Here is a 115,343-nt window from a genome sequence, read left to right as displayed (position 1 = left end):
CGTTGGACGGTTCCGCAGCAGCAGGCGCCACGATTGGCGGGATCAGCTGGGAGGGGCAGGGCTGTTCCATTTCAATGGCATCAGCCTCGGTTTTGTCCGATCTGGCCGCCGGGCTGCCGAAGGAGGAGGTGCTGGGCCTGGTGGAGAACTTCCGCGAGGTGATGCGCTCCCGCGGGACGGTCGAGGCGGATGAGGAGGTCCTCGGCGACGCCGCGGCCTTCTCCGGTGTTGCCCGCTATCCGGCCCGGGTCAAATGCGCGATGCTCGCGTGGGTGGCCCTGGAAGAGGCTGTTCAGGCAGCGCAGTAGGTTCGGGCAGCCCGGCAGGGAGCCGGGTGATGCCCTGGCAGCGGGTCGGAGCGTGAGCGCGTCACGGGACTGCGGCCCCGTCCTGTCCGCCTGTTCAACGGTACTGCCTCTCCCAGCCCAGAATGGCCTCAACGGCTGGGCTGATTTCCCTGACCATCTGCTGGTAGATCTCATCTGAGCGGCGGTATGGGTCCACCACATCGTCCTCGCCCGGGCCGGCAGGATGAGCTGACCGCCGCCGCAGGGCAAGCGGTATGGCACTTTTCCAGCGTTCGGCAGCTGGTGCCTGCGGCTCAGCATCAACCCCGGGAAGCAAACGGGCCAGCTCGCGCAGGGTAAAAGTCCGGTGCAGCAGCCCGGGGGACATCTCCAGGATTCTGCTGCGGTGTCCACGGGTCAGGGCCAGGACCAGATCCTGGCCCTGCAGTAGTTCCGGGGTGAGCTGCCGGGAGATGAAACCGGTGGAAACGCCGCCAAACACGTTGATGAACCCAGCCACATGGGGTTCGATGGCCGAGCCTGCCAGGGCTCCCGTTCCGGCGCTGGCAACCTCAAACTCACCCGGAGCCAGCGAATCCAATCCTGCTTGGAGCAGGCGCTCAGCCATGGGCGAGCGGCAGATGTTGCCTGTGCACACGGTCAAAATGCGGAAGGGCGGGTTGATGGTCATCACCTCGGTTTCAGTTCAGTTCTGGACAAAGCGAAGCGAATTACAGCAGAGTCCGGCACCGCCGTATGCACTGCCCGTGAGATTACCCTGCCGGAACGTCTCCGGCGGGGATGGCCGCACAAGGGAGCTCAACGCGGAACGTCGTTCCGGCACCCAACTGCGACGTCAGGCTGATGTTTCCGCCGTGGGCATCGACAATGTCCTTGGTGATGCCGAGGCCCAGTCCGACGCCGGGTATTCCCGCTTTCTTCACGGCAGCGGCACGGAAGAACCGTTTATAGACCTCACCCTGCTCAGCTTCAGTCATTCCCATGCCTTCGTCCTCCACCTCCAGCAGCACGGACGCCCCGCGTCCCACCACTCGGAGGGTGACGGTTCCCCCATCCGGGGAGTACTTGATCGCGTTGGAGACCAAGTTGTCCAGGACCTGCTGGACGCGCATTGAGTCGAAGACCCCGCGGACGTCGGAGGGGGCATCGACCACCAGCCTGATACCCGCTGCTTTGGCCCGGGGCTGGGCAGAGTCCGCAGCTGACCGCACCAGGTCCCGCAGGGACAGTTCCCTGGCTTCCAGATGGATGGAATCCGACGCCGTCGTCAGCAGGTCGGCGACCAAAACCAGCAGCCGCTCAGCATTGCGCAGCGCCACTGACAGGGAGGCCTGCAGAGATGCGGAGAGGCCCTCCTCTTCGGCGTCGGACACGACGAGGTCGAGGTAACCGATGATCGAGGTCAGCGGAGTGCGCAGCTCGTGGGAGACACTCGCGACGAAGTCCTCCTTTGCCCGGAGCGCCCGGAGCATGTCAGTGACGTCGCTGAACGCTATGACCGAGCCGTTGAACTCCCCGTTCTCATCATTCAGCGGGCTGGCGGAAACTGCCATGGCACGCTGTTCCGCGCCGCGGCCCACCCACATGAGGCTGCCTGAGAACGCTTCGCGGCGCAGGGCCCTGGCCATCGGGCGGTCCGCAGCGGGAAGGGGAGTGGAGCCGTCCTGATCGAAGAGCAGCATGTCGGCTTCATCCTCGCCGTCACTGTCCGGAGGCACAGAGAGTTGATGGGTGGCCAGCTGCCGGTTGTTCATCAGCATGATGTGGCCGTCCCTGGCCAGGACCACAACGCCGACGTCGATGGTGTCCTGGACGGCGTCGAGGAGCTGTGCGCGGCGCCGGCTGTCCTGCAGGCTGCGTTTGAGCTCCAGGTCCTTCTCCTGAAGTTCCTGCTGGTGGCCAGCTGCGTCCTGGACGGTGATGGCAGCGGCCAGGTAGACAAGAAGCATTACCAGCGGCACCAGTGCGGGGCTCAGGAGATCCGCGGGCGACGGATTGCCGCCTATCAGGGGAGCCCAGGCGACCAGCAGGGCACCGGCAAAAGCCGCCAGCGCTGCCAGCCGTGGCGCGAACGCTGACCAGGCCAGCCAGAGGACGGGAAAGACGGCCAGCGCAGCGACGCCCGGAACATCGGGCACGCCGCGGTAAAGCAGGGCAACAGCACCAAAATCGAGGATTGGAATGAGCAGATACGCCCAGCGGAAACAGCGGCCCCAGGGCACTGCCACGGACAGTACCGACAAACCAGCGATCATTCCCAGGCCGGTCAGGAACTCAGGATTTGAATATGCTGCCGGCCTAACCACATAAACGACCGGCAGCAAAAGAACAACGGCGAGCACAAGAGGGGACTGGCTCAGGGCTACCCGGTCGCGCAGGGCAAACAAATAGAAGTCCCTGCGCTTTCCCAGCGAGGACAGGGTCGCGTCCTTAAATCTGGACATGGGGGCGGCAACCTCGCATTTTGTGAGTGAATGGAGTCCGCAGTTTATCTGCCAAGCCTGTAGGATGCCGAATAAGGGGAGCGGGTACAGCAGGTCTCGCAGGACAGGAAAACCACAAAAAGTATGGAAACACAGCGCGTAGCCGTCATTATCGAAGACGACAAAGACATTCGCGATCTTCTGCACGCAGTACTCCAGCAGTCCGGTTTTGAAGTACATGCAAGCCCCACCGGCTCCGAAGGCGTGGAGGCCGTGCGCAGTCACAATCCCGCCGTCGTCACCCTGGACCTCGGACTGCCGGATATCGACGGATTCGAAGTCATCCGGCAGCTGCGGCTGTTCAGCGACGCCTACATCGTGATGCTCACGGCGCGTGCCGAAGAGCTGGACACCCTGATGGGCCTGGAAGCCGGCGCGGACGACTACATCACCAAGCCCTTCCGGCCACGTGAGCTCCGCGCCCGCATCTCGGCAATGATGCGCCGCCCGCGCAAGGACGAGGCGGTCCCTGCGCCCGCTGCGGTGCCGGCCGCCGAAGTCCCGCCGGCGCCCGTTCCCGAAGTCCCCCTGCACGGGTCTGACGTGGGTGTCTTTCAGCACAACGGCCTGATGCTCGACGCCGGAACGCGGACAACGCAGCTCTCCGGCCGCGACGTGGACCTCACACGCACGGAATTTGAACTGCTTCACGCGCTGCTGGAAAGTGGCCGCCGCGTCCGGAGCAAAACCGACCTGGTCCGCCGCCTGCGCGGGGAGGACTATGACACCGGGTCCTACATCAGCGAGTCGGACGAACGCACGATCGAAGTCCACGTCGGGAATGTCAGGCGCAAGCTTGGCGACGACTCGCGCTCTCCGCGCTGGCTGGAAACAGTCCGCGGCGTCGGTTACCGGCTCGCTCCCGCCCAGTAGAGTCCCGCCCAGTAGGGTCCGGCCCGGTAAACCCGGTAAATCTGCTGCCTGGTAACTCCGGCTTGCAGTTCCGGGCTGCGTCAGCGGGCAGGATACGTCTGGCTGAGGTGCCGCACGGTGTCGTCGCCGCACTGCTGAATCGGCTCGATCAATGAAGCGAGGCCGCACCGGTCGGCGCTCCGGACCATCTCCTGCGCACGCGTGGCCAAACCGGCGAGCCGCTGGGCCCCGGCCATTTCGCTGGAAATCTTGATGCTCAGCACCACGTCCATGGCGTCGGGGAAATCCGAGGTGTCCACTGCCGCCACGAGCCGGGAAAACCGTCCATCCCACATCTCGATGTAGTTTCCAACGAACTGATGGCAGATCTCCGGGCCCATCTGCTCGCTGAGCTCGCGCAGCACCCGGGTGGAGACCAGAGTTTGGGAAGTTGGGCGTTCTGTCACGGCGATCATGCCGGAATAGGCGGAGCGGGAGCAGCGCCGCAGGCGCGGATGGCGCAGCCTGCCGGCACGAATCTCGGGTGGGGAGACATGGGGGTCCTCCTGATGGGCAGCAATCCTTTTGTGGAGGATTCGGGTGAGTCAATGCTGCCAACTGTGGCAGGGCAAGCTCAGGAACTCTCCCCCCGCAGGCTCAAGATCGCGGAAATTTTGCCGGTCAGCCGGACAAAGGAGTTAAAGGACGACGCCGGCACCTGGGAAGGTACCGGCGTCGTCCTCAGCAGCCGCTAAACGGCTGTCCGGAACTAGTCTGCGATGTAGAAGAGCCGCTTGTTGACGAACTCGTCCATGCCCAGCGGGCCAAGTTCCCGGCCGTAGCCCGAGCGCTTAACGCCGCCGAACGGGATGTCGGCACCTTCGCCGACGCCGTTGACATTGGCCATGCCGACTTCCAGCTGGGCGGCGGCGCGGCGTGCGCGCTCCTCGTCCGTGGAGAAGACGGCGCCGCCGAGGCCGTAATCGCTGTCATTGGCGAGCTTGATGGCTTCCTCGTCGCTGGAGACCTTGTAAACCACCGCCACCGGACCGAACAGTTCCTCCCGGTAGGCGCGCATCTGGGGGGTTACGCCCGTGAGTACTGCCGGCGCGAAGTAGGCTCCGGGGCCGTCCTGCAGGGTGCCGCCGGCGTGCAGGGTGGCGCCCTTATTGACGGCATCCTGGACCTGCTCGGCCAGCCCTTCGGCTGCGGCCCGGGAGGAGAGCGGGGTGTAGGTGCCTTCGGCTCCCTCAGCCGGGTTGCCGGGCACCAGGTCCTTGGCCAGGTGAGTCAGCTCCGCCACGAACTCGTCATAGATGTCTTCCATGACGATCATCCGCTTATTGGAGTTGCAGGCCTGCCCGGTGTTTTCGATCCGGGTAGCCCAGGCCTGGCCTGCGGATGCCTTGACGTCCTCGGTGTCGAGCACCACGTAGGGGTCGGATCCGCCCAGTTCCAGGACAACCTTCTTCAGGTTCTTGCCGGCCAGTTCGCCGATGATCGCACCGGCACGCTCGGAGCCGGTGAGCGAGACGCCCTGGACACGCGGATCAGCGATGATGTCCGCGATCTGGTCGTAGTTGGCGAAGACGTTGGTGTAGACGCCTGCCGGTACACCGGCGTCGTCCATGATTTTCTGGATCGCCAGCGCGGACTTCGGGCAGGATTCGGCGTGCTTGAGGATGATGGTGTTGCCCAGCATCAGGTTGGGCGCAGCGAACCGGGCCACCTGGTAGTAGGGGAAGTTCCACGGCATGATGCCCAGCAGCGGCCCGACCGGGAGCTTCTGGATCATGGCACGGCCGCCGCCAATTGCCTTGATCTCCTGGTCCGCTGCCAGCCCGGGACCTTCAGTGGCGAAGTAACTGAAAATATCCGTGCAGAACTCGGCTTCGCCCTTGGACTCGGCCAGCGGCTTGCCCATCTCTTCGGTAATGATGGCGGCCAGTTCCTCGACACGTTCGGTGAAAAGCTCGCCGACCCGGGCCACGATCCGGCTCCGTTCCTCGATGGGAACTTCACGCCAGGACTCGAACGCGGCCTGCGATCCCGCCAGGGCTTCCTGGATCTGGGCGTCGGTGGCCGTGGGGAATTCCTCGCCCTGTTCACCGGTAGCGGGATTCACTACCCGGTAAGACCTGGCCGTTGTGTTGGAAGTGGTGCTCACGTCCGTACTCCTTAAGCATAAAAGTGGGTTATGTCATCATGCCCCGAAACGGCCTTCGCGGTAAACAAATCACGTGTTGGTGACACAGCCACCAGAAGCGGTATCAGGGTGCTTAGCGACTCGGATTGCGCAGATGTTGAGGGCGTCTTGCGGACGCCTTGAGCCTTGCCCGAATGTTTTCCGAACCCTGTGCCAAGACTGCCCGGTTTCTTGAGTTGCGGGATGGAGAGTAGTTCCAGCGGCAGGGGAAAACCCGGTGCCGATAGGTCTCACCAGGAACAAGGGGAACACAATGAACAAGATGGCAAAAGGCGCACTGGCAACCGGCGTAGGCGTGGCACTGCTGCTAGGCGGCGGCGGAACCCTGGCCGTGTGGAACCAGAGCCAGGTAGTCAAAGCCGGCACCATCGTCGCCGGTGACCTGAACCTGGTTGCAGGCGAAGGTGCCTGGACGAACGCCGCCGGCACACCGGTTGATCCCGCCAGCTACAAGGTGGTTCCGGGCGATGTCCTGACCTACACCCAGGAACTGGACGTCACCTTGGTGGGCGATCTCATGGAAGCCAAGCTCAGCCTCGACGGTGCGGACAACAACTTCGCCAACGCGGATGTCTCCAAAGTCGTGCTCGAGAACTCCGAGGGCGTTGTGCTCGACGCGGAGAGCCTGGTCCCCTCGGACATCCCGGCTGACAAGTCGGTAACGGCCACCACCACGTTCGCCTTCAACGTGGCCACCGTGAACCGCGACGACGCCCAGAACACCGCCGACTTCACGGCCCTGCGCTACACCCTGGACCAGGTCGCTCCGAAGTAATCCGGCACCCCGCCACTTGTTCCGACCCCTGGCTGTGCGCGGCGCGCACGCTCCGCGCACGCTCCGCGCACAGCCTGTTCCCTGGAGATGCAGCTCATGAATTGCCTTCGAGTACTGAAAGCGGCAGGCCTGGTCCTGGCTGCGCTGGTGCTCGGACTCATGACGGCCCAGGCCAGCTACGCACTGTGGAACGCAGGAACCACGGTGGAAGCCGGGACCATTCAGGCAGCCAGCTTCGACGTCGTGATGGATAACGGCACCGGCCCGGTGCTGATGACCCAGGCAGACGGCAGCCAGGGAACGCTGGCGCTGAACGTTGGCACCGTCAATGCAGGTTCCGCCTCGTACACGGGTGTACTGCTCACCAACAACTCCGACGCCGGCGGCAGCTTTACCATCAACGCCTCCGCAGGTGCAGCACAGGTGTCCTCCTTCCCGGAGCTGTGGACAATCCAGCACCGGGCCGTGGCCGGCACCGATCTGGGTGCCTGCAACGCCGCACTGTTCACCGGTTCCCAGGCACAGACCGTAGACATCCCCAAGGGCGGCTCCGGAATCATCTGCTTCCAAGTCACCCTCGCCGAATCGGCGAACATCCAGGGACAGGTTTCCACCATCACCGTCCCGCTCTCCGCCGCACAAGTAGGTTAGGAAAAACCATGTCAACTGGACACAGCACCGCCTCACCGGCCGTTCGGGTACTGAAGCTGGCCGGCACCGCAATCAGCCTTGTCGCCATGAGCGTGGCCGCCCTGGCCGCCCTGGTGCTGATCATCGTCCCGCTGGTAACCGGTTCGCAGACCTACACCGTGCTGACCAGCTCCATGGCTCCGAGCTATGCGCCGGGCACCTTCCTGGTCGTCAAGCCGACACCTGCCGACGCGCTGCGGATCGGCGACGTCATCACCTTCCAGATTGAATCCGGCAAGCCGGCAGTCATCACCCACCGGATCACCGGCATCGCCGCCGGGCAGAACGGCGAGCGTACCTTCACTACCCAGGGCGACAACAATGCCGTTGCCGACCAGTTCCCGGTGATGGAAGCGCAGATCCGCGGAAAGCTGTCCTACGCGGTTCCGTACGTCGGCTTCGTGGCCAACGGCCTGGGCAACAGCGACCGCGGCGAGATCGCACAGTGGGCTGCAGTCGGCCTGCTGGGATACGGGATCGTGCTGCTGGTCCGCGGCAGCCTCGAGAAGAAGCGGAAGAACCCGGCAGCCGAGGTGGATGCCGTGGTGCTGGACCTGCCGACCAGCGGTGCCTTCACCCGCGACGCCGGTCCCGCCGTCCGGCACCTGCACGAGAACAGCACCACCGCGTTCGGTCACGACCCGGTGCTGCGCGACTGTGACCACTGCGACCACCCCGCCGGTTCCTTCCACACGGCAGAAGTACCCAAGAGCGTGGCAGTCTGATGCACTCCTCCAGCCGGACTGTGGTGCCCCTGGGCGCCAGGGCCGGCCTGGCAGCTCTGGCATGCGGGCTGCTGGCCGCAGCCTCCCTTGCTTCAGCCCCCGCAGCCTCGGCCGCCGATGATTTTCTCCAGATCAGCCTGGATGGCCGGACCTTCGGCACCTCGGCCGCCGGGTCTGTCTTCGCAGACGGCGCGCGCCTGGTCCCCGGTGCCACCAGCACGGCCTCTGTCTGGGTCCGCAACACCGGCCCTGAGCCGGCCTTCCTCACCGCAGCAGCCCTCAGCACGGCGATGGACCCGGAGCTTGCCGGACATTTAGCAGTCCGGTCCTCCGCAGCGGACGCGCCGGCAACCGGCCAGGCCGTGATCGGTCCGGCGGGTTCCTGCACCGACCTGGACCTGGACCTGGCTATCCCGGCCGGCGGGACCCGCCAGGTGGAACTCGCAGCCGGCCTGCAGCTCGACACCCCCAACGCTGCAAGGTCCAAACAGGGCAGCTTTGACCTGCTGCTCCTGCTCGATTCCGCCGGAACGGGCCGCTCCGCATGCGACGCAGCCGCAGAACCGGTCCGGCCCATCCAGGTCCCGTCCCCGGCAGCCGGCCAGCCGCAGCTCCCCGCAGGGGCTGCTGCCCTCCCCGGATCCTCCACAGTGCTGGTCGCCGCAGTACCGGCAGCCGGACCAGCCGCGCTTCAGCCGGCGGAGACAGTGCCCGTCCCTGGCGCCGTGCCCTCCGGAAGCACTGACGCACCGCCTGAAATCACGGCCGCCGCGTTCATTGAGAGTACGGTGGAACCGATCATCCGCACCTGGCAGGGCACCTTGATGGTGCTGCTTACCGCTGCATTCTTCGCGGCGGCGGCAGTCAGGACACGAATTACCCGAAGGACGCCATGAACCCGAACGAGCAGCCGAAGCCGCCAAAGGAGAAACCCGGCGTGCTGCAGCGGTTTCGGCGCCTTCCGGGATCCCGTACGGCGCTGGTGGCCTTTATCCTTGCGATCGGGCTGGGGGTGGGCGGCCCGGCCGCCTACGCCTGGTGGAGCCAGCAGGGAACCGCCAGCTTCTCCGTGACTGCCGGTGCGCCGGTTCCCACGCCTGCTCCGGAACCGACCCCAACTCCGGAACCGACCCCAACTCCGGAACCGTCGGGGCCTCCGGCCGTTGGCCCGAATCCGGTCCTGGCCGGGTGGCCGGGCAAACCCTCCGAAGTCTCTGGGAAATCGGGCATCTGTGCCCCGCTCAAGGACGAAGCCAGCCTGAAAAAGGAGACGGCGGCGGATATCCGCTTCAACTGGCTGCCTCCGGTTAAGGGCACCGCGCCGACGGGCTATGTGGTGCGGGTCAGCTCCAACAGCACCGGATTCGTGTATGACCAGGTGCAGAACGTCACGTCGACGAATGCCGTGTTTACGTTCCCGCGTTCGCCCTCCGATCCCAACAGCGGGAATGCCACGGAGACCTCCGCCCCGTACTACACGACCTATACCGTCCGGGTGATCCCCATGAACGGCTCAGTCGCCGGGGATCCGCTGTATTGGACGTACAAGTACGAACACTGGAACTCGAGCAACTGCTACTACGATTTCGGCGGCGGGAGGCAGGGAAGCGGGCTGGGCACGGTGGGCAACACGGCTCTCGCTTGTCCCCAGACTCCCGCGCCGAAGTGGGTGGACGGCTATTACACGCTGGCTCTGGGCTGGCAGCCCGCGCCTGCGGCAGCCTCATACCGGGTAACGATTCTGTCGAACGGCCGCCCGGGTGTCTATGGGCTGGATATAACCACACCGGATGTGCAGGCTGCCCTCCGGTTCGCGAAGGAATCAGGGTCCTACGGGCAGTACACGGTCCGGGTCCAGCCGATGAATGCCAGCGGAGCAGGCGATCCGGCGTACCTGACGTACCAGCTCGGTGAATACAGCCAGGGCTGCTGGGTGACCACCAACGAGTCGCTCTAGCGCCGCTCGTCCTCCTCGAACACGTCCGGGATCCCGTTGTGGTCCGCGTCAACGCGTTCGGCCGCATCGAGCACCGCGTACCGGCGGTTGCGGATGGTCAGCAGGATTGAGGCCAGCAGGGCGGCAAGCACGGACGCAGCCAGGATGGCGACCTTCGCGTCGTCGTTGTGGGCTGAGCCGACCTCGAAGCTGAGGTCGTTGACGAGCAGGGAGACGGTGAAGCCGATGCCCGCGAGGATGCCGATGCCGGCAAGATCGACCCATTTCACTGACGCGTCCAGCCGTGCCTTGGTCGCGGTCGTGAGGACCCAGGTGGTCAGCAGGACGCCGATGGGCTTGCCGGCCACGAGCGCAATGATGATGCCAACGGCAACCGGATCGGTCAGGGCTCGGCCCAGGCCGTCGAGTCCGCCGATCGCAACGCCGGCAGAGAAGAACGCGAAGACAGGGACGGCGAAGCCGGTGGAGATCGGCCGGAAGCGGTGTTCGAAGATCTCCGCCAGGCCGGGCTTCTCTTCGCTGTGGGGGAGCGGCTTGCCGTCTGCGCTGAGGCGCAGCACTGGGACGGCAAAGCCCAGCAGGACGCCGGCCACAGTGGCGTGGACACCCGAGGCGTGCATCAGGATCCAGACAGCGATGGCCAGAGGGGCAAGGAATGTCCAGAAGGCCCAGGGGCGGGTACCGAAGAACCGGGGAGCACGCTGGACCAGGAGGGTGAACGCAGCGAGCGGAATCAGCATCAGTCCCAGCATGGCGGGGCTGACGTCCTCCGAGTAGAAGAACGCAATGATCATGATGGCGATCAGGTCATCGACGACGGCCAGGGTCAGCAGGAAAATGCGCAGCGCGCTGGGCAGGTGGGAACTGATGACGGCGAGAACTGCCAGTGCAAAGGCGATGTCCGTGGCGGTCGGGATGGCCCAGCCGCGGAGCCCATCGGAGCCGGAAACCAGGTTCACGGCAACGTAGATCAGTGCCGGCACGATGACGCCGCCAAAGGCAGCAGCCACCGGAACGATTGCCTTGCTGACCTGCCGCAGGTCGCCGGCAACGAATTCCTTCTTCAATTCCAGGCCTACCAGGAAGAAGAAAATAGCCAGCAGGCCGTCCGCCGCCCAGGCGCCCACGGAGAGGTCCAGATGCCACGGCTCGTAGCCGAAAGTGAAATCCCGGATGGCGAAGTAGCTGTCCGAGGCGGGGGAATTGGCCCAGATGAGTGCGGCAACGGTGGCGATGAGCAGCAGGATGCCACCCACGGTTTCTTTGCGCAGGATCTCGCCGATGCGCAGGTGTTCCCTGTAACTGGAACGGCCAAGAATGACAGGGGAGGCCCCGGAGGGCTTGTGTGAGGCCATGAAGACAGGCTCCTAAACGTAATCGGGTACAGCAGATCTACTGCCGACCAGACTTCCCGGCTCACCTTCGCTCTAGCTTACCTTCCCCAGCCCCCTGGGAAGTGCGGGGGAAGGTAGAGGCCTACGCGGCCAGGGCGCGGACGCCGATGATCGTGGTAGCCAGACCGAAAATGATCGCCGTGCTGATCATCATCAGGTTTACCGTCATAAACCGGGTGGGGGCGCCGTTGGCATCCCGGGCTGCGGGATCCTTCAGGACGCGCTTCAGGAACGGAGGCCAGACGATGATCGACCAGAGGCCGGCCACAATGAGGACAAACGCCAGGGGCGCAGACAGTACCAAGGGGTTCTCGCTTTCAGGCCGTGCGCGGACCTAGTTGTTTTCAATCCATTTGCCGGCCTGCGTGGCCTGGATGGTCAAGGCCTTGCCAATCATCGGTTCTGCGGCCTTGGCAATCTTGTCACCCAGGAACGGAATCGAGGAACTGACGGAGCCTTCGACGTCGGTACGGGTCCCTTCCGGAACCACCACCAGGCGCTGGACCGCGTTGACCTTCAGCGGAACGCCGCCGATGGACAGATCGATGATGGCGGTGCGGGAGCCGTCCGCGGCGGGAGCTTCCCAGGATTCCTTCTGGGTCACGGTCAGCGAGGCGCCAACCAGCTTCTTGGCCATGTCCGGCAAGCGGTCGGTAGGGAGGGTGCGGACGGCGGTGAGGGTGAACGGGCCGGCAATGTCGCCGTCGACCACCAGCGAGACCAGGGAGCCGCCCACATGCTCACTGATGCTGCGGACAAAGTCCTCATCCGTGAAGGTCTTGGTCAGCGTGGCGACGTCGTAGGGCAGGGTGGTGGAAGCAGTCAGGGCCATTGGGTCCTCCGATAGGTGGTGTGCGGCGGGTCCCGCACCGAAGCGCCGGACCCGCCAAACATCCTAGTCGGTGAAACGCAGCGCCCTCCAACGCTGTCCGTACCGCGCCGCTCAGGGAAGCGTCACGCAACCGGCTGCCTGATTGTCCGCGGAGAAGAGCAGGATGGACTTGCCGGACCCGTTATCGGGCAGCACCCAGGGGACCGTCACCGACGCATCGGCGGACCCGTCCGCATCGGTGGTGAAGTCCAGTGCCAGGCCGGCGGGAACATTCTCGCTGATGTCCTCCTGGACGTATTCAGGCCCGGCCGCGGAAGCATCGTCCCCACACGCCTGGCTGTGGAGCATCCCCGAATAGGCGGTGTCCGCAGCGAAGCCCTGGACCTGCATTTCCATTGTTGTCTCCAGATCCGTTTCCTGGAGGGTGAGTTCAGCTTCAGCTCCGGCGGGGATCAGCTCCGTGTCATAAGCGGTGGCAATCGCGTTCTCACACCACGGGCCAAAGGCCCCTTCAATCACGCCGCCTTCGAGGGCCGAGGGTGAGGTGGACGGGCAGCGGTTGGCCTCCACGGTGGTGCCCGGCCCGGCGGCCTGGCAGGAGGCGGAGGTGGCTTGGGGCCCCGTCTTGCACGCAGGGTCCATCGACTCCTCAGCCGACGCCGCCGGAGAACTGGACATGTCCTCCTCGCCACCGCCAGTGGCGCAGGCAGTGAAGAAGAAAACGGCGGCGAAGGCAATCAGCAGGAGCGGGGCAGTACGAGCCGTTTTGCGTTCCATGGGGCAGGCCTCCGATGCGCTGGGAAAAGGCGGTTGCGGTGATGCCCGGGTGCCATTCCAGCGTGGCAGGCGCGCTCCGGAAAATCCACACTCCTGTCCGCGGCAGGGCGGGAGGAAACCTAGACCATGGCAGCAGCCGGGGGAAGAGCCCAGCACCGTGATTGAGCTGGAAGCCGGCTAATCGCCCGGGTTTCGCTTCCGCCCCTGTTTGGCCCGGAAACCGTCAACTAGCATCACCGCACGGCTGCTGCCCTGGGGCGACGACGGGCACACCGTAAACCACTCACTGGCACTCACTTAGGGGAACGATGAATTTCAGCAGATCGGCGCGCGGGGCAGCACTCGCGGCCACCATTGTCCTGACGGTTTCGGCGGGAGCACCGGCTGCCTTCGCGGCCGAGGTTAACTCGGGCGGCAAGGGCGGGCAGGGCTCCCATCAGGGGCCGGGCCAAGGCAGCGGCAAACCCGGAAACGGGAAACCGGACAAGCCCGGGAAGCCCGGAAACGGGAAACCGGACAAGCCCGGGAAGCCCGGAAAGAGTGACTCGGAGAAACTGCGGGACAAGGTAACGCTCAAGGGACTGCTGGGGCATCTGGACGCTTTCCAGGCCGCAGCGGACGCCAACAGCGGTAACCGTGCAGCAGGAACAGCGGGATACGAGGCCAGTGCCCGGTACGTGGAATCGCAGCTGCGCAAGGCCGGCTATAAGCCGTTCCGCCAGGCCTTCACGTACGAGCAGTTCGTCCTCAACGGTGACGCGCTGGAGCAGGTGTCACCCAATCCGGCCACCTATGCAGCCGGTACCGACTACCTCACCATGAGTTATTCCGGCAGCGGGGACGTGACCGCGGCTGTCACCGCCGTCGACATTAACCTCACCGGAACCCGGGCCAACAGCTCCGGCTGTGAAGCTGCGGACTTTGCAGGGTTCACTCCGGGCAACATTGCGTTGCTGCAGCGGGGAACCTGCGCCTTTGGCGACAAGGTTGCCAATGCGGCGGCAGCCGGTGCCGCCGGTGCCATCATCTTCAACCAGGGCAACGATGTCCCGGGGGATGACCGCACCGGGCTGATCAACGGAACGCTCGGCTCTGAGCTGTCCGCCATCCCGGCCGTGGGTGCCACCTTCGCCTTGGGGGAGACCCTTGCCGGGACACCGGGAGTGACGGTCCGCCTGGCCGTTGATTCCGCCATCAAGGCCACCGAAACCTTCAACGTCATCGCTGATACGCCCAAGGGGGACCCGGCACGGCAGGTCGTCGTAGGCGCGCATCTGGACTCCGTGGCCGAGGGTCCGGGCATTAATGACAACGGCAGTGGTTCCGCCGCCATCCTGGAGACCGCGATCCAGCTCGGCAAGACCGGGAAGTTCAAGCTGGAGAACCAGGTCCGCTTCGCGTTCTGGGGTGCGGAAGAGGACGGCCTGGTCGGTTCCACGCACTACGTTTCCCAGCTGGATGAGGCTGGCCTGCAGAACACGCTGGCGAACCTGAACTTCGACATGGTCGGCTCCACGAACTTCGTCCGCTTCGTCTACGACGGAGACGGCGACGCCTTCGGCACGGCAGGACCCACCGGCTCGGACGTGATCGAGGGAGTCTTCGAGAGCTACTTTGCCTCGGTTGGCCTGGCTTCGGCGCCGACCGAGTTCAGCGGACGCTCCGACTATCAGGCGTTCATCAACAACGGGATCCCGGCCGGTGGCCTGTTCACAGGCGCTGAAGGGATCAAGACGCCTGAGGAGGCAGCGCTCTTCGGCGGGACCGCGGGTGCCGCCTACGATCCCTGCTACCACGCGGTGTGTGACAACCGGAGCAACATCAGCAACAAGGCAATGGACGAGATGTCCGACGCCGTCGCGCATTCCGTGCTGACCTTCGCGCAGACGGATGCCGATCTCAAGGGCGGTGCAGGTGCCGCCCGCACCGCGCCTGCGCAGCCTGATTACCTGGGCCATGAGGCCCTGCGGTAACAGTCCGGCTGCCTGGTAGGAGCAAACGCAGGGAGCCAGGGAGGCCGTCCGCACCGGACGGCCTCCTTCGCCGTTCCGCCGACAGCGGGATCCGGAACAACCGGCCATGCTCAGCGGGTACGCTGGAAAGACCACCCGGGGTTGACTGCCAACTTCGGGTTCTTGTGTTGCCCTGCACTGAAGGAGAAACACCGAAGATGAGCCTGAACGGACTGCGCGCCGCCCTGGCCGAGGACCCGTCCTACGCACGCCTCCGTGCCCACGCCGCACGGCCGCCGGCCAAGCGCAGCCAGGACCTGGAAATCGGAGCTCCGCAGGGGATGCGGGCCGCGCTGCTGGCCGAGATGGTGGACGGGCTGGCCGCTGAAACGGCCGACGGCGCCGCACCCGTGGTTCTGGCTGTGACCGCCACCGGGCGGGAGGCTGAAGACCTGGCCGCCGCGCTGCGCAGTTACCTCCCGCTGGCCGGGATCGAGGAGTTCCCGAGCTGGGAGACGCTGCCGCACGAACGGCTCTCGCCGCGTTCCGACACCGTGGGGCGCAGGCTCTCCGTCCTGCGCCGGCTGGCGCACCCCGGCAACGATCCGGTGCAGATTGTGGTGGCACCGGTCCGGGCGGTGGTGCAGCCGCTGGTAAAGGGCCTCGGAGACCTGGAACCGGTCTCCCTGGCGGTGGGGGATGAACGCCCCTTCGAGTCCGTGGTTCAGGCGCTCGCAGATGCTGCCTACGCACGGGTGGACATGGTGTCCCACCGCGGCGAGTTCGCGGTGCGCGGCGGCATTCTGGATGTCTTCCCGCCTACCGATGACCATCCGATCCGCATCGACTTCTTTGGGGACGAAGTGGAATCGATGCGCTGGTTCGCCGTCGCCGATCAGCGCACGCTGACGGGGGAGGGCGTGATCCACCCCAAGGAGCTTTACGCCCCGCCATGCCGTGAGCTGCTGATTACGCCGTCCGTAATGAGCCGGGCTGCGAAGCTCAAGGACGAAATGCCCGCAGCTGCGGACATGCTGGAAAAGCTGGCCGGCGGCATTGCCGTTGAGGGGATGGAGTCCCTGGCTCCCGTGCTGGTCGACGAGATGGTGCCGCTGATGAGCGAGCTGCCGTCGGGTTCCATCTGCGTGGTGATCGAACCTGAGAAGGTGCGCGCCCGTGCCCACGACCTGGAGTCCACCAACGAGGAATTTCTGGCCGCCGCGTGGGCCACGGCATCCGACGGCGGCGCAGCCCCGGTGGATCTGTCCGCCGGGCTCAGCGCGGACCTGGAAGCGGCCAGTTTCCGCTCGCTGGCCGACACCCGTACGGCAGCACTGCAGAACGACGTGTCCTGGTGGGCAATTACGTCCTTCAACCCGGACGAAGAGACCGTCCTGGACATCGATACCCTGACCATCAACGCGCGGGAACCGCGCGGGTACAAGGGCGACGTCGCGGAGATGATGGACTTCATCGGCTCCCGGGTGCGCGACCAATGGCGGATCGTGGTGGTGACCGAAGGTCCCGGCCCGGCGTCCCGGCTGGCGGAGCTCTTCTCCGATAATGACATTCCCGCCTCCCGGGTGGAATCATTGGATTCCGAGCCGCAGCCCGGGATCATCGAGATCACCACCGCCAGCGCGGGCCGCGGATTCGTCTTCGACAATCTGAAGACCGGCCTGCTGACCGAAGCGGACCTGCTCGGCCGGGCCAGCACGTACTCCACCCGCGACATGCGTAGGATGCCCTCCCGCCGGCGGAACGCCGTCGACCCCCTGCAGCTGCAGGAAGGCGACTACGTGGTGCACGAACAGCACGGCGTTGGCCGGTTCGTGGAGCTGATGCAGCGGGCCACCGGCGCGGGCATCAACAAAACGGTCCGCGAGTACCTGGTGCTGGAATACGCCCCCGCCAAGCGCGGGGCACCCGGGGACAGGCTGTTTGTTCCCACGGACCAGCTCGATCAGATCACCCGGTACGTGGGCGGCGAGACGCCGGTGCTGTCCAAGATGGGCGGCTCGGACTGGGCGAAAACCAAGAGCCGGGCCCGCAAGGCGGTCAAGGAGATCGCCGGGGAGCTGATCCGGCTGTACTCCGCCCGGATGGCGTCCCGGGGCCATGCCTTCGGCCAGGACACCCCGTGGCAGCGTGAACTGGAGGAGGCGTTCCCCTACATCGAAACCCCCGACCAGCTGACGACCATCAATGAGGTCAAGGCGGACATGGAACGTGAGGTCCCCATGGACCGCCTGGTCTCGGGCGATGTGGGCTACGGCAAGACCGAAATTGCGGTGCGGGCAGCGTTCAAGGCAGTGCAGGACGGCAAGCAGGTGGCGGTGCTGGTCCCGACTACCCTGCTGGCGCAGCAGCACATGGAGACTTTCACCGAACGGTTCTCCGGGTTCCCGGTCCGGGTGGCTGCGCTGTCCAGGTTCCAGACCGCGAAGCAGGCCAAGGAAGTGATTGAGGGCGTGCGGACCGGCACCGTGGACGTGATCATCGGAACCCACCGTCTGCTCTCGCCGGAGGTTCAGTTCAAGGACCTGGGCCTGGTCATCGTGGATGAGGAGCAGCGGTTCGGCGTGGAGCACAAGGAAGCGCTGAAGAAAATGCGCACCAACGTGGATGTGCTGGCCATGAGCGCGACGCCGATCCCGCGGACACTGGAAATGTCACTGACCGGCATCCGGGAAACCTCTACGCTGGCCACCCCGCCGGAGGAACGCCACCCGGTCCTCACCTACGTCGGTCCGTACACGGACAAGCAGGCCTCGGCCGCGATCCGCCGCGAGCTGATGCGTGAAGGGCAGGTGTTCTTCGTGCATAACCGGGTTTCCTCGATCGACCGGACCGCCGCGCACCTGCAGGAGCTGGTGCCCGAAGCCCGGATCGCCGTCGCACACGGCCAGATGAGCGAAGCGAAGCTTGAGCAGATCATTGTGGATTTCTGGGAGAAGCGGTTCGATGTGCTGGTCTGCACCACCATCATCGAAACCGGCCTGGATATCTCCAACGCCAACACCCTGATCGTGGACCGGGCGGACCACTTCGGGCTGTCCCAGCTGCACCAGCTGCGCGGACGCGTGGGCCGTGGGCGCGAACGCGCCTACGCCTACTTCCTGTACCCGGCGGAGAAGCCGCTGGGCGAGGTCGCGCTGGAACGGCTGAAGGCCGTGGCTGCGCACAACGAGCTCGGGGCCGGTATGCAGCTGGCCATGAAGGACCTGGAAATCCGCGGAGCGGGCAATCTGCTCGGCGGTGAGCAGTCCGGCCATATTGCCGGCGTAGGTTTCGACCTCTACATCCGGCTGGTCGGCGAGGCCGTGGCGGACTACCGCGGCGAGGCCGAGGAAAAGGCCGCGGAAATGAAGATCGAGCTCCCGGTCAACGCCCACCTGCCGCACGACTACGTGCCGGGGGAGCGGCTGCGGCTGGAGGCGTACCGCAAGCTGGCGTCGGCCATCACGAATGAGGCGATCGATGAGGTGCTTGCCGAGCTGGTGGACCGCTACGGCGAGCCGCCGCAGGCAGTGAAGAACCTGATCGACGTCGCCCGCTTCCGGGTTGATGCCCGCGAGGCCGGGCTCACCGACGTCGCGCTCCAGGGGAACTTTATCCGGTTCTCCCCGGGAGACCTGCCGGAATCCAAGACAATGCGCCTGCAGCGCATGTATCCGGGGTCGCAGGTCAAACCTGCGCTGAACGCGGTCCTTATCCCCAAGCCAAAGACTGCGCGGATAGGCGGACGGGACCTGCAGGACGCGGAGATCCTGGAATGGGCGCACCAGGTGCTTGACGCAATCTTCAAGGACTAGGCCAGGCGCGGAGAAACTGCCCGGCTGGGTGTGCCTAGCCGGGCAGCCCCCCGGGTTACCGGGTGACGGCGATGGTAAACACGACGGCGGCGGCCAGCACGACCACGCCGATCATCGCATAGGAGATTCGGGTAAAGCGCTGCTTCCGGCTGCGCTCCAGGCGCCATTCCCTGCGGGTCAGTGTTGCACTCATGGGCTGAACTGTAGAAACCACGTCCGCAGATTACGAAGAGTACTTACTACCTGTTCCTTGCCGATTGTTACCCGGACGAGCGCTTATATTACGCACTTTTTGGGGTGGGCGCTGCCGGAACAGCAAAGGCACATTGCCTTGGCCGCGGTGGCGGCCAAGGCAATGTGCCTTCAGAAAAGCGGTTGCAGACTACTCGTTGTGGCTCTTGCCCTCTGCCAGCTCTACGGTGCTGTCCGAACGTCCCATCATGAACGGAATCAGGTACGCAAGGGTGCCGAGCACGAGGCACGCGGCCATCGGCCACACGACGTCGAGCGTCAGCCAGTTCAGCGAGTAGAGGGACAGCCCGAAGATCCCGAAGAAGATGACAAACGTAACGAGGTTCTTGACCAGGTGTCCTTCGCCCGAGTGGGTGGGCTGCTTAGCATTGGTACCTGCCATGGGAGTTCTCCGTTTCAAAAAGTTTTCAGCGGCGGACGGATCAGTAACCGGACCCGCCGTTACCACCCTTAACAATAGCGATACCTGAGCTGGCTCCAATTCGGGTAGCGCCGGCATCGATCATTGCCAGGGCATCTTCGCGGCTGCGGACCCCGCCGGAAGCCTTCACACCGAGATCCCGCCCAACCGTCCGGCGCATCAGGGCGACGTCTTCGGTGGTTGCCCCGCCCCCATTGAAACCCGTGGAGGTCTTGACGAAGTCGGCTCCCGCCTCAACGGACGCTTCGCAGGCCAGGACCTTCTGCTCATCGGTGAGCAGCGCGGTTTCGATAATGACTTTCAAGATGCCGCCCGCCTCATGGACGGCTTCGGCGACCGAAGCTATGTCTCGGACCAGGGCATCCCTGTCCCCGCGCCGGGCCGCCGCGATATCAATGACCATGTCGATTTCGTCGGCGCCGTCCTGCAGGGCGCCCTGCGCCTCGAAGACCTTGACCTCGGTGGTGGTGGCGCCCAGCGGGAAGCCGATGACGGAGCAGGTATCCACGCCCGTATCCTTCAGGGCGGTGTGGACCGTGCTGACCCACAATGGGTTTACGCATACGGACTTGAACCGGTACTCGGCTGCCTCTTCACAGACGCGCAGAATGTCCTCGCGGGAGGCATCCGGCTTCAGCAGCGTGTGATCGATGTAGGAGGCGAGGTCGGAGGTCTGCGGAGTCTCTCCAGGCGCGGTGTTCGTGGGCATGGCGGTCCTTTCCAAACTGGGCTTCCCATCCTCGCATATGGGGCGGAGCCGTGCGCGTCCATGAGAAGGGTGCTCACAGGGAAGGGAACCTAAGTCCACATACCGGATAGTGGCCCCAATGTTACCCAGCTAGGGTGACCGTTTAAAGAAGAAAGCCGGACGGTGCCCCACGAGCAACACCGTCCGACTTTTCCGGCTATCTTAGTAAGGCCAGTTGCCGATCAGCGGCTGGGCAATGTTGCCGCCACCGTTGCCGGTGGACGGTGCTGCATTTGCCGGTGCTGCTACGCCTACGGCGGCGATGGCTGCTGCGAGAAGAAGTGATGCGCCAAATTTCTTCATTAGTGCTCCTATGGTGACTAAATCATACCCAGATTACTGACAGGACTTATCCTACCCAGAAATCGCCAAGTATGTTCACGAAGCGGCAGTTTTTTGGTGTGGTCATTCGATCGAGGATGCCTTTCATTTATTTCAGTGACGACTTGCCTGACGTAATGCTTGGGTGGCCTGCCGCAAGCGGAGCAGAATAGTCGTAGTGTGTGTTGAGAGCAGCCGGATGGCGAGAGTAGGAAAGTGGCGTGGCTTTGAGTGCGGATGACTTCATTTTGAATGAGTACAAAGCCCGGCAGCTCTGGGAGCAGCGGGAGTATGACGCTGCCATGGCACACACGCGGAGAGCTGCGGACACTGCGGCCTCGCGAGGTGATGACGATGGATGGTGGCGGATGACTTATCTGCTCGCCGAATGCCAGCGGGAGCTCGGCCTAATCGACGATTATGTGGAAACTGCCAAAATGCTCGAAGGGCATTCGATTGCTCTGCGGGAGCCTGAGCTTGCTGCCAAAGCGAAGGCTCTGAAATCTGCCGGACTGCGGAGCTTGGGCCAGCTGCCCGAGGCGCTGGAAATCGCAAGAGAAGCAGCCTTGGATTTTCCTGAAACCGGGTATGGCAGTAGAGGCAAACTCGAAGCGCAGCAAGTACTGATGGCGGTTCTGGCTGAAAGCGGCCACTTGGAGGATGCTTGGCATGAATCGGTTGTGCTGGCTGGCATGGTCGATCAAGGAACTGCACCCGACAAGGCGGGTAGGGCCTACTGGTCGATAGGCAACGTGGCCTTCCTGCTGGGAAGGAATAATGAAGCTACGCACTACCACAGGCTGGCGGCGGATTCCCTTTCCCTCAGTCACGACGTCAGTCTATGGGCGTTGTTTAACAAGGCATCCGCGTTTATGCGGTTGACCGCTAATCTCATGGAGCCGGAAACCCTCCAGTGTATAGAACGTGCAGAGATGGCCATCTCTATCAGCGGTGGAAACCGTCAAGATGAACTCGACATCATGATCATCCGCGCCCATTGGCGCTACCTCACCGGCGAGGTGGCTGCTGCCCGGGAACAAATGGCCAAGGTTATGGAAGATGCCGGGTCATTGTCCCCACTCAGCGAAGGCGATGCGCGCCTGCTGTATGCGCGGATACTCAATGACGACGGCGCCGCGAACGCGGCACTAATGCAGGCCAGAGCCAGTGTCGAACTTTTCGACGCAGCAGGTGCTGTCATGCGGGCGGATCAATCCAGAAAGTTCCTCGAGGAACAGAGTCTCGTTGGTGGTTGTACTGATGAAAGTCAGACATAAGAAGTAGCTAAGCCAACTTTAATTTGATCCGGAATGGCGGGCGGAAATCCACCGTTTCCGGGATCAGCTGGGGTACCTTTGGTTTTTTGGGGGGGGAAACATGGGAAAGCATCGATTTTTTAGGTCTCATAATGCGGACGGAACTGATCCTGCACGCCGCCATTTGGGTAGCTGGCGTATGGGGGGAGCATGACAGTCATGGGTGGTTCAGCTCCAGCGCCCGGTGCAGCGGACCCTCTGGGATCCGGCAGGCAGGGCGAAGAAATCCCCGCAGCCGCTGAAGGCTACGCGGAGGTCTGCCAGGATGACGGGTTCATCAGCATGGTCCTGCCGCCCGGCGCGGTCATTACCGGTGGAATTGCCGCCCGCGCTGCTGCGGAGTTCCAGGAACTCGCCGGAACCGCGGATAAACCGCTGCTGCTGGAACTAACCGGCATCGAGTCGATCACGCGCAGCGCACGCACCGTTTTCGGATCCGCACGCTCCGCGTCCGCCGTCGCCGTCGTTGGCTCCACCCAGGTTGATCGCGTCATAGCCAACTTCCTGCTGGGCGGCGACCTGCCGCCGTGTCCCACAAAGTACTTTTCGTCGAGGCACGACGCCTTGGCGTGGCTTGGAAGCCGGGCGGGATGACGGAGCCAGACACAGAGGACACCCGTCTCCAGCAGGTTGTGGACGGAATTGTCCGGATCGCCGCCGGTGACCTGAGTACGCGGATCCGCACCTCGCCCAGGCGCGACGCCGTGGACGCCGTTATCACCGGCATCAACCTCCTGGCCGAGGAACTGAACTCGGTCTACCAGGAGTTTGAGGAGAGGGTGGAATCACGGACGCGTGAGCTGCAGGCGGCGCACCGCCAGATGCAGCGGATGGCCATGAGTGACGCCCTGACCGGCACCGCCAACCGGACAGCGCTGATGCACGAGATTGATGCCGAACTGGTCGCCTCGGAGGAAGGCCTCAAACGGCCCGCCATCCTGATGATCGACCTCGACGCGTTCAAGGACATCAATGACAGCTTTGGGCACCAGACCGGAGACCAGGTGCTCGTGGAAGTGGCCCGGCGGATCCGCTGGGCCGTACGGCGCGGTGACACGGTGGCCCGGCTGGGCGGAGACGAGTTTGCCGTCCTGCTCCCGGAGACGGGCCTGACGACTGCCATGGGGGTGGCTGCGCGGGTCCAGGAATCACTGGCTGAGTGTATCCGCGTGGAGGAAATCGACGTCTGGCCGCGCGCAAGCATCGGGGTGCACTCCGCGCTCCAGGGCGAATCCTCGGAAGACATCATGGTCCGCGCGGATACCGCCATGTACGCGGCCAAGGACGCCGGCCGGAGCCAGAGCAAGGCCTTTGAACCCGTGATGCTCTATGCGCGCCAGTTCCGCCGGGAGATGGCCGCTGAGCTCCGCGAGGGTGTGGGCAGAAATGAGCTGTTCCTGGCCTACCAGCCGGTGGTGGAACTCGCCACAGGCCGGATGACAGGGGTGGAAGCCCTCATCCGGTGGCGGCATCCGAAGCGCGGACTCATCATGCCGGACGACTTCATTTCGATCGCCGAGGAGACCGGGATCATCCTGGACGTCGGGCGGTGGGTGCTGCGCGCTGCCCTTGAACAGGTGGCACGCTGGGAAGCGCAGCTGGCCCTCGAACCCGACTTCCAGGTGCGCGTGAACCTCTCTGCCATGGAACTCCAGCGGCTGGACCTGGTGGATCACGTCCGCCGGGCACTCGCTGAGACCGGAATAGCTCCCAGCCGCCTGGTCATCGAGATTACCGAAAGCGCGTTCGTCAGCGGCGGGGACGTGGAGATGTACTCGCTCAAATCGCTGGACGCCCTGGGCGTCGGCATCGAGATCGACGACTTCGGCACCGGATACTCGTCCATCAGCTACCTGCGCCGGCTTCCGGTGCACACGGTGAAGGTGGACCGCAGCCTGATCAGCGAGATCAGCGCCGATCCCGGTCAGCTGCAGTTCGTTGACGCTGTCCACGGGCTCATCCAGGCAGCCGGAATGGAAGCTGTTTTCGAAGGAATCGAAACCCTGGACCAGGCGGCGGACCTACTGGTGCTGGGCTGCCGCAGCGGCCAGGGCTACTATTTCAGCCGGCCGCTCGAGGCTGGCCAGGTAGCCGCGATCCTGGAATCGGGTACCACGCTGCCGCTGGTGCAGGCCTCTGCCGCGGCCCCCACAGCGGGTTGAGGTAACCTGTCGCGTCCCGGTGGCCGGCCAGGCCGGTGCTTAGGCTTCGAGCCCCAGCGCAGCGGCAATATCTGCCTGTGCGGCGGCCAGCCGGTCGGCCGCGGCGGCGCGTGACCGTGGCAGGTCGTCCCGGCTGTCCACCGGCTCAATCACCTCCAGGTAGCACTTGAGCTTAGGTTCGGTGCCGGAGGGGCGGACAATGATCCTGGTGCCGTCCCCGGTGAGGTACAGCAGGCCATCCGTCGGCGGCAGCGACTCGGAGCCCTCGGAGAGGTCCGCCGCGGAGACGACGGGGGAGCCGGCCAGCGAAACCGGAGGCCGTTCCCGCAGCAGCGTCATCATCCGTGGAATCAGGGACAGGTCCTCCACCCGGATGGAGAGCTGATCCGAGGCATGCAGTCCGTGCTCCAGGGCGAGGTCATCCAGCATGTCGAACAGGGTCCGTCCCCGTGCCTTCAAAGCAGCCGCCAACTCCGCGATCAGCAGTGCCGCGGAGATGCCGTCCTTGTCCCGGACCAGCGCCGGGGCCACACAGTACCCAAGGGCCTCTTCATAGCCGTAGACCAGTCCTGGGACCCGGGAAATCCATTTGAAGCCCGTGAGGGTTTCCTGATGTTCGAAGCCTGCTGCCGCCGCGATCCGGGCCAGCAGCCGCGAGGAGACGATCGAGTTGGCGAACACCGGGGTGCGGGCCGAATCGTTCCGCGGCTTCAAGTGGCCGGAACGGATCCGCTCGGCGAGATGGGCGCCCAGCAGGGCGCCGGTTTCGTCTCCGCGGAGCATCCGCCATTCGCCGGTTGCGGGGTCCTTGGCTGCCACTGCTGCCCGGTCCGCGTCCGGGTCATTGGCCAGGACGACGTCGGCACCTGTCTGGGCGGCCATGGCCAGGGCCAGATCCAGCGCTCCGGGTTCTTCCGGATTGGGGAAGGCCACCGTGGGGAAATCGGGGTCCGGTTCGGCCTGCGCTGCCACTACACGGACGGAGGTGAAACCGGCGTCGCGCAGGACAGCGGACATGGTTTCGCCACCGACGCCGTGCATCGGCGTGAGCACGATCGACAGGTCCCGGGCCGGGTAGCCGTCCCGGCTGGCCAGCGCGTCCACGGCATTGATGTAGTCGGCCACGATCGAGTCGGAGACGTCCGTCCAGCCTTCCGGCGCGGTGTCGATCGAGGACAGCGGAACGGTGTAGTCGATGCGGGCGGCGATCTCCGCGTCGTACGGCGGGACAATCTGGGCACCGCGGCCCGGTCCCTTGACCGTCCTTCCGCCCAGGTAGACCTTGTACCCATTGTCCAGTGCCGGGTTGTGGCTGGCGGTGACCATGACGCCGGCGTCGGTATCCAGTGCCCGGACAGCGTAGGCGAGGACCGGGGTGGGCAGCGCGGAGGGGAGCAGGAACGCCTCAATGCCGGCGGCGCTGAACACCGCCGCGGTGTCCAGAGCGAAGGCACGGGAGTTGTACCGCGCGTCATAGCCAATCACGGCACTGGGAATCCGTCCGTCCGCCTTGCTCTGCAGGAACGCCGCGATTCCGGCCGCCGTCCGCCGGACCACCGCCCGGTTCATGCGGCGCGGTCCGGCACCGAGAGCGGCGCGCAGCCCGGCGGTGCCGAACTCCAGGGTGCCGGTGAACCTGTCGGTCAGGTCGGCAACGGCTGCCTCGCCGTCGGGTCCCTGGGCGCCCGCCCGGCTGAGCAGCGCGCGCAGTTCTGCGGCTGTGGCCGGATCCGGATCCTCATCCGCCCAGAGGCGTGCTTCGGTCAGCAGTTCCTGCAGTTCCATGGCGGTCAAGGTCATTGGGATGCCTCTGATCTACGAACGGCGCTACAGGGCGCCGATGATTCCGGCAAGCAGCTTGGAGATACGGGGACCGGCCTCGGCGCCGGCTTCAAGGACCTCCTGGTGGCTGAGCGGTTCCGGGCTGATGCCGGCGGCCAGGTTGGTCACCAGGCTGATACCGAAAACTTCCATTCCCGCGTGCCGGGCCGCGATGGCTTCGAGCGCCGTGGACATGCCTACAAGGTCGGCGCCGATGGTTTTGGCGTACCGGACTTCGGCCGGCGTCTCATAGTGCGGGCCGGGGAACTGGGCGTACACGCCCTCGTCGAGGCTGGGATCCACGGTGCGGGCCAGGCCGCGCAGACGGGGTGAGTACAGATCCGTGAGGTCGACAAACGTCGCACCCTCCAGCGGTGATGTGGCGGTGAGGTTGATGTGGTCGCTGATCAGCACGGGCGTGCCGGGCTTCCACTCCGGGTTCAGTCCGCCGCAGCCGTTGGTCAGGACCATTACCTTGGCGCCCGCGGCAGCGGCCGTGCGCACTCCGTGGACCACGGCCCGCACGCCCTTGCCCTCGTAGTAGTGGGTGCGGGCGCCGAGGATCAGTGCGCGCTTGCCGCCCGGTGTCAGGACGGAGCGGATGGTTCCTACATGTCCCTCCACCGCGGGGGCGGAGAAACCAGGGATTTCCGACGCCGGGAGGGTGGCGGTGGTCTCACCGATCAGGTCCGCTGCGTCCCCCCAGCCGCTGCCCAGGACCAGGGCAAAATCGTGGGAGGGCACGCCTGTCTTTTCGGCGATGTAGGCCGCGGCCTGCCGGGCAAGTTCAAAAGGTTCGTCGTTGCTCACCCGTACAACTTACCGCCTGCGGCCGGTTTCCGCGGGCGGTAGGGGAACGGGTCGTTTGAGAGGGGGTCCAGGATGGGACAGAATGGACACTTGTGACGAGCCAACTAGACTTTACTGCCAGAAAAATTGCGATCCTGGGCGGCGGCCCGGGCGGATATGAGGCGGCCATGGTGGCTGCGTCCCTGGGCGCGGATGTGACCATCGTTGAGCGCAACGGGCTGGGAGGCTCCGCCGTCCTTACCGACGTCGTACCGTCCAAAACCCTTATTGCCACCGCCGACGTGATGACCCGCATGAGCTCGGCCTCGAATCTGGGCGTCGATTTCGGTGACGCCAGCAAGCCGGTGGTGGCTGACCTGAAGATGGTTAACCACCGCCTGCTCGCCCTGGCCAAGGAACAGTCCAATGACATCCGGCGCACCCTGGAGCGCATGGGCGTGAAGGTGCTGGTGGGCGAGGGGCGCCTGCTGGACAACCGTACGATCGAGGTCACCTCGGACGAGGGCACCACCACAGTGGAAGCCGAAGCACTGCTGATCTCCACCGGCGCGAACCCGCGCGAACTGGAATCCTCCATGCCGGACGGCGAGCGGATCTTCACCTGGAAGCAGATCTACAACCTGACCGAGGTCCCCGAGCACCTGATTGTCATCGGCTCGGGTGTCACCGGCGCCGAGTTCGCCTCCGCCTACAACGGGCTGGGCTCGCGCGTCACACTGATTTCCAGCCGTGACCGGGTGCTCCCCGGAGAAGACGCCGACGCCGCCCGCGTCCTGGAGGACGTCTTCCAGGCCCGCGGCATGACCGTCCTGTCCCGTTCCCGCGCCGAATCCGTGAAAAACACCGGTGACGGGGTGCTCGTCACGCTCTCCGATGGGCGCACCGTTGAAGGTTCGCACTGCCTGGTGGCTGTCGGCGCCATCCCCAACACCCGGGGCATCGGCCTGGAAGAGGCCGGCATCACCTTGGATGAACAGGGACAGATCAAGGTCGACGGCGTTTCCCGCACCACCGCCTCCAACGTGTACGCCGCCGGCGACTGCACCGGCGTGTTTAATCTTGCCTCGGTGGCCGCCATGCAGGGCCGGATCGCGATCGCCCACCTGATGGGGGACAGCGTTAAGCCGCTGAAGCTCAAGAACGTGGCCTCGAACATCTTCACCTCCCCGGAAATCGCGTCCGTTGGTGTCTCGGAAGCCGACATCGCTGCCGGCCGCTACCAGGGGGACGTCATCAAGCTGTCCCTGCACACCAACGCCCGCGCCAAGATGATGGACGTGAAGGAAGGCTTCGTGAAGATCATCGCGCGGAAGGGATCCGGCACGGTGATCGGCGGCGTCGTCGTCGGCCCGCGTGCCTCGGAGCTGATCTTCCCGATTGCCCTGGCCGTCACGCAGAAGCTGCACGTGGATGACGTGGCAAACACCTTCACCGTGTACCCCTCGCTCACCGGTTCCATCTCGGAAGCCGCGCGGCGCCTGCACGTGCACCTCTAGTTCTGCGGCCGCGGCACCCGCAATCCGCGGCGGTGGCCAGGCCCGGGACCGGACGTTCTTACGATCCGGTGCCGGGCCTTCGCTGCATTTCGGGGCGTCTGTCAAGGTGTGACGCACCCGATGTCCAAATAGTGGACGGATGTCCGAATGGCGGACGCCGGGTTTTAGGATGAACTCTGTTTCCATCCCGCACCCGAAAGACTCCCCATGTCAACAGAAACCTCCAGTGCCGAGGCTGCAAAGGCCCCGGCCAACTCCCGCGGACGCGTCATCGTCGCGTCCCTGGTCGGCACCTCGATCGAGTTCTACGACTTCTACGTCTACGCGACCGCGGCCGTGCTCGTTTTCCCCGTCCTCTTCTTCCCGAACGCCGAAGGCGTCACCGCTCTGCTGAGCTCCTTCGCCGTCTTCGGTGTGGCATTCATTGCCCGCCCGCTGGGCTCGATTATCTTCGGGCACTTCGGGGACAAGGTCGGACGCAAGGGCACGCTGGTGGCGTCGCTGCTGACCATGGGTATTGCCACGTTCCTGATCGGCTGCCTGCCGACGGCCAACGTTGCCGGCTGGACCTTCTGGGCTCCGGCCCTGCTCGTTGTGATGCGCTTTGCCCAGGGCCTGGCCCTCGGCGGCGAATGGTCCGGCGCGGCCCTGCTGGCTACGGAGAACGCTCCGGCCAACAAGCGCGCCATCTATGGCACGTTCCCGCAGCTGGGCGCACCGATCGGCTTCATCCTGGCCAACGGCCTGTTCCTGGTCCTGAGCTTCAACCTCAGCGAAGAGCAGTTTATGTCCTGGGGCTGGCGTATTCCGTTCCTGGCCAGCGCCGTGATGGTCGTCATCGGCCTCTACGTCCGGCTGAAGCTCGTGGAAACCCCCGCCTTCCAGAAGGTGGTTGATTCCGGCGAGGTGAGCAAGCTGCCGCTGGCCGCTGCGTTCAAGTTCTCCTGGCGCCCCATGATCGCCGGCACGTTCATCATGCTCGCCACGTACGTGCTCTTCTACCTGATGACCACGTTCACCCTCTCCTACGGCACCGCTGCCAAGACGGCCGAAGAGGCGCAGGCCAAGGCCGAGGCCGCGGGCAAGGCATTCGACCCCGATACGTTTGCCGCCGGTCTGGGCTACGCCCGGAACGACTTCCTGATCATGCTGATCGTCGGCGTCGTCTTCTTCGGTATCTTCACCATGGTTGCCGGTCCGCTGGCGGAGAAGTTCGGCCGCCGCAAGACCCTGCTGGTGGTCACCGCGGGCATCTTCGTCTTCGGCTTCAGCTTCGCCCCGCTGTTCGGCGGCGGGTTCGCCGGCACCATGGCACTGCTGATCCTCGGTTTCACCCTGATGGGCCTGACCTTCGGACCGATGGGCGCCGTCCTGCCGGAACTCTTCCCGACCAACGTGCGGTACACCGGATCGGCGATCGCGTACAACGTGTCCTCGATCCTGGGCGCTGCCGTTGCACCGTTCATCGCCGTCGCCCTCTGGCAGGCCGCTGACGGCAGCCCGTGGCTGGTGGGCGTCTACCTCTCCTCCATGGCGGTGCTGACTTTCATCGCCCTGCTGGTGACCCGCGAGACCAAGGACGTCGACTACGTGAACCACTCCAGCTAGTTCGCAAGTGCGGTCCCGGGACTCTTCCCGGATCCGCTGAAGCTCTGTCGGCCGCTGCAGCACCCGGTTTCCCCGGGCGTTGCGGCGGCCGGCGTCGTTGTGGGGCCCTTCCGGCGTCGTCGCAGCGCCCTCGGCTGCCCCAAACACGCAGAAGGCCCGGATCCTGGCGGATCCGGGCCTTCCTTGAACAAGTCAGTCCAGGATGGTGGCGATGACCGCTCCGGCGGACACTGTGGCGCCGGGAAGGGCGCTCAGGCCGCTGACCGTGCCGGACTTATGGGCCGTCAGCGGCTGCTCCATCTTCATGGCTTCCAGCACCACCACCAGATCGCCCTCGGCCACGACGGTGCCGTCCTCTACCGCCACCTTGACGATGGTTCCCTGCATGGGGGAGGTGAGGTCGTTACCGGTTGCAGCTGCGGAGGCGGACCGTGCCCGGCCCTTGCGCGGCTTGCCATTGGCGGGGGACGCTCCGCGGGAGGGTGCGGCCGCCAGACCTGCCGGCAGGACCACTTCCAGCCGCTTCCCGCCGACTTCGACGGTCAGGCGCTGCCGGGAAGCGTCGTCGCCCGTTCCTGCCGAGGGCAGGCCGGAAAACGCCGGAATCGTGTTATTGAATTCGGTCTCAATCCAGCGCGTGTGCACGCTGAACGGGCCTTCCTCGGGGGCGAAGGCCGGGTCCGAGACCACGGCGGCGTGGAACGGCAGGACCGTGGGGAGACCGGTGATCTCCATTTCCTGCAGTGCGCGGCGGGCGCGCTGGAGCGCCTGGGTGCGGGTGGACCCGGTGATGACCAGCTTGGCAAGCATGGAATCGAAGTTCCCGCCCACTACTTCTCCGGCTTCGATGCCGGAATCCACACGGACGCCGGGTCCGGTGGGAAGCCGCAGTGTTTCCACCGTTCCGGGCGAGGGCATAAAGCCGCGGCCGGCGTCTTCCCCGTTGATCCGGAACTCGAAGGAGTGACCGCGGACCTCCGGGTCGGTGTAGCCGAGCTCCTCACCGCGGGCGATGCGGAACTGTTCGCGGACAAGGTCGATTCCGGTGACTTCCTCTGACACCGGGTGCTCCACCTGAAGGCGCGTGTTGACCTCAAGGAAGGAGATGGTTCCGTCGGTGCCGACCAGGAACTCGCAGGTTCCGGCGCCCTGGTATCCGGCCTCCCGGAGGAGGGCCTTGGAGGAGTCGTACAGCCGCTGGTTCTGCTCGGGCGTCAGGAACGGGGCGGGCGCCTCCTCGACCAGTTTCTGGTTACGGCGCTGGAGCGAGCAGTCGCGGGTGGAGATGACGACGACGTTGCCGTGCGCGTCTGCCAGGCACTGGGTTTCGACGTGCCGGGGAGAGTCAAGGAACCGTTCAATGAAGCATTCGCCGCGGCCAAATGCTGCCGTGGCCTCGCGGACGGCGGAGTCGTAGAGTTCCGGAATCTCCTCAAGCGTGCGGGCCACCTTGATGCCGCGGCCGCCGCCGCCGAAGGCAGCCTTGATGGCGACCGGAAGACCGTGTTCCTGGGCGAACGCCAGCACCTCATCGGCGCTGGTAACCGGGTCCGCCGTGCCCGGAACCAGGGGAGCGCCCACCTTGGCTGCCAGATGCCGGGCCTGGACCTTGTCACCCAGCTGATCGATGGCTTCGGGGGAGGGACCAATCCAGGTCAATCCGGCGGCGATGATGCGGCGGGCAAACTCTGCGTTTTCGGAAAGGAAGCCGTAACCGGGGTGGATGGAGTCCGCACCGGACCGCTCTGCGGCGGCCAGCAGCTTGTCCATGTCGAGGTAGGTCTCAGCGGCGGTGCTGCCGCCCAGGGCGTAGGCCTCGTCGGCGAGCCGGACGTGCAGCGCGTCCCGGTCGGGTTCCGCGTAGACGGCGACCGTACCGATTCCTTCGTCGCGTGCGGCCCGGATGATCCGGACGGCAATCTCTCCGCGGTTGGCAATCAGGACCTTGCCCAGGGGGGCTGTGGTGAACTGGCTCATGAAATGCAGTGGCTCCTTTGATCTGTTGGGAGCCTAGCGCGATTTTGTGCTCTCCCGCCATAAACCGTGCTGTTTCTGCGTGGGGCAGGAGGATTCGTTGTGGAAACCCTACAAACGTGTTGCGTTGGTGTGACGCGGAGGGGGATGCAACCCCGTGGGTGCCGGTTGTGGAAAGAACGGCCTGTGCACAGCCTCACCGCCGGGATTTCCGCTGAGGGGCGGTAATAGGGGCATGACTCGTGCCATGCCGCTTCCCGCCAATCTGCCGGAAAACTCCTTTACGCTTCGGCGCGCCCGGAGTCTGGGGCTTCGACGATCAAGGCTCCGGGCGAAGGACCTGTTGATACCCAGCCGGGACATCCGGCTCCGCAGGGACGCGGAGCCGGTGCTGGCCGAGCGCTGCCGGCCCTACCTTGACCTGCTTCCGGATGCGTTTCTGTCTCACGTCACGGCGGCCCGGCTTTACGGCCTGCCGCTTCCCCGGCCGCTGCAGAGCGAACCGACGTGCGTCGAGTACGACGGCGCGCATCACCTCACCCCGGCGCAGCAGAGCCGGGACCATCACCGGGATCTGCTCACCCATCAACTGGGGTGGCATCAGGTCCGGATCAACAAGTTCGACGTTGCCCAGGGACCGGCCTGGGTGGTGGGCAAGGTCCGGCAGGCGCTGGTTCGCGGTGGCTGGACGCCGTGAGCGGATAGGTGTGGTGGTGTTCCCGCCGGAGGTAGCCGGGGTTCGGTTCGTGTCGGGGTGGTGGGGGTGTCTGGCGGTGTTGGGTGGCCGGCTCGGTGGATGTGCAGGTATGGCGACTTTTTCTCGCGGGAGGTCGCCATATCTGCACATCGAGCGTCGGGTTTGGGGCGGAAGGTCGCCATATCTGCACACTGAGCGCCCGTCGACGCTGGGCCCGGGCGGCGGCCGCCCCGCCGGAAGCGCCACGCTCAGGGCCCGGCCGGCAGGATGGCACCATGCCGGTCAGGGCACCTTTGGAATAGGACTACTTCCAGAGAGAGGTAACCCCGACGCCGGCACTGGCCAGGAGGTGGCGGAGCGTGGAAACGGAAAGGCCGACGACAGCGTGCGGATCGCCGACCACCTTGTCGATGAATGCGCCGCCGAGGGAGTCGATAGTGAACGAGCCGGCCACCTGAAGTGGTTCGCCGGTGGCGATGTACGCTTCGATTTCTTCGTCGAGAAGCTTGGCGAAGTGCACTTCGGCGGAGCTGACCGCCCCCAGGGTGGCGCCGGAACCGTCGTCGTCCGTGTCCCGGCAGTCCACGAGCCAGTGACCGGTGTGAAGCACTCCGTGGCGGCCGCTCATCCGGCGGATGCGTTCGCGGGCGACGTCGGCTTCCCACGGCTTGCCGTGTGCCTCGCCGTCGAACTCGAAGACCGAATCGCAGCCGAGGACCAGGGCGCCCTCGGCCTCCGGGAGGGACGCCACGGCCTCCGCTTTGGCGCGGGCCAGCAGGAGAGCGGTGTCGTGCGGGTCGGTTAGCCCGTAGCGGGCGGTGACCGCGTCCTCATCCACGTCGGAGACGAGCACACGGTGGGCGATGCCCGCGTTGGACAGGAGCTTGGTGCGGGCGGGGGAAGCGGAGGCAAGGATCAGCGTCAGGTCAGTCACGGTTTCCAGCCTAGTGCGCAGGCGCAGCGCCCGGGAAAACGGAATGGCCGCCCCGGCGTCGGGACGGCCATTCCAAAAAGATGCGAGTACCTGCACCCTACACCGGTTTAGGCGCGTGCGGGGGCCTCCGAAGAAAGGGACGTTTCGCCCTGCTCGGCGGGGGACTCGGTGTTGCTGGTGGTGTCATCGGAATCGTCGTCGAACGGGTCTCCGGTGCGCTTGGCGTTGTACAGCTCGTGCTGCAGCAGGCCGTTGCGCTTGGCGACAATGGTGGGCACCACAGTCTGTCCGGCAACGTTCACGGCCGTCCGGCCCATGTCGATGATCGGGTCGATCGCCAGGAGCAGCGCGACGCCGTCCAGCGGCAGTCCCAGGGTGGACAAGGTCAGGGTCAGCATCACGACGGCGCCCGTGGTCCCGGCAGTCGCCGCCGAACCCAGGACAGCGACGACGGCGATCAGCAGGTACTGGCCGATGCTCAGGTCAATGCCGAAGAACTGGGCCACGAAGATCGCTGCGATGGCCGGGTAGATGGCTGCGCAGCCGTCCATCTTGGTGGTGGCGCCCAGGGGAACGGCGAAGGACGCGTAGGCCCGGGGAACGCCGAGGTTGCGCTCCGTGACCCGCTGGGTCAGGGGCAGGGTGCCAACGGAAGAGCGGGAAACGAAACCGAGCTGAATGGCCGGCCAGGCGCCGGAGAACCACTGCCGGATGGAGAGCCCCTGGCTCTTGATCAGGACCGGGTAGACCACGAAGATCACCAGGGCCAGGCCAAGGTAGACGGCTACGGTGAAGGTGCCGAGCGAACCGATGGTGTCCCAGCCGTAGGTGGCGACGGCGCGGCCGATCAGGCCGACGGTACCCAGCGGAGCAAGGCGGATGATCCACCAGAGAACCTTCTGGATCACAGCAAGGGCGGAGGCGTTCAGCGCCAGGAACGGTGCGGCGGGCTTGCCGACCTTCAGGGCGGCAATGCCGACGGCGATCGCAATCACCAGGACCTGCAGCACATTGAAGTTCAGCGACGTGGTCAGGGACTCCGAGGTGGAAGCGGTCAGGCCAAGGAAGTTGCCCGGGATGAGGCCGGTCAGGAATCCGACCCAGCTTCCGGTGCTGCCTTCGTAGCCGTCCGGTGTGGCGGCGTCCGCATTGGCGCCGGGCTGCATAACGACGCCCAGGACAATGCCGATGCCGACGGCGATCAGCGCCGTGATGCCAAACCACAGCAGGGTCTGCCACGCCAGCCGGGCCGCATTGGAGACCTGGCGGAGGTTGGCGATGGAACTGACAACGGCCGTGAAGATCAGCGGAACCACGGCTGCCTTCAGTAGGGAAACATAGCTGGAGCCGATGGTGGCCAGCGTGGTGGCGAGCCAGTTCGGTTCACCGTTGGTTTCGCCCATGGACCTGGCCAGCAGGCCAAGGCAGAGACCAACCACGAGGGCAGCGATGATCTGCGGGCCGAAAGCTGTGGCCCAGCGGGGGAGCCTGCGGCGGGTGGCGGCGTCGGCCGGGGACTGAGGGGGTGTCTGTGGTGAAGTCACGTTGAAAATGCTAGACGAGGCCCAATATCAGAGTCGCTTTAGGGTTGCGAAATGTTACGGCGGGAAATTTGGATCCGCAGCGGATTTTCAGGCCGGAATCCCGGACCGTGGCGTGCGTGGGCGGGCGGCTGCCATTATTCCCGGCCTGCCTGTGAGGATTCTCGCAGGCATCCAGCGGACCGGGCCGCCAAAAAACTCATCCGGAAACACAGAACGTGCCCGGCGAAATCGCCGGGCACGTTCTGAACACTCATTCAGCCGGAAAGGCTAGCCCTCCAGCAGCGCCCGGCGCAGGGTGTCCAGGCCGACAGAACCGAGCTGCAGCGCCTTGGTGTGGAAAGCCTTCTCATCGAAGGCCGCTCCTTCACGGGCACGGACCTCGTCCCGGATCTGCTCCCAGAGCCGCTGGCCCAGCTTGTAGGCCGGAGCCTGCCCCGGCCAGCCCAGGTAGCGAGTGAACTCGAAGTTGAGCTGGCCCTCGGAGATCGCGATGTTCTGCTTGAGGAAGTCGTAGCCCTTCTCCGGGGTCCAGGTGCCCGAGCCCCAGCGCTCCGGGACTTCCAGCTCCAGGTGAACGCCGATGTCGAAGACCACGCGGGCAGCGCGCATCCGCTGCGCGTCGAGCATCCCCATCCGGTCTCCCGGATCGTTCAGGTAGCCGAGTTCGGCCATGAGCCGTTCGGCGTAGAGCGCCCAGCCTTCGCCGTGTCCGGAGACCCAGCAGACGTTGCGGCGCCAGCCGTTCAACAGGTCCCTGGAGGCAACCGCGGTGGCGATCTGCAGGTGGTGGCCGGGAACACCCTCGTGGTAGACGGTGGTGGTTTCCTTCCACGTGGTGAAGGTGTCCTCGCCCTCGGGGACGGACCACCACATGCGGCCCGGCCGGGAGAAGTCATCGCTGGGACCGGTGTAGTAGATCCCGCCCTCGTTCGTGGGCGCGATCATGCATTCCAGCTTGCGCATCGGGCCGGTGATGTCGAAGTGGGTGCCGGAGAGTTCGGCGACGGCCCGGTCGGAGAGCTCCTGCATCCAGGTGCGCAGCTCTTCAGTGCCGTTCAGCTGGCGGTCCGGATCGGCGTCGAGCAGGTCCATGGCCTCGCGGACTGAGGCGCCGGGCTGGATCTGGTGGGCCACTTCCTCCTGCTCGGCGATGATGCGGTCCAGCTCCGCGACGCCCCACTGGTAGGTTTCCTCCAGATCGACGGCGGAGCCGAGGAACTGGCGGGACATCAGGGCGTAGCGCTCGGCACCGACGGCGTCCTTTTCCGGTGCAGCGGGCAGCAGCTCACCGCTGAGGAAGTCCACAAGCGCCCGGTAGGCGGCGCGGGCGCCGTCGGCGTTCTGCCGCAGTGAGGACTGCAGTGCTTCCGGCAGTTCAACGCCGTCGGCGAGGGCTGCCTGCGAAACAAAGGCATCAAAGAAGCCGCCGTCCTCGGCGTACTTGCCGGCCTGCTCCATCACGATGGAGACCTGGCGGCGGGCAGCAACGAGGCCCTGCTCGGCGCCGCTGCGCAGCGAGGTGATGTACCCGGCGATGGCGTCGGGCAGATTGTGCAGGCGGCCGGAGATGTGTTCCCAGGCCTCGATGGTGTCGGTGGGCATCAGGTCGAAGATCGCGCGGATGTCCTGGGCCGGTGAGGCGATGTTGTTCAGGTCCGCGAGGTCCCAGCCGGAGTCATGGATTTCCAGGGCCAGGCCCAGGCGTTCACGCATGGCATCGAGGGTGACGCGGTCGACGTCGTCCGCGGGCTGCAGGTCCTCCAGCCTCTCGAGGGTTTCCCGCATCGCTTCGGCGGTGGATTCCAGGCCGGCGGGCGAATAGTCGGCGTACTCCGTTTCGTGGCCCGGGATGCCCAGCGTGGTCGCGAAGGACGGATCCAGGTGCAGCAGGTTTTCGGTGAATGCTTCGGCGACGGCATCGATGGCTGTAGGAGTGCGCGTCCCGTCGGTGGACAGGGATTCTGGCGAGGTTGTCTGTTCAGTCACACTCCCGAGCGTAACGGGTCAGCGGTAACTGCGCCGCCACGAGCCCGGTCCGGGAGCGGGCCGCAGGGCCAGCTGGCGCCGCCTGGTCCAGGCTCGGCGGGTGCTCGCCGGGTCCGATGCAGCGTGGGCGTCGGACCCGCCGGAACCGGCGCTGAGTCCGACGACGACGGCCGCCAGGACAGCGAGTTCCTCATCCGTTGGATTACCGGCCAGGACCTGGAACAGCGGCTCTTCCGGGGTGAGCGCGGTGTCGTTGGCTGTACTCACAGCGGGATGTTTCCGTGCTTCTTGTGCGGGAGTGTCGCGCGTTTGTCCCGCAGGGCGCGCAGGCCGCGGATCAGCTGCAGCCGGGTTTCCGACGGTGCGATCACGGCGTCCACGTAACCCAGTTCCGCTGACTGGTAGGGGTTGAGCAGTTCTTCCTCGTAGGCGTTGATAAAGCCCTGCCGGACTTCGTCGACGTCGCGGCCTTCCGCTGCGGCCGCGGCCAGCTGACCGCGGTACAGGATGTTCACCGCGCCCTGGGCGCCCATCACGCCGATCTGGGCGGTGGGCCAGGCGACGTTGAGATCAGCCCCCAGCTTCTTGGAGCCCATCACGATGTATGCGCCGCCGTAGGCCTTGCGGGTGATCACGGTCAGCTTCGGCACGGTGGCTTCAGCGTAGGCGTAGAGCAGCTTAGCGCCGCGGCGGATGATGCCCTGGAATTCCTGGTCCTTGCCGGGCAGGAAGCCGGGAACGTCCACGAAGGTCAGGATGGGGATATTGAACGCGTCGCAGTTCCGGACAAAGCGTGCAGCCTTCTCGGAGGCATTGATGTCCAGGGTGCCGGCGAACTGCATCGGCTGGTTGGCGACGATGCCAACCGTATGCCCTTCGAGCCGGCCGTAGCCGATGATCACGTTGGGGGCGTAGAGGGCCTGCATTTCCAGGAAGTGCCCGTCGTCCACCACCTGTTCGATGACCGTGCGCATGTCATACGGCTGGTTGGCCGAGTCCGGAATGAGCGTGTCCAGGGCGAGGTCGCCGTCGTTGACTTCCAGATCCTGGTCGAACGCGGCCAGCGGCGCCTCGGCCAGGTTGTTGGAGGGCAGGAAGTCCAGCAGTTCCCGGACGAAGTCGATTGCGTCTTCCTCATCCGAGGCCAGGTAGGTGGATGTACCGGTGTTGGTGTTGTGCTGCCGCGCCCCGCCGAGGGTTTCCATGTCGACGTCTTCACCGGTGACCGTCTTGATAACGTCCGGCCCGGTGATGAACATGTGTGAGGTCTTATCCACCATCACCACGTAGTCGGTCAGGGCGGGGGAGTAGGCGGCACCGCCGGCGGACGGCCCCATGATCAGCGAGATCTGAGGGACGACGCCGGACGCGTGGACATTGTTGCGGAAAATATCGGCGAACATCGCCAGGGAGGCCACACCTTCCTGGATCCGGGCCCCGCCGCCGTCGAGAATTCCAATGACCGGGCAGCCGTTGCGCAGGGCATGTTCCTGGACCTTGACGATCTTCTCGCCGTTGACCTGGCTCAGCGACCCGCCGTACACAGTGAAGTCCTGGCTGTAGACCGCGACCGGGCGGCCGTCGACCGTGCCGTAGCCGGACACCAGCCCGTCACCCAGCGGCTTCTTCTTTTCCATGCCGAAGGCGGTGGAGCGGTGGACAGCCAGGGCATCGAATTCGACAAACGAGCCCTCATCCAGCAGCAGATCGATGCGCTCGCGGGCCGTGTGCTTGCCGCGGGCATGCTGCTTCTCGATGGCGGCGGTTCCGGAGGGTGCTGCGGCCAGGGCCTGGCGGCGCCGGAAGTCCGCAATTTTGCCTGCGGTCGTCTGCAGATCGATGTCCTGGTCGATGCTCATGTGTTCTCCGGGTGCTTCTGGGGGTGGCTGCCGGTCGGTGCCCCACCCCAACGGTCCGTCATGACGGGTCAGGACGGGGTTAAGTAGGTTTTACACAATTGGGCGGGCGTTCCACCCAGTCTAGTGAGCAGTAACACCCATCCCGGGTGTAGGAATCCTACAATTTCGGTCCCGGCGTGTTGGCCTGCCGCAAGATGCCGGTGCCGGGAGCGGGGTGCGGAAGTCCCCGGTTGAACCGTTGGCAGGCAACGGCAATTCCCGTCAGATGTTACTGGTGAGTAACATATTTGGCGCGGGTGCATTACCCTGTCCGTATGACCTCGAACACAGCTTCAATGAACACGCGTTCCCTGGCCGGGCGCACCATCCTGATGTCCGGCGGCAGCCGCGGAATCGGCCTGGCCATCGCCCTGCGGGCAGCGGCCGACGGCGCCAACATAGCCATGCTGGCGAAGACCGGCGAACCGCACCCCAAGCTGGAGGGCACGGTGTACACCGCTGCCGAACAGCTGGAAGCGGCCGGCGGAAAAGCCCTGCCGATCATTGGTGATGTCCGCAGCGACGAGGACGTCATCAACGCGGTCGCCGCGACGGTGGAGCGGTTCGGCGGGATCGACATCGTGTTGAACAACGCCTCGGCCATTGACCTGCGCGGCACGGACGACGTGACCATGAAGAGCTATGACCTGATGCAGGACATCAACGCCCGCGGAACGTTCCTGCTCTCCAAGTCCTCGCTGGGCGCGCTGCGCGAGTCGGACAACGGGCACATCCTCACCCTGTCGCCGCCGCTGAACCTGGACCCGAAGTGGGCCGGCAGCTACCTGGCCTACACCATGGCCAAGTACGGCATGTCCCTGACGACGCTGGGGCTGGCTGAAGAGCTGAGAAAGGACGGGATCGGGGTCAACTCACTCTGGCCGTGCACCTCCATTGACACCGCCGCCATCCGCAATATGCCCGGCGGCCCGGAACTGGCCAGGGTTTCCCGCAGCGCGGACATTATGGCCGACGCCGCGCACGCCATCCTGACCCGCTCCGGCAAGGAAGCCACGGGCAACTTCTACACCGACGAACAGGTCCTGGCCGAAGAGGGAGTCACGGACTTCACCAAGTACAGCCTCGGTGCACCTGAAGACCAGCTCATGGCCGACTTCTTCCTCTGACCCGCGTTCCCGCGTTCCCGCGTTCCCGTGTTCCCGCGGGCCTGTCGGGCCGCCCGGCGGCTCCGCGCCGGGCCCGCCGCGGCAGCGCCGGGACTGGGAGTCGGCCGGGCCGGGGGACCCGGCGCGTAAGATCGGAGGCATGCATTTGCACTACTCCAGCATGGAGCGCCCACCCCTGGAACCGGAGCGGCTCCAGGCGCGGCTCATTGCCCCGGCTGGCCCCCTGTCCAGGCTGGACGTCGTTTCCGAAACCGGATCCACTAACGTCGATCTGGCCGAGGCCGCGCGCCTGGTGCCGTCACAGTACCCCGACCTCTCCGTCCTGACCGCGGAACTCCAGACTGCAGGCCGGGGCAGGCTGGGCCGCACCTGGATTGCTCCGGAACGATCATCGCTGTTCGTCAGCGTCCTGCTGCGTCCGGTTAATCCTTCGGGGCGGCCGCTGCCGACACAGTCCTACGGCTGGCTGTCCCTGCTGTCAGCGCTGTCCCTCACTGAGAGCATTGCCGCCCGCACGGGGGTCGAGCCCAAGCTGAAGTGGCCCAATGATGTGATGGTGGACGGACGGAAGCTGGCCGGCGTCCTGGCGCAGGTGGTTCCGGAAACGTCCGGCAATCCGCCCGCCGTCGTCGTCGGCACCGGACTGAACGTATCCCTCACCGATGAGGACCAGCCGGTGAGCACGGCCACCAGCCTGCTGATGGAATACGCCTCCACCACGGACCGGAACGTCCTGCTGGAGGACTTCCTGCTCCGGTTCACCTCGGACTACCGCGGGTTCTGCGCCGTTGACGGGGATGCGGATGCGCGGCAGGCGGATGGCCGGACGCTGAAGGAGAGCATTTCGGCACGGATGGTCACGCTGGGCCGGGAGGTCCGGGCCTACCTGCCCGGCGAAGAAGAACTGGTGGGCCGCGCCGTTGGCCTCGATCCGCATGGCGGGCTTCTGATCGTCGACGGCGAAGGTACCAGGCATGCGGTGGCCGCGGCGGACGTGGTGCATCTCCGGGCCGCTGAGGCATGAGCGCGCGCCCAGTCGGGCTCCGGTGCGGATGAGGCTGGAGCCGGGGGAACAGGTCATAGTCGCTGCGCGGCCACATGCAGGGCCGCTGCTCGGTCCCATCCTGCTGGCCGCCGCCGCCGGCTCTGCCGGGGGCTTCGCGCTGGGGTACCTGGGCCGGGACACCCTCCCGGCGGCCCTGGCGGACTGGGCCTTTGTCCTGGCACCCGGCGTCGTGATCCTGACGCTCCTGCTGCTGGCACGGTTTTGTGTTCCGCCGGTGCTGCGGTGGAACGCCACCCGCTATGTCCTGACCAACCGCCGGCTGATCCAGCGCCGGGGCATTCTTCGGCGCCGTGAGCACGATCTGCCGCTGGCCTCGATCTACCAGCTGGAAGCGCGGCAGGGCATCCTGCAGCGGATGCAGCGGGCCGGAACCCTGCGGATCGACCTTGGCCGCGGCCGGGTGATTGACTATCCCTCCGTGCCTGAGGTGCATAAATTCAAGTCGATTGTGTTGGCCACCATAGAGCAGCTGCCCATGACAGCGATGTTCGATGGTGTAGATATTGAAGGAAGCACGGGTTACGACGACGATTGGAGCGGCTATGAGTGATCAGGGCTCCGAAGCGCCTGACGGCGCCGTCGAACCCGAGCCGCTGACCCTGTCCATGAATGCGGTGCCGCTGCCTGAGAAGTCCACGCTTGCGGATTCCCCGGGGGCAATTGACCGGGAGGACGTGCGCAAACTTGAAGCGCAGCTGATCGGTGGTCCGCGGACGCTCAAGCGGCGGGAAGCAGCTGCCGGAGCCGGTGTCTCCCTGCTCTCCGCCCGCAAGCTCTGGCGGGCCATGGGGTTTCCGAACCTCGACGACGACGCGGTGTTCTTCACCGAGGCGGACCGCGATGCACTGAGCACCGTGATTCAGCTGGTCCGCGACGAACAGCTCACCGAGGAAGCTGCCATTTCGATCATGCGGTCGATCGGGCAGATGACCGACCGCATGGTGGTGTGGCAGGTCGAAGCCCTCGTGGAGGAGATGGTGGTCCAGCGCGGAATCACCGACGCGGAGGCGCGTAAAAAACTGGTCGCAGCGCTGCCGGACCTCATTGAGCCGCTGGAAAAGACCCTTGTCTATGCCTGGAAACGGCAGCTGAACGCCGCGATTCAGCGGCTGGCGCTCCGGGCCGAAGCGGGACTGGCGAGCCACGACGCCGATGCTGACGACAATCCGCTGCCGCTGGCCCGCGCGGTCGGGTTTGCGGACCTGGTGTCCTACACGAGCCTGTCGCGGCAGATGAACGAGAAGACACTGGCCCAAATGGTCCAGCGTTTTGAGCACAAGTGCTCCGAAATCATCTCCGTAGGCGGCGGACGGCTGGTGAAGACCATCGGTGATGAAGTCCTGTTCAACGCTGAAACCCCGGAAGCCGGTGCGGAGATCTCCCTGGCGCTGGCCAAGGCCTTCAGCGAAGATGAGCTGCTTCCCTCCGCCCGGGTGGCGGTGGTGTGGGGACGGGTATTGTCCCGGCTGGGTGACATTTACGGACCGACCGTCAACCTGGCCTCCCGGCTGACCTCGCTGGCGGAACCCGGAACGGTGCTGACCGACGCGTCGACGGCCGCGGCGCTGCGTAGTAATGACAGCTTCGTCCTGATCCCGCATCCGCCGCGCAACGTACGCGGTTTCGGTGAGATCCACCCCGTCACCCTCGCACGGGGGACCGGCCAGGGACTGGTGCTGGACTAAGCCGGCTCGCTCCGGTCGGTTCCGCGGCTGGAGTTTTCCGGTGGGACTTTCCTGCCGGTTTGGGACTTGCCAGCCACGTCGGGACTCCGCACCGCACGATTTCCTCCGGTTTGGGACTCCGCGCCGCACGGTTTCCTGCGGTTTGGGACTTTCCTGCCGCTGTGGGACTTTCCTGCGCGGCGCCGCGGCAGGATTGTCCCGCGGCGTCCGATTTGTCCCAAAACGGAGCAGGACCGGACCCGGCATGCCCCGGCGGGCCGAAGGCGGCCAAGACCTGCGATGAAACTGGAGAGAGGAAACGTGTCAGCTTCCCCTAGAGTGCAGCCATGGCAAGGGAGCGCAGACGCTGGAAGTACCGTGATCCTTCCTGGTTCCAAATCGGTTGGCTGTATCTGCTGGCGGTAGTCTTTGCGCTGCCCGGTGACAACCCATCCAGAACCATTTTTGCGATGGTCTGGGCGGTGCCCGTCACAGTTCTCGCAGTGTTCAAGGTCATCAGGAGACCAACCGGCAGCTCAAGCCGAGACGCCGAGTAGCCGATTCCCGCAGAATCCTTTTCGGACAGACCCACAACGTGACCTGGGAATGGGGGACCGGGCAGGGCCTGGTGCTGGACGAGGGCAGCTTCCGGACTCGGCCGGTTCTGGTGCTCGAATCTCCCGTCTGGGAACTTTGCCACTGGTGCTGGACTCCGCGCGGCCGCGTTTCCCTCCGGTGTGGGACTTGCCTGCCGGTTTGGGACTTTCCTGCGCGGCGCCACGGCAGGATTGTCCCGCGGCGTCCGATTTGTCCCAAAACGGAGCAGAACCGGCAGGGAACAAGGAGCCGAAGCCGTCAGCAAACAGGCGCCGGCGCCGGCAACCCGCATCCACCGCGCAACGGGCGCGGTTCCGGCGTGGCCCACCCCGCGGTTCCGGAGTGACCCACCCCGCGGTTCCGGCGTGACCCACCCCGCGGACCTCGCGCGGGGGACAGTCAGCGGCTGGTGCTGGCCCGGCATCCCCCACCCGCCACTCCGGTAACTTATGCGCAGGGAGCTTAGCAATATGCGAGACTAGGTGCGTCTGCCTGCCGATCTGCTGCCGCCGCGCCTGGACAGCGCACCTCACGGCCTGCCGCAGCCCGGCCAGGCTTCTTGGGGGTTCTTAACAGGGGGAAGTCAGTGTCACTGTTCAGGGGGGCTACGCGCGCGCAGAGCCGTACCCGCCGTAAGGCGGCATCCGTTGGCGCGGCTGTTGCCGCGGCCGGCGCACTCGTGGCCACCGCCATCCTGTACCCCGGGTTCGCCAGTGCAGACGTCGACCTGAACGACGGCGGCGTGTGGGTCACCAACGGCACCCAGGGCATGGTCGGCCACCTCAACTACTCGGCCCGCATGCTCGACGGCGCTTACGCGGCCAACAGCGACGGCTTTGACGTGACTCAGAACGCCGGCACCGTCTTTCATGCCAACACCGACCAGGCCAAGGTCTCGCCGGTTGACGTTGCCAACGTTGCCCGCGGCAGCGAAGTGCAGCTGCCGGCGTCGGCCACCATCTCCCAGGGCGGCTCCATCATCGCGGTGACCGATCCCGCTGCCGGTGCGTTGTGGCTGACCACCGCCGGTTCACTGCCCTTCTTCAGCGATACGGAAACCGAACCCGCCCTGGAAGATTCCCCGGGGATCGCCGCCGGAGTCTCCCCGGAAGGCCACGTGGCCGTCGCAGCGCCGCGGGACGGCCGGCTCTACGGCTACGACGTCGAACCGGACGGCAGTTACGGCGAACCGGACATCACGGAGGCAGAGGAACTGCGCGGATTCGGCGATGCCCAGGTGGCCGCCGTCGGGCGCAAGGCCGTCGCCTTTGATCCGGAGACGGGCACCATGGTCCTGCCCGGCGGGAAAACCGTGGTCCTGCCGGATACGCGCGGGGCGCAGCTCCAGGAGTCCGGGCCGGAATCTGAGGTCGTCGTCCTTGCCACCGCCTCCGCCCTGATCAAGCAGCCGCTGGACGCCTCCGAGGCCACCATCACCGAAATCGGGGGTTCCGGAATGCCTGCCCCTCCCGTGGTGGTGGACTCCTGCGTCCATGCCGCCTGGTCCGGTGCCGGCACCTACCTCCGCGACTGCGCGTCCGATGCCGATGACTCGCGGGAGGAGATCCCCGGCATCGGTGCTTCCTCCGAACTGGTCTTCCGTGCCAACCGCTCCGTGGTGGTGCTCAATGACATCAACGGCGGCAACATCTGGCTGGTGCTGGAGAACATGCAGCTGGTGGACAACTGGGGCGACGTGATCCCGCCGAAACAGGACTCCAGCGAGGACGAAGAGGAATCCGCCAGCGAAAACCCGGTCAACACGCTGCCGGACCGCACCGGGGAGAACCGGCCGCCGGTGGCCGGCGATGACCGGTTCGGCGTCCGCCCCGGCCGCACCACCATTCTCAACGTCCTGGACAACGACACTGATCCCGACGGCGACCTGCTGACCGTTCAACTTTCGGGCAACCAGCCCTCCGCCGGGACCGTGCAGGAAATCTACAACGGCGCCGGACTGCAGGTGGTGGTTCCGCCCGACGCCGCGGGAACCAGCACCTTTACCTACGAGGTCCGGGACGGCCGCGGCGGCAGCGCCTCGGCCAGCGCCACCGTGCAGGTGCGCGGCAACACCGAAAATTCCCCGCCCGAACCCCGGCGGTCCACCAGGATCCTGGTGGAACAGGGCCAGTCGGTCAGCCAGAACATCCTCAACGACTGGATGGATCCCGACGGCGATGACCTGGTCCTCGTGTCGGCTGAGCCTACGGCCGACGGCGACCAGGTGCGCACCCGCTCCGACGGACTGCTGACCTTCCGGGACATCGGCAAGAGCCAGGGCATCAAGGACGTGGCCATCACCGTCTCCGACGGCACGGAAGCCACAACCGGCACGGTGACCTTCGACGTCCGTCCAGGCGGAGTCCTGCCTCCGGTGACCAACTTCGATCACTTCACTGCCACTGTCGGCGAAGCCGTCACCCTGTATCCGCTGCAGAACGACCTCGATCCGGCCGGCGGACGGCTCAGCCTGGCCAAGGCGGAGGCCGAAGACGGGTCCGAACTTACCCCGGACTATGAAACGGGATCCATCGCCTTTACCCCCGGCGCCGCGAAGACCTACTACATCGAATACCTGGTGACCAACGGTCCGCAGAGCGCCAGCGGCCTCATCCGTGTGGACGCCGCCGAATCGGGCCGGCAGGGAGCCCCGGTAGCCGTGCGGGACGTTGCCCTGTTGCCGCGCGGCGGGAACGTGCTGGTGGACGTCCTCGGAAACGACACCGATCCCACCGGCGGCGTGCTGGTGGTGCAGTCCGTCAGCACCGGCAGCAGCTCCCCGCTGGATGTGGCCGTGCTGGACCACAACATCCTGCAGATCCATGACGTGCGCGGGCTCCAGGACCAGTCCACCATCCGTTACACGGTGTCCAACGGAACGGCGAGTGCCAGCGGGGAAGTCAGCGTCCTGCCGGTGGAAGGGCCCGGGACGCTGCTGCCGCCGTCGGCCGCCGCCGATACGGCGACCGTGCGTGTCGGGGACGTCGTGAACATTCCGGTTCTGGAGAACGATGTCTCGCCGACCGGCGATACCCTGACGCTTAACCCGGTGCTGGCCCAGGGCGTTGACCCGCTGGACGGGCAGATGTTCACCGCGGAGAACGTCCTTCGGTTCGTGGCAGGTGAGACTGCCAAGACGGTGTACGCCATCTATGAGGTCCGTGATTCCACCGGGCAGAGCGACTCCGCGCAGGTGCGCATCAACATCCGGCCGCGCGACGACGAGCGGAACACCCCTCCTGTTCCGAAGAACCTCGAAGGCCGGGCCATCGCCGGCACCACTGTGCGGATCCCCGTGCCCCTGGATGCGCTCGACGCCGACGGCGATTCCGTGTTCCTCAACGGGATTGAGGAGGCGCCCAAATTCGGTGCCGCCGTTCCCGGTCCCAATTACATCGACTACACCGCTTCCGCCACTGCTGCGGGCACCGACTCCTTCACGTACTCCGTCCGGGACCGGCTGGGCCTGGTGAACACCGGCACGGTCCGGGTGGGAATCGCGCCCATCGCCGAGGCGAACCAGAAGCCCGTGGCGGTCGACGACGCCGTGACGGTGCGTCCGGGCCGCGAGGTCGCCGTCCCCGCGCTGCAGAACGATTCCGACCCCGACGGCGATCCGATTTCGCTGGACCCCGAAGGGGTCACCGCGCAGAACCCGGAGATGAAAGCCCGGGCCGACGCCGGCCGGGTCCGCTTCACTGTGCCCGCCGAGGCAGGCAGCTACAACGTGCGCTACGCCGTGCGGGACAACCGCGGCGGCTCAGCGAACGGCAACGTCGCCGTCGTGTCCGACCCCAACGCGGAACTGCTGGCCCCGGTGGCGCGCGATGACCGGGTGGAGGTCGCGGAAATCCGCGGCCGGACCGCCGTCGACGTCGCGGTCCTGGAAAATGATGAAGATCCCGACGGCATTGCCGAGGACCTCAAGGTTTCCGTGGATCCGTCCCGGATCACCGCCTCGGTGGCGGGGGACCGGGTCCGGGTGGAACTGCTGGAGGAAGCGCAGATCATTCCCTACACCGTTCAGGACATGGACGGCGGCACCGCTGCGGCCGTGATCTGGGTTCCGGGCCTGAGCGCCCAGTACCCGACGCTGCGGAGCAACGCCGTGCTGGAAGTGGAAGCTGCCCAGACCCTGGACCTGGAACTCGCGGAACTCGTTGAGGTCCGGGAAGGCCGGACGCCGCGGATCACCGAGGCCGCCAAAGTCAGTGGCATCGGGTCCTCCAACCGGGACACCTGGGTGGCGGACGAAGACACGCTGGCCTACACCGCCGACGGGAACTACGCCGGGCTGGGCTCGATGACGTTCGAGGTCACCGACGGCTCCGGTCCCGATGACCCGGAGGGTTTGAAAGCGACCCTGACGGTGCTGATCAACGTGCTTCCGCAGCCGGAACAGAACCTGCCGCCGGTGATGAGTCCCGGATCGCTGGAGGCCGCCATCGGCGAGGACGCCGTGAGCCTGGACCTGGCTCCGCTGGCCTCCGACCCGAATCCGGCCGACGCCGGGAAGCTGTCCTTCGCCCTGGCCGGTCCGGTCCCGGACGGGTTCCAGGCCAGGCTCTCCGGAACTGTTCTGTCAGTCTCTGCCGCAGACGGTGCCGCGGTGGGCACGCTGGGCCAGCTGGGCGTCACCGTCACCGACGGCCGCAGCGATCCAGTGGCTGGCCGCGTAGACCTGGCGGTCCTGGGCTCCACCCGGCCGCTGCCGGTCGCCGCTGATGACTCCGTGGACGACGCAGTGCAGGGCCGGCCGGTCACGGTTCCCGTGCTCGAAAACGATGACAATCCGTTCCCGGACACCCCGCTGGAAATCATGGACGCCAGCGCCGACGGCAACGGCACGGCCAGCATCCAGGGAAGTTCCGTGGTGGTCACCCCGGCCCCTGACTTTGTGGGCAGCATGACCGTGCAGTACCGGGTGCAGGACAAGACCGGCCAGGCCGACAGGCAGGCCTCGGCCCGCATCCTGCTCACCGTGCAGGGCCGCCCCGACGCGCCGGCCACACCGGTGGCCGAGTCCACCCGCAGCCGCACGGTGGTGCTCGCCTGGGATCCTCCCGCCGCCAACGGCTCTGCGATCACCGGTTACACCGTCACCGGGACCGGCGGCTTCAGCCAGGCCTGCCCGGCCACCACCTGTACGCTGACCGGCCTGACGAACAACGTGGAGTACGCCTTCTCGGTCACGGCGGCCAACGCCCACGGAACCTCCGATCCGTCCCCGCAGTCCGCCGTCGTCCGCCCTGACACCCAGCCAGCGCAGCCCGCGCCCCCGGTCCTCACCTTCGGGGACAAGCAGCTCAGCGTCTCCTGGACCCCGCCGGCGAACGACGGGTCACCGATCGAGTCCTACGACCTGCAGATCTCCCCGGCGCCGGCCAGCGGCGTGTCGCAGAAAACCGTCCCGGCGTCCATGACGCAAACCGCCTGGACCGGATTGGCCAACGGCACCAGCTACCGGGTGCGGGTCCAGGCGCGCAATGCTGCCCCGGAACCGTCCGGTTTCAGTGACTACTCGGCGGCAGAGGTCCCCGCCGGAACACCGGCAGCACCCGGGGCGCCCACAACGGCGCGGGCCGACTCGGTGGGGACGCAGAGCCAGCTCACGGTCGACTGGAACGACACCGCAGCCAACGGCGCGGCCGTTACGCAGTACCAATTGCGCGAATCCCAGGGGTCCACCGTGGTGCGCACCCTCGAAGCCGGTGCCGTGTCCAACATGACCATCCGGGTGCCGAACTCGGAGCAGAACTACACCTACGCCGTCCGCGCCCTTAACAAGGCCGGCTGGAGCGACTGGGGACCGGCGTCCGCGCCGCGCCGCGCCGTCGGGACGCCCGACGCTCCGGCAGCGCCAAGCCTGGCTGCCTCCCGCACGGGTGCCGAGGGCCGGGCGCTCACAATCACTTTCAGTCCCCTCAGCGCCAGCGGCCGCAACGGCGCCCGCGCCGAGGAAGTCAGCTACCGCGCCAGCTTCAGCGACGGCCGCTCCCTGGCCGTGAGCAGTGGTCAGGAAATCACCGGATTCAGCAACGGGGCGAACATCACCGCGACCTTGACAGTCGTGGTCAATTCCGACGGCTCCCGCTACGACAGCCCCGCCTCCGCAGCTTCGCCGGCCGTGAAAGTGTTCGGCAGTCCGGGTACGCCCTCGGCCTCGGGTTCCAACGGCGGACCGGGCAGCACCACGGCCACGCTGTCCTGGGGCCCACCCAACCAGAACGCGCACGACGTCGCCCAGGTCCAGATCGCCATTAACCGCGGACCCTGGGAGAACGTGGCTGCCTCCGGCAGCCGCACAGTCGGGGACGGGTTCGAACAAGTGTTCAACATCCGGGTGCGGGTGCTGAACTCCGAGGGAACCCCGGGGACCGAAGCCACGGCGTCGGTAATCACCGGCATGCCTTCAGCACCGCCCCCGCCGGACACCTGGACGCTCACAGTTGGCAACCAGCTCTCCAGCGGAGACCGGCGCACCTGTATGGACCCGGCGGGCGCAACCAACTATGACGGCCAAAACTGCCGGAACAGTCACTGGGCGTACATCGGGGACATCATTGAGACCCGGTGCTACATCACACGCAGCGGAGGGGAGATCTGGTACAACCAGCACTCCGGACCCAACCCGTCCAACAACGGCCTGCACATCAAGGGCATCCACACCAGCTTCGGTTACAACCCGCCGTCGGGCATGGGCCGCTGCTGACCCATGACCACGCCCACTGACCCGAAGCATTGTTCCACCGCCACATCCATCTGGGGGAAATACCAACCATGTCAATGACCGAAGAACAGGCCGCCTGGTTCGCCGAGACGTTCGCCAAACTGGTGACGAACGTCGGCCAGGCCGTGCTGGGCAAGCCGGACGCCGTGCGGCTGATCCTCACCGCAATGCTCGCCGAAGGACACGTACTGCTGGAGGACGCCCCCGGCACCGGGAAAACGATGCTTGCCCGGGCGCTGGCCAACACCGTGCAGGGAACCACGTCCCGGATCCAGTTCACCCCGGACCTGCTGCCTTCGGATGTCACCGGCATCACCATCTACGACCAGAAGACCCAGGCCTTCGAATTCCACCGCGGGCCGATCTTCGCGAACGTGGTGCTGGCCGATGAAATCAACCGGGCCTCGCCCAAGACCCAGTCCGCGCTGCTGGAAGTCATGGAAGAATCCCGGGTCACCGTGGACGGCGCCACCTACACGCAGGAACGGCCGTTTATGGTCATCGCCACCCAGAACCCGATCGAGCAGGCAGGAACCTACCGGCTGCCCGAGGCGCAGCTGGACCGGTTCCTGGTCAAGACCTCCATGGGCTACCCGGACCATGCCGCCACCGTGGAACTCCTGGCCGGGTCCGCCACCCGTGACCGGTCCGCCGCGCTGTCCGCCGTTATCACCGCCTCCGCGGTGCGGGACATGGCAGACCTGGCCGCGACCGTCCATACCGACACGTCGGTCCTGGAATACATTGCGCACCTGACCGCGGCTACCCGCGAAGCGCCGGAAACCCGGCTGGGCGTCAGCGTCCGCGGCGCACTGGCCATGGTCCGCGCGGCCAAGGTCTGGGCGGCGTCGGAGGGACGGAACTTCGTCCTGCCCGACGACGTCAAAATCCTGGCTCCCAGCGTCTTCACCCACCGGCTGGTCATGGACCCGGAAGCCGAGTTCGCCGGAGCCACCGCCGCAGCCGTCCTGGACCAGGTGCTCACCGCCACGGCTGCACCCCAGCAGCGCGTGGCCGTCTGAGGACTGCACTTACCGTGCCACTCCTTCGTTCCTCCACCGCGCGCCTGCGCGCCGCCGCCGACACTGCGCGGGCGGCGCTGCCCAGTGCTCCTGCCGCACGCCTGCGCGCCGCCGCCGGCACTGCCGGCGGGCCCTGGACCCGGGCCGTCCGGCAGCGTCTGGGTACGGCAGCCGGGCAGGTGAGCCGCGCCGTATCCACCGTCTCGGGCAGCGTCTCCTCCCTGGGCTGGACCGTGGCCGGGCTGGCACTGGCGTGTTGGCTGGCCGGGGGAGTGCTGGGCTGGCGGGAACTGCTGATCGCAGCGGCCCTGCTGACCCTGGTGCTGGCTGCTGCCGCCGGCTTTATCATCGGCCGCCAGGCCTATGAAGTGCGCCTGGACCTGGCCCGCACCCGCGTGGCCGTGGGGGACGCCGCCGTCGGATCCCTGACCGTCAGCAACCCCGGCGGCCGTCTGCTGCTGCCGGCCACGCTGGAACTGCCGGTCGGTGCGGCCACCGCCGTTTTTGAACTGCCGCGCATGGCGCCGGGCGCCGAACACGAGGAACTCTTCCGGATTCCGACGCAGAAACGCGCAGTGATCGTGGTGGGGCCGGTGGAATCCGTCCGCCAGGATCCGTTTTCCCTTTTGGGACGGCGGCTGGTCTGGACCGATCCGGTGGACCTGTTCGTCCACCCCCGGACCGTGAACCTGCAGGGAACCGCGACCGGCTTCATCAAGGACCTCGAAGGCCTGCCCACCCGGGAACTCTCCACCGCGGACGTGGCCTTCCACGCCCTGCGCGAATATGTTCCCGGTGACGACCGGCGGCACATCCACTGGAAGACCACCGCACGCACCGGCACCCTGATGGTCCGGCAGTTCGAGGAGACCCGCCGTTCCCACCTGGCCGTGGCCCTGTCCACCAACCTGGCTGACTATTCCTCCGAGCAGGATTTCGAGCTGGCGGTCTCCGTGGCGGGGTCGCTGGGACTGCAGGCCATCCGTGAACAGCGGGACCTCACCGTGCTGACCCAGGACGGAACGCTGCGCAGCGGCAGCGGGCGGATCCTGCTGGATGAACTGACCCGGGTGGCGGGCGCCGAACGGCGGCAGGGTACCCGCGAACTCGCGGCCCTGACAGCTGATGCCGTGCCCAACGCCTCGGTGGTCATATTGGTGACCGGCACTGCCGTGAGCGCGTCGGTACTGCGGTCCGCGGCAGCTGCCATCGCCCCGGGCATCCGCTGCCTCGCCGTGCGCTGCGCCGAGGGCGAGCAGCCTGGACGCCGGGAGATCGCCGATCTGACGGTCCTGTCCTGCGGCGACCTTGACGGCCTCCCGGCGCTGGTACGGAAGGGAACCGCATGAGCGTCGACGCCCCCCGCCGGGACCGCGCCCGCCAAACCGGTCCAAAGGTTCCCGCCCCAACCCTGCTGGGACCGGCCCTGCTGCGGCCAGGACTGGAAGCCGCCGCGCTGGCCCTGCTCCTCCTGGCCGGGCTGCTGGGCTTCGGGCCCACCTTCGGCTCCGATCCGCGCTACCTCGTGGCCGGGATCGGGGGCATTGTGCTGGGCCTGCTGCTGGCTGGCGCGTCCACCCTGCGCGGCTGGGGAGCCTGGACAACGGCCGGAGCGGCAGCAGGAACCTACCTGGTGCTCGGTTCGGCACTGGCGGCTCCGGTGGAGTCCGCCGGAGGGGTGCTGCCCACCTTCGCTTCCCTGCGCGTGCTGGTTTTCGGCGTGGTGTTCGCCTGGAAGGACCTGCTGACCGTCGCTGCTCCGGTGGGCACGGCCGGCGGGATGCTGGTGGTTCCGCTCCTGCTCAGTCTGGCCTGCGCGCTGGCTGCCGGACTGCTGTGCTGGCGGGTCCGCCGGCCGTACTGGCCAGCCGTGCCGGTGCTGGCACTGTTCGCCGCCGGCATCGCCTTCGGCACCAAGCAGGCCCCGCTGCCCGGGTTCCGGGCGATCCTGCTCGCCGCCGGGCTCCTGGCCTTCCTGGCCTACCGCCGCCGGTCCGCGCAGCGCCGCGCGGCAACGGGAGGTGCTGTCGGAGCGGAGGCGGCCGCCGGCGCCGCGGGATCGATCGTCCTGGACAGTGCACCGGCACGGGCAGCCCGGATCCGGCGGACAGCGTACGGCGCCGCGGTTCTGGCCGGTGCGGCCGCTTTATCGCTGGTTGCCGCTCCGCTGCTCGGGGTGGACGCGGAGCGCAGGGTGCTGCGCGACGCCGTCGAACCTCCCGTTGATCTGTTCAACTACCCCAGTCCGCTCACCGACTTCCGGCGCTACGTCAAAGACAACGCGGATACTCCGCTGTTCACCGTGGAAGGACTGCCCCAGGGCCAGCGGGTCCGGCTCGCGGCCATGGACGCTTACGACGGCGTGGTCTATGACGTGAGTACGCAGTCGGAGGGCGGATATGCCCGGGTGGGGGATGCCGGAACGCTCGGCGGTGCCCCGGATTCTGCGCGGGGCACCGAGGCTACCCTGAGGTTCTCCCTGAGCGGTTACAACGGTGTGTGGCTGCCGGCCGGCGGCGAGGTCCAGGCGCTGCGCACCACCGGTGACCGCGGGCAGGACATCGCCGGCGGCCTGTATTACGACGCCGGGTCCGCCACGCTGCTGACCGCCGCCGGGGTGGGTGAGGGCGACACCTATGAAACCCGGGTGCTGTTCCCCGAGGAGTACGACGACGCGCAGCTGGCTCAGTACGGTTTTGCCGACTCGGTGCAGCCGCGGCTGCAGGGCGAGCCGCCGATCATTGGTGCCAAAGCCACCGAATATGCGGGGGAGGAGACCACTCCTATCCAGCGGGTGCGGCGGCTGCAGCAGATCCTCGCCACGGAGGGGTACTTCAGCAACGGCAAGGACGGGGAGACCCCGTCCCTTCCCGGCCACGGTGCCGCCCGGATGGTGCGCCTGCTTGATGCCGAGCAGATGGTCGGGGATGACGAGCAGTACGCCGTGGCCATGGCGCTGATGGCCCGGAAGCTGGGCATTCCCGCCCGGGTGGTGATGGGTTTCTACCCGGACTGGGAAGACCTCGGCACGGCGCCGGAGAAGATTGAGATCACCGGCGACGATGTGCATGCCTGGGTCGAGATCGAATTCGACCGGGTGGGCTGGGTGCCGTTCTTCCCCACCCCGGACGAGGACAATGAACCGGTCCCGCCGCAGCAGCAGCCCAAATCCACGCCGAAACCGCAGGTCCTGCAGCCGCCCCCGCCGCCGCAGGAACCGGCTGAACTCCCGCCGGACACTGCCGCCGACCCACAGGACGCGGAGCAGAAGGAGGATGATCTCTGGCAGACCGTCTCGGGGCTGCTGCGGGTGCTGGCCGTGGCGTCCCTGCCCCTGGTGGTGCTGTTCGGTCCGCTCCTGGTGATCCTGCTGCTCAAGCGGCGGCGGAGGAAACGACGGCGGAACACCGGAGGACCCGCACAGCGTGTGGCCGGCGGCTGGCGAGAGGTGCTCAGTTCCGCCGCGGACCACGGTGTCCTGCTGACCGGACGGCAAACCCGCAGGGAGGATGCCGCCGTGCTGGGCAAGGCGTTCCCTTCCGAAGCGGAAACCACCTCCGTCCTGGCCCGCCGGGCGGATGCCGGAGTCTTCGGTCCCGGGGACCCTGCCGAAGAAGAAGTCCAGGCGTACTGGAGCGAGGTGGAAAAGCTGCGTGCCCAGCTGGACGGTTCTGTGGGCTTCTGGCAGCGCCAGCGGGCCAGGTACTCGCTGCGCTCCCTCCGGCTGGACCGGCGAACCGATCGGCGCCGCGCCGGCCGCCGGGAAGACCGGCCCGGCCCCGGCCGGCCGCGCGGGACACGGGCTGCTGGGAAGTGACCCAGCCGGCGCGCAGGTTTTTCCGCCCTGACCCGGCGCCGCAGCACTGCTGATGAGGGGACGGTCCGTTAGGGTAATGGGTGAGAAGGTTAGGCACATCACTACAGCCGCATCATGACAGTGCAGCTTCCGGATAGGGCGTGAATGAACTCCGACGAAACGACAGCTGAGGCGTTGGAACTCCAGGCGGTCTTCGGCTATGCCTCTGACCGCGGCCTGAGACGTGAACTGAATGAGGATTCGCTGATCGCCGCGGATCCGATCTTCGCCGTCGCAGACGGTATGGGCGGACACGAAGCGGGCGAGGTTGCCAGCAGCATCTGCGTGCGGACCCTGGGCGACTCCCGGATCGTCGGAGAGCACCTGCCTGAGGTTCCGGCCGCCGAGGTGGAGGAACTGCTGGCCAAAGCGGACCGCCAGATCCGTGAGGAAACCGGCGGACGTGCCGGTACCACCCTGACCGGGGCAGTGCTGGTCCAGGAAGATTCCCAGCCCTACTGGCTGGTCTTCAACGTGGGAGACTCCCGTACCTACCGGCTGTCCCGCGGTGTCCTGGAGCAGGTCACGGTGGATCACAGTGAGGTCCAAGAACTCGTGGACCTCGGCCAGATCACCCCGGATGAGGCACTGATCCATCCACGCCGCCACGTGGTGACCCGTGCACTGGGCACGGGCAATGACACCAGCGCGGATTTCTGGCTCATTCCGGTGGAACCCGGTGACCGGCTGCTGGTCTGCTCCGACGGATTGACCGGCGAAGTCAGCGACGGCCACATCTTCCAGATTCTCTCCGCCGTACCCAATCCGCAGGACGCCTGTGCGGCGCTGGTCCAGGCTGCACTGCGCGCCGGCGGCCGGGACAACGTGACAGTGCTGGTGATTGACGCCGAATCCGGAGCCAGCAACCCGGACTCCGGGGCGATCACGCTGCCCGGACTGGCCACACGGGAACCACTGGCGGCGGATGCCTCCGGACCGGTGACGCCCGAGCCTGCACCGGCCCCGGAAACGGCTGAAAACGGCCGGTGATGGAAGGCCTGCGGTACCGCCCCGGGGCCTGGATTGCCCTGGCACGGAATTCCCGCCTTGTGCTGCTGCCTCCGGACAGCGGACAAGCCCGGGTGGATGACGTCTGGGATGCCCTGTCCGGCGATGCGTCGCTGGACGCCGTCTTCGAAGCCATTACCGGGGGGATGGCCGGTTCGTTGAGCCAGTTGCCGCCCTTTGGACTGGTGTCCGTGGACGGCCGGGCTCACGTACTGCTGCGCGGACCGCTGGAACTTACCAGCGCTGACGGCAACACCGCGGTCTCCGGGCAGCACCTGCGCACCTGGAGCGAGCAGGTCCTGCCCGCTGCCGGGCACGCGGTCCTGAAGGTCACCGATACAGCGGACGACGCCGGTAACCCGCTGCCTGGCCCGCCGCTGCTGCTGACGCTGCGGGACGGTATGGCCAGCGTTTCGCAGCTCGAGATCGACCTCGGCGCCGCCCGCAGCGGTTCTGCGGCGGCTCCCACTGCCCCCGCAGCTGTGCCCCCGGCACCCCCGGCTGCTCCGTCAGCCGTGCCCCCGGAAGCCGCGCCCCGCCAAGCGCCAGCTGCCGCCGTACCCCCGGCCGTTCCCGCCGGCACGTCATCCGCCGCCGCGGCCGCTGTTCCGCCCGCGGCTGTTCCGCCCACCGCTGAGGTCCCGCTGCGAACCGGGGAATCGAACCAGGCCGCACCGCGTTCCGCTGCCCCTGACCTGAGCGATGCCGTGCCGTGGCTCAAACTCACGCCTCCGCCTGTGTCCTCGGCAGACGTGCCGCTGGCGGGCTCCCGGGCAGCCGCGGATGAGGGCGAGCCGACGGAAACCCTGCCTCCGGTTTCCGATGACCATGACGGTGACACGATCATGGGGTTCAAGCCCCAGCCCGGCACCGCGCTGCCTGGAACCCCGCAGCCGGACAACACCAACGCCGATGAGGCAGAGGACACTGCAACCATCCGCTCGTCACCGGCTGGAACAGCTGTGTCCGGCGCTGGCGTGTCCTCTCCGGCCGGGCCCGGAAAAGCCCCTGCAACCGACACCGGCCAAACAGTCCTGGCCCGGAAGTGCCCCAACGGGCATGTGAACCCACCGACGGCAGCCACCTGCCCGGCCTGCGGGGCAGTAATTACAGGTGTTCCCCGGCCGGCACCGCGGCCGAGCCTGGGGACCATGCGGCTGTCCACGGGCCCGGTGTACGAACTCGACCGCAACGTCATCATCGGCAGGCAGCCCTCCGCTTCGCGGGTCCAGGGATCGGAGCTGCCCAGGATGGTCCAGGTGCCGAGTGAAAGCGGCGACATTTCCCGATCGCATGCCGAAATCCGGCTGGAGGGCTGGCACGTGATGCTCCGGGACCTGTTTTCCACCAACGGAACGGTGCTGATCCGGGAAGGGCAGCTGCCCCGCCGCCTCGCGCAGGGCGAAGCTGCGATTCTATTGGACGGCGACACAGCCGAGCTGGGTGACAACGTCTCGATCCGCTTCGAGGGACTGGCATGAAGAAACGGCCACCCGCTCCGCCGCCCCGGATTCCCGGGTTCCGGTTCCTGGAGCATCTGGGATCGGGCGGCTTCGCTGACGTCTACCTCTATGAACAGGACAGGCCCCGCCGGCGGGTAGCAGTCAAGGTCCTGCTCTCCGACCTGCGCACCGAAGCGTCCCGGGCCAGTTTCGAGGCTGAAGCCAACCTGATGGCCCAGCTGTCCAGCCACCCCTATATCGTCACCATCTACGAGGCTGACATCACCGCGGAAGGCCGCTCCTACCTGGCCATGGAGTACTGCTCCCGGCCCAGCCTGGATGCCCGGTACCGGCAGGGAGGGCTGCCGCTCTCCGAGGTCCTCGCGGTTGGAATCCAGGTGGCATCCGCCGTCGAAACCGCGCACCGGGCCGGGATTGCGCACCGCGATATCAAACCCGCCAACATCCTGACCACTGATTACAACCGGCCGGCCCTCACCGACTTCGGGATCTCCGGCACCATGGACGCCGAAGACGACGAACACCTGGGGATGTCCATCCCCTGGTCACCGCCCGAAGCCCTCACCGGCGCCCGCGTCGACGGGGTCCGGGCGGACATCTACGCCCTCGGCGCCACGCTTTACACCCTGCTTGCCGGGCGCTCGCCGTTTATGCGGCCGGGCCGGGGCAACACCCAGCGGGACCTGCTGGACCGGATCATCTCTGAGCCGCTCCGGCCAACCGGGCGCAGCGACGTGCCCGAGTCGCTGGAGCTGGCGCTCGCCACGGCCATGGCCAAGTCCGCAGATTCCCGGTACTCGTCCGCCTACGCCTTCGCCCTGGCACTGCAGCGCACCCAAACTGAACTGAACCTCGCTGTTACGGAGTTCGCCGTCTTGGAGGACTCCGGGCGGCAAACCCCGGCGGAGGATGAGGACGAGGACAAGACCCGGGTACGACGCGTCGTTTCAATCGACCCGTCCGCCACAACGTTCCCGCCCACCCTCAGGGGCGCCCAGCATCTGCTCGCCGGGCCTGATGCCCGGCCGGAGACCGGCAAAACCGGAGGGAATACCGGGGGAGGACTCCTGCCGGAGGAATGGCCGCAGGGTACTGTTCTGCGGCCCACTGCCCCGGAAGCCGGGACCCTGACATCCGGGAAGCAGGGACGGTCCGAACCTGCTGCCGGGCTGGCCTCGAATGGTCCAACACCGTTACCAGCACCGGGAAGCCCGGCGCCGGAGGCGGCCCAGCGTGCCGGAGATCCGGCGCTGGAGTCCCCGACGCCGGAGGCAACGGCCCTGCGCCGCCGCCGCAGCCGCGTACTGGCCGGCGCCGCCGTCGTTGTTGTCCTGGCGATAGTGCTGCTGGCGGTTTTCCTCCCGCGCGGCGATGCTCCGCGGCAAGCCGCACCGGCACCCACCCAGCCGCCGTCGAACGCCCTGGGCGGACTCGACGGAGCGGTAGCGCCGCCCTCCGGCCTTCGCGGAACGCAGGAGGCCGGAGAAACCGTGTTCACCTGGACCAACCCGGAGCCGCAGGAAGGCGACATCTACCTGTGGCGCAGCGTCACCGCCACCAGCCAGGGGGAACTGGTCCGGACCGCGGAACCGCAGGCAGTCCTTCCAGCGGCCGGCGGACAAGCCTGCATCGAGGTCCAGGTGGCGCGTTCCAACGGACGCGCCTCTGAACCGGTGGCGGCCTGCACCGGCTAGGCGATTATGGTCCCTGCCGCGGGACGCTTCCGGATGGGACATAATAAGCCTGATGAGCAGCCGGGACACCGCTGTTCCGTAAGCCGGCACCCGACCGCAGCGGGCGCCGGACCGGCAGCTGCCGGACCAATGCCGGAGAAATATTAAATGAGGAGAAGGATCTTGGGGGATCTTGCGATCGACTTCAGTGGGGAATGGCACGAACCCGATGACGGAACGGTGTTCCGGATCGGACGTGAAGGGGATCTGGCGATCGATGACAATCCCTACCTCCACCGGCAGTTCCTGACGATTTCCCAGGAGCATGCGATCTGGTGGCTGACGAACATTGGCAGCCGCATCTCCGCGACCATTTCCGATTCCACCGGGGGCATGCAGGCCTGGGTGGCTCCCGGCGCCAGGATCCCATTGGTCTTCGAGCAGACCAGGGTCATCTTCACCGCAGGTCCCACCACCTATGAATTCGACGTCCACCTCAAGACCCCCGCCTTCCGCCAGGACCCCCTGGACGGCTCCGGATCGGGGGAAACAACTATTGGCCCGGTAATTTTCACCGAGTCGCAGCGGGCGGTGATCGTGGCACTGGCTGAGCCCTTGCTGCGGCGCGACGGTACTGGCTACAGTGCCCTGCCGACATCGGCCGACGCCGCCGCCCGGCTGGGCTGGTCCCAGACCCGGTTCAACCGCAAGCTGGACAACGTGTGCGAGAAGCTGGACCGGGTCGGCGTGGCCGGGCTGCGGGGCGGACCCGGGAAGCTGGCGGTGAACCGCCGTGCCCGCCTGGTGGAGCACGCCGTGACATCCCAGCTGGTGACGGCCGCAGATCTTGAACTGCTCGACCAGATGAGCGGTGAACCCGAAGGCTAGCGGCCCGGGGACGGCTCCAGCGCCCGGCGGCAGCGGCAATCCATACAGCTAGGAACGAAGAAGGTAATGGCAACAAACCCGAATCTTGTGAACGCTACTGCCGGGCAGCGGCTGGCTGCCCGTGCCGTGGACAGTGTTCCCCTTCTGGTCCTGGCGTTAGTTGTCCTGAGGGTCCCGGGCCAGCTGGCCCTGATCTTCTGCGGGGTGGGGGCAGCCGCTTATCTCCTGTGGACCTGGCTCTGGGAAGCAGGCAGCGGCCAGACCCCGGGCAACCGGCTGCTGAGCCTCCGGACCGTGAACGAGGACGGCCAGGCACCGGGCCTTCCTGCTGTCCTGGTGCGTAACCTGCTGCTGCTCGTTTCCGCGGCCACGGTGGTGGGCCCCTGGATCCTGACCGTTTCCAATCTGTGGGATCACCCTCACCGGAGGCAGGGCTGGCATGACAAAGCCGCCCGCACCCTGATGGTGGATATCCGGGCCGGCAGGGATCCGCTGGTTACCGGCGGGCGCTGGATTCACGGTGCGCCCGGGCCGGAGCAGCCGGACGCTTCGGTACCCGCGGCGGCTGCTGCTTACGCCCCGGCTTCGGTTCGGTCGGCAGCAGCTCCAGCTGCCCCGGCAGATGATCTTGCCGCGCGCATCGGGGCAGGCTTTCCTGCGCCGGAGCGTACGGGGTGGGTGCCGGCAGCCGAGGTACCGGCGGGTCCAGTGCCGATCAGCAGCGTTCCGGGCGCACCTGTCCGTCCAGCGGCGGAACCTGCGGCGGCTTCTGCGGCAGCACCTGGTGCTGCCCCCGGATCTGCACCTTCCCCGGCTCCGGCGCTGGGAGCTCCTGCCGCAGCAGCCGGACCTGCACCGGACCAGGGTGATGAGGAGGACGACGTCGAAATGACCCGGGTGGTCTCCCGTCCGCGAAGCACCGGCCGCCTGCTGACATTCGACGACGGCGCGACGGTACGTGTCGCTGGGACCGCACTGCTGGGACGCAATCCGGCGGCAGCGATTGGGGAGAGCGCCGACCAGCTGATCGACTTCGCCGATATGGGACGGTCGGTCTCCAAAACCCATCTGCACCTGCAGGCGGACGGCGTCTCCGGGCTATGGGTTACGGACCGGAACTCCACCAACGGCAGCTCGGTCGTGGCTCCGGACGGCCGCCACGTCGCCTTGGAAGCGCACAGCCCGGTGCTCGCTCCCACCGGCAGCACAGTCTACTTCGGGGACCGCCACTTCACCATCGCCTGACAACTTCGGAGCGGTGTGCCGCGTGCCCGGCACCGGTGCCGGGCCCTGTGGCGGGGTTCTGCGGCTGAGCTCCCTGAGCCGGGCCCTGCGGCTGGGCTCCCTGAGCCGGACCCCGTGGCTGGGCTCCCTGAGCCGGACCCTGAGCCGCATCTGGGGCCGCCGAATTCACTCCGACTTGGGACTTTTCGGCAGGTTAGTGGCACGGTTTCCTCCGATTTGGGACATTCCCGCCGCTTTGGGACTTTCCTGCGCGGCGCCATGGCAGGGAAGTCCCCTGGCGTTCGATTTGTCGCAAAGCGGAGGGATTTCGCCCGAATTAGGGGTTGGTGGTGCCCGGTTTTCCCAGCCAGCGTTACGCAGGAGGCCTGTGTGGTCCCATGAGTGCACTTTCGCCACGAACCGTGGGCAGGATTGCACGAGTCCCCGACAGACCCGGGTTCTCGGCGGTCTGCGGCGACGGTTTCCTCCGATTTGGGACATTCCCGCCGCATTGGGACTTTCCTGCGCGGCGCCATGGCAGGGAAGTCCCCTGGCGTTCGATTTGTCCCAAAGAGGAGGGATTTCGCCCGAACTAGGCGTCGGTGGTGCCCGGTTTTCCCAGCCGGCGTTACGCAAGAGGCCTGTGTGGTCCCATGAGTGCACTTTCCTCACAAATTGTGGGAATCTTGGGCTTGCAAAGGCCCTACACCCGGCACGCCGATGGGTGGCACGCCGAAGAGATCGCCCTGGACGCGGTTGGTGGGACCCGGCGGCTCCGACTCGGACACGAACCTGCCCCGACCTCGACCAGCCCCGCTACGCTCCCGGCCCCGACTCGGACACGAAGCTGCCCCGACCGCGACCAGCCCCGCTACGCTCCCGGTCCACCCGCTCCCGCACCGACCCGGACCCGCCCGCACCGCGCACCCGAGTCCGAGCCGACCCGAACCTGACCCGCACGACCCCATACCGCCCCGGACCAGCCCAGCCCAGCCCACCCCCGGACCCGGCAGTCCCTGCCCGGAACCCACCGGGTTACGCCGGACGTCCTTCCGGGGTCCCGCCCAGTTCCAGAGCCAGCCGCGCGTAGGCTTCCAGCGGATGCGGCTCGCCCGGAACGGGTTCCAGGGTGTACCGCACGCCCAGGGACTGTGCCGGAGCAGTGCCCAGGAGCCGGGCACGGGGCCCGGCCAGAGCCAGCGCCGACTGCGCCGGCGTGGCCGAATGCGCCGAGGCAGCCGACTGCGTTGACATTCCGGCCAGCGACTCGGGACCAAACAGGGCGCAGCCGGGGACAGCAGTGCCGGTGAACCGGGCCGGCCGGGCCAGCGAGGTGTAGCCCAGCCCGTAGGCCAGGACTGCACTGCGGGCGCGGGCAGTGTGCATTGCCGCCAGGAAAGCATCGAGCGCAGCCTCTACCAGTGGAGCTTCCGCCTCGGCCAGGAGCTCCAGGCTTTCCAGCACACCGGAACGGGTGCGCTCCACGGTGACGACGGCGACCGAACCGGCAGCCTGCCCCGGGGCGCCGGGCCTGCCAGGAGCAGCGCCGAGGACCACCAGCCGAGTGCTGCGCGGGGAACGGCTATGGCAGAACCCGGAGAAAGCGGCTTCGTCCCAGATTTCGCTGACCGGTTCGTAGAGTCCCCAGCCGACGGGCGCCGACCCCGTCACCGCTTCGAAGACCCGCGCGGTGAAGGAACCGGCGCGGGTGGTGTGGGAGGCCGGATGGAACACGCTGGCCCGGACATGAAGATACGCGCTCTGGAGGCGTTCCGCGGAGAGGAAGTCATCGGCCACGGCGTCGCCGGGACGTAGACCGTCCCCGTCCCATGCCTGGGCCCGGCCGGTAACCGCGTCAAAGAATCCGCCGTCAGCGCCGGTTGCCATCCAGGCTGCTGTCTGGCCGTCCAGCAGGGCGGACAACGGCAGGGTGATCGACGATGTGGAGGGCGTCAGCACCACGAAGCGCCGTCCGGCTTCCACCGCGCCGGCGTAGGCGCGGGTGAGCCACGGACTCAGGCCCACCACCGGCTGGTCGCAGAACACCATGGCCGTGGCCGGGGTCAGGAAATCGTAGGCGGAATCGTGCATCAGGAACGTACTCCATCCGGAAGGAGGACCACGCCGGTGGTGCGGCGGGCAATGGCTTGGGTGAGCGCGTCGGCCAGCGGGCCGCCGTCGGGCGCTCCACCCGCGGCGTACACATCCAGCCACCAGAGCGGCTCCGCGGATCCGGTTCCTTCGGCGGTGAAGAACGCCGGGATTCCGGAGCCGGCGGGAGCGCTGACCTCGGAGCCGCGGTGCAGGCGCAGGATCTCGCCGGGCACCTGGATCCGCCGCGGAAGCTCGATCAACAGCTGCACCCGGCCGCCGTCGATAATTTCGATCACCTGGCCCTCAGCGGCCTCCCGCATGCTCTTCTCCGGCAGCGTCTCCAGCAGCGCCTCAACTACCAGCCTTTGGTCCGGCTCCTGAACGCTGATGATTGTCCATCGGATGCTCACTGTCCGCTCCCTACAGATGCTGCCGCAGTAGAAGTGTCCGCCGGATCGTTGAGGAACAGCTGCAGCATCTGCACCGGGCGGCCGGGCTGGATGAGCTGGGCACGGCCCGGTGGCAGGGTGCGGGCCCGGACTCCGTTGATCAGCGCGCCCTCGGTGCGGTCGCCGGAGAGGATCAGGGTGGCGCTGCCGGAGTCGCGCAGGGCGGTGAAGAACGATTCGTACATACCGCGGCTGGCTCCGCGCACGCGGCGGGACAGGACGGCGTGGAGACCGATTTCCGGTGCCAGCGGCAGGTACGGGGTCAGCCGGGACAGCGGCGAGGACCCGCCGGCAGTCAGGACGTCGTAGTCGTCGATAATGAGCACGACGCGCGGGGCGGCGGCCACTTCCTCCGGTGTCGCGGCGACGCGCTTTTCCAGTTCAGCGGCGACGGCGCCGGCCAGTTTCTCGGCCAGCGCGGCGCTGGTGGCGTAACCGCCCAGATAATCGTCCGCCACTTCGCCGGTGAGCGCGCGCCGCGGGTCAAAGACCGCGAAGACGATCTCTTCAGCGCTGTGCTGGGCAGCCAGCGTCCGGATCAGAGTCTTCAGGACATTGGACTTGCCGGAGCTGTCGTCGCCCATCACCACCAAGTGATTTTCCCGGCCCTGCAGGTCCAGGGTCTCGGTGCCCAGATCCGTCTCCCGCAGGCCCAGCGGAACCAGCCCGGGGAAGGCAGGTACGGCGCCGGGATCGGCGGGAGCAACGGCGGGCAGCACACGCACGGCCATAGCCCGGCCGTCGGTGGAAGCGGCGACGGCGGCCACCAGGTCGCGGGTGCCCTGGACCGCGGAGCCGTCGTCCGGGTTGCCGTCGATCCGGGGGAGGGCCAGGTGTCCCTGCAGCTTCCGGTCGGTCAGGGCCCGCCCGGGAGTGCCGGGGCTGAGCGCTTCGGCGAGTTTGCGGCCGTGCGCTGATTCGCCGGGATCAGCCAGCCGCAGTTCGATACGGTTCCCGAAGAAACTCTGCTGCGCAATCCGGATCTCATTCATCCGGGAGCAGGTGACCACCACGTGGATGCCGTACCCGCCGCCGCGGCTGATCAGGGCGTGGACGGACTTCTCGATGTCCTCGAACTCGTCCGAGAGCTGTCCGTAGCCATCCAGCACCAGGACGATGTCAGCGCTGGGCAGTTCCGGAATGCGGCCCTGGGCGCACAGGCTGCGCAGGGTGGCCAGGGAATCGATCTGGTATTTCTCGAAGATCCGTTCCCGATGGGTGAGCATTCCCAGGATTTCATCGACCGTCCGGCGGATAACTTCCCGGTTGGTGCGCACCGCGACGCCGCCGACGTGTGGCAGGCCTTCCAGCGGCAGCAGGGAGCTGCCCAGCAGATCGACGGCGTAGATGCCAACTTCGGACGGCGAATGCGTCAGGGCCAGGGAGGTGGTGATGGTCCGCAGCGCGGTGCTCTTGCCCGTGGACGGGCCGCCGACGATTGCCGCGTTCCCGCCGTTGGCGGCGAGGTCCAGGGTCCAGATGCCCTGCCACTGTTTGGCCGGGTCATCGAGCAGGCCAATCGGAAGGGAGAGGTTGCCGCCGGAGTTCAGCCGCAGGCCCTGGCTGGTGGTCAGCACTCCGCCGGCAGCGGTGTCCAGCGCCAGCCCGCGGGGCAGCGGCGGCAGCCAGATCGGGTCCACGGCACGGGGGAAACGGGACAGGGTCTGCATCAGCGTGGAAAGCACCGTGGGACCGGTGGTCCGTTTCGAGGACGACGTCGATGCGGCGCCGGGTGCCGCGGCCTGGGCCTGGGCGGCGTCGTCCAGTACGGCCGCGTAGCGCGGCACGGGAAGTACCGGCGGCGCGTCGTCGTCGTCTTCCGGGGCGGGCGCGGCAGCGTCCTCCAGCGGACCGGAAACGTAACCGGCCTTGAACCGGGTGTAAGTGGTGGTATCCACCTTGAGATACCCGAAGCCGGGAACCGGGGGCAGGTGGAAGGCATCCGGGGTGTCCAGTACCGTGCGGGATTCGGACTCGGAGAGGGTGCGCAGGCCGATCCGGTAGGAGAGGTAGGTGTCCAGGCCGCGGAGCTTGCCGCCTTCGATGCGCTGGCTGGAGAGGAGCAGATGCACACCGATGGAGCGTCCGATCCGGCCGATCGAGAGGAACAGTTCGATGAAGTCCGGGCGGGCGGTGAGCAGCTCGCCGAACTCATCGATGATGACCACCAGGTGCGGCAGCGGCGCAACGTCTTCGCCCTGGGCCATGCGGTGCTGACGGTGCAGCTGGTAATCGGTGATGTTGGCCAGGTTGCCGGCGTCCTTGAGGACTTCCTGCCGGCGCTGGATTTCGCCGGACAGGCTGGCGTAGACCCGTTCGATCAAGCTGACGTCGTCGGAGAGGTTGGTGATGACGCCGGTGACCTGCGGCGCGTCGGCGAACGGCGCGAACGTGGCGCCGCCCTTGTAGTCGACCAGCACCATGGCCAGCAGCTCCGGAGGATGGGTAGCCAGCAGGCCGACCACCAGGGAGCGCAGCATCTCGGATTTACCCGAGCCTGTGGCGCCGACGCAGAGGCCGTGCGGCCCGTGGCCGAACTGCGCGGATTCCTTCAGGTCCAGGAGTGCCGGCCGGCCGCGGTCGTCGGCGCCGAGCGGTACCCGGAGGAAGTCCACTTCGCTGCGCGGCTGCCAGAGCCGGCGGATATCGGCCTCGTCCAGGGCCGGCGAGAGCCCGAGCATCCCGAGGAAGCCTTCGGAGCTGCCGGCGGTGTCGTGCTCCAGGGAATCGGGGGAGAGACGCAGCGGTGCCAGGGACCTCGCCAGCGCCTCGGCCAGAGCCGGCGGCAGCGGATCCAGCGTGCCTTCTTCCACCCGCGGTTCCACCGGGTCCACCCGGTAATTTTCCAGCCGGAAGCCGGTGGCCGTTTCGGAGATGCGGACCGCCACCTCGCCGGGTTCCTGGCCGCGTTCGGCGGCGAGGTGCAGCGTGGTGATGCCGAGCTGGCCGGAGGAGGACTGCCGGTCCGGGAGGGGCAGCTCGGCAGGAAGCTGGCCGTAGCTGTCCGAGACCACCAGCAGCCGCGGCAGCGCGGTGCCGATCCCGCCGCGCAGGAAATTCTTGCGGGATTCAGCGGCCAGGCTGGAACGGCTGGTCAGGTCCTGCTGCAGCAGATCGGCCAGGGTGTCCATGTCCGGAGCCAGCCGGCGCAGCGGACCGGTGCGGTGCGTGGATCCCTGGTCGGCCAGGTGCGGCAGCCAGGTGGCCCATTCCCAGTCCCCGCGTGCCTGCCCGCCAGCCGCGACGGCCAGGTGCAGGTCTTCTGGTGAATGGAAGGCGCTGCTTTGGAGCAGCAGGAGCCGGGCCACCTGCAGCACAAAGGCCCGGGAACCGACCACGCTGACGTTGCCGGCGCCGTCGAGCGGAACCGTAAGGGGAAGGTCCGGGCTGGCTTCGTAGCGGCGCTTGAGGATCTCGAGTTCGGTGGCCATAAACGTGTCATTCCGGGCCAGCGCAGAACCGGCATCCATGACCGTGATTTCCCGGTGCCGGCGGGTGCCGGAACCCAAGCGGGTGTGCAAAAAGTCCTCGTTGTGGCGGCGGCGTTCCCAGATGCGGTGGGTGTTGCGGATGATGTCGAACAGGGCATCCGGCGGAGGATTGGCTGCCCGTGCCACGGTGGCGGCTTCCTGCTCCTCCAGCCGCAGCGTCCGGCGGGAGCGTTCCAGATATTCGAGGTAGTTTTCCCGCTGTTCGCGCCGTGCCCGTCCCTGCTTGCCGCGCTGGCTGACCATCATCACGATTGAGGCGAGGATGGTCACGATCATCATCAGGGCCCCGACGGCGGCCAGCGGGGAGCCACGGAACAGCATCATCACGGTCATGGACACGCCGGCGCCGAGCAGCGGCACCAGCGACATCATGTTCATCCCGCCCTTGCCGCCCTCGATCTGCGGCGGCGCGTCCAGGGTGAACGCCTCCATGCTGCGGGCAGGCGGGGTGGTCCGGGCGGGCCGGTGCAGCAGCTTGACGCTCATGCGCGTGCCCTGCGGCCAGTTCCGGACCCGGTGTCCGCCCGGCGGGCTGCCGCGGGCCGGGCCGGCATCCCCGGTGCAGCCGAGGCCGCGGAGAGAACATGGGCGGCAAGCTGGGTGCCCTGCAGCCGGGCTGCCCGTGAAAGCAGGCGGGGCTGGATTTCGACGCCGGCAGCCAGGTGGGCGTCGTAGCCCAGGACGGCGGTATCCACACCGCTGCGGCTCAGCCGCCGGGCCTCGGCGGCCAGGTTGAACGGGCTGCGGGGCGAGGTGCGGGTGAGCAGCACCAGCAGTGGAACTCCCGTTAGCGCCGGATCGCGGCGCCACAGCTCCGCGGCGAGGGCGGCGTCGTCGAGCCCTGCCACGCTGGCCGGGGTCACGTACAGCGCCAGATGCGCCTCCTGCAGCGCCCACCGGACCTGGTCCCGCTGCCCGGTCAGCCCGCCCAGCCCGGGAGGGCAGTCAAACAGGGTGACCGGACAGTAGCGGGAAAGGACGCGGGAGAGGTGCAGGGCGTCGTCGTCCGTTGCGGTTTGCGTTCCGGGAAACGCACGGCGTCCGGTGACCAGCAGGTTCTCCGGCCCGGGGGAGGTGACGAAGCCGCGCAGATCCGCGAGGGAACCGGGGATGGTGCGCCCCAGGCGGGCCGCGGCGGCGTCCAGCGGCGGGGCCTCCGGTGCGCCGAGCCGCAGGGCCAGCGTCCCGGCTTCGGTCAGGTCGACGGCCGCGGCGGCGTCCGCCCGCAGCGAGGCGAAGGTGCGGGCCAGCAGGGCGGCCGCCGTGGTGCGCCCGGCACCGCCGCGGGAACCGATGACTGCGATCCGGCGGCCGGTGGTGACCGGCTGCTGCACCCCGGCTGCGGCTTCGGCGAGGGACTGCGGGTAATCGTCGCCGCGGAACATGTCGGCAGCCTGCTGGAAAACGCGGCGTGCCGGTCCTTCAGCGGGGCGGGTCCGCAGGGTGCGCCGCAGCCGCTGGGGCGTGGACTCAAAGCCGTCCGGCGAGACGGGGGCCGGGGCGCCGAAGCCGGCGCCGGGATCGGTGGAAGTCATCTAGAAGCTCTCCAGCAGTTGCGCGAATATCCCGAACATGCCGGCTGCCAGCGGTACCGAGGCCAGGATCGCCAGGGTTTCCAGCCGCTTTGCCGCCAGCCGGAACCGTGCCTGGGTATGATCCGGAATTTCCAGGGCCAGGGCCAGCCAGAGCGCTGCCGCGATGAGCAGCACACCGGCCCCCGGAACCCAGGGGGTGGCTGCGAAGTACCGGCTGGCGCCGATGACCAAAGCGGCCAGGCCGACGGCGGTGGTTCCGTACAGCGCCAGGCGCTCCGGTGCCAGCGGGAAGGACCGGGCACGCAGGAAAACGGCCAGGGCCAGCACCGCCAGAAGCGGAAGCGACCAGACCTGGAATTCGGTGTCGGTGCCCAGGATCCACAGGCCAACGGCCACCGATGCCGCAGCGGCAGCGGTGCCGGCGACCAGTCCGCCATGAGCGGCGGCAACCGCGGACAGTGCGTCCACACGGGTGACCTGCCCGCCCTTGGCCCGCTGGTCATCCAGCGCCGCCAGGCCGGAGGCGGACAGAGCCAGTCCCGGCAGCAGGCCCAGCAGCAGCACACCGGCGATCGAGGCGAGGGCGGCTGCGTGGACCGGGGAGGGGGCCACGGCCACCGCGCCCACCCAGACGGCTGTGGCCAGTCCCAGGACCAGTGCCCCGGTATACATGGCCTTGGGCCGCCGGTTCGCGGCACCCAGTGAAAGCAGGATGAGGGCGGAAACCGCTGCGAACAGCAGTCCGGCGTACCCGTAGCCGTCCTGGCCGCCGGGGCCCTGTCCGTCCGCGCCGATGAGACCGGCGACGTGCAGTGCAGCACCGGTTCCGGCCAGCCAGCCGGCGCCAAGGACTGCCGGGCCCACGGCAGAGGCCGGAGCGCGCCGCCCCAGGAGGATTCCGGTCCCCGCGGCCAGCACCGAGAGGGCGGTCAGGAGCCACCACGCCGAGTGTGGTGCCAGCGCGTGGGTGAGCAGTTCCGCTCCGGCCCAGAGGCTAAAGGCAGCGAACACCCCGCCGGTGGCGTCCTTCCACCGCCGGTTCCAGCGGCCGGAGACCTCTTCGGTCTCCGAAACCACCAGATCGGTGACGTCATAGACAATCGGAGCCGGGGGAGCGGAGGACGCGCTGCACAGCTGCAGGGAAGAGCCGTCCAGGATTTCCGCTTCGTCCAGGGTGTGCTCGGGGGACAGCTCCCGGCCGTCGGCAGCCACCAGAACCTTCGCTGCCACGTCCGTCTGGGGAACGTCTTCCAGCAGGTCAAGGACCTGCGGCATCAGCCCGGCCACCGGCTGGTCGGAGGGCAGCAGCAGATCTAGATGCCGCTGCTGACCAACAAGTGTCACCCGTGTATAGGCATGCGCCATGACGGCCAGGCTCCTGTCTCGATGCTTAGATGGGGATCGGATTCAAGCGCCGCTTCGGCGCCGTAAGTTAACGCGCTGCCCTGCTGCTGTTCAGCCTGCTTGGCCCGGTTCTGTTCCAGCAGATTGGTGACAAACGAATACCCAACGCACACGGCAGCTATGAGCGCGGCCAAGGCGATGCTGAAGAGGAAGAGCTTGACGGTGTCTGCCCAGCGCCGCTCGTTGGGATTCGAGCCGTAAAGCAGGGCGGTCAAAAGCCGGTTCCGGCGTACCGTGACGGACTCGATGAGCTGATTGTCGTAGTCGCTCGCCACAGCGTCCCCCTTCCCCCGATAACAAGTACGCTACATATCCTTACATGGTCCGGGGACTATCCCGGGAAGGTGCAGTCCGGGCAGAGGCTCCTGACATGGGTAGTTCTGCCCATGCCAGCCGCTTGACCGCGGACAGGCGGGCCGATTGGATGATGGAGTACCGCTCAGCGGAACGGCCTGGCAACTGCGGGACCGGCCGGCAGCGGGGGGAATGACCGGACGAGGGCACGCAGGTGCCGAAGGTGGTTTGACATGAAATTCGATATGGGGTCCTCGACCCTTGGAACGCTCACGCAGCAGACCGGACACTCCAACGAAGACCTGGGCCAGCTGGTCCGGAACCTGATGGATGCGGTGACGCCGCTGCAGGGCAAGTTCAACGGTCAGGGCCGGGTGCGCTTCGACGAGTTCAAGGCACGCACGGATGAAATCGCGAATGAGCTCAACAGCTCACTCTCAGCGATCCTGATGGGCCAGTCCGAGATGGACCGGTCCTTCCAGATGGGTGACCAAGAGTCCGCGGACAACGCAGCGCAGCAGCAGGGTGCGGCCAGCTTCGACGCCGCCCGCTTCGGCTCTTCGCGCTAAGCCCCTTCCCAACCGTTTTCGAAAGGAATTGCCATGTCCCAGGATCGTTTGAGCTATGACACCGATACTTCTGCCGCCGTGCAGGGCGATATCCAGAGCATTGTCGCCCGGCTGGAGTCGCTGATCGGCGAACGTGAAAAGGCCGTGAACGCGGCCATGTCCGACTTCCAGGCCGACGGCGTCTCCGAGGAGTACCAGGCGGTGGAAAACCGTTTCCGGAACGCCGCCAATGAGACCCGCAACATCATTGCCCTGGTCAAGCAGACGCTGAACCTTAATGACCAGACCGCCTCCAGCGCCGGATCCCGCGCCAAGAGCGCCGTGGCGAACATTGGCTAGCAGATGAGCTACAACGTCAGCCCGGAGGCTGTGTCAGGGGTGCTGCAGGAAGTGGCACCCCTGCTTGAGGGCTACGGCACCCAGTTTACCGCTGTCGGTGAGCGGCTCTCAGAGCTTTCCGCGGCCTGCCTGGCCGAACCGGTCAGCGCCGAGTTGGGTGCCTTGACGGAAAAGATCATTAACCCTGCCTTCACGAACATCGCGGGACGCTCGTCAAACGCGCTGAATGCAGTGAACACCGTTCTGGGCATCCTTACCGCAGCGGATGCACAGATGGACGCCGATGCCCGCGAAGCATCAATGCAGGCCGCCCAGGCGGCAGCCGATGACCCGCCGCCGTCCGCCGAGCCGGCAGCCCACTACGGGCCGGGTCCGCAGCCCATCTAAGCTGGCCGCCGTCGTCCGTACTGACCTGTCTCGTTCCTGTTTCATTTGTTTACCCGGGGGAATCCATGAGCATCGACATCGCCGCCTTTGAGGCCGTGCTGCCTGATCCCGAAGCGATCCGCACCGCCGCCGCGGGCCTGGTCAGCTCTGTGGGCGAGGTCAGCACAACCGCAGCGGACTCGGCAGCGGCCTGGTCCCGGCTGCAGACGCCTTCGGTGTATGAGATCGCCGGTTCCGAGGTGGTGTACTCGGCCTTCGCACCGGTGACGACGTCGGCTGAAGGCCTGGTGACGGACGCCGGCACGGTCAATACCGCGGTGCTCGCCTACGCGGACACCGTGGACTCGCTGAAGACCCGGCTCAGTGCAGTCAAAGCCGACGCAGCCAACTTCTTCTCCCGGACCCGGGGCCGCAGCCAAGACGATTGGGATGACGACGAAGGCCTGATCCAGGCCGAGCAGAACATCATCGGGGACCTGAACCGGCTGTACTCGGATCTCCAGGAAGCCCAGCGCGTCTGTGCCAACGCGATCAGCGGCATCTACGGCGGACCGAAGTATGTGCTGACCACCGAAGAAGGCGCCGGCACCGGCGAAGTGGAGTTCGGCTTCAGCGGGGAACAGCTGGACGCCGCTGCGGTGGAAGGCAACGTGCCGTGGGGCCAGCCCACCGAATGGGACAAGCCCTGGTACCGGGACGCCTGGGACGGCGTGGCATCCTTCGGCAAGGGTGTGTGGAGCGGGGTCACCGGGACGGTGACCGGCCTGGGCAACATGGTGGGACTGGGTGGCGGTGAAGCGTTTGCCCAGACCTGGAAGGGCCTTGGCACGCTGGCGCTGAACGCGGCGATCGTGACCAGCCCTGTGGTCCAGTTGGCGATGCACGCCAGCGGCAACGGAGACCGGGTGAAGCAGGCCGGCGAGGAGCTGCTGGCGGTGGGTAAGGCGGCGATTCACTGGGATGAGTGGCAGACCGATCCCGCGTATGCGGCCGGTGCCACCACCTTTGATCTGGCGTCGATCCTGTTGACGGCCGGTGCAGGTGCGACGGCGAAGGTCGGCTCGGTGGCGGGCAAGATCGGCGACGTGGCGAACGCCAGCGGGAAGGTGTCCGCCGTCGTTAATGCCACCGGTATCGGCAAGGTTGCCGGAGTCACGGTGAAGGTCACGGACGCGGCGCAGGCGTTCAAGATCAATGCGATCACCACCGTGGTGGATACCTCGAAGGTGGCAGTGGGGAAGGTCGGTGCTGCGTGGCAGGCGGCGGATCAGTTCCTGATCGATTCCGGTAAGTCTGCGCTGAACAAGGTCGACGACGCGCTGGCGAATGCCGGCAATAGTCGTTTCGGAACTCCGGCGCTGGCTGGTGCCGGGGGTGGCGGCAGTACGCGGGTGATGGCGTTCACGCCGGAACCGCCTCCGGCCCGGACCGGTGGCGGTTCGGGGTCTTCGGGGGCTGCGGCGACGCATACTGGGGCGGGTTCCACATCCGGAACCACGACGCCGGACGCCACGCGGCCTGGTGCCACGGCCGGAACGACGCCGGACGCAACGCGTGCGCCGAAGACACCGGAGGCCCCGGTCCGGAACACCGTTCCTGAGGCAGAAGCGCCCGGAAGCGGCAAGGGTTCTGCCCCGGAGGCCCCGGCCCGCAGCAACGGCACTGATGCTGACACCACCGCCGGGAAACCGGGCACGCCCGGCCATGCCGTGCCGGAGGACCTCACCCCGGCCAACCGGACCACCGAGACTCCGGGTCCCGCGGCTCACCTTGATGCCGACGATGCCCGCCCCGGTGTCAAGGGCGAGACTGACGACGTGCGGCCCGGCGCGGCTGCTGTTGATGAAGCTCCCGGTGGCACGCGGACCGGTGAGGGTACCGAAGGTGCTGATTCCTCCGCAGTCGGGCCGGACGGCCCGGAGGCACCCGGTGCTCCTACCCCCAAGCCCGTTGTGCACTATGACGCCGATGGCCGTCCGGAGACGGTGGACCTCGGGGACCGTACGCATACGGTCTCGACCCGGAACGATCAGATTTCCCAGCTCACCCGGTCCCTGGATCCCGTGACGTGGAAGGACCCGGACGGGTTCCTGGCCACCCATCTTTCACCGGCGGAGTTTCAGGCGCTGGACGCGCTGCGCGGACCGGACGGGAAACTGCCCCCGAATGTTGTGGAGACGCAGGTCGCGGATCTGTTGGAGAGGGCTTTCGACGCTGAGACCCGGGGCCCGGTTCGCCCAGGTGTCAGCCCGCTGGAAAACGCACTGCGGGGAATCCCTACCCGCTACTACTATGACCTGACTGATGCCCAGGCCGTCCTTGTCCATGATGTCCGGCACCTGCTGGGCACAGGCGACGTGAACCAACCGTTCCAGAAGGTCTACAGTGCCGACGACGCCGCTCCAGTCCTCGCCAATACAGGCCCTGAGAAGTACCGCGGCAGCATGGGCGGATTCATTTCGCAGGCTTCCGACGCAGCAGATCTTCGTACAGTCGACGAGATCATCCTTGGCCTCCGGTTGGATTACATGAGTTTGGACCGAGATGGTGTGGCCATTCAACCGGTAAATATGCCGTTCAGGGCGGGACAGACGGAGGAAGTTTATGCCGTGCGCTTCATGGTCGATGAGAAAGTTTCCGACGGGATCGTGATCCCGGATAGTCCAAATCATGCCCGGGTGGAGGAGCTTCGGCGTGACCGGGCCGGAGAAGCTGAGCGAGACGCAGCTGGAGCTTCAACGGCACGGGATCGGGAAATGCAGGAGGCAGACGGGTTGCGGGAGGATGGCCTCATACATGAGGACGGCCACCCCAGGCGTGACTCCGCAGCATGGCCGAACAACGGTCTTGGATTGCCCAGTAGCAGGGTGGAACACACTCCCGTTATCCCGGAACTCGCAGCTCCTGACGGTGTCCCCCTTCAGGACGGAGCCGAAATGTGGCGTATCGACCGTAACGGCAACGAGGCATTGGTGGGCATCTACGATTTGGTAAACCGTCAGTGGATTAGCCTGTAATTATGTGGACTGCTGATGGGACGAAACTAAGTGGTGACTACGGCATGTGGAAGGGGCGAGAGTACGAGCTTCGCTCGACGTCTCCGATACGCGGACTCATCTACCTGGTCCAGGAAGGAGGCGAACGCCCAGGTCCTGAGTGGAAAACCCATGAGCAGCCTAATGAGTTTCCACGGCCTTCAATCGCGTACACGCTTGGCGTCCCTCCAGATGAGGTGACCGATGTTCACGCCGTTCGCGCCTCGGGGGAGCTAAGGCCAGGACATGTAGTGAAAGTCCTGGCGGAGGACGCTCACGGAAATCTGGCAGTGGTGGCCGGGACAGGTTTCTCTGCCGAGGCAAAAATGGATCTGTTGAAGGAACACGGGTTTCACCCTTTTGCTAAGGACGAGCCAGTAGGGCGTCAGCCGGTTTTTGGTTGGCTGCCAGCTGACATGGTCCTCAACGTCCGGTCCGAAGTTTATTGGCGGAAGAACGCCAGCTGATCCGTCAGTGCGATCCAACGTTTGTAATCCAGGGGGAAGACTAAACATGACGTTTTTTCAGAAGGCTTTAAATCCCACGCAGGTTGAGTTCCTGGTGGGTGGTAACCGGGACACTGTTTCGGGGTTTGTGGTGAACGCCGGCGACGCGGTGAATGCCCGGACGCCGGAGGACCTTTTTGAAGTTCATGGTCTGGATTTCCCGGGTACCCTGTGGGACCGGAGTGCGGGGTACGTTGATGTGCTGCGGTTCCAGGTGCCGTTGTCCATCCATGTGCATGATGCTGTGGGTCCGGAGTTTGTGGACCGTCCGCCGTTTACGGGGACGGGTTTCGCCGACTGGTCCGGTGGTGTGGTGCCGGTGTATTTCTTGGATGAGTGTGCGATTCCGCCGGGGGCGGAGTTGTGGCGGATCCGGGCCGGGGCGCCTGAGGAACTGTTGGCGGTTTATTTTGAGGTGGCCACTGGTTGGGGTGTGGCCGGCACGTCGGGCATTTCCCGGCCTGGCGTGCATACGCCGTCGCACATTCTGGGCTGGTCTGCGGTGTGGCGGGATCAGGTCTTCCGTGCTGATTTGGTGGATGAGGGCAGGGGCGTTGAATTGGCCGCCACGTCGGACCCCGGGGTGGAGGGCTTTGAGCAGACTCCGAAGGGGTGTTGGCGACGGACGGTGGGCGTGGGGGAGATCCAGGACTTTTACGAGCTGCTGGCGACGTGTTCGTGGCAGGGCGAGCCGTTCCGGATCACCGATGTTGCCCAGGGCGAGGAAGGGCAGGTTTATCGGTTGTTTTATACCGGGCATAACGCGGACCGGGCCGAGGCTCTGGGGCTGAACAAGGCCGATGCCGGGGTGTATTGGACGGTGGTTCCGGCGTCGCAGGTGCAGGACGTTCAGGTGGCGCAGAACCGTTTGCCGTCTCTGGCGTTCCGGGGTTAGCCGCGGGGTAAGCCCGTTGAATCAGCGAATGCCAGCAGCGGACGGTTCGGAAACTCCTGCACTGGCTGGTGCCGGCGGGGGGTGCCGATGTGGCGAAGGGTTTTGAGTTCAGTTGAGTAGATTGCGATTGGTCCCGCCACAGCGCTTTTACAGTCCCGCAGCGCGCCGCTGAAGCACTTCCTTTTCCCTATCGTTCCGGGCGAGCCCGGCTGCGGAAAGAAACTCCTCCCGCGCCTCTTCCGTCCGGCCCAGCCGGGACAGTAGCTCGGCCCGCACACTCGGCAGAAGATGCGAACCGCGGAGAGCGCCCGAGGCAGCCAGCCGGTCCACCAGCTCCAGCGCCGTCGCCGGTCCGGTGGCCATCGACACCGCCACGGCACGGTTCAGCTCCACCACCGGCGATGGTGCCAGCCGGCCCAAGGCCTCATACAGCAGCACAATCCGCGCCCAGTCCGTGGCCTCCACCCCCCGGGGCCGTCGCATGGCATTGGGCGATCGCGGCCTGCAGCGCATAGTTTCCCCGGCCCCGCCCCAGGGCGTCGGCCTGCGCCAGGGCAACCTGCCCGCGCTCGATCTGGCCCCGGTCCCACAGTGTGCGGTCCTGATCAGACAGCAGCACGGGGGAGCCATCCGCGCGGGTCCGGGCACGGAACCGGGAAGCCTGGAACTCCATCAGGGCCACCAGGGCGAGCGCCTCCGGCTCCCGCGGAACAAGCCGGGACAGCAGCCGCCCCAGCCGCAGAGCTTCCAACGCCAGATCCTGGCGCATCCACGCATTTCCCGACGACGCAGCGTACCCCTCCGTGAACAGAAGGTAGATCACCGCGAGCACGCCGCCGAGCCGGGCGCTCCACTCATTCGGCTCCGGAACGTCAAAGGGAACCCTGGCCGCGGACAGAGTCTTCTTCGCCCGGACAATCCGCTGCTGCACCGTGGCCACCGGAAGCAGGAACAGCCGTGCGATCTCCCCGGTGGACAGCCCGCCGACAGTCCGCAGGGTCAGGGCCACCTGCGCCTCCCGGGACAGCACCGGATGGCAGGCAACAAAAACCAGCTTCAGGACGTCATCCGGCAGCGGATCCCATTCCGGTGCGGCCGCATCCTCCAACCTCCTGCCCAGATCCGCGTAGCGGTCCTGCAGCCGTTCCGCCCGGCGCCAGGCATCGATCGCCCTGCGCTTGGCGACGGCGGTCAACCACGCAGCAGGGTTCCGCGGCACCCCCTCCACCGGCCACTGGACCAGCGCCTCGGCAACTGCCTCCTGGGCAACGTCCTCAGCGAGTCCCACGTCCCCGGTGGCCCGGGCCAGCGCCGCGACAATCCGCGCACCGTCAATCCGCCAGATGGCGTCGATCCGGTGGCGGACTGCCGCGGCCCCGGCTGCCTCACCCGTTGCTTCCAGAGGTCCCATAGGACTAAGCGTTCTCCGCGCGCAGCTTCTCTTCCTGCTCGCGCCAGCCTTCTTCCTTCTGGATGTACTCGTTGTCGGAGAAGTCCTCGAAGTCGGAGGAATCGGTAACCCGCCGGACTTCCAGCTTCGACCCCGGACCCAGCGGGCACCGGCTGGCCCACTCCGCTGCTTCCTCCTTCGAGGCCACCTGGATCATCCAGAAACCGTTGAAGAGTTCGTGGGTCTCGCCGTACGGGCCGTCAGTGACCAGCGGCGGATCCTGGGAGAAGTCGACGACGAAGTTGGCCTCCTCCGTCACCTCGGCCAGCCCTTCTCCCGCCAGCAGGACCCCGGCGTTGATCATCGACTCGTTGTAGGCGCCCATCCGGTTGATCATTTCCTCGAACGGCATGCTTTTGGACGCCTCAAGTGCTGCATCAGTAGCCCGCATGATCATCATGTACTTCATGGCATTCTCCTGCTCGTTAGGGGAGCGCTTTGTGCGCCTCCTACTATGCCGTCGAACGGCGGGGCTGGATATCGACGGCGCCGGGAATTTTTTCACCCAGACCGGGGACGCACCATCCCCAACGTCCGCAGCAAAGCTCCCAACGCCGTCGTACATACGGCAAGATTGGACAGGTGAGCACAGCTAAGACATCCCCGGAAGAAGCCGTCGACGCCGTCAGCACGGATACGCCGCCCAGCGGCGGCCTGCGCGAAGAGTATGAGGCGCTCTCTGATCAGGTGCGCAAGTACCGGTTCGCGTACTACAACGAGGACGCCCCGCTGGTCTCCGATGCCGAGTTCGACGAGCTGTACCGCCGGCTCGAAGAACTGGAGGCGCTGCACCCGGAGCTGGTGACCAACGATTCGCCCACCCAGGAAGTCGGGGGAGAGGTCTCCGCGGCCTTCGCTCCGGTGGAACACCTGTCCCGGATGTACAGCCTGGAGGACGTTTTCTCCCTGGATGAACTTGATGCCTGGGTGAAGCGTGCCGAAGCCTCCATCGCGTCCATCGCCCCGGGGTCGAAGGTTCAGTGGCTCACCGAACTGAAGATCGACGGCCTGGCAGTGAACCTGCTTTACCGCAATGGGGAACTGGTCCGCGCGGCCACCCGCGGAGACGGCACCACCGGTGAGGACATCACGCACAACGTGCTCACGATCGCCTCCATTCCGCGCCGTCTCAAGGGTGAGAACCTCCCGGCCGAGGTGGAAATCCGCGGCGAGGTGTTTATCCCGTCCAAGGAATTCGCGCGCCTGAACGAAACCATGGTCGAAGCGGGCAAAGCGCCCTTCGCCAACCCGCGCAACGCCGCCGCCGGCTCGCTGCGGCAAAAGGACCCCAGCGTTACCGCCCAGCGCCCGCTGAGCATGTACGTGCACGGCATTGGCGCAAGGGAAGGGCTCAGTGCCGCCAGTCAGTCTGAAACCTACGAGCTGCTCAAGGCCTGGGGGCTGCCCACCTCCCCGTACTACAAGGTGCTGGACACCTATCAGGAGGTGCTGGAGTTCATCGCCCACAATGGCGAACACCGGCACGACCTGGCGCATGAAATCGACGGCATCGTGGTCAAGGTGGACGACTTCGCCCTGCAGCGCGCGCTCGGCCACACCTCCCGGGTGCCGCGCTGGTCCGTGGCCTACAAGTACCCGCCGGAGGAAGTGAACACCAAGCTCCTGGACATCCGGGTCAATGTGGGCCGCACCGGCCGGGTCACGCCGTACGGGATCATGGAGCCGGTCAAGGTCGCCGGCTCCACTGTGGAGATGGCCACCCTGCACAACCAGGACGTGGTGAAGGCCAAGGGCGTGAAGATCGGTGACACCGTGGTGCTGCGCAAGGCGGGCGACGTGATTCCGGAGATCGTGGGCCCCGTCACCGCACTGCGCGATGGCAGCGAACGCGACTTCGTGATGCCCACCCACTGCCCCTCCTGCGGCACGGAGCTGAAGCCGGCCAAGGAAGGCGACGTCGATATCCGCTGCCCCAACGCCCGCTCCTGCCCGTCCCAGCTGCGCGAGCGGGTCTTCCACCTGGCCGGCCGGGGTGCCTTCGATATCGAGGCCCTGGGCTGGGAAGCGGCGATCGCGCTGACCTCGCCCGCGGAACCGGAGAATCCTCCGCTGACCAGCGAGGCCGGACTGTTCGACCTGAAAATCGAGGACCTGGCCGACGTCCGGATCGAACGGCCCAAGCGCTCCAAGGGCGTGGTGGTGGGTACCGAACTGGTGCCGTACTTCTACACCAAGGGCACCGCCAAAAAGCCGTCCGAGCCCTCGGCCAACACCCGCAAGCTCTTCGAGGAACTGGAAAAAGCCAAGTCCCAGCCGCTGTGGCGGGTCCTGGTGGCCCTGTCCATCCGGCATGTAGGCCCGACGGCGGCTCGCGCCCTGGCGACGGCCTTCGGCTCCATGGAGAACATCCGGGCAGCCACGGAAGAGCAGCTGGCGCACGTGGACGGCGTCGGGCCGACCATTGCCGCAGCGCTGGAGGAATGGTTCGCCGAGGACTGGCACGTGGAAATCGTGGACGCCTGGGCCCGGGCCGGCGTGCGGATGGCGGACGAGCGCGATGAAAGCCTGCCGCGCACCCTCGAAGGCCTGACGGTCGTCGTGACCGGGACGCTGCCGAACTTCAGCCGCGATGAGGCCAAGGAAGCGATCATCAGCCGCGGCGGCAAAGCCTCGGGGTCGGTGTCGAAGAAGACCGACTACCTGGTGGCCGGGGAGAACGCCGGCACCAAACGCGACAAGGCGGAGTCCCTGGGCGTCCCCATCCTGGATGAGGACGGGTTCCGGAGCCTGCTGGAGGGCACGCTCCAGACGGGGGCATCCGACGAAACCGCGCCCGCGGAGGCAGAACCTGTGGAGGAGACAAGCTCATGAGCCCCAACACCGGAACACCGGACCCGCTGGAACTGCTCGACGTAGCCCGCCAGGCGGCCGCTGCGGGAGCCGCCGTGCTCGCCAAGCGGTCAGAGGACAGCCTGAACGCGGTGAATAAGGGGGCTTCCGGAGACTGGGTCACCAACTATGACACGGAAGCCGAGTACGCGGTCCGCGAGGTGATCAACAAACTCCGCCCGTTCGACGAAATCACCGGTGAGGAACTGGAAGCGAGCGTGCCCGCGGAACCGTCCGGCATCCGCTGGTCCGTTGACCCACTGGACGGGACCACCAACTTCATCCGGAACATTCCCTTCTACGCCACGTCAGTGGCAGCGGTGAACAACGACGGCGAGTGGCTGGCGGGCGTCGTCCACGCCCCGGCCCTGGTACGCGTTTACTGGGCAGCCCGCGGCCACGGCGCCTGGCTGGCCGAGCGCGGGAGCCTGCGGCAGCTTTCCGGACCGGACCCGCAGCGAGCCGGGAAGCTGCTGGGAACCGGGTTTTCGTATGAACCGGACGTGCGGGCCGAGCAATACGGCGCGCTCGCAGACCTGACGGCGGGTTTCGCTGACCTGCGCCGGCTGGGCTCCGCGGCCCTGGACCTGTGCATGGTCGCCGACGGCACGCTCGACGCCTACATTGAGCGCGGCCTGAACGAACACGACTTCGCCGCCGGTGCGCTGATCGCCGAGGAGGCCGGCGCTACGGTCCACCGTCCGGGAACGCCGGCGCGGCGGATGGACGACGCCGAGCGGCTGGCCGCCGTGACAACGGCGTGGCTGGTGCCGCCGTCGGGGTTCTAGCGCCGCGCTGTGGGCGGAATCAGTACACGCCGGTCCAGGACGGCACTGCCATATCCGAATCGACAGTAATTTTGTTCCGGTCCATCACGATCACGTGGCCCTTCCAATAGTGGAAGTTGTCCACGACGGCGTCTTCCATCACCTGGACGATCACGCCCATGGTGCTGCAGCCATCGCAGCGGGACGCGCCCATCACTCGCAGCTTGACCGAACTCATGCCCTTTTGGCTGCGGACGATCATGCCCGGCGCCAACCGGATTTCCTGTTTCATTCCTACCCCCAGAGTCAGAACTCCGTTCCGAGACCAAGCAGGAACGGTGAAGCGAGACTAGCCAATCCAGCAGCTCAACGGGGCTGCCGCGCCTTACTGTTTCTGTGTTACGGAGAGAATTTCCGGTTCCTTGCGCGCGCCTTGAGCAGATCTTGAGCTTGAGCCTCAGCGAGGTGCAGCCGGGCGCTATTAAGCCCTGAGGAAAGCAGCACCCTTGGGTGATGGCCACAGGCTCCCGGGCGCGGATAATTGGGGGGATTCAGCACAGCTCCTTGGAACCCGGGAGGATGCATCATGACCCGTAAACTCACACCGGCAGCGCGGAAGTCAGCGCCCGCGGTCACTACCCGCGTCCCGGAACCCAAACCGCAAACACCCCTGGATCTGGACACGGAGCGGTTCGCCGCGATCATCGACGAGCACATTGCCGACGTCCGCATCAAAATCGACACTGTCCTGGCCGATATCCGCGAAGTCACGGCCGCTGCCAAGGACACTCCGGCGGATGACGAGCACGATCCGGAGGGCACCACGGTCTCGGTCGAACGTGCGAATGAAATGTCCATGCTGGCGGCCCTGGAGGCTTCACTGGCTGCACTGCTCCTGGCCCGGGTGCGGCTGGATGAAGGGGTGTACGGGATCTGTGAACGCTGCGGGGAGCCCATCCCGGAGGCCAGGCTGGAAATCCGGCCCGAAGCCCGGTTCTGCGTGGCCTGCTCTGCGGCGGCCAAGCGCCGCTGAGTCCTCGTGCTTTTGGCTCCCAGACCGTGGCCCTGTGTCAGGGGTCACCGGCGCCCAGGGCCTCCATCGACCGGACGGATGCCTGACTGCGGATAGAATTTACGCTGGAAATCAACCCCCACGTAAGGATCCGTAACACCCATGAGCATCACCGTCCGGCGGGCTACCCCAGCAGACTTTGAAGACATTCGCCGGATTACCCGTGAGGCTTATCTGAAGGCCGGGTTCATCGACGCGGACAATCCCTATGTCCAGGATCTCGAAAACGTGGAACACCGTGCCGAGCACGCAGAACTCTGGGTGGCCGAAAAGGACGGCGCCGTCGCCGGGTCTGCGGCAGTCACCTTCGCCGGCCAGCCCTACGCGGACATCGCGAACGACGGTGAACTGGAATTCCGTATGCTGGCAGTCGATCCTGCCGTGCAGCGCGGGGGAGTGGGCCGCGCCCTGGTCAGCGCCATCGTGGACCACGCCCGCAGCCTTGACGGCATCCACGCTGTGTCCCTGACCAGCATGACCAGCATGCTCGGGGCGCACAGCATGTACCTGTCCCTCGGTTTCGAACGGGTTCCGGAGCGCGACTGGACCGTTCCCGGCGAAGACTACGTCCTCTGGGTCTTCCGCCTGGAGCTGTAGGTCCGGCGGCGGCAGCCCCGGGTCATACCAAGCCCGGCGCGTCACGCCGCCGGAACTGTGCTGCCGTACGCCGTAGACTGGTAGGGATACCGGTGGAAGCCGAAAATACTGCATAAGACGCATGGGAGACTCATGTCTGAGATCAATCGTGAGGCGGTGGCGCATCTCGCGCGGCTGGCCCACATTGAGATGACCGATGACGAGCTGGCCAAAATGGCCGGCGAGCTCGACGTCATCGTGGATTCGATCAAATCCGTAAGCGAAGTTGCCGGTGACGATATCCCGGCCACCTCCCACCCGATCCCGCTGGTGAACGTGTTCCGCGAGGATGTGGTGGGGCAGACGCTGACCAATGAGCAGGCCCTGTCCGGCGCGCCGGACAGTGCTGAAGGCCGCTTCAAGGTCCCTGCCATCCTGGATGAGGAGTAAGACTTCCATGAGTGAACTGATTACCTCCAGCGCTGCCGTACTGGCAGAAAAGCTGGCCTCCCGCGAGGTTTCTGCCGTCGAGGTCACCCAGGCGCACCTGGACCGGATTGCCGCCGTCGACGGCGACATCCACGCGTTCCTGCACGTCAACACCGATGAAGCGCTCGAGGTTGCTGCCGGAGTGGACAAGGCCCGTGCCGCCGGCGAAGAGCTGCACACCCTGGCCGGCGTTCCCATCGCCATCAAGGACCTGATCGTCACGGTCGGCCAGCCGACCACGGCGGGCTCGAAGATGCTCGAAGGCTGGATGAGCCCCTACGACGCGACCGTGGTCTCCCGGATCCGGGCCGCCCGCATGCCCATGCTGGGCAAGACCAACCTGGACGAATTCGCCATGGGCTCCTCCACGGAGCACTCCGCGTACGGCCCCACCCGCAACCCGTGGGACCTGGACCGGATCCCCGGCGGGTCCGGCGGCGGTTCGGCAGCCGCCGTCGCCGCCTTTGAAGCACCGCTGGCCCTCGGCACCGACACCGGCGGCTCGATCCGCCAGCCGGCCTCCGTCACCGGTTCGGTGGGCGTGAAGCCGACCTACGGCGGGGTCTCCCGCTACGGTGCGATCGCCATGGCCTCATCACTGGACCAGATCGGTCCGGTCTCCCGCACCGTGCTGGACGCAGCGATGCTCCAGGAAGTCATTGGCGGACACGATCCCCGCGATTCGACCTCCCTCACCGACCCGGTGGGCAACCTGGTCGAAGCTGCCCGCAACGGCAGCGTGGCCGGGATGCGCATCGGCGTCATCAAGGAGCTGCAGGGTGAGGGCTACCAGCCCGGCGTGCAGGCCCGCTTTGATGAGTCCCTTGAACTGCTCAAGGACGCCGGCGCCGAGATCGTAGAGGTCTCCTGCCCCAACTTCAAGTACGCGCTGGGCGCCTACTACCTGATCATGCCGTCCGAGGCCTCCTCGAACCTGGCGAAGTACGACGGCGTCCGGTACGGCATGCGCCGCCTGCCCGCCGATCCGCCGCTCACCATTGAGCGCGTCATGGGCGCCACCCGCGCCGCCGGTTTCGGCGACGAGGTCAAGCGCCGGATCATCCTGGGCACCTACGCCCTGTCGGCCGGCTACTACGACGCCTACTACGGTTCGGCGCAGAAGGTCCGCACCCTGATCCAGCGCGATTTCAACGCTGCGTTCGCGCAGGCTGACGTGCTGATCTCCCCGACGTCGCCGAACACGGCGTTCAAGCTCGGCGAGAAGCTGGACGATCCGCTGGCCATGTACCTGAACGACGTCGCCACCATCCCGGCCAACATGGCCGGCGTCCCCGGCATCTCCATCCCCGGCGGCCTGGCCGACGGACTGCCGGTCGGCATCCAGTTCCTGGCGCCCGCCCGGGAGGACGTTCGCCTGTACCGTGCCGGAGCAGCCCTCGAAGGCCTGCTGGAGCAGAAGTGGGGCGGCCCGCTGCTGGCTTCGGCCCCCGTACTCGGAGGAGTGAAGTAATGTCCGTGCACACCCAGGAAGAAACCCTGCCTTACGACGAGGCAATCGAGAAGTACGATCCGGTGCTCGGGTTCGAGGTCCACGTGGAGCTCAACACCAAAACCAAGATGTTCTCCGACGCACCGAACGTCTTCGGCGATGAGCCGAACACCAACGTCACTCCGGTCTGCCTGGGCCTGCCCGGCGTGCTGCCGGTGGTCAACAAGACCGCCGTGGAGTACTCGATCCTGATCGGCCTGGCCCTGAACTGCAAGATCGCCGAATCCTGCACGTTCGCCCGGAAGCAGTACTTCTACCCGGACACGCCCAAGAACTTCCAGACCTCCCAGTACGAAGACCCCATTGCGTACGACGGCTGGCTGGACATCGAACTGGAAGACGGCGCCGTGTTCCGGGTTGAGATCGAGCGCGCCCACATGGAAGAGGACGCCGGAAAGCTGACCCACATGGGCGGCTCCGCCGGACGCATCCAGGGCGCCGATTTCTCCCTGGTGGACTACAACCGCTCCGGTGTTCCGCTGGTGGAAATCGTCACCAAGCCGATCGAAGGTGCCGGTTCGCGGGCACCTGAGCTGGCCAAGGCCTACGTGGCCGCCATCCGGGAAATCGTGAAGAACCTCGGTGTCTCCGACGCGAAGATGGAGCGCGGCAACGTGCGCTGTGACGCCAACGTGTCCCTGCGCCCGTACGGCCAGGAAAAGTTCGGTACGCGTTCGGAAACCAAGAACGTGAACTCGCTCCGCGCCGTCGAACGGGCCGTCCGCTTTGAAATCCAGCGGCACGCCGCCGTCCTGGATGCCGGCGAAAAGATTGTGCAGGAAACCCGCCACTGGCATGAGGACACCCGCTCGACGACGTCGGGCCGGCCCAAGTCCGACGCCGATGACTACCGGTACTTCCCCGAGCCGGACCTGCTGCCCGTGGTTACCACGCCGGAGTGGATCGAAGAGCTGCGCTCCCGCCTGCCCGAGCCGCCGGCCGAGCGCCGCAAGCGGCTGAAGACCGAGTGGGGCTACTCCGACGCCGAGTTCCGCGACGTCGTCAACGCCGGCGTGATGGAAGCCATCGAGGAGACCATCGCCGCCGGTGCCTCCGCGCAGGTGGCCCGCAAGTGGTGGATGGGCGAAGTTGCCCGCCGTGCCAAGGAAGCCGAAGTGGACCCGGTAGACACCGGCGTCACGCCCGAGCTGATCGTCGAGCTGGACCGCCTGGTCCAGGCCGGCAAGATCAACGACAAGCTGGCCCGCCAGGTCCTCGACGGTGTCCTCGCCGGCGAAGGCACTCCGGAGGAAGTCATCGAAAAGCGCGGCCTCGCCGTCGTCTCCGATGACGGTGCCCTGCTCGAGGCAATCGACGCTGCCCTCGCCGCAGCCCCGGACGTGGCGGACAAGATCCGCGGCGGGAAGGTGCAGGCCGTGGGTGCGATCGTCGGCGGCGTTATGAAGGCCACCCGTGGCCAGGCCGACGCCGGCCGCGTCCGCGAACTGATCCTCGAGCGTCTGGACGTGCAGGGCTAGCGCGCTCAGTCCGCCTTAGTCTGCCTCAGTCCGGCTTCCGTGCCGCGTGCCTCCCCTCCAGCGGGGAGCGCGGGCCCGGGAGCCGGTCTGCGTTAAGGCACCTGGCTGAGCACCTGACCCGGCACCGGACTGGGCACCTGACTGAACACCTGTCCGGGGGACGGGGCGCAGGGTAGGGTACTCAGCATGTCGACGGTCCCGGCCCAGCTTGCAGTGGATGCGGACCTGGTTCGTGCCCTGCTGCAAAGCCAGCATCCGCAGCTGGCCCACCACCCGCTGAGGGCCGTGGGCGATGGATGGGTGAACTACGTGTTCCGCCTCGGCCCGAACCTGGTGGTGCGCCTACCCCGCCGGGACAGCGTTGCCGGGCTGATGGCCAAGGAGCAGCGCTGGCTCCCCGAACTCACGGCGTCGCTGGACACCGGAACCTCCGTCCCGCTGTACATCGGCGCGCCGGAGGAGTCCTATCCGTATCCGTGGAGTGTCAGCGAATGGTTCGACGGGCTGGACGTCTCGCTCCAGCCGCGGGACCGGAACGTGGCACTGGCCGAGCCGCTGGGCGAATTCCTGAATACCTTCCACCGGGCAGCACCGCGGGACTATCCGCCCAACCCCATGGTGGGCGGGGCACTCGCCACCCGGAGCCATACCGTCCAGGAACGGCTGCGGTCCGGTATGGTGCCGCACGCGGCACGGATCGCCGAGATCTGGGAGCAGGCAGCTGGCCTTCCGTTCTGGAACGGTGAACCAGTGTGGCTGCACGGGGACCTGCATCCGGCCAACCTCATTGCCAAGGACGGAACCCTGCAGGCGGTCATCGACTTCGGGGATCTCACGGCCGGCGATCCGGCCACCGACCTGGCCGCAGCCTGGCTGGTTTTTGACGCCGCCGGACGCCGGCGTCTGCGGGAGTTCCTGGGCAGCCAGTACGACGGCGATCCTTCCGTCTGGCTGCGGGCGCGCGGCTGGGCGGTGTACATGGCGTCCAATCTCCTGGCGGGTGCCGAACGGCATCCGGGCCTGTACCTGGTGGGATCCGAGACGCTGATGGAGATCCTCACCGATGACCTGACCTGGCTTTAGGGCGCATGCCACAATGGGGTCATGCCCATCAGCTGGAGACATTCCGTCCGCGTCCAGACCGAAGGCGACGGGCATGTGAATGAAGACAGCTGCGGCTTCGCCGGCTCCAGCGCCTGGGTGATCGACGGGGCTACATCGCTGCTTCCCGAACTGGATCTTCCGGGCCCTTCCAATCCGTCCTGGTATGCCCGGACACTTGACCTGCTGCTGGCGGAAGCCGCCGGTTCTCCGCCCCTACCCGCACCCGGGGGATCGGTAGCCGGAGGGATCCTGGAGGATGCCCTGCGGCGGGTGGACGCAGTGGCCGAGGACCGTACCGCGGGGGAGCGGACCAGATTCCCGAGCGCAGCGCTTTGCCTGGCACAGCTGACCGGCGACGGCGTGGAGGTGCTGGTGCTCGCGGACTGCCACGCGGCCGTCGAGCTGGAGGACGGCTCCGTGGCCCACGTGACCAGCGAACCAGCCGACCTGCGCGTCCAGCGCGAAGATCCAGCCGGCCCCGAGCAGGCCCACGAGCTGCTCCGCCGGGACCGGGAACTGCGGAACACGCCCGGCCGCCTGTGGGTCGCCAGGAGGGAACCTGAAGCCGTACAGCACGCCCACCTGCAGCGTCTTCCTGCTCCGCGCCGCGTGGTCCTGGCCTCCGACGGCGCGTGGCGGGCCGTCGAACTGGGCCTGGTGGACGGACCTGCCGGCTTCCTGCGGGCAGCCTCGACGCCGATCGGCGCCCAGCGGCTGCTGCTTGACCTGCGCGCGCACCAACAGGCAGCCGGCGAGAAAGCCGATGACGCCACCATCCTGACGGTCGTGCCCGATGCCTAGTCCGGCCCCAGAGAACCAGATCCTGATTATCGGCGGCGGCATTGCAGGGCTGTCACTGGCCTCAGCGCTGGCCGGGCACACCGGCGTCGTACTCCTCGAAGCAGAGGCAGTGCTGGGTTACCACACCTCTTCCCGCTCCGCGCGGCAGCTGATCCCCAGTTACGGGCCCGCGCCCGTGCAGGACCTGACGTTGCGGACACTGGCTTTGATCCGGGAGATGGAAGCTGAGCTGCCGCAACCGATCCTCACGCCGCGTTCTTTCCTGCTGGTGGGTGGCGAGGAAGATGTCCGAGACCAGGCGAGTGGCCACATGCACCCGATCACCATGGCCGAGGCCGCCGGGCTGGCACCGGAACTGGACGCCGGCAGCTTCGAAGCCGCAGGCCTGGACACCACCTCTGTCTCCTGCGACACCGGCCGCCTGATGGACTGGCATCGGGCGCGGATTGAATCCTCAGGCGGCCGCATCCTGACCAGCCGCCGGGTCGAAGCCGCAGAGCGGACCGCTGCCGGGGACTGGCGGGTTACCGCGGCGGGGGAGCAGTTTGCTGCTGCCACCGTAGTGAACGCCGCCGGGGCCTGGGCCGACGGCATTGCCCAGCTCTTCGGCGTCCGCCCCAGGCGCCTGCAGCCCTACCGGCGGACCGCTGCGATCGTGGAGGCGGCCAACCCGCCTGCACCGGACGGGCCCATGGTGGCAAGCGCGCTGGAAACCTTCTACTACCGGCCCGATTCCGGAGGTGTGCTGGTCTCTCCTTCGGAAGCTGTCCCCAGCGGTCCGGAAGATGCCCGGCACCGTCCGGAGGACATCGACGCACTGATCGCCCTGGTGAATTCCGTGACATCCCTGGGGCTTGGCGAGGTCCGCCGCGCGTGGACAGGCCTGCGCACCGAGGCACCGGATGGTCTGCCTGTGGTGGGATTCGACGACGCCGTTCCCGGGTTCTTCTGGCTCGCCGGACAGGGCGGTTACGGGTTCCAAACCTCGTCCGGAATCGCCGAACTGGCCGCTGCGCAACTGCTCGGCACGCAGCCCCCTGTCGACGTCTCAGCGTCCCTCTCGCCCGCCCGCCCCGAGGTGTGAGCAAGATCTCATCAGCTGCAAGTAACAAATCGGTCAAAGGGTGCGGGAATGGTCATCAAGGTCCGCGGCGGTCCTTACAGTTGAAAGGCAGGCTGGCTCCGGCCAACTTCCACTTTTAGTCCTGCCGTTTTGTGCTTTGAGAGGTCTCATCAGTGCCAGATATTTTGCCGCCGCAGATTACAGGCGTGCAGCAGCGTCCCTTCTACGTCAAAGTGCGTTCCGTCTTGACGGTCGTCAGCACCATCTGGCTGATTCTGGCAATTGCGGGGTACGGTTTCTTCTCCGGCGGGACAACTTCGCTGGCCCTGTCACTGACCCTGATGTACGGCACAGGCATTGCCCTGCTGGTCGTCGCCTCGGCGCTTTACCGCCTGGTGAAGCGCTCTGCCGTCCACCGGACGGAGACCGCCCCGGACGACGCAGCTGCGGCCGTGTTCCTGGGTGCCACACGTTCCGCCACCGAGGAACTCATGGAAGCCCTGTTGCCGGCGCGCTACGACGGACGCCCCAGCAGCCCCCTCTCCAGCAGGCCCGCAACCGGCCGGCTGCAGACCGCAGCAGCCTCGGTGTCGGAGGAGCCCTCAGCCGCAATGCCGGCTTCGGGTGCCGGCTCCCAGCAAGCTGCCAAGAGCGACAAGCAGGCCCTTTATAAGCAGTCAGGCGGCAAGCAGTCCGGAGCTGCGCCTAAGCCTGCCGCGGCCAAGCCTGCCGCGGCCAAAACTGCCGTCAAGTCCTCCAAACCTGCGAAGCCTTCAGAGGCAGCGAAGTCTTCCGGAACTGCGAAGCCTTCCGGAGCTGAGGCTGCGGCCGAGTCCGCTGTGGCCAAACCCGCAGCCGTGAAATCGGCAGTAAATAAAAAGGCTGCCTCCAAGAAGAAGAAGCGCGGCAAGGCCAACAAGGCCGAGGGAATCCAGCCGGCCGGTAACCAGCAGCTCCCGGCCGGCGGCCAGAAGCCAGCAAAGCCAGAACCGTCCACGTCCCAGGGAGTCCGGAAGGAACCTGCGCCGAAGCAGGCCGCGCCGAATGCAGCTGCGCCTGGCAAAGCCGCGTCGAACAAAGCTGTGCCGGCTAAAGCGGTGTCAGCTGAGAAAAAGACCGATGAACGGGGTCTCAGGAAAGCAGCCTGAGCTCCTCGGGCCCGCAGCCCCAGGGGCTTCCGGCCGGTGGCTGGACCCGCTCTCAGGGAGTTGCCAGCTTGCTGACAGGAGCCTTCCAGAACGGTGCTTTAACGTAGTTAGTACCTCATAAGGGTGCGAGTGATGAATGGATAGCGTAGTGAACTATCCGGCGCCGGCAGACTAGGGTTGTTCCCCCCAACCAACCCACAGTCTGCCGGCGTTCTTCATGTCCGGCCACTTTAACCCGCGGCGAATCCCTCAAACTCTCCCGTGGCGGCGGACCGGTGCTCTTCGACGTCGTGCACCGCCCCTGGAGCCGACGGGGACCGCACCTGCTCCAGCAGCCCGTCCACGGCCGACGGCAGGCCTTCCGCCGTGATTAATACTGACCCGTCAGCGCGGTTGACCACCGTCCCGGTCAGTCCCAGCTTCAAGGCACGCCGCATGACCCAGTAGCGGAAGCCCACACCCTGAACCAGACCGTTGACTACTGCGGTAACCCGGATGGTGTTGCCCGGCCCGTCGAATGGCTGCTCTGAATCCATGCCCGCAGCTTAGTCGAGCGGCTTCTCCAGCACACTGTTCGCCGCTGCCAGCAGGCTGCCGTCTAAAACCAACGTGTAGACGGCTTCAATCTCCGGTGCCAGGAAACGGTCCGGACCCGGCCCTTGGACCTGGGTGCGGATGACGCTGCGCACGGCGGTGGACACCGGAGCGCTCCGGGCGGTGCCGATGCCGCCGTCGCGCATGTCCAGCGCACGGGCGGAAGTCAGCAGTTCCACGGCCAGCACCCGCGCCAGCCCGTCCAGCGCACGGCGCAGTTTCAGCCCAGCGGCCCAGCCCATCGAAACGTGGTCCTCCTGCATGGCAGAGGACGGGATGGAGTCGACTGAAGCGGGAACCGCCAGCCGCTTAAGTTCCGAAACGATCCCGGCCTGCGTGTACTGGGCGATCATGTGTCCGGAATCGACGCCGGGATCGTGGGCGAGGAACGGGTTCAGTCCGTGGCTGCGGTTGCGGTCCAGGAAGCGGTCAGTCCGCCGCTCGCTCATAGAAGCCACATCCGCGACGGCGATGGCGAGGAAGTCCAGGACGTAGCCCACCGGGGCGCCATGGAAATTACCGTTCGATTCCACGCGCCCGTCCACCGTGACCACCGGATTGTCGATCGCAGAGGCCCGTTCACAGGCCGCAACGTGTTCAGCGTGGGCGAGGGTGGACCGGGCCGCGCCATGCACCTGCGGAGCGCACCGCAGTGAGTAGGCGTCCTGGACCCGGGTGAACGTTTCACCGTTCTGCTCCTCCACCAGGGATGAGCCGGCGAGCACGGCCCGGATATTGGCTGCGGACTCCGCCTGCCCCGGCTGTGGACGCAGCCCCTGCAGATCTGCCGCGAAGACCGCGGCGGTGCCGAGCAGCCCCTCGACGCTCATGGCTGCGGCGATATCCGCGGTTGTGAGCAGCTGCTGCAGGTCCGCGATGGCCATGGTCAGCATCCCCAACATGCCGTCGGTGCCGTTGATCAGGGCCAGTCCTTCCTTCTCTTTCAGCTCCAGGGGTTCCAACCCAGCCGCCGCCAAAGCCTCGGACGCGTCCATGGCCTGACCGCCGGCGTCGCGCACCCGGCCTTCACCCATCAGCGCCAGCGCGCAGTGGGACAGGGGAGCGAGGTCCCCCGAACAGCCCAGCGACCCATACTCACCGATGACGGGGGTGATGCCCGCATTCAGCAGTGCCGCGTACGCCTGCGCGACGGCGGGGCGGACCCCGGTGCGCCCGGTCGCGAGCGTGGAGAGCCGGTTGACCATCAGCGCACGGACGACCTCACGGTCCACCTCCGTCCCCGTGGAAGCCGCGTGGCTGCGGATCAGGGAGCGCTGCAGCTCCGCCCGCTGTTCCGGAGGGATCTGCTTGGTGGCCAGTGCCCCGAAACCGGTGGAGACGCCGTAGTGGGGCAGCGTGTCCGCAGCAAGGGCATCAATGACCGCATGGGAGGACTCCATGGCGGCCAGGGCCTCCGGGGCCAGCTGGACCGCGGCGCCGCCCCGGGCGACGGCGAGGATTGAGGCGGGGTCGAGCGGGCCGGGGCCGATGGCCACGGTAACGGCGGTGCTTTGGGGGGAAATCACGAAACCTCACAATGCCTGGATCCGATGCGGCGTGCATCGGGAACGGAATCAAATGCCGAAGAATGGTACTGGCATTTCAACCAGTGAAATGCATTCCTCCGCCTTCCGCAAGCGTTCCTGCCCCGGCACAGGAGCCCCGGATCAGGCAGAATAGGCACATGCGCCCAGCCTCCACCGTTCCCGCCCCTGCCCTGGAACCGCGGGCACGCCGGAGAATCACCGCGGAAATCCTGATCGTGCTGGGGCTTTCGCTCGGCCAATCCGGTGTCTATGCGATCGTCCGGCTGGCGGACAAGATGACGCAGGGGCCGCTCGCCGGGCAAACCACCACGCTGAATCCAGTGCTGGCGCAGAGTCCGTTTTTCGATCTGCTGTACCAGCTGCTGGGAATTTTCTTCTCGCTGATGCCCGTGGCGCTGGTGCTGTTCCTGCTCACCGAACCCGGTAAGTCCGCCTTCCGGCGGATTGGATTCACGTTCTCGCGGCCGGTGCGGGACTTTGGCCTGGGCGTTGGGCTCGCGGCCGTGATCGGCGCAGGGACGCTCGGTGTGTACGCTGCCGGCCGGGCACTGGGAATTACGACGGCGCTCATTCCTGCGGCCTTGGATACCTACTGGTGGACCCTGCCGGTGCTGATCCTCTCAGCGCTGCGTCATGCCGTGCTGGAAGAGGTGATCGTGGTGGGCTACCTGTTCACCCGGCTCCGGGCACTGGGCTGGGGTGTGCCCGCCATGATCCTCACCAGTGCGCTGATCCGGGCCAGCTACCACCTGTACCAGGGGATCGGTCCCGGCATCGGCAACTTCGTGATGGGACTGATCTTCGGGTACGTCTATTACAAAATCAGGCGCGTGATGCCGCTGGTCATCGCCCACGCCCTGGTGGATATTGCCGGATTCGTGGGCTTTGCCCTGTTCGGCTCAGCCATTGGAATCGGAGACTAGCGCCGCATGGCCTTGAAAACAGTCTGGGGCGAGACCCTGGATCCCGGTAATGTCCTGCCGGAATACCCCCGGCCCCAGCTGGTCCGGGGGAACTGGAGTAGCCTCAACGGAAGCTGGGACTACGCCTTCACGCCTGCCGGGCATTCGGAGCAGCCAGAAGCCTGGGACGGGAAAATCCTGGTGCCGTTTTCGCCCGAAGCGCCGCTCTCCGGCGTCGAACGCCAACTGCAGCCGCAGGAAGCGCTCTGGTACCGGCGTACCTTTTCGGTGTCCGGCTTAGGTCCGGCGGATGCCGGGCGGGTCCTGCTGCATTTTGGAGCGGTTGACCAGTCCTGCGCCGTGACCGTGAACGGCCGCCCCGCAGGCACGCACGACGGCGGGTATCTGCCCTTCAGCCTCGATATCACCGACCTCCTGCTCCCCGGTCAGGAGCAGGAACTGGTGGTGCGGGTGCTCGACGGATCCGATACCACCGGAGCCTCCCGTGGAAAGCAAAAGCTGGAGCGCGGAGGCATCTGGTACACGGCGCAGTCCGGAATCTGGCAGACCGTCTGGCTGGAGACAGTTCCCCCGACCTGGATCCAGGACGTGGTGATGACGCCCTTGGCGTCGCTGGATGCTGCTGACTTTACGGTTTATGCCGGTACGGCCGCCGGGGTGGACACAGGGCAGGTAGTTGCCCCGGGGACGGTTCCAGATGGGAACCACAGTGGCATCGGTGCTGACAGCGCGGAAATCGTGGTGACAGCCGACGGCGTCGAAGTGGCCCGCGGAACAACGGCGCCAGGGGAGCCGCTGCGCCTGCAGGTGCCGCGCCCGCGGGTGTGGAGTCCGGAGGATCCCTTCCTGTACTCGGTGAGCGTCCGGCTGGGGCAGGACACGGTGCAGAGCTACTTCGGCCTGCGCACCTTCGGGGTTGGGCGGGACGGGCGCGGGCATCAGCGGCTGCTGCTCAACGGGCGCCCCTACTTCCATGCCGGAGTGCTGGACCAGGGGTACTGGCCTGACGGGCTCTACACTGCTCCGGCGGACGCAGCCATGGTCCACGACATCCAGACCGCCAAGGACCTGGGGTTCACGATGCTGCGGAAGCACATCAAGATCGAACCGCTGCGCTGGTACTACCACTGCGACCGGCTCGGCATGCTGGTCTGGCAGGACCTGGTCAACGGCGGCCTCGGAAACGGCCGGGCGCCGGAACTGCTGCCGCTTCCGGGCCGCGGCAGCCGCAGCGACCGCCGGTACGCCAAGTTCGGGCGCAGCGATGCAGCCGGGCGGGAAACCTTCCGGCGGGAAATGCGGGAGACGGTGGAACTGCTGCGCAGCGTGCCCAGCCTCGCAATGTGGGTCCCCTTCAACGAAGGCTGGGGCCAGTTCGACGCCGCTGCCATTGCCGCGGAGCTGCGGGACCTGGACCCCACCCGCGGAATCGACCACGCCAGCGGCTGGCACGATCAGGGCGCCGGAGACACCAAAAGCCTGCACGTCTACGCTGTCCACTTCCACATCCGCAAACGCTGGCAGCGTGATCCCCGCGCGATCGTGCTTTCCGAATACGGCGGCTTCAGTCTCCCGGTACCCGGGCACACCTGGAACAGCAAGGTCTTTGGCTACGGAAAAACCCTGCACAGCCGGCAGGAACTCGAACGCGCCTTCACCGAACTGCACCGGACCCAGATCGAACCGGCCGTGGGGCAGGGGCTGGCCGCCACGGTCTACACCCAGCTAAGCGATGTCGAGGACGAAGTCAACGGGCTGCTCACCTACGACCGGAAGATCCTGAAGCTTGACCCGGGCATGGTCCGGGAGGTCAATGCTGCGCTGGTCCGGGGGTTGTCGGCGTAGGGGTGTGTGCATGACGGGGACTGCTGCCGGTTTGGGACATTGCTGCCGCCGCGGACCGGAGCGATCTCCCAAACCGGCAGAAGGATCATTTGGAGGACCGTAAACGGGGCAGGCGGGGCAACCCGGCGCGCATCAGCCGCTGAACCATCCCGTCCGGATGCTGCGCCGGCTTCCCGACGTCGGCCCATGACCAGCGCACAAACCCGACACCGGTGGCGCGGATAGCGTCTTCGCGCTGCTTTTCCTGGAGCAGGGTATCCCAGGACGGTGCCTCGGCGGCAGGGCCTCTGCCGTACTTCCCCGCGCCGTCGAATTCCCCAACCAGGCCCTGGTCCTTCCAGAAGAAATCGGTGCGGAAGCGGCCTGCGGGAGTAACGAACTCGTGCTGCAGCTCAGGCACCGGAAACCCATGCCGGTGCAGCATGGCCCGGGAGTAGGACTCACCCGGGGACTCCGAGCGCCGGTCGGCGAAATCGATGACGCGCTTGGCGCGGTTCTGCTTGGTTAGGTCGGGCAGACCATCGGCCAGCTTCCATAGCCGCTCTTTCGTGAGCGCAAGGAAGCCAAGCACCGGATCCGGCCGCAGCACGCGGTCCATGGCTGGAACGGCCCGTTCAAAGGGCAGATAGGCCGCCATGTCGAGGACAGTCTGTGCCCGGGATGTCAGGCGAACACCGGCAACCTCCGTAACCGGCTCCACGAGTTTGCGTACCGTCCACCTAAGATCTCCGCGTTTCCTGCCATGGGATGGGAGTACGGCCAGCAGCATAATGCTGTCGGAGGTGCCGAGGACTGGCAGCGCCCAGAAAGGTGCGGCAGACTGCTGGATCAGGATTCGGCTTCTCGGTCCCCGCTCAACGGCTGCCCGAATCCGTGTCCTGTCACGCTCCCACGCGGACAGCTGGTGCCAGATTCTCGACGGAATGTAGACGCCGGCACGAATCCGAATGAGTTCCCCGGACCGGCACCGCGGGGCGAGGGAGTGTCTACCGGCACCGTAAGCGTCAACGTCGGCCGTGTAAATGAGTTCCGGATTCATCCGCCAAGCTTGGACGGCCAAGAGGCATTCCGCGATGACGCGTCAGCCCATTGTGGAAAACGCTGCGGTTAGTGACATCGCTGCCGCCGCGGACCGGAGCGATGTCCCAAACCGGCAGCAGACTAATTAGATCTCGACGAGCCCGGAAGGAGTTCCGAAAGTCACGGACATGATGCCGGGGGTGCCCTTGGGGGAGACCCAGGTGACGTCCACGGATTCGAGCGGTTCCTCGACCGGCATGCCCAGCCACTCGGTGACCCGCGCGGCAGAGCCGGCAATGGTCAGTGACTCCAAAGAGACCGTTCCGGACAGGGCGCGGGACGGGTGCAGATCGGCTTTGTCCTCATCCCAGCGCAGCATGTAGGGGACCTGCGGGTCCGCGATCAGGCCGTTGATGCCGATCTGGCGCCAGGTCAGTTCCTGGCCGTCCGGGAATTTCCGGTTGCCGGGAACCGAAGACCGGCCCAAGCGTTCCTCGAAGGGAGCCAGGTCCTCAACCTCAACGCACCAGCCCATCCAGCCGCCGCCGGCCTCGGACCGGGCGCGGACGGCCTGGCCAAAAGGAGCCTTGTCTGACGCGGGGTGGTTCAGGACCTCCACCACCTCGATGTACTGGTGGTTGGCCAGGGGCAGGATCATATTGCGGGTGCCAAAGCGGGGGTGTACTCCGCCTTTGACGTACTCGGTTCCGAGGGCAGCAGCAATGCGTTCCGTGGTGGCCAGGAGGCCGTCGGATTCGCAGGCGTAAGAGACGTGATCCAGGCGCATGCGAACATCTTGACACGTTGTGACCTGTGTCTCGACTAAGGCGACCCTAAGCACGAAAAAAGAAGCCTCCGTTACCAAATGACGACGGATTCACGTTGCGTCACATGGGTTGCGCAACTGCCCGTGCGTTGGTTCTATGGGTACAGGTCATGAGTGCCAGCAGATAGCCCCGGCTTGCTGGCCGGCAACCCTCCAACCGCGGTGGGGTGCCCCGGGTGAAGACCTGGCTGGACATCAAAAGGATGTCACGGCAAGCGCGGGCCACACGTCTGAATCCGGAGTTCCTCCGGCATCGGTTCCTGTGGGGCCCCTGGTCATAAAGGGAGCAAGATGTCTGCCAATTGGTCGTTTGAAACCCGCCAGATCCACGCAGGTCAGGAGCCCGACGCCGTTACCGGCGCACGTGCCCTGCCGATCTACCAGACCACGTCCTTCGTGTTCCCCAGCGCGGAAGCGGCTGCCAACCGCTTTGCGCTGGCGGAACTCGCACCGATCTACACGCGGATCGGCAATCCCACGCAGGAGGCGGTGGAGAACCGCATCGCGTCGCTGGAAGGCGGCCTCGGAGCGCTGCTGCTGGCCTCGGGCCAGGCAGCCGAAACCTATGCCATCCTCAACGTCGCCGAGGCCGGGGACCACATTGTGGCCAGCCCCAGTCTGTACGGGGGAACGTACAACCTGTTCAAGCACACCCTGAAGAAGTTCGGCATCGACGTCACCTTCGTGGCGGACCCGGACAACCTGGAGCAGTGGCGCGCCGCCGTCCAGCCGAACACCAAGGCGTTCTTCGGCGAAGTGGTTTCCAACCCGCGCCAGGATGTCCTGGACCTGGAAGGCATCTCAGCCGTCGCCCACGACGCCGGCGTCCCGCTGATCGTGGACAACACCCTTTCCACGCCGTACCTGATCCGTCCCATCGAATGGGGCGCGGACATCGTGGTGCACTCGGCCACCAAGTACCTCGGCGGGCACGGCACCGCGATCGCCGGCGTGATTGTGGACTCGGGGAACTTCGACTTTGGGGCGGACCCGGAGAAGTTCCCCGGTTTCAACACCCCGGACGAGAGTTACAACGGCCTGGTGTACGCGCGGGATCTCGGTGCCAACGGCGTACTGGGTGCAAACCTGGCCTACATCCTGAAGGCACGGGTGCAGCTGCTTCGTGACCTGGGTTCGGCTGTCTCACCGTTCAATGCTTTCCTCATCGGGCAGGGCCTCGAAACCCTGAGCCTCCGGCTGGAACGGCACGTGAGCAACGCGGTCGCCGTCGCGCAGTGGCTTGAAGCGCACGACGACGTCCTCTCGGTTGCGTACGCAGGGCTGGAGTCGAGCCCGTGGTACGAACGTGGACGCAAGTACGGTCCCCGCGGCACCGGGGCAATCGTTTCCTTTGAAATCGCCGGGGGAGTGGAAGCCGGAAAGCGTTTCGTCGACGCACTGGAACTGCACTCCCACGTGGCCAACGTAGGTGACGTCCGCTCGCTGGTGATCCATCCGGCGTCGACCACCCACAGCCAGCTGGGCGCGGAAGCACAGGAAGCGGCGGGCGTCAGCCCGGGGCTGGTGCGGCTCTCGGTGGGCCTGGAACACCTGGACGACATCATCGCGGACCTCGACGCCGGTTTCCGCGCAGCAAAGGGAGCATGAACTAAAGCGTGACAACGTATCCCCCCGCACCGCAGCACCCCGTCAGCACCATCGACGGGGTGCTGCAGTACGCCTCCATCGGGACCCTGGAGCTGGAGACCGGCGGCATTCTGCCGGATGTGGTTCTGGGGTATGAAACCTGGGGGCAGCTCAACGCCGACGCATCCAACGCCGTCCTCATCCCGCATGCCCTGACCGGAAGCACACACGTCGCCCAGGGAAACACGGATGAACCGGGCTGGTGGGACGTGCTCGTTGGCCCGGGGCGCACCCTGGACACCAACCGCTTCTTCGTAGTGTCGATCAATATGGTCGGCGGCTGCTACGGCTCCACCGGACCGGCTTCCGCCGATCCCGATGGACTTCCCTGGGGATCGCGGTTCCCGTTCGTCACCATCCGGGACTCGGTGCGGGCCGAAGCCCGGCTGGCCGACCAGCTGGGCATAGCCCGCTGGCACGCGGTGCTGGGCGGATCGCTCGGTGGCGCGCGGGCGCTGGAATGGGCTGTGACCGAACCGTCCCGGGTTGCCCGGTGCGCCGTCATCGCTGCCACGGCAGCCAGCACCGGGGAGCAGATTGCATTCGCCCAGGCGCAGGTCTCCGCGATCCGGCTGGACCCTGATTTCAACGGCGGTGACTATTACAACGGACGGGCACCGCTGGCAGGCCTGGGCCTGGCCCGCCGGATTGCCCACATCACCTACCGGTCCGAAGCCGAACTCCAGTACCGGTTCGGCAGGACACCGCAGCCGGGGGAGGATCCGCTGGCAGGGGCACTGCCGGCCCAGCGGGGCCGGTACCAGGTGGAAAGCTACCTGGATCATCAGGCGCAGAAACTCGCCGGCAGGTTCGATGCCAACAGCTACGTCATCCTCACCGAGGCACTGATGAGCCACGACGTCACCCGTGGCAGGGGCAGCCTCACTGACGCCCTCTCTGGCACGGATTCAGAGTTCCTGATCGCGGCCGTCGACACTGACCGGTTGTACTTCCCGGAACAGTCCTTCGAGCTGGCCGCGGCCCTGCCGGGGGAGCACCAGGTCCACCTGATCAACGCGCCGATTGGGCACGACGGGTTCCTGACCGATGTCCTGCAGCTCAAGGATGTCCTGGAGCAGGGGTTCTTCGCCTAGCCGAGTCCCTGCCCGGCTTTTAAACCTCGCCCAGGGTGTCGGCCGCCTCGCTGGAACCCTGTGGCATACCGGAGCCGAAGAACGGGCCGGCGTCAGGGCGCTTGGCCGAAATTCCGTCACCGGAGGAGCGCTTGCGCACGCGCCGGACGACCCAGGGGACCAGATATTCGCGGGCCCAGTCCAGGTCCTCAGAGCGGGCCGTCCGCCAGTTCTTGTGGGTCAGTTCCTTGACCTCCTGGGGCTCCAGGGAGTGGTCTACCCCAAGGGTGTCCAGCACCATGGCTGCGATGGTGTGGTGTCCGAGCGGCGAGAAGTGCAGCCGGTCCGGGGCCCACATCTGCGGATTGCTAAGTTCGCGCAGGGCCCACATATCTGCCAGCACTGCATCGTGGCGGGCCGCGACGGTGCGCAGATTCTCGTTGTAAATGGCGACGCGGCCGCGGACGCTGCCGAGCACCGGAGTGGCGCCGATGTCCGGCCCGGTAAACAGGACCACTGTGGCGCCGGTTTCCCGGAGCCGGGTAATGGTGTGGTCCATCTCCTCGGCCAGCCGGTCAGGGTCACCGCCGGGGCGGATCACGTCGTTGCCGCCTGCACAGATGGTTATCAGATCGGGGTGCAGGTCGATGGCCGGCTGCACCTGTTCGTCGATGATCTGGTTCAGCAGCCGGCCGCGGATGGCCAGGTTGGCGTAGGCGAAATCCTTGTGTCCGTGGGCGAGCTCCTCGGCCACCCGGTCCGCCCATCCCCGGTGCCCGCCGGGGCTCTCCGGGCTGGGGTCGCCGATGCCTTCGGTAAATGAATCGCCAAGCGCGACGTAGCGGTTGAACGGATGGCCGGGCTGCTCCGGAGACGGGTCAGGATGCGTCCCGGGAGCCGGATCAGAGGTGCCGTTCTCCTGGTCGGAGCGCGGCGAAGGGTGCTGGAGGTTTTGGGTCACCTACCCATGATTGCTGTCCGGGGCCTGGCTACGCGACCGTAGGTTGGGCGTAAGTGCATGCCAGAATGGAAATCATGACTGAAAACACTCCTTGGAACCCGGTTGTGCTCTTCTCGAAGCCGGAGGAGGAGCGGGCAGGGACCCCGCTGCTGGTCCTCTTCCACGGATACCTGGCCAATGAAGAAGACCTGATGGGCCTTGCCGGCTACCTGCCCGGCGAGTTCACCGTCGCCTCGGTCCGCGCACCGGTGGCCCTTGGCCCGGGATACACCTGGTTCCCGCTGATGAATGAGCCGGACTTCTCGGTTGACCGGGTTGTTTCCGCTGTGCAGGACGTCTCTGACTGGCTGGATGGCATCAAGGACCAGCACAGCAGCGTTACCCTGCTCGGCTTCTCGATGGGGATGGCCGTGGCCAGCACCCTGCTGCGGCACCGGCCCCAGGAATTTGCCGCCGTCGTCGGTCTCTCAGGGTTTGTGGTCCCGGCCGAAGGCAACGCCTTCTTCCACGATGAGGAACTGGCCGAACTGAAGGTGCCGTTCTTCTGGGGCCGGGACCAGGCAGATCCGGTCATTGATGAAGCGCGCGTCGAGTACACCCACGGCTGGCTCAACGGGTACACCAAGCTGACGAAGGTCCTCTACGCCGGCATGGGGCACAGCATCAGCATGCAGGAACTGGGGCACGTCAAGGAGTTCCTGACGCACACGGTTCTGGGCCGGCGCTAAGCGGGACTAGCCGCCGGAGGCGATCCGGACTGCCTGCCCGTTCACTTCGATGGTGTCGCCGGCATGAAGCTGGCGGCCACGGCGCTCCTCGATCTCGCCGTTGACCTTGACCAGCCCGTTCTCGATCAGTTCTTTGGCGTCGATGCCGTCTTCGGCGAGGTTCGCCAGCTTCAGCGCCTGGCCAAGGCGGATCATGTCGTCACGGATGGGGAGGTCCTGGGGATCGGTTGAGCTCATGGCTCTATTCTGCCGGAAAACCCCTGCATGCCTGCACGCCGGAATCCGGGGCATCAAGGTCCCCACGGCGGGAGTAGGGTTTAACGGTGCCACAATCCCCCCGCATTCCCGCTGCCGTCGGCCTTCCCCTGGCCCTGCTGGCCGGAATGGCCATTCCCGCCCAGTCCAGGGTGAACGGAGAACTGGGCACGGCCCTGGACGACGGCCTCGCCGCAGCCGCCGTCAACTTCGGCATGGGCCTGGCTGTGATGATCCTGGTCAGCGCGCTCCTGCCGCGCGGACGGGCGGGCTTCCGGCAGATCGTGCCCGCGCTGCGCGAGCGCAGGTTCCCCCGGATCTACGTCCTGGCCGGCCTGATCGGTGCGTGGTTCGTCCTCACCCAGACCCTCACCATCGCCATCCTCGGCGTGGCGGTCTTTACGGTGGCGACCGTGGCCGGGCAGACCCTGACCGGGCTGGTGGTGGACCGCATGGGTATCGGGCCGGGCGGGAAGAAGGCGCTGACGCTGATGCGCGTGGTCGGTGCCGTACTCACCATCGCTGCCGTTGCGTGGGCGGTCAGCCCGAAAATTTCCGGCGGCGGAGGAACGGGGGAGTGGCTCCTGGCTGTCCTGCTTCCGCTCAGTGCGGGCATGGCCATGAGTTTCCAGCAGGCGATGAACGGGACCACCGGGATGCACTACGGTTCGCCAATCACCGCGACCCTGCTGAACTTCGTGTCGGGGTTTGCGGCGCTGCTGGTTCTCTGGCTCATCAAGGTCGCCGCTTCCGGCACCGGGAATGCCCTGCCGGACACCTGGTGGTACTACCTCGGAGGTCCGCTGGGCTGCATCTTCATCGGTGTGGGAGCCATGCTCGTGCGGACACTGGGTGTACTGCTGACCAGCCTCGGCCTGATCGGTGGACAGCTGACCGGCTCGCTCCTGCTGGACCTGGTTTTCCCGGCCCCCGGCTCCACCGTTGTTGCGGCAACCGTCTTCGGCACGGCCCTGACCCTGGCCGCGATCATCGTCGCAACCCTGCCCTGGAACATGCCCGGCATCCGGCCGCTGCACCGGCGTGCGCGCCGATAGCCCCCTTTCGCTGCCGTGACCTTAAGCTGGTATCTATAGGTTTTGCCCTTCACCGCCCTCTCCGCGCACGTCCGCCGGGGTTTCAGGGACGGGGAACGGGATCAAAAGCGGACCGCACCCAGCGGCCTGCGTGACACGAAAGAACGGCGGTACCATTCCATGGCTTCGACCAAATCCAAACTGGATCCGATCATCTCCCTCGCCAAGCGCAGGGGCTTCGTCTTCCAGTCGGGTGAGATCTACGGTGGTTCGCGTTCCGCCTGGGATTACGGGCCCCTCGGCGTAGAGCTCAAAGAGAACATCAAGAAGCAGTGGTGGCAGTCCATGGTCCGCGGGCGCGACGACGTCGTCGGCCTGGATTCGGCCGTCATCCTCCCGCGCGCCGTCTGGGAAGCCTCCGGCCACGTTGAGGTTTTCTCCGACCCGCTGGTCGAGTGCCTGAGCTGCCACAAGCGTTACCGCGCCGACCACCTCGAAGAGGAATACGAAGAGAAGAAGGGCCGCGCCCCTGAAAACGGCCTGGCAGACATCGCCTGCGCCAACTGCGGCACCAAGGGTCAGTGGACTGAGCCGCAGGAGTTCTCCGGCCTGCTCAAGACCTTCCTGGGCCCGGTCGCCAATGAAGAGGGCATGCACTACCTGCGTCCGGAAACCGCGCAGGGCATCTTCGTGAACTTCAACAACGTGCTCACCACCTCCCGCAAGAAGCCGCCGTTCGGCATCGGCCAGATCGGCAAGAGCTTCCGCAACGAGATCACGCCGGGCAACTTCATCTTCCGCACCCGCGAGTTCGAGCAGATGGAAATGGAGTTCTTCGTCGAGCCCGGCACGGATGAAGAGTGGCACAAGTACTGGATTGAAACCCGCCTGAACTGGTACACCGAACTGGGCATCAAGCCGGAGAACCTGCGCCTGTTCGAGCACCCGCTGGAAAAGCTCAGCCACTACTCCAAGGGCACCACCGACGTCGAATACCGCTTCGGTTTCCAGGGCTCCGAGTGGGGCGAGCTGGAAGGCATTGCCAACCGCACCGACTTCGACCTGGGCACGCACTCCAAGCACTCCGGCACCGAGCTGAGCTACTTCAACCAGGCCACCAACGAGCGGTTCACCCCGTACGTCATTGAGCCCGCCGCCGGCCTGACCCGTTCCTTCATGGCGTTCCTGGTGGACTCCTACACCGAGGACGAGGCCCCCAACGCCAAGGGCGGCGTGGACAAGCGCACCGTGCTGCGCCTGGATCCGCGCCTGGCCCCGGTCAAGGCCGCGGTGCTGCCGCTGAGCCGTAACGAGGACCTGTCCCCGAAGGCCAAGGACCTTGCAGCGCAGCTGCGCCGCAACTGGAACATCGACTTCGACGACGCCGGCGCGATCGGCCGCCGCTACCGCCGCCAGGACGAGATCGGTACCCCGTTCTGCATCACCGTGGACTTCGACACCCTCGAAGACCAGGCCGTGACCGTGCGCGAACGCGACTCCATGGCCCAGGAACGCGTCAGCCTCGACAAGGTCGAGGGCTACCTGGCCGAACGGCTGATCGGAGCGTAATGGCACTGACTTTCCGCGAATGGCGCGAGGACGATGACCTTGCGCTGGTCCAGCTCTGGGGCGACCCGGAGACCGGCGAAGCCGGGCACTTCAGGGCCGTGCTGCGGCCGTCCTCCAACGAGCCGTGGAGCCGCTGCATCGTGGCGGAGGACGACGGCGTGCCGGTGGCGGCAGGGGTGGTCTACGAGACCAGCCTGCATCCGGACCGGCTGTGGGTGTATATCGAAGTGGCGCGGGAGAACCGCCGCGCCGGTTTGGGCTCCACCCTGCTCGGCATGCTCCGCAAGGAAGCCGAAAACGCGCCGTCGGGCGTCACGAAGCTGCGCGCGAAGGTTGAGCCCGGCACCCCGGGTGCGGCCTTCGCAGCCGCGGCTGGGCTGGAACCGATCCAGCGCTCCCGCGTGGTGATTGTGGAGCCCGGCAAGCTGAAACTGCCGGTGTTCGAGGATCATGGGCCGCAGCTGGATGAAGCGGCAACCGGGTCCGTGGAACTGACCCGCGCCGTGGCGGACTTCTACAACGCCGTGCACGGCTGGGACCGCGCGGACATGAGCCTTGGCCGGGCGCAGCAGATGCTGCTCAACGATGCGGCCGGTGCCGCCGGTGCCGTGGTGCTGCGGGACAAGCCGAAGGCCGAGGGCGGCAGGATCGCCGCGTTCGCCGTCAGCTACACCTCCGAACGCACGGACGCTCCGGCGGACGTGCTGCTGGGCTATGACACCACCTTGGAGGAATCCGAGGCAGAAGCAGCCGTGGCCTCCCTGCTGGCCATGGTCGCCTACCAGTACCCGGTGCAGCTGGAAGTCGATGACTCGATGACCGCGCTGGTCCGGGTCCTGGAACCGCTCCTCGCCTCGGGCGCTGCCCGGCAGGACGGCAAGGACACGCTGATTCTCAGCAGCTAGCACGGCATATATAAGCAGTACCCATAACGACGGCGCCGGCCCCCTTCCCAGGGGACCGGCGCCGTCGTTCTTTGCGGGCTGCTGCGTTAGCGTCCTAGTCAGCCAGCTGGCCCGAGAGCATAAACATCACCGAATCCGAGACCTCCTGAAGCGAGCGGTCCGGGCTGAAGACCAGCCATTCGATGCCGCCCACCAGGACTGCGCCGAATACGGTGCCCGCCATCAGCTCCGCATCGGGCCGGTCAGGATGGGCATGCCGGATGACGGCCACGAACTCCGCGAGCGCTTCCCGGCGCACCAGCTGCAGCGGAGACTGCCAGGACCTGTCGGTCCGGAAGATCTCCGCCGCAATCAGCTTGGCCATCGGCTGGTTGTTAGAGACGAGTTCCAGGATGGCGTCCACCATGGACCGCAGCGCCGGGGCACCGGTTTTGGTCCCCCTGGCCTCGCGCAGGGTTTCCGCCAGGGTTCCCACGCCGTCCAGCAGCAGCTGCTCAAACAGCTTGTCCTTGGAGGAGAAGTTGTAGTAAACGCTGCCCTTGGCGACGCCGGCGCGCACGGCCACATCCTCCATAGTGGTGCCGGTGATCCCGTTCAGGGATGCCAGCTCTACTGCGGCGTCGAGGATTGACCGCTTGGTGGCTGAAACGCGTGGCATGCAAGGTGTCCTTTATACGGGGCGTGTGTGCGTTGGTTCTTTATCGATCTTAGATGTGCAGCTCCGGATGCAGCCGCTTGATCGTCCACATGCGCTGCCGGCCGGCGCTCAGCGCGCTGATTGCTATGCAGGCGGCGGTCAGGATGGCCAGGAAGGCGACGGCGATCCACATCCGGGCGTCCACGCCGCCCGTGATCAGGGCCCGCAGTCCGTTGACCACATACGTGGCCGGCATAAACGGGTGCAGCGCCTGGAAGAACCCGGGGGTGGTTTCCACCGGGTAGGTGCCGCCGGAGGAGCTCAGCTGGAGCATCAGCAGGACCAGGGAGGCGACCCGGCCGGCCGCAGTGCCAAGCACAATAATCAGCATCTGCTGCAGGGCAAGGAACGCCACCGTGGTCAGGTACAGGAACGCGCTGGTGCCGAGCAGGTAGGCGGGGTGGATATCCAGGCCCCAGACCAGTACTGCCATCATGATGAGCACCTGGCCCAGGCCGATCGCCAGTGCCGGGACCAGGCCGGTGGCGGCGGCGCGGAAGCCGGAGACGCCGGCGGCCAGTGCCCGGGTGGGCAGGGCGCGCAGGAGCAGCCAGGTGATGAGCGCGCCAACGAAGGTTGCCAGGGCCAGGAAGAAGGGGGCAAAACCTTCACCGAAGCTGGAAGCCTCCGAGGTGTACTCCGTGTCCAGTTCCACCGGGCTCGCCGCGACGGATGCCTTGGCATCGATCAGGTCGCTGGAGTCCTCCGGCAGCGCCTGGCCGCCGGCTGCGAGGGCGTCAGCGAGGGTATGGCTGCCGTCGGAGAGCTGCTCGGCGCCTTCGGAGAGGGCTGTGCCGCCGTCGAGCAGTTCCCCGGCACCGGAGGCAAGGTCAGTGGTGCCGCTGCTGAGGGTGCTGGCACCGGCGGCGAGCTCATTGGCGCCGCTTTCGGCGCTGCGCGCACCGGCATCAACCTGTGCGGCGCCGGAAGCGAGCGTTGCTGCGCCCCCGGAGAGCTCGGCTGCGCCGCCCGCGGCGGACTGGGCGCCGGCGGCCACCTGGGCCGCGCCGCTGGAGAGCGTGGAGCTGCCGGCGGAGAGCTGTCCGGCGCCGGCTGCTGCTTCGGCGATCCCCGACTGAAGGGTTGAGGTGCCGCCGGCTACCTGCTGTGCGCCCGCGGCCAGCGGCTCGAGCTGGGCCAGGAGCGGGTTGCTGGGGTCCTGGGCCTTGAGTGCGGAGACGACCTGGTCCAGTCCGGTGGAGACCTGCGCGGCGCCGGTGTCCAGGGACTTTACCTGCGGGACGGCTGCACCCAGCTTGTCCGAGAGGGTTCCGAGGTTGGAATTGAGGGAAGCGGCACCGTTTGCGACGTCGGTGGCACCGGCTGCGAGGGTGGAGGTTCCGGTGGCCAGTGAATCGGCACCGGCGGAAAGGGCGTTGCTGCCGGCGGCCACCTGTGAGGTGCCCGCGGTCAGTTCGCTCAGGCCGGAGGCCAGCTGGCCGGCGCCGGAGGAGAGGCGGAAGGCGCCGTCCTGCAGGGTGAGCGTACCGTCAGCCAGGCTGCCGAGTCCGGCAACGAGCTGGCCCGCGCCGTCGACAGCCGAGTCGATGCCCGTGCTGAGTTCCCCGGCGCCGTCGGCAGCATCGCGGAGGCCGGTTCCGGCGTCGTTCAGGCCCACCAGCATGGTGGAGGCCACCTGGTTGCCAAGTTCAGAGGAGACCGCTGCCTGGACCTGGGCCATGGCCTGCTTGCCCAGGACACCGGCCAGGAAGTTGTTGGAGTCGTTGTAATCGACCTTCAGCCGTGCCGGCACGGGGTTGTCCGTGCCGACGGAGACGGCGTTGGCGGAAAAGTCTTCGGGGATGGTCAGCGAGAGGTAGTAGGTGCCGTCCTCCACGCCGTCAGCGGCGTCCGCTGCATCCGTCGGGTGCCAGTCCAGATCCGCGCCGTCCAGGAGCTTCTGCGTCAGGTCCTCGCCGGCGTTGAGGAATTCACCGTCCTGGTCAGCCCCGGCATCTTCATTGACCAGGGCCACGGAGAGCCCGTCCAGGTTCTTGTCGGGTGAATCGAAGGCCCAGAGGTACAGTGCGCCGTAGATCAGGGGGATAAAGAGCATCACGACGACGGCGATCTTGGGCAGGGTGCCGCGGCGGAACCGGCTCAGCTCCGTGCCGGGGGAAAACAGGGCGAACATCAGCGGGCCTCCTGGCTGAGCATCAGTGCGGACGGTTGGATGGGGAGGGAGTCCCAGAGATCGTTTTCCAGGGACGCAGCGCCAACAACGACGGCGGTGCCGGCGGCGGCGATGGCGGCCAGGCGCTCCCAGACCAGGCGGCGGGCGGTCACGCTCTGGAGCTGTTCGATGTCATCGACGAACAGGATGTCCGGGGCGCTGAGCATTGCCAGGGAGAGGCGCAGCAGGAACTTATCCGCCTCACCCAGGTCCCAGATGACGGTGGAGGCGGCGGGAATGGCGGTCTCCCCGAAAACCGGAGTGCAGGCACGGGTGACCTGGCGGTCAGTGGCTTTGGGAACGAAGGACCACCACGGGGCGAGCCAGGCGAGCCGCTCGCGTACGGCCTGGCCCACGGTGACGCCGGGTTCGAGGTCATCGATTCCCTCGAAGCCTGCGATCGCCGTCTGTTTCTGGACGGCCCGCGCATCCCGGGGGAGGGAGTGGCCAAGGACGCTCAGCGCGCCGCTGCCGGCTTTCATCCGGCCCGCAAGGGTCAGCAGCACGCTGGTGCGGCCGCTGCCGACGGGTCCGCAAAGCACACTGAGGGGATCTGCAATGTCAAAGCTGAGCGGGCCGTAAACGCGGCCCCGGGCGGCGGAGAGACTGAGCTCTTCCGCGGTTATTACCGGTTGCACTGGGTGCCTTTCTGGGATTCGGGGAAAACCCCGGCCGGGCTGGAGAAGTCAATTTGTACTGACCAGTCAGTTTGATCTGACCAGTCAGTCTAGCTCACTTCCAGACCTGGCTGCGAACCGGATTCGGCATCCGTTCTCCGGCTTGGGAGAATAGGGGCGCTTACCCCGCCGGACACCTGGTCCGCCGAGGAACCAGTGAGGAACCAGCATGGGACACAGTCATCTCCCCGCCGCGGGCGAACCAACCCGCGCCGCGCTCGCAGCCCGCCGCCGCGCCAACCGGCTGCTGGCCTGGATCCTGGTTCCGCTGGGCCTGCTGGCCGTCACCGGCATGCTGCTGCTCTGGCCGGGCGGGCAGGCACAGGAAATCAACGTCGCTGACCCGTACGCCACGGCCGACGGCGTCAGCATCGACACCGGATCCGTCCAGCGGGTGTCAGTGGAGGACTGCCCCTCCTCCGCAACCCTGTCGCAGGCGGGGGTCCAGGCTCCCCAGTGCCAGGTTGCCTATACGCTGCCGTCCGGCGGCGGAGCGGCCGTTCCGGTCGAGGTGCCGCCGGAGGTGGCGAAGACCAATGCCATCGAAGCCGGCGACACCGTCCGCTACCTCAACCTGGAAAACGTCATGGTGGACAGCGGAGCGCCGCCCTACATCTTTATGGACTTTGTCCGGAGCGTGCCCATTGCGGTCCTGGCCGTCCTTTACGCAGCCGTGGTGATCGCCGTCGCGCGGTGGCGCGGCCTGCGGGCGCTGATCGGCCTGGGCGGAGCCTACGCCGTGCTCGCCGGGTTCATCCTGCCCGGGCTGGTGGAGGGCAAGCCGCCGCTGCTGCTGGGGCTGGTGGGATCGAGCGTGATTATGATCGGCGTTCTCTACTTTGCCCACGGGTTCTCCGCCCGCACCTCAACAGCGCTGCTGGGGACGCTGTTCGGGCTGGCCATCACCGCCGGGCTGGCGGCCTGGGCCACCGACGCTGCCCACCTCATCGGCGTCGACAATGAGAATGCCTACACCTTGATCAACGCCTCGGATCAGCTCTCAATCTCCGGCATCATCCTGTGCGGGCTCATCATCTCCGGCCTCGGGGTGCTGAACGACGTAACGATCACCCAGTCCTCCGCAGTGTGGGAAATGTACGAACTGGCACCGGGTGCCTCAGCGAAGCGGCTCTTCAGCGGAGCCATGCGGGTGGGCCGGGACCACATTGCCTCCACCGTCTACACCATTGCGTTCGCCTACGCCGGTGCCGCGCTGCCGGTCCTGATCCTGGTCTCGCTCTATGACCGCACCGTGCTGGAATCCCTGACCGGCGGGGAGCTTGCGGAAGAGGTCATCCGCACCCTGGTCGGCTCGATCGGCCTGGTGCTGGCGATTCCGGTGACCACCGCCGTCGCGGTCCTGGTGGTCAAGGCCGTGGGCAGCCCGCGTGCCGGAGAGGACGCGGCGGCCGGCGGCGCTGCGTCTGCCGGTGAAGCCAATGACGACGCCGGCACCCTGCACAGTCCCCGGCGGCTGGCCCAGGCGCGCCGCGCTGCCGGCACCGATTCCGCGGCGGCGCTGCCGGCCCGGGATTAGCCCGGGCTGCCCAGCGGACAGCAGGATTTGCACAGTATTGAGAGAATAGAAACGTGACTGTCGCGACCCCAAACCTCAAGCTTGAACTGCCGCCTTTGAAGCTGGGCCCGCTGACCGTGGACACGCCGGTGATCCTGGCACCCATGGCCGGCATTACCAACCGTGCCTTCCGCCGGCTGTGCCGCGAATACGGCGGCGGCCTGTACGTCACCGAAATGGTGACCTCCCGGGCCCTGGTGGAACGCTCGCCGGAATCGATGCGCATTATCGAGCACGATGACGACGAATCGATCCGCTCCGTCCAGCTCTACGGAGTAGACCCGGTCACCGTCGGTGCTGCCATTCGGATCCTGGTGGAGGAAGACCGCGCAGACCACATCGACCTCAACTTCGGCTGCCCGGTTCCCAAGGTCACCCGCAAGGGCGGCGGATCCGCCCTGCCCTGGAAGCTGGACCTGTTCACGGCGATTGTCCAGACCGCTGTCCGGGAAGCGTCCAAGGGTGACGTCCCGCTGACCATCAAAATGCGCAAGGGCATCGACGACGACCACCTCACCTTCCTCGAGGCCGGCCGGATCGCCCGCGACGCCGGCGTGGCCGCCGTGACCCTGCATGGACGCACGGCATCCCAGTTCTATTCGGGCAAGGCGGACTGGAATGCCATCGCCGAACTGCGCGAAGCCCTGCCGGATGTGCCGGTGCTGGGCAACGGAGACATCTGGTCCGCGGAGGACGCCGTCCGGATGGTCGAAGAGACCGGCGTGGACGGCGTGGTGATTGGCCGCGGCTGCCAGGGCCGTCCCTGGCTGTTCGCCGATCTCCAGGCAGCCTTCGAGGGCCGCGATGAGCGGCACCGGCCCGGCCTGAAGGAAGTCGCGGACAGCGTCTACCGCCACGCCGAACTGCTGGTGGAGACTTTCGGTGACGAAGTGATTGCGCTGCGGGACATCCGCAAACACATGGCCTGGTACTTCAAGGGCTACGTGGTCGGGGGAGAGCTCCGGGCTAAGCTGGCCACTGTGCCCTCCCTCGAGGTCCTGCGCGGGCTTCTCGCCGAGCTGGACCCCACCGCTCCGTACCCGGGCGCGGACGCCGAAGGTCCCCGCGGCCGTGCCGGAACTCCCAAAAAGACAGCCCTGCCCGAAGGCTGGCTTGACGGCCGGGAACTGAACCCCGCCCAAAAAGCCATCATCGCGGCAGCCGAACTCGACGTATCAGGCGGCTAATTCTCCATGACTCTTCCGCAGGCTTTCCGCACCGCAGGCTACACCGACGTCGACCTGGCACGCTGGGTCGACGAGCCGGCGAAGAACACCAACCGCACCCAGTTCGGCCGCGACCGTGCCCGGGTGCTGCATTCCTCGGCCCTGCGCCGGCTCGGTGCCAAGACCCAGGTGGTTGCTCCGGACACCGACGACTTTGTCCGGACCCGCCTGACCCACAGCCTGGAAGTGGCCCAGGTGGGGCGGGAACTGGGCAACGCGCTGGGCTGCGATCCCGACGTCGTTGATGCCGCCTGCCTCTCGCACGACCTGGGCCACCCGCCCTTCGGGCATAACGGTGAGTCGGCGCTGAACGACATTGCGCACGCCATCGGCGGGTTCGAAGGCAACGCCCAGACCCTGCGGCTGCTGACCCGGCTGGAACCGAAGATCATCGCGCCGGACGGCTCCCCGGCAGGCCTGAACCTGACCCGGGCCAGCCTGGATGCGTCCTGCAAATACCCGTGGTCCGCCGTCGACGCCCCCCTGGTCAATGGCCAGCGCACCACCAAGTTCGGGGTCTACGAGGATGACCTGCCGGTCTTCATCTGGCTGCGGGACGGTGCCCCCGCCGGCCGTTCCTGCCTTGAAGCCCAGGTCATGGATCTGGCCGATGACATCTCCTATTCCGTGCACGACGTCGAAGACGCGATCGTCGCCGGGCACGTGCAGCTCAAATGGCTGGATAACCCGGACCAGCGCGCCCGGGTGATCGGCTACACCCAGCAGTGGTACGTTCCCACCGCTGAGACGGCTGCCGTCGAGGCAGCACTGGAGCGGCTCGAAGCCGAGGCGGTCTGGGTGCGTGAATCCGATGGAAGCCGCCGGGCCATGGCCGCGCTGAAGGATATGACCAGCCAGCTCATCGGACGGTTCTGCTCCAGTGCCCTTGAAGCGACCCGCGGGATCTACGGCACCGACCCGCTCACCCGGTACAACGCCGAAATGGTGGTCCCGGAGGAGACGCAGCTCGAAATCGCGGTGATGAAGGGCCTGGCCACCACGTTTGTGATGACCACCGACCAGCGCCAGCCGCTCTACGAGCGCCAGCGCGAGGTCCTCACCAACCTGGTGGCCCAGCTCGCCGCCACCGGAGACCGCCACCTGGAACCGATGTTCGCCGCGGACTGGCGCGATGCGCCCGACGACGGCGCCCGGCTGCGCGTGGTCATCGACCAGGTCGCTTCGCTCACGGACGGCTCCGCGCTGGCCCTGCACGAGCGGCTGGTCGGCCCGGTCCCGGCGCTGTGGTGAGCTGTCCGCAGCGGCAGACCGCCTGACCGGCCAATTTTGCGCAGGAGAATAAGCTGGTTGTATGGCCGGCCTGATTAAACGCGAAGACATTGACGAAGTACGTTCCCGCACGGACATCAAGGCGGTTGTAGACGGTTATGTCACGCTGAAGTCCGCCGGAATCGGCTCGTGGAAAGGGCTGTGCCCGTTCCACGACGAGCGCTCACCGTCCTTCCACGTCCGCCCGCAGGTGGGAACCTACCACTGCTTCGGCTGCGGCGAGAGCGGCGACGTCATCTCCTTTGTCCAGAAAATGGACCACGGCTCCTTCTCCGAAACGGTGGAGAAGCTGGCCGCGCGCCTGGGCTATGAGCTCCACTACGAGGACGGCGGCACCGGACCGCGGCGTGAGGACGTCGGCAAGCGCCAGCGCCTGCTGGATGCCCACAAGGTCGCCGCCGAGTTCTTCCGGGCCCAGCTGATAACGCCCGGTGCCGCCGCCGCCCGCAGCTTCCTGCAGGAACGCGGCTTCGACCCGGCGGCAGCAGAGCATTTCGGCGTCGGCTACGCCCCGCAGGGCTGGGACTCGCTGCTCAAGCACCTCACCGGGAAAGGGTTCACCCGGGAGGAACTGGCGCAGACCGGCATGTTCTCCACCGGGTCCGATGCCTCCCGCTTCTACGACCGGTTCCGCGGCCGCCTCATCTGGCCCATCCGCGACCTGACCGGGGCCGTGATCGGGTTCGGTGCCCGCAAGCTGTACGACGACGATCAGGGGCCCAAGTACCTCAACACCCCGGAAACCGCGCTGTACAAGAAATCCCAGGTCCTTTACGGGATCGACCTGGCCAAACGCTCCATTGCCAAGGACCGCCAACTGGTGGTGGTGGAGGGCTACACCGATGTGATGGCCTGCCACCTGGCCGGGATCACCACCGCCGTCGCCACCTGCGGCACGGCGTTCGGCACGGACCACATCAAGATCGCCCGCCGCCTGCTGTCCGACGACGGCACCGGGGGAGAGGTCATCTTCACCTTCGACGGCGACGCCGCCGGCCAGAAGGCAGCCCTGCGCGCCTTCGAGGAGGACCAGCGCTTCACAGCCCAGACGTTCGTGGCGGTGGACCCGAACGGCATGGATCCCTGCGACATCCGGCAGCAGCAGGGAGACGCCGCCGTCGCGGAACTCATCCGGTCCCGGCGCCCGCTGTTCGAGTTCGCGATCCGCTCCACGCTGGCCAAGTTCGACCTCAATACCGTGGAAGGCCGCATCGCAGCCCTGCGCGCGGCAGCTCCGGTCGTGGCCGACATCCGCGATCCGGCGATGCGTCCCGCCTACGCCCGCGAACTGGCCGGCTGGCTGGGAAGCGAAGTGGACGACGTCCTTCGCGCGGTCAACTCGGCCGCGAAACGCCAGCGCGAGGGAACCGGCGCGCGGCAGGACACCCGGGACACCGGGAACGCCGCGCCGCAGCGCGGCGGTCCGGAACGGTCCCAGCGGTCCGGCGGACAGCATCCGGGGCAGCCCGCCGGCCAGCAGTACTCCGGTCAGCAGCATCCCGGTGCGGAATCCGGCCAGGCGCCCGAACAGCCGCAGCAGGCCTTCGCCCGCCCTGATCCCAACGACCCGGCGGCGCGGATGGAGCGCCAGTCCCTGGAGGTTGTCCTGCAGCAGCCCGGGATGCTGGATGAGGGGCAGTGGGAACGGTTCAAGGCCGCCCGCTTCACTGTTCCGGCCTATGTGGCCGTGCACAACGCGATCCGTGCTGCCGGCACCGCTCCCGCCTCGCCGGCAGCGTGGGTGGAACAGGTCCGGCAGGAGCTGCCGGATGCGCTGCGCGGCTTCGTCAGCGAGCTGGCCGTGACACCGATTCCGGCCCGGGACGCCGACGCCCTGGCCCTGTACTGCCGCGACATTCTGAACCGGCTCTTCGAACTGCAGGTAACCCACCTCAAGGCGGAGAAGCTCGGCCAGCTCCAGCGGCTGGATCCGGGCGCCGATCCGGCCCTGTTCCAGCAGCTGAACCGTGAACTGATGGAGCTGGAGATGCAGCGCCGCGCACTGCGGGAGATCCAGTAGCCGCAGCGCCAAAATCATCCGAAGACGGCTTCGCCGCTGCCGGCCCGCCGGGAAGGGGCATGGATTTCGTTTCTCGGCGGAACCTCTGTAGAGTAATAGTCGCGCTTTCCCCCGTAGCTCAATTGGCAGAGCATTCGACTGTTAATCGAAGGGTTACTGGTTCGAGTCCAGTCGGGGGAGCAAATAGGCTCCTGACCTGTAGAAATTGCAGGTCAGGAGCCTTCTTCCTGCCGGTTGTGCGACGGCGGGAGGCAGGATCAACGGTTCGGTGACAGCCTGAAACTCCTGTAGACTGATGTCGCCGCTTTCCCCCGTAGCTCAATTGGCAGAGCATTCGACTGTTAATCGAAGGGTTACTGGTTCGAGTCCAGTCGGGGGA

95 protein-coding genes, 2 tRNA genes, 1 pseudogene and 1 riboswitch (1 of these 99 cut by a window edge) are annotated in these 115,343 nt (G+C 66.6%); of the genes and pseudogenes, 60 read left to right on the top strand and 38 right to left on the bottom strand.

What is annotated here, in order from left to right:
• Positions 1-308 carry the 3' portion of a Fe-S cluster assembly sulfur transfer protein SufU gene (gene sufU, locus H9638_RS04540; RefSeq protein WP_191746021.1) on the top strand. Its footprint begins 157 nt before the window's first position, so only the last 308 of its 465 coding nucleotides appear in the window; the start codon falls outside the window, past its left edge; the stop codon is at positions 306-308.
• Between the two features lie 94 nt (positions 309-402).
• Here the strand turns inward: sufU and H9638_RS04535 are convergent, their stop codons facing one another.
• Positions 403-978 carry an arsenate reductase/protein-tyrosine-phosphatase family protein gene (locus tag H9638_RS04535; RefSeq protein WP_191746020.1) on the bottom strand — a complete coding sequence of 192 codons (576 nt, stop codon included), beginning with the start codon at positions 976-978 and terminating at the stop codon, positions 403-405.
• An 82-nt stretch (positions 979-1,060) separates the two neighbouring features.
• On the bottom strand, positions 1,061-2,752 hold the full coding sequence (locus H9638_RS04530) for a sensor histidine kinase (RefSeq protein ID WP_191746019.1): 1,692 nt from the start codon (positions 2,750-2,752) through the stop codon (positions 1,061-1,063).
• A gap of 123 nt (positions 2,753-2,875) precedes the next feature.
• On the opposite strand from H9638_RS04530, the gene H9638_RS04525 reads away from it, so the two are divergent.
• Positions 2,876-3,664 carry a response regulator transcription factor gene (locus H9638_RS04525; protein WP_191746018.1) on the top strand — a complete coding sequence of 263 codons (789 nt, stop codon included), beginning with the start codon at positions 2,876-2,878 and terminating at the stop codon, positions 3,662-3,664.
• Between the two features lie 80 nt (positions 3,665-3,744).
• On the opposite strand, the gene H9638_RS04520 is transcribed toward H9638_RS04525, so the two are convergent.
• Complete coding sequence (locus H9638_RS04520; RefSeq protein ID WP_191746017.1) at positions 3,745-4,119, bottom strand: Hpt domain-containing protein; 375 nt, start codon at positions 4,117-4,119, stop codon at positions 3,745-3,747.
• A gap of 39 nt (positions 4,120-4,158) precedes the next feature.
• Between H9638_RS04520 and H9638_RS04515 the strand changes: the two genes are divergently transcribed.
• The gene (locus H9638_RS04515) at positions 4,159-4,398 is read left to right on the top strand and encodes a hypothetical protein (RefSeq protein ID WP_191746016.1); all 240 of its coding nucleotides are present in this window, start codon (positions 4,159-4,161) and stop codon (positions 4,396-4,398) included.
• A gap of 14 nt (positions 4,399-4,412) precedes the next feature.
• Here the strand turns inward: H9638_RS04515 and H9638_RS04510 are convergent, their stop codons facing one another.
• The gene (locus H9638_RS04510; protein WP_191746015.1) at positions 4,413-5,810 is read right to left on the bottom strand and encodes an NAD-dependent succinate-semialdehyde dehydrogenase; all 1,398 of its coding nucleotides are present in this window, start codon (positions 5,808-5,810) and stop codon (positions 4,413-4,415) included.
• A gap of 292 nt (positions 5,811-6,102) precedes the next feature.
• Here H9638_RS04510 and H9638_RS04505 point away from each other — a divergent pair, with 292 nt between their 5' ends.
• The 5 genes from H9638_RS04505 (at position 6,103) to H9638_RS16930 (ending at position 9,996) form a co-directional block, all read left to right on the top strand.
• Positions 6,103-6,624, top strand: a complete 522-nt coding sequence (locus H9638_RS04505; RefSeq protein ID WP_191746014.1) for an alternate-type signal peptide domain-containing protein — start codon at positions 6,103-6,105, stop codon at positions 6,622-6,624.
• Positions 6,625-6,711: 87 nt separating this feature from the next.
• Positions 6,712-7,275 (top strand): hypothetical protein, encoded by a 564-nt coding sequence (locus H9638_RS04500; RefSeq protein ID WP_225216994.1) that lies wholly within the window; start codon positions 6,712-6,714, stop codon positions 7,273-7,275.
• An 8-nt stretch (positions 7,276-7,283) separates the two neighbouring features.
• On the top strand, positions 7,284-8,039 hold the full coding sequence (locus H9638_RS04495; RefSeq protein WP_191746012.1) for a signal peptidase I: 756 nt from the start codon (positions 7,284-7,286) through the stop codon (positions 8,037-8,039).
• The gene (locus tag H9638_RS04490) at positions 8,039-8,935 is read left to right on the top strand and encodes a hypothetical protein (protein ID WP_191746011.1); all 897 of its coding nucleotides are present in this window, start codon (positions 8,039-8,041) and stop codon (positions 8,933-8,935) included. The genes H9638_RS04495 and H9638_RS04490 overlap by 1 nt, the downstream gene beginning before the upstream one ends.
• On the top strand, positions 8,932-9,996 hold the full coding sequence (locus H9638_RS16930; RefSeq protein WP_263599404.1) for a hypothetical protein: 1,065 nt from the start codon (positions 8,932-8,934) through the stop codon (positions 9,994-9,996). Before H9638_RS04490 ends, H9638_RS16930 begins: the two co-directional genes overlap by 4 nt.
• On the opposite strand, the gene nhaA is transcribed toward H9638_RS16930, so the two are convergent.
• The 4 genes from nhaA to H9638_RS04465 form a co-directional block, all read right to left on the bottom strand.
• Complete coding sequence (nhaA, locus tag H9638_RS04480; protein ID WP_191746009.1) at positions 9,993-11,351, bottom strand: Na+/H+ antiporter NhaA; 1,359 nt, start codon at positions 11,349-11,351, stop codon at positions 9,993-9,995. The genes H9638_RS16930 and nhaA overlap by 4 nt on opposite strands.
• 121 nt (positions 11,352-11,472) lie before the next feature.
• Positions 11,473-11,694 (bottom strand): SCO4848 family membrane protein, encoded by a 222-nt coding sequence (locus H9638_RS04475; RefSeq protein ID WP_191746008.1) that lies wholly within the window; start codon positions 11,692-11,694, stop codon positions 11,473-11,475.
• 30 nt (positions 11,695-11,724) lie between these two features.
• Positions 11,725-12,222: a DUF2505 domain-containing protein gene (locus tag H9638_RS04470; RefSeq protein WP_191746007.1), complete on the bottom strand. Its 498-nt coding sequence runs from the start codon at positions 12,220-12,222 to the stop codon at positions 11,725-11,727.
• Positions 12,223-12,333: 111 nt separating this feature from the next.
• Complete coding sequence (locus H9638_RS04465) at positions 12,334-12,999, bottom strand: hypothetical protein (protein ID WP_191746006.1); 666 nt, start codon at positions 12,997-12,999, stop codon at positions 12,334-12,336.
• A 308-nt stretch (positions 13,000-13,307) separates the two neighbouring features.
• Here H9638_RS04465 and H9638_RS04460 point away from each other — a divergent pair, with 308 nt between their 5' ends.
• Complete coding sequence (locus H9638_RS04460) at positions 13,308-14,972, top strand: M28 family peptidase (RefSeq protein WP_191746005.1); 1,665 nt, start codon at positions 13,308-13,310, stop codon at positions 14,970-14,972.
• A gap of 197 nt (positions 14,973-15,169) precedes the next feature.
• The gene (gene mfd / locus H9638_RS04455; protein ID WP_191746004.1) at positions 15,170-18,766 is read left to right on the top strand and encodes a transcription-repair coupling factor; all 3,597 of its coding nucleotides are present in this window, start codon (positions 15,170-15,172) and stop codon (positions 18,764-18,766) included.
• 55 nt (positions 18,767-18,821) lie between these two features.
• Here the strand turns inward: mfd and H9638_RS04450 are convergent, their stop codons facing one another.
• The 4 genes from H9638_RS04450 to H9638_RS04435 all read right to left on the bottom strand — a co-directional run bounded on the left by H9638_RS04450 (position 18,822) and on the right by H9638_RS04435 (position 20,490).
• On the bottom strand, positions 18,822-18,959 hold the full coding sequence (locus H9638_RS04450; protein ID WP_191746003.1) for a hypothetical protein: 138 nt from the start codon (positions 18,957-18,959) through the stop codon (positions 18,822-18,824).
• Between the two features lie 189 nt (positions 18,960-19,148).
• On the bottom strand, positions 19,149-19,400 hold the full coding sequence (locus tag H9638_RS04445) for a hypothetical protein (RefSeq protein ID WP_191746002.1): 252 nt from the start codon (positions 19,398-19,400) through the stop codon (positions 19,149-19,151).
• Positions 19,401-19,440: 40 nt separating this feature from the next.
• Positions 19,441-20,148 carry a deoxyribose-phosphate aldolase gene (gene deoC / locus H9638_RS04440; protein ID WP_191746001.1) on the bottom strand — a complete coding sequence of 236 codons (708 nt, stop codon included), beginning with the start codon at positions 20,146-20,148 and terminating at the stop codon, positions 19,441-19,443.
• Between the two features lie 201 nt (positions 20,149-20,349).
• On the bottom strand, positions 20,350-20,490 hold the full coding sequence (locus tag H9638_RS04435; protein ID WP_191746000.1) for a hypothetical protein: 141 nt from the start codon (positions 20,488-20,490) through the stop codon (positions 20,350-20,352).
• Between the two features lie 239 nt (positions 20,491-20,729).
• Here H9638_RS04435 and H9638_RS04430 point away from each other — a divergent pair, with 239 nt between their 5' ends.
• The 3 genes from H9638_RS04430 (at position 20,730) to H9638_RS04420 (ending at position 23,986) form a co-directional block, all read left to right on the top strand.
• Positions 20,730-21,785 (top strand): hypothetical protein, encoded by a 1,056-nt coding sequence (locus H9638_RS04430; protein ID WP_191745999.1) that lies wholly within the window; start codon positions 20,730-20,732, stop codon positions 21,783-21,785.
• A gap of 189 nt (positions 21,786-21,974) precedes the next feature.
• Entirely contained in the window at positions 21,975-22,418 is a 444-nt protein-coding gene (locus tag H9638_RS04425; protein WP_191745998.1) for a DUF7793 family protein, read from the top strand.
• Positions 22,415-23,986, top strand: a complete 1,572-nt coding sequence (locus H9638_RS04420; RefSeq protein ID WP_191745997.1) for a putative bifunctional diguanylate cyclase/phosphodiesterase — start codon at positions 22,415-22,417, stop codon at positions 23,984-23,986. Before H9638_RS04425 ends, H9638_RS04420 begins: the two co-directional genes overlap by 4 nt.
• A 39-nt stretch (positions 23,987-24,025) precedes the next feature.
• On the opposite strand, the gene H9638_RS04415 is transcribed toward H9638_RS04420, so the two are convergent.
• Both H9638_RS04415 and H9638_RS04410 read right to left on the bottom strand, forming a co-directional pair.
• Positions 24,026-25,786 (bottom strand): phospho-sugar mutase, encoded by a 1,761-nt coding sequence (locus tag H9638_RS04415; RefSeq protein ID WP_191745996.1) that lies wholly within the window; start codon positions 25,784-25,786, stop codon positions 24,026-24,028.
• A 27-nt stretch (positions 25,787-25,813) separates the two neighbouring features.
• The gene (locus tag H9638_RS04410) at positions 25,814-26,617 is read right to left on the bottom strand and encodes a purine-nucleoside phosphorylase (RefSeq protein ID WP_191745995.1); all 804 of its coding nucleotides are present in this window, start codon (positions 26,615-26,617) and stop codon (positions 25,814-25,816) included.
• 92 nt (positions 26,618-26,709) lie between these two features.
• Between H9638_RS04410 and H9638_RS04405 the strand changes: the two genes are divergently transcribed.
• Together H9638_RS04405 and H9638_RS04400 are read left to right on the top strand one after the other, a co-directional pair.
• The gene (locus tag H9638_RS04405; RefSeq protein ID WP_191745994.1) at positions 26,710-28,113 is read left to right on the top strand and encodes an NAD(P)H-quinone dehydrogenase; all 1,404 of its coding nucleotides are present in this window, start codon (positions 26,710-26,712) and stop codon (positions 28,111-28,113) included.
• Positions 28,114-28,320: 207 nt separating this feature from the next.
• Entirely contained in the window at positions 28,321-29,721 is a 1,401-nt protein-coding gene (locus tag H9638_RS04400; protein ID WP_191745993.1) for an MFS transporter, read from the top strand.
• Positions 29,722-29,913: 192 nt separating this feature from the next.
• On the opposite strand, the gene H9638_RS04395 is transcribed toward H9638_RS04400, so the two are convergent.
• The gene (locus tag H9638_RS04395; protein ID WP_191745992.1) at positions 29,914-31,698 is read right to left on the bottom strand and encodes an acetyl/propionyl/methylcrotonyl-CoA carboxylase subunit alpha; all 1,785 of its coding nucleotides are present in this window, start codon (positions 31,696-31,698) and stop codon (positions 29,914-29,916) included.
• A 244-nt stretch (positions 31,699-31,942) separates the two neighbouring features.
• Here H9638_RS04395 and H9638_RS04390 point away from each other — a divergent pair, with 244 nt between their 5' ends.
• Positions 31,943-32,392 carry a PDDEXK family nuclease gene (locus tag H9638_RS04390; RefSeq protein ID WP_191745991.1) on the top strand — a complete coding sequence of 150 codons (450 nt, stop codon included), beginning with the start codon at positions 31,943-31,945 and terminating at the stop codon, positions 32,390-32,392.
• Positions 32,393-32,696: 304 nt separating this feature from the next.
• On the opposite strand, the gene H9638_RS04385 is transcribed toward H9638_RS04390, so the two are convergent.
• The 5 genes from H9638_RS04385 to H9638_RS04365 form a co-directional block, all read right to left on the bottom strand.
• Positions 32,697-33,326, bottom strand: coding sequence for a Maf family protein (locus H9638_RS04385; protein ID WP_404799625.1), 630 nt, complete (start codon positions 33,324-33,326; stop codon positions 32,697-32,699).
• A gap of 107 nt (positions 33,327-33,433) precedes the next feature.
• Positions 33,434-34,870, bottom strand: a complete 1,437-nt coding sequence (locus H9638_RS04380) for a dicarboxylate/amino acid:cation symporter (RefSeq protein ID WP_191745990.1) — start codon at positions 34,868-34,870, stop codon at positions 33,434-33,436.
• Positions 34,871-35,137: 267 nt separating this feature from the next.
• Complete coding sequence (locus tag H9638_RS04375; RefSeq protein ID WP_191745989.1) at positions 35,138-36,856, bottom strand: DUF885 domain-containing protein; 1,719 nt, start codon at positions 36,854-36,856, stop codon at positions 35,138-35,140.
• Positions 36,857-36,874: 18 nt separating this feature from the next.
• On the bottom strand, positions 36,875-37,123 hold the full coding sequence (locus H9638_RS04370; protein ID WP_191745988.1) for an acyl-CoA carboxylase subunit epsilon: 249 nt from the start codon (positions 37,121-37,123) through the stop codon (positions 36,875-36,877).
• The gene (locus H9638_RS04365) at positions 37,120-38,715 is read right to left on the bottom strand and encodes an acyl-CoA carboxylase subunit beta (protein WP_191745987.1); all 1,596 of its coding nucleotides are present in this window, start codon (positions 38,713-38,715) and stop codon (positions 37,120-37,122) included. The genes H9638_RS04370 and H9638_RS04365 overlap by 4 nt, the downstream gene beginning before the upstream one ends.
• Positions 38,716-39,029: 314 nt before the next feature.
• Between H9638_RS04365 and H9638_RS04360 the strand changes: the two genes are divergently transcribed.
• The 14 genes from H9638_RS04360 to H9638_RS04295 all read left to right on the top strand — a co-directional run bounded on the left by H9638_RS04360 (position 39,030) and on the right by H9638_RS04295 (position 61,093).
• Positions 39,030-39,881: an SDR family oxidoreductase gene (locus H9638_RS04360; RefSeq protein WP_225216993.1), complete on the top strand. Its 852-nt coding sequence runs from the start codon at positions 39,030-39,032 to the stop codon at positions 39,879-39,881.
• 139 nt (positions 39,882-40,020) lie between these two features.
• Positions 40,021-40,905 carry a biotin--[acetyl-CoA-carboxylase] ligase gene (locus H9638_RS04355; RefSeq protein ID WP_191745986.1) on the top strand — a complete coding sequence of 295 codons (885 nt, stop codon included), beginning with the start codon at positions 40,021-40,023 and terminating at the stop codon, positions 40,903-40,905.
• Positions 40,906-40,933: 28 nt separating this feature from the next.
• Positions 40,934-41,497: a PH domain-containing protein gene (locus tag H9638_RS04350; protein WP_191745985.1), complete on the top strand. Its 564-nt coding sequence runs from the start codon at positions 40,934-40,936 to the stop codon at positions 41,495-41,497.
• Positions 41,490-42,632 (top strand): adenylate/guanylate cyclase domain-containing protein, encoded by a 1,143-nt coding sequence (locus H9638_RS04345; RefSeq protein WP_191745984.1) that lies wholly within the window; start codon positions 41,490-41,492, stop codon positions 42,630-42,632. The genes H9638_RS04350 and H9638_RS04345 overlap by 8 nt, the downstream gene beginning before the upstream one ends.
• Before the next feature lie 326 nt (positions 42,633-42,958).
• Positions 42,959-43,168, top strand: coding sequence for a hypothetical protein (locus H9638_RS04340; protein WP_191745983.1), 210 nt, complete (start codon positions 42,959-42,961; stop codon positions 43,166-43,168).
• Between the two features lie 626 nt (positions 43,169-43,794).
• Positions 43,795-49,920 (top strand): Ig-like domain-containing protein, encoded by a 6,126-nt coding sequence (locus tag H9638_RS04335; protein ID WP_191745982.1) that lies wholly within the window; start codon positions 43,795-43,797, stop codon positions 49,918-49,920.
• A 68-nt stretch (positions 49,921-49,988) separates the two neighbouring features.
• Positions 49,989-50,960 carry an AAA family ATPase gene (locus H9638_RS04330; RefSeq protein WP_191745981.1) on the top strand — a complete coding sequence of 324 codons (972 nt, stop codon included), beginning with the start codon at positions 49,989-49,991 and terminating at the stop codon, positions 50,958-50,960.
• A 14-nt stretch (positions 50,961-50,974) separates the two neighbouring features.
• Positions 50,975-52,309, top strand: coding sequence for a DUF58 domain-containing protein (locus tag H9638_RS04325; RefSeq protein WP_318241778.1), 1,335 nt, complete (start codon positions 50,975-50,977; stop codon positions 52,307-52,309).
• The gene (locus H9638_RS04320; protein ID WP_191745980.1) at positions 52,306-54,777 is read left to right on the top strand and encodes a transglutaminase-like domain-containing protein; all 2,472 of its coding nucleotides are present in this window, start codon (positions 52,306-52,308) and stop codon (positions 54,775-54,777) included. Before H9638_RS04325 ends, H9638_RS04320 begins: the two co-directional genes overlap by 4 nt.
• Before the next feature lie 144 nt (positions 54,778-54,921).
• Positions 54,922-55,806, top strand: a complete 885-nt coding sequence (locus tag H9638_RS04315) for a PP2C family protein-serine/threonine phosphatase (RefSeq protein WP_191745979.1) — start codon at positions 54,922-54,924, stop codon at positions 55,804-55,806.
• A complete protein-coding gene (locus H9638_RS04310; protein WP_191745978.1) occupies positions 55,806-57,305 on the top strand; it encodes an FHA domain-containing protein in 1,500 nt (499 codons plus the stop codon). The genes H9638_RS04315 and H9638_RS04310 overlap by 1 nt, the downstream gene beginning before the upstream one ends.
• A complete protein-coding gene (locus H9638_RS04305; protein ID WP_191745977.1) occupies positions 57,302-58,981 on the top strand; it encodes a serine/threonine-protein kinase in 1,680 nt (559 codons plus the stop codon). Before H9638_RS04310 ends, H9638_RS04305 begins: the two co-directional genes overlap by 4 nt.
• Positions 58,982-59,143: 162 nt before the next feature.
• A complete protein-coding gene (locus H9638_RS04300; RefSeq protein ID WP_191746334.1) occupies positions 59,144-59,848 on the top strand; it encodes an FHA domain-containing protein in 705 nt (234 codons plus the stop codon).
• A 66-nt stretch (positions 59,849-59,914) separates the two neighbouring features.
• Positions 59,915-61,093, top strand: a complete 1,179-nt coding sequence (locus H9638_RS04295; RefSeq protein ID WP_191745976.1) for an RDD family protein — start codon at positions 59,915-59,917, stop codon at positions 61,091-61,093.
• Between the two features lie 1,014 nt (positions 61,094-62,107).
• Here H9638_RS04295 and H9638_RS04290 read toward each other — a convergent pair.
• The 6 genes from H9638_RS04290 to H9638_RS04265 are packed head-to-tail and all read right to left on the bottom strand — an operon-like array spanning position 62,108 to position 70,320.
• Entirely contained in the window at positions 62,108-63,163 is a 1,056-nt protein-coding gene (locus tag H9638_RS04290) for a DUF6177 family protein (protein ID WP_191745975.1), read from the bottom strand.
• A complete protein-coding gene (locus tag H9638_RS04285) occupies positions 63,163-63,576 on the bottom strand; it encodes a hypothetical protein (RefSeq protein WP_191745974.1) in 414 nt (137 codons plus the stop codon). Before H9638_RS04285 ends, H9638_RS04290 begins: the two co-directional genes overlap by 1 nt.
• Entirely contained in the window at positions 63,573-67,592 is a 4,020-nt protein-coding gene (gene eccCa, locus H9638_RS04280) for a type VII secretion protein EccCa (RefSeq protein WP_191745973.1), read from the bottom strand. The genes H9638_RS04285 and eccCa overlap by 4 nt, the downstream gene beginning before the upstream one ends.
• Positions 67,589-68,641 (bottom strand): P-loop NTPase family protein, encoded by a 1,053-nt coding sequence (locus tag H9638_RS04275; protein ID WP_191745972.1) that lies wholly within the window; start codon positions 68,639-68,641, stop codon positions 67,589-67,591. The genes eccCa and H9638_RS04275 overlap by 4 nt, the downstream gene beginning before the upstream one ends.
• Complete coding sequence (gene eccD / locus H9638_RS04270; RefSeq protein ID WP_191745971.1) at positions 68,642-70,006, bottom strand: type VII secretion integral membrane protein EccD; 1,365 nt, start codon at positions 70,004-70,006, stop codon at positions 68,642-68,644.
• Positions 69,982-70,320, bottom strand: a complete 339-nt coding sequence (locus H9638_RS04265) for a hypothetical protein (protein WP_191745970.1) — start codon at positions 70,318-70,320, stop codon at positions 69,982-69,984. The genes eccD and H9638_RS04265 overlap by 25 nt, the downstream gene beginning before the upstream one ends.
• Positions 70,321-70,572: 252 nt before the next feature.
• Here H9638_RS04265 and H9638_RS04260 point away from each other — a divergent pair, with 252 nt between their 5' ends.
• From H9638_RS04260 to H9638_RS04240, 5 genes are all read left to right on the top strand, one after another.
• Complete coding sequence (locus tag H9638_RS04260) at positions 70,573-70,908, top strand: hypothetical protein (protein WP_055240353.1); 336 nt, start codon at positions 70,573-70,575, stop codon at positions 70,906-70,908.
• Positions 70,909-70,941: 33 nt separating this feature from the next.
• Positions 70,942-71,247: a pore-forming ESAT-6 family protein gene (locus tag H9638_RS04255; protein ID WP_191745969.1), complete on the top strand. Its 306-nt coding sequence runs from the start codon at positions 70,942-70,944 to the stop codon at positions 71,245-71,247.
• 3 nt (positions 71,248-71,250) lie between these two features.
• A complete protein-coding gene (locus H9638_RS04250; protein ID WP_191745968.1) occupies positions 71,251-71,634 on the top strand; it encodes a DUF6507 family protein in 384 nt (127 codons plus the stop codon).
• 65 nt (positions 71,635-71,699) lie between these two features.
• Complete coding sequence (locus H9638_RS04245; protein ID WP_191745967.1) at positions 71,700-74,651, top strand: ICP22 family protein; 2,952 nt, start codon at positions 71,700-71,702, stop codon at positions 74,649-74,651.
• A gap of 531 nt (positions 74,652-75,182) precedes the next feature.
• Positions 75,183-76,070, top strand: a complete 888-nt coding sequence (locus tag H9638_RS04240) for a hypothetical protein (RefSeq protein ID WP_191745966.1) — start codon at positions 75,183-75,185, stop codon at positions 76,068-76,070.
• A gap of 147 nt (positions 76,071-76,217) precedes the next feature.
• Here the strand turns inward: H9638_RS04240 and H9638_RS04235 are convergent.
• Both H9638_RS04235 and H9638_RS04230 read right to left on the bottom strand, forming a co-directional pair.
• Positions 76,218-77,481 (bottom strand): annotated as a pseudogene (locus H9638_RS04235) (RNA polymerase sigma factor).
• Between the two features lie 4 nt (positions 77,482-77,485).
• On the bottom strand, positions 77,486-77,929 hold the full coding sequence (locus H9638_RS04230) for a YciI family protein (protein ID WP_191745965.1): 444 nt from the start codon (positions 77,927-77,929) through the stop codon (positions 77,486-77,488).
• A gap of 173 nt (positions 77,930-78,102) precedes the next feature.
• Here H9638_RS04230 and ligA point away from each other — a divergent pair, with 173 nt between their 5' ends.
• Both ligA and H9638_RS04220 read left to right on the top strand, forming a co-directional pair.
• Positions 78,103-80,352 (top strand): NAD-dependent DNA ligase LigA, encoded by a 2,250-nt coding sequence (gene ligA / locus H9638_RS04225; RefSeq protein ID WP_318241777.1) that lies wholly within the window; start codon positions 78,103-78,105, stop codon positions 80,350-80,352.
• Positions 80,349-81,158 (top strand): inositol monophosphatase family protein, encoded by an 810-nt coding sequence (locus H9638_RS04220; protein ID WP_191745964.1) that lies wholly within the window; start codon positions 80,349-80,351, stop codon positions 81,156-81,158. The genes ligA and H9638_RS04220 overlap by 4 nt, the downstream gene beginning before the upstream one ends.
• A gap of 19 nt (positions 81,159-81,177) precedes the next feature.
• Here H9638_RS04220 and H9638_RS04215 read toward each other — a convergent pair whose 3' ends face one another.
• Positions 81,178-81,429 (bottom strand): hypothetical protein, encoded by a 252-nt coding sequence (locus H9638_RS04215; protein ID WP_191745963.1) that lies wholly within the window; start codon positions 81,427-81,429, stop codon positions 81,178-81,180.
• Positions 81,430-81,723: 294 nt separating this feature from the next.
• Here H9638_RS04215 and H9638_RS04210 point away from each other — a divergent pair, with 294 nt between their 5' ends.
• From H9638_RS04210 to H9638_RS04170, 9 genes are all read left to right on the top strand, one after another.
• Complete coding sequence (locus tag H9638_RS04210) at positions 81,724-82,170, top strand: TraR/DksA family transcriptional regulator (protein ID WP_191745962.1); 447 nt, start codon at positions 81,724-81,726, stop codon at positions 82,168-82,170.
• 141 nt (positions 82,171-82,311) lie between these two features.
• Positions 82,312-82,806, top strand: a complete 495-nt coding sequence (locus H9638_RS04205; RefSeq protein WP_191745961.1) for a GNAT family N-acetyltransferase — start codon at positions 82,312-82,314, stop codon at positions 82,804-82,806.
• 132 nt (positions 82,807-82,938) lie between these two features.
• The gene (gene gatC, locus H9638_RS04200) at positions 82,939-83,235 is read left to right on the top strand and encodes an Asp-tRNA(Asn)/Glu-tRNA(Gln) amidotransferase subunit GatC (protein WP_191745960.1); all 297 of its coding nucleotides are present in this window, start codon (positions 82,939-82,941) and stop codon (positions 83,233-83,235) included.
• Positions 83,236-83,242: 7 nt separating this feature from the next.
• Positions 83,243-84,745: an Asp-tRNA(Asn)/Glu-tRNA(Gln) amidotransferase subunit GatA gene (gene gatA, locus H9638_RS04195; RefSeq protein ID WP_191745959.1), complete on the top strand. Its 1,503-nt coding sequence runs from the start codon at positions 83,243-83,245 to the stop codon at positions 84,743-84,745.
• Positions 84,745-86,262 carry an Asp-tRNA(Asn)/Glu-tRNA(Gln) amidotransferase subunit GatB gene (gene gatB, locus H9638_RS04190; protein WP_191745958.1) on the top strand — a complete coding sequence of 506 codons (1,518 nt, stop codon included), beginning with the start codon at positions 84,745-84,747 and terminating at the stop codon, positions 86,260-86,262. The genes gatA and gatB overlap by 1 nt, the downstream gene beginning before the upstream one ends.
• A 186-nt stretch (positions 86,263-86,448) precedes the next feature.
• A complete protein-coding gene (locus H9638_RS04185) occupies positions 86,449-87,345 on the top strand; it encodes an aminoglycoside phosphotransferase family protein (protein ID WP_191745957.1) in 897 nt (298 codons plus the stop codon).
• Between the two features lie 21 nt (positions 87,346-87,366).
• Complete coding sequence (locus H9638_RS04180; protein ID WP_191745956.1) at positions 87,367-88,167, top strand: protein phosphatase 2C domain-containing protein; 801 nt, start codon at positions 87,367-87,369, stop codon at positions 88,165-88,167.
• Complete coding sequence (locus tag H9638_RS04175; protein WP_191745955.1) at positions 88,160-89,251, top strand: NAD(P)/FAD-dependent oxidoreductase; 1,092 nt, start codon at positions 88,160-88,162, stop codon at positions 89,249-89,251. The genes H9638_RS04180 and H9638_RS04175 overlap by 8 nt, the downstream gene beginning before the upstream one ends.
• A gap of 185 nt (positions 89,252-89,436) precedes the next feature.
• Positions 89,437-90,378: a hypothetical protein gene (locus H9638_RS04170; protein ID WP_191745954.1), complete on the top strand. Its 942-nt coding sequence runs from the start codon at positions 89,437-89,439 to the stop codon at positions 90,376-90,378.
• Positions 90,379-90,608: 230 nt separating this feature from the next.
• On the opposite strand, the gene H9638_RS04165 is transcribed toward H9638_RS04170, so the two are convergent.
• Together H9638_RS04165 and hutH are read right to left on the bottom strand one after the other, a co-directional pair.
• Positions 90,609-90,914: an acylphosphatase gene (locus tag H9638_RS04165; protein ID WP_191745953.1), complete on the bottom strand. Its 306-nt coding sequence runs from the start codon at positions 90,912-90,914 to the stop codon at positions 90,609-90,611.
• Between the two features lie 9 nt (positions 90,915-90,923).
• Positions 90,924-92,498, bottom strand: a complete 1,575-nt coding sequence (gene hutH / locus H9638_RS04160; protein WP_318241776.1) for a histidine ammonia-lyase — start codon at positions 92,496-92,498, stop codon at positions 90,924-90,926.
• Between the two features lie 158 nt (positions 92,499-92,656).
• On the opposite strand from hutH, the gene H9638_RS04155 reads away from it, so the two are divergent.
• On the top strand, positions 92,657-93,442 hold the full coding sequence (locus tag H9638_RS04155) for a CPBP family intramembrane glutamic endopeptidase (RefSeq protein WP_191745952.1): 786 nt from the start codon (positions 92,657-92,659) through the stop codon (positions 93,440-93,442).
• A gap of 6 nt (positions 93,443-93,448) precedes the next feature.
• Positions 93,449-95,287 carry a glycoside hydrolase family 2 protein gene (locus tag H9638_RS04150; protein WP_191745951.1) on the top strand — a complete coding sequence of 613 codons (1,839 nt, stop codon included), beginning with the start codon at positions 93,449-93,451 and terminating at the stop codon, positions 95,285-95,287.
• Between the two features lie 85 nt (positions 95,288-95,372).
• Here the strand turns inward: H9638_RS04150 and H9638_RS04145 are convergent, their stop codons facing one another.
• Together H9638_RS04145 and H9638_RS04140 are read right to left on the bottom strand one after the other, a co-directional pair.
• Entirely contained in the window at positions 95,373-95,987 is a 615-nt protein-coding gene (locus H9638_RS04145) for a hypothetical protein (protein ID WP_191745950.1), read from the bottom strand.
• A 465-nt stretch (positions 95,988-96,452) separates the two neighbouring features.
• A complete protein-coding gene (locus tag H9638_RS04140) occupies positions 96,453-97,094 on the bottom strand; it encodes a VOC family protein (protein ID WP_191745949.1) in 642 nt (213 codons plus the stop codon).
• 145 nt (positions 97,095-97,239) lie between these two features.
• Positions 97,240-97,357, top strand: a riboswitch (SAM riboswitch).
• A gap of 67 nt (positions 97,358-97,424) precedes the next feature.
• Here H9638_RS04140 and H9638_RS04135 point away from each other — a divergent pair.
• On the top strand, positions 97,425-98,741 hold the full coding sequence (locus tag H9638_RS04135) for a bifunctional o-acetylhomoserine/o-acetylserine sulfhydrylase (protein WP_191745948.1): 1,317 nt from the start codon (positions 97,425-97,427) through the stop codon (positions 98,739-98,741).
• 8 nt (positions 98,742-98,749) lie between these two features.
• Positions 98,750-99,874, top strand: coding sequence for a homoserine O-acetyltransferase MetX (gene metX, locus H9638_RS04130; RefSeq protein ID WP_191745947.1), 1,125 nt, complete (start codon positions 98,750-98,752; stop codon positions 99,872-99,874).
• Positions 99,875-99,893: 19 nt separating this feature from the next.
• Here metX and H9638_RS04125 read toward each other — a convergent pair whose 3' ends face one another.
• Positions 99,894-100,814, bottom strand: a complete 921-nt coding sequence (locus H9638_RS04125; protein WP_191745946.1) for an SGNH/GDSL hydrolase family protein — start codon at positions 100,812-100,814, stop codon at positions 99,894-99,896.
• Between the two features lie 74 nt (positions 100,815-100,888).
• Between H9638_RS04125 and H9638_RS04120 the strand changes: the two genes are divergently transcribed.
• Entirely contained in the window at positions 100,889-101,542 is a 654-nt protein-coding gene (locus tag H9638_RS04120) for an alpha/beta hydrolase (RefSeq protein WP_191745945.1), read from the top strand.
• Positions 101,543-101,548: 6 nt separating this feature from the next.
• On the opposite strand, the gene H9638_RS04115 is transcribed toward H9638_RS04120, so the two are convergent.
• Positions 101,549-101,779 (bottom strand): RNA-binding S4 domain-containing protein, encoded by a 231-nt coding sequence (locus H9638_RS04115; protein ID WP_191745944.1) that lies wholly within the window; start codon positions 101,777-101,779, stop codon positions 101,549-101,551.
• A gap of 86 nt (positions 101,780-101,865) precedes the next feature.
• Here H9638_RS04115 and H9638_RS04110 point away from each other — a divergent pair, with 86 nt between their 5' ends.
• The 3 genes from H9638_RS04110 (at position 101,866) to H9638_RS04100 (ending at position 105,305) form a co-directional block, all read left to right on the top strand.
• Positions 101,866-102,852 (top strand): DMT family transporter, encoded by a 987-nt coding sequence (locus H9638_RS04110; RefSeq protein ID WP_191745943.1) that lies wholly within the window; start codon positions 101,866-101,868, stop codon positions 102,850-102,852.
• 159 nt (positions 102,853-103,011) lie between these two features.
• Positions 103,012-104,400 carry a glycine--tRNA ligase gene (locus H9638_RS04105; protein ID WP_191745942.1) on the top strand — a complete coding sequence of 463 codons (1,389 nt, stop codon included), beginning with the start codon at positions 103,012-103,014 and terminating at the stop codon, positions 104,398-104,400.
• Positions 104,400-105,305, top strand: a complete 906-nt coding sequence (locus H9638_RS04100; protein ID WP_191745941.1) for a GNAT family N-acetyltransferase — start codon at positions 104,400-104,402, stop codon at positions 105,303-105,305. The genes H9638_RS04105 and H9638_RS04100 overlap by 1 nt, the downstream gene beginning before the upstream one ends.
• Positions 105,306-105,399: 94 nt before the next feature.
• Here H9638_RS04100 and H9638_RS04095 read toward each other — a convergent pair whose 3' ends face one another.
• The 3 genes from H9638_RS04095 to H9638_RS04085 are packed head-to-tail and all read right to left on the bottom strand — an operon-like array spanning position 105,400 to position 108,813.
• Positions 105,400-105,963, bottom strand: a complete 564-nt coding sequence (locus H9638_RS04095) for a TetR/AcrR family transcriptional regulator (RefSeq protein WP_191745940.1) — start codon at positions 105,961-105,963, stop codon at positions 105,400-105,402.
• Positions 105,964-106,012: 49 nt separating this feature from the next.
• A complete protein-coding gene (locus tag H9638_RS04090; protein WP_191745939.1) occupies positions 106,013-108,136 on the bottom strand; it encodes a YhgE/Pip family protein in 2,124 nt (707 codons plus the stop codon).
• Positions 108,136-108,813 carry an ATP-binding cassette domain-containing protein gene (locus tag H9638_RS04085; protein WP_191745938.1) on the bottom strand — a complete coding sequence of 226 codons (678 nt, stop codon included), beginning with the start codon at positions 108,811-108,813 and terminating at the stop codon, positions 108,136-108,138. The genes H9638_RS04090 and H9638_RS04085 overlap by 1 nt, the downstream gene beginning before the upstream one ends.
• A 208-nt stretch (positions 108,814-109,021) precedes the next feature.
• On the opposite strand from H9638_RS04085, the gene H9638_RS04080 reads away from it, so the two are divergent.
• The 6 genes from H9638_RS04080 to H9638_RS04055 all read left to right on the top strand — a co-directional run bounded on the left by H9638_RS04080 (position 109,022) and on the right by H9638_RS04055 (position 115,343).
• Positions 109,022-110,389 carry a YibE/F family protein gene (locus H9638_RS04080; protein WP_191745937.1) on the top strand — a complete coding sequence of 456 codons (1,368 nt, stop codon included), beginning with the start codon at positions 109,022-109,024 and terminating at the stop codon, positions 110,387-110,389.
• Positions 110,390-110,442: 53 nt separating this feature from the next.
• Positions 110,443-111,615, top strand: a complete 1,173-nt coding sequence (dusB, locus tag H9638_RS04075; protein ID WP_191745936.1) for a tRNA dihydrouridine synthase DusB — start codon at positions 110,443-110,445, stop codon at positions 111,613-111,615.
• Positions 111,616-111,621: 6 nt separating this feature from the next.
• Positions 111,622-112,905 carry a deoxyguanosinetriphosphate triphosphohydrolase gene (locus H9638_RS04070; RefSeq protein ID WP_191745935.1) on the top strand — a complete coding sequence of 428 codons (1,284 nt, stop codon included), beginning with the start codon at positions 111,622-111,624 and terminating at the stop codon, positions 112,903-112,905.
• Positions 112,906-112,966: 61 nt separating this feature from the next.
• Complete coding sequence (gene dnaG, locus H9638_RS04065) at positions 112,967-114,964, top strand: DNA primase (protein ID WP_191745934.1); 1,998 nt, start codon at positions 112,967-112,969, stop codon at positions 114,962-114,964.
• 107 nt (positions 114,965-115,071) lie between these two features.
• Positions 115,072-115,144 (top strand) — tRNA-Asn (locus tag H9638_RS04060).
• 127 nt (positions 115,145-115,271) lie between these two features.
• Positions 115,272-115,343: transfer RNA gene (locus tag H9638_RS04055), tRNA-Asn, on the top strand.

The sequence above is a fragment of the Arthrobacter pullicola genome, assembly GCF_014836875.1.
GTDB classification, from domain to species: domain Bacteria; phylum Actinomycetota; class Actinomycetes; order Actinomycetales; family Micrococcaceae; genus Arthrobacter_B; species Arthrobacter_B pullicola.
Note: the sequence above shows the minus strand (reverse complement) of the source record. Positions and strands in the feature narration are given on the sequence as shown.

Excerpts from the sequence above, each read along its gene's own strand:
- H9638_RS04535 (WP_191746020.1), bottom strand. The coding sequence starts at position 978 with ATGACCATCAACCCGCCCTTCCGCATTTTGACCGTGTGCACAGGCAAC.
- H9638_RS04530 (WP_191746019.1), bottom strand. The coding sequence starts at position 2,752 with ATGTCCAGATTTAAGGACGCGACCCTGTCCTCGCTGGGAAAGCGCAGG.
- H9638_RS04525 (WP_191746018.1), top strand. The coding sequence starts at position 2,876 with ATGGAAACACAGCGCGTAGCCGTCATTATCGAAGACGACAAAGACATT.
- H9638_RS04520 (WP_191746017.1), bottom strand. The coding sequence starts at position 4,119 with ATGATCGCCGTGACAGAACGCCCAACTTCCCAAACTCTGGTCTCCACC.
- H9638_RS04515 (WP_191746016.1), top strand. The coding sequence starts at position 4,159 with ATGGCGCAGCCTGCCGGCACGAATCTCGGGTGGGGAGACATGGGGGTC.
- H9638_RS04505 (WP_191746014.1), top strand. The coding sequence starts at position 6,103 with ATGAACAAGATGGCAAAAGGCGCACTGGCAACCGGCGTAGGCGTGGCA.
- H9638_RS04500 (WP_225216994.1), top strand. The coding sequence starts at position 6,712 with ATGCAGCTCATGAATTGCCTTCGAGTACTGAAAGCGGCAGGCCTGGTC.
- H9638_RS04495 (WP_191746012.1), top strand. The coding sequence starts at position 7,284 with ATGTCAACTGGACACAGCACCGCCTCACCGGCCGTTCGGGTACTGAAG.
- H9638_RS04490 (WP_191746011.1), top strand. The coding sequence starts at position 8,039 with ATGCACTCCTCCAGCCGGACTGTGGTGCCCCTGGGCGCCAGGGCCGGC.
- H9638_RS16930 (WP_263599404.1), top strand. The coding sequence starts at position 8,932 with ATGAACCCGAACGAGCAGCCGAAGCCGCCAAAGGAGAAACCCGGCGTG.
- nhaA (WP_191746009.1), bottom strand. The coding sequence starts at position 11,351 with ATGGCCTCACACAAGCCCTCCGGGGCCTCCCCTGTCATTCTTGGCCGT.
- H9638_RS04470 (WP_191746007.1), bottom strand. The coding sequence starts at position 12,222 with ATGGCCCTGACTGCTTCCACCACCCTGCCCTACGACGTCGCCACGCTG.
- H9638_RS04465 (WP_191746006.1), bottom strand. The coding sequence starts at position 12,999 with ATGGAACGCAAAACGGCTCGTACTGCCCCGCTCCTGCTGATTGCCTTC.
- H9638_RS04460 (WP_191746005.1), top strand. The coding sequence starts at position 13,308 with ATGAATTTCAGCAGATCGGCGCGCGGGGCAGCACTCGCGGCCACCATT.
- mfd (WP_191746004.1), top strand. The coding sequence starts at position 15,170 with ATGAGCCTGAACGGACTGCGCGCCGCCCTGGCCGAGGACCCGTCCTAC.
- H9638_RS04450 (WP_191746003.1), bottom strand. The coding sequence starts at position 18,959 with ATGAGTGCAACACTGACCCGCAGGGAATGGCGCCTGGAGCGCAGCCGG.
- H9638_RS04445 (WP_191746002.1), bottom strand. The coding sequence starts at position 19,400 with ATGGCAGGTACCAATGCTAAGCAGCCCACCCACTCGGGCGAAGGACAC.
- deoC (WP_191746001.1), bottom strand. The coding sequence starts at position 20,148 with ATGCCCACGAACACCGCGCCTGGAGAGACTCCGCAGACCTCCGACCTC.
- H9638_RS04435 (WP_191746000.1), bottom strand. The coding sequence starts at position 20,490 with ATGAAGAAATTTGGCGCATCACTTCTTCTCGCAGCAGCCATCGCCGCC.
- H9638_RS04425 (WP_191745998.1), top strand. The coding sequence starts at position 21,975 with ATGACAGTCATGGGTGGTTCAGCTCCAGCGCCCGGTGCAGCGGACCCT.
- H9638_RS04420 (WP_191745997.1), top strand. The coding sequence starts at position 22,415 with ATGACGGAGCCAGACACAGAGGACACCCGTCTCCAGCAGGTTGTGGAC.
- H9638_RS04415 (WP_191745996.1), bottom strand. The coding sequence starts at position 25,786 with ATGACCTTGACCGCCATGGAACTGCAGGAACTGCTGACCGAAGCACGC.
- H9638_RS04400 (WP_191745993.1), top strand. The coding sequence starts at position 28,321 with ATGTCAACAGAAACCTCCAGTGCCGAGGCTGCAAAGGCCCCGGCCAAC.
- H9638_RS04395 (WP_191745992.1), bottom strand. The coding sequence starts at position 31,698 with ATGAGCCAGTTCACCACAGCCCCCCTGGGCAAGGTCCTGATTGCCAAC.
- H9638_RS04390 (WP_191745991.1), top strand. The coding sequence starts at position 31,943 with ATGCCGCTTCCCGCCAATCTGCCGGAAAACTCCTTTACGCTTCGGCGC.
- H9638_RS04365 (WP_191745987.1), bottom strand. The coding sequence starts at position 38,715 with ATGAGCATCGACCAGGACATCGATCTGCAGACGACCGCAGGCAAAATT.
- H9638_RS04360 (WP_225216993.1), top strand. The coding sequence starts at position 39,030 with ATGACCTCGAACACAGCTTCAATGAACACGCGTTCCCTGGCCGGGCGC.
- H9638_RS04355 (WP_191745986.1), top strand. The coding sequence starts at position 40,021 with ATGCATTTGCACTACTCCAGCATGGAGCGCCCACCCCTGGAACCGGAG.
- H9638_RS04350 (WP_191745985.1), top strand. The coding sequence starts at position 40,934 with ATGAGGCTGGAGCCGGGGGAACAGGTCATAGTCGCTGCGCGGCCACAT.
- H9638_RS04345 (WP_191745984.1), top strand. The coding sequence starts at position 41,490 with ATGAGTGATCAGGGCTCCGAAGCGCCTGACGGCGCCGTCGAACCCGAG.
- H9638_RS04340 (WP_191745983.1), top strand. The coding sequence starts at position 42,959 with ATGGCAAGGGAGCGCAGACGCTGGAAGTACCGTGATCCTTCCTGGTTC.
- H9638_RS04330 (WP_191745981.1), top strand. The coding sequence starts at position 49,989 with ATGTCAATGACCGAAGAACAGGCCGCCTGGTTCGCCGAGACGTTCGCC.
- H9638_RS04320 (WP_191745980.1), top strand. The coding sequence starts at position 52,306 with ATGAGCGTCGACGCCCCCCGCCGGGACCGCGCCCGCCAAACCGGTCCA.
- H9638_RS04315 (WP_191745979.1), top strand. The coding sequence starts at position 54,922 with ATGAACTCCGACGAAACGACAGCTGAGGCGTTGGAACTCCAGGCGGTC.
- H9638_RS04310 (WP_191745978.1), top strand. The coding sequence starts at position 55,806 with ATGGAAGGCCTGCGGTACCGCCCCGGGGCCTGGATTGCCCTGGCACGG.
- H9638_RS04305 (WP_191745977.1), top strand. The coding sequence starts at position 57,302 with ATGAAGAAACGGCCACCCGCTCCGCCGCCCCGGATTCCCGGGTTCCGG.
- H9638_RS04295 (WP_191745976.1), top strand. The coding sequence starts at position 59,915 with ATGGCAACAAACCCGAATCTTGTGAACGCTACTGCCGGGCAGCGGCTG.
- H9638_RS04290 (WP_191745975.1), bottom strand. The coding sequence starts at position 63,163 with ATGCACGATTCCGCCTACGATTTCCTGACCCCGGCCACGGCCATGGTG.
- eccCa (WP_191745973.1), bottom strand. The coding sequence starts at position 67,592 with ATGAGCGTCAAGCTGCTGCACCGGCCCGCCCGGACCACCCCGCCTGCC.
- H9638_RS04275 (WP_191745972.1), bottom strand. The coding sequence starts at position 68,641 with ATGACTTCCACCGATCCCGGCGCCGGCTTCGGCGCCCCGGCCCCCGTC.
- eccD (WP_191745971.1), bottom strand. The coding sequence starts at position 70,006 with ATGGCGCATGCCTATACACGGGTGACACTTGTTGGTCAGCAGCGGCAT.
- H9638_RS04260 (WP_055240353.1), top strand. The coding sequence starts at position 70,573 with ATGAAATTCGATATGGGGTCCTCGACCCTTGGAACGCTCACGCAGCAG.
- H9638_RS04255 (WP_191745969.1), top strand. The coding sequence starts at position 70,942 with ATGTCCCAGGATCGTTTGAGCTATGACACCGATACTTCTGCCGCCGTG.
- H9638_RS04250 (WP_191745968.1), top strand. The coding sequence starts at position 71,251 with ATGAGCTACAACGTCAGCCCGGAGGCTGTGTCAGGGGTGCTGCAGGAA.
- H9638_RS04245 (WP_191745967.1), top strand. The coding sequence starts at position 71,700 with ATGAGCATCGACATCGCCGCCTTTGAGGCCGTGCTGCCTGATCCCGAA.
- H9638_RS04240 (WP_191745966.1), top strand. The coding sequence starts at position 75,183 with ATGACGTTTTTTCAGAAGGCTTTAAATCCCACGCAGGTTGAGTTCCTG.
- H9638_RS04230 (WP_191745965.1), bottom strand. The coding sequence starts at position 77,929 with ATGAAGTACATGATGATCATGCGGGCTACTGATGCAGCACTTGAGGCG.
- H9638_RS04220 (WP_191745964.1), top strand. The coding sequence starts at position 80,349 with ATGAGCCCCAACACCGGAACACCGGACCCGCTGGAACTGCTCGACGTA.
- H9638_RS04215 (WP_191745963.1), bottom strand. The coding sequence starts at position 81,429 with ATGAAACAGGAAATCCGGTTGGCGCCGGGCATGATCGTCCGCAGCCAA.
- H9638_RS04210 (WP_191745962.1), top strand. The coding sequence starts at position 81,724 with ATGACCCGTAAACTCACACCGGCAGCGCGGAAGTCAGCGCCCGCGGTC.
- H9638_RS04205 (WP_191745961.1), top strand. The coding sequence starts at position 82,312 with ATGAGCATCACCGTCCGGCGGGCTACCCCAGCAGACTTTGAAGACATT.
- gatC (WP_191745960.1), top strand. The coding sequence starts at position 82,939 with ATGTCTGAGATCAATCGTGAGGCGGTGGCGCATCTCGCGCGGCTGGCC.
- gatA (WP_191745959.1), top strand. The coding sequence starts at position 83,243 with ATGAGTGAACTGATTACCTCCAGCGCTGCCGTACTGGCAGAAAAGCTG.
- gatB (WP_191745958.1), top strand. The coding sequence starts at position 84,745 with ATGTCCGTGCACACCCAGGAAGAAACCCTGCCTTACGACGAGGCAATC.
- H9638_RS04185 (WP_191745957.1), top strand. The coding sequence starts at position 86,449 with ATGTCGACGGTCCCGGCCCAGCTTGCAGTGGATGCGGACCTGGTTCGT.
- H9638_RS04180 (WP_191745956.1), top strand. The coding sequence starts at position 87,367 with ATGCCCATCAGCTGGAGACATTCCGTCCGCGTCCAGACCGAAGGCGAC.
- H9638_RS04175 (WP_191745955.1), top strand. The coding sequence starts at position 88,160 with ATGCCTAGTCCGGCCCCAGAGAACCAGATCCTGATTATCGGCGGCGGC.
- H9638_RS04165 (WP_191745953.1), bottom strand. The coding sequence starts at position 90,914 with ATGGATTCAGAGCAGCCATTCGACGGGCCGGGCAACACCATCCGGGTT.
- H9638_RS04155 (WP_191745952.1), top strand. The coding sequence starts at position 92,657 with ATGCGCCCAGCCTCCACCGTTCCCGCCCCTGCCCTGGAACCGCGGGCA.
- H9638_RS04150 (WP_191745951.1), top strand. The coding sequence starts at position 93,449 with ATGGCCTTGAAAACAGTCTGGGGCGAGACCCTGGATCCCGGTAATGTC.
- H9638_RS04140 (WP_191745949.1), bottom strand. The coding sequence starts at position 97,094 with ATGCGCCTGGATCACGTCTCTTACGCCTGCGAATCCGACGGCCTCCTG.
- H9638_RS04135 (WP_191745948.1), top strand. The coding sequence starts at position 97,425 with ATGTCTGCCAATTGGTCGTTTGAAACCCGCCAGATCCACGCAGGTCAG.
- H9638_RS04120 (WP_191745945.1), top strand. The coding sequence starts at position 100,889 with ATGACTGAAAACACTCCTTGGAACCCGGTTGTGCTCTTCTCGAAGCCG.
- H9638_RS04115 (WP_191745944.1), bottom strand. The coding sequence starts at position 101,779 with ATGAGCTCAACCGATCCCCAGGACCTCCCCATCCGTGACGACATGATC.
- H9638_RS04105 (WP_191745942.1), top strand. The coding sequence starts at position 103,012 with ATGGCTTCGACCAAATCCAAACTGGATCCGATCATCTCCCTCGCCAAG.
- H9638_RS04100 (WP_191745941.1), top strand. The coding sequence starts at position 104,400 with ATGGCACTGACTTTCCGCGAATGGCGCGAGGACGATGACCTTGCGCTG.
- H9638_RS04095 (WP_191745940.1), bottom strand. The coding sequence starts at position 105,963 with ATGCCACGCGTTTCAGCCACCAAGCGGTCAATCCTCGACGCCGCAGTA.
- H9638_RS04090 (WP_191745939.1), bottom strand. The coding sequence starts at position 108,136 with ATGTTCGCCCTGTTTTCCCCCGGCACGGAGCTGAGCCGGTTCCGCCGC.
- H9638_RS04080 (WP_191745937.1), top strand. The coding sequence starts at position 109,022 with ATGGGACACAGTCATCTCCCCGCCGCGGGCGAACCAACCCGCGCCGCG.
- H9638_RS04070 (WP_191745935.1), top strand. The coding sequence starts at position 111,622 with ATGACTCTTCCGCAGGCTTTCCGCACCGCAGGCTACACCGACGTCGAC.
- dnaG (WP_191745934.1), top strand. The coding sequence starts at position 112,967 with ATGGCCGGCCTGATTAAACGCGAAGACATTGACGAAGTACGTTCCCGC.